General features: G+C 59.3%; 106 protein-coding genes and 5 tRNA genes (2 of these 111 only partly in view). 62 read left to right on the forward strand and 49 right to left on the reverse strand.

Features of this window, described 5'->3' with window-relative positions; translation table 11 throughout:
* On the reverse strand, positions 1-508 hold the beginning of the coding sequence (gene alr, locus TRM7557_RS14530; protein ID WP_058290943.1) for an alanine racemase. The gene continues 530 nt to the left of window position 1, outside the view; only the first 508 of its 1,038 coding nucleotides appear in the window; its start codon is at positions 506-508; the stop codon falls past the left edge of the window.
* 164 nt (positions 509-672) lie between these two features.
* On the opposite strand from alr, the gene TRM7557_RS14535 reads away from it, so the two are divergent.
* A complete protein-coding gene (locus TRM7557_RS14535; RefSeq protein ID WP_058290944.1) occupies positions 673-1,233 on the forward strand; it encodes a hypothetical protein in 561 nt (186 codons plus the stop codon).
* Positions 1,234-1,883: 650 nt separating this feature from the next.
* Here TRM7557_RS14535 and TRM7557_RS14540 read toward each other — a convergent pair.
* The 5 genes from TRM7557_RS14540 to TRM7557_RS14560 form a co-directional block, all read right to left on the reverse strand.
* The gene (locus TRM7557_RS14540) at positions 1,884-3,458 is read right to left on the reverse strand and encodes a replicative DNA helicase (protein ID WP_058290945.1); all 1,575 of its coding nucleotides are present in this window, start codon (positions 3,456-3,458) and stop codon (positions 1,884-1,886) included.
* A gap of 361 nt (positions 3,459-3,819) precedes the next feature.
* Positions 3,820-4,500 (reverse strand): orotate phosphoribosyltransferase, encoded by a 681-nt coding sequence (locus TRM7557_RS14545; RefSeq protein ID WP_058290946.1) that lies wholly within the window; start codon positions 4,498-4,500, stop codon positions 3,820-3,822.
* An 84-nt stretch (positions 4,501-4,584) separates the two neighbouring features.
* Positions 4,585-5,625 carry a dihydroorotase gene (pyrC, locus tag TRM7557_RS14550; RefSeq protein WP_058290947.1) on the reverse strand — a complete coding sequence of 347 codons (1,041 nt, stop codon included), beginning with the start codon at positions 5,623-5,625 and terminating at the stop codon, positions 4,585-4,587.
* A gap of 77 nt (positions 5,626-5,702) precedes the next feature.
* The gene (locus tag TRM7557_RS14555; protein ID WP_058291065.1) at positions 5,703-6,662 is read right to left on the reverse strand and encodes a hypothetical protein; all 960 of its coding nucleotides are present in this window, start codon (positions 6,660-6,662) and stop codon (positions 5,703-5,705) included.
* Positions 6,663-6,811: 149 nt separating this feature from the next.
* Positions 6,812-7,882, reverse strand: a complete 1,071-nt coding sequence (locus TRM7557_RS14560) for a glycosyltransferase family 2 protein (RefSeq protein ID WP_058290948.1) — start codon at positions 7,880-7,882, stop codon at positions 6,812-6,814.
* A gap of 325 nt (positions 7,883-8,207) precedes the next feature.
* On the opposite strand from TRM7557_RS14560, the gene TRM7557_RS14565 reads away from it, so the two are divergent.
* The 7 genes from TRM7557_RS14565 to TRM7557_RS14595 all read left to right on the forward strand — a co-directional run bounded on the left by TRM7557_RS14565 (position 8,208) and on the right by TRM7557_RS14595 (position 16,526).
* Positions 8,208-9,140, forward strand: coding sequence for an AAA family ATPase (locus TRM7557_RS14565; protein WP_058290949.1), 933 nt, complete (start codon positions 8,208-8,210; stop codon positions 9,138-9,140).
* A complete protein-coding gene (locus TRM7557_RS14570) occupies positions 9,133-10,413 on the forward strand; it encodes a vWA domain-containing protein (RefSeq protein ID WP_058290950.1) in 1,281 nt (426 codons plus the stop codon). The genes TRM7557_RS14565 and TRM7557_RS14570 overlap by 8 nt, the downstream gene beginning before the upstream one ends.
* 136 nt (positions 10,414-10,549) lie before the next feature.
* Entirely contained in the window at positions 10,550-11,530 is a 981-nt protein-coding gene (locus TRM7557_RS14575; protein WP_058290951.1) for an XdhC family protein, read from the forward strand.
* The gene (locus tag TRM7557_RS14580; RefSeq protein WP_058290952.1) at positions 11,527-12,528 is read left to right on the forward strand and encodes a molybdopterin-binding protein; all 1,002 of its coding nucleotides are present in this window, start codon (positions 11,527-11,529) and stop codon (positions 12,526-12,528) included. Before TRM7557_RS14575 ends, TRM7557_RS14580 begins: the two co-directional genes overlap by 4 nt.
* Positions 12,529-12,643: 115 nt before the next feature.
* Positions 12,644-13,129, forward strand: a complete 486-nt coding sequence (locus TRM7557_RS14585) for a (2Fe-2S)-binding protein (RefSeq protein ID WP_058290953.1) — start codon at positions 12,644-12,646, stop codon at positions 13,127-13,129.
* 149 nt (positions 13,130-13,278) lie between these two features.
* The gene (locus TRM7557_RS14590; protein WP_058290954.1) at positions 13,279-15,657 is read left to right on the forward strand and encodes a xanthine dehydrogenase family protein molybdopterin-binding subunit; all 2,379 of its coding nucleotides are present in this window, start codon (positions 13,279-13,281) and stop codon (positions 15,655-15,657) included.
* Between the two features lie 77 nt (positions 15,658-15,734).
* Positions 15,735-16,526, forward strand: a complete 792-nt coding sequence (locus TRM7557_RS14595; RefSeq protein ID WP_058290955.1) for an FAD binding domain-containing protein — start codon at positions 15,735-15,737, stop codon at positions 16,524-16,526.
* A 31-nt stretch (positions 16,527-16,557) separates the two neighbouring features.
* On the opposite strand, the gene TRM7557_RS20430 is transcribed toward TRM7557_RS14595, so the two are convergent.
* Together TRM7557_RS20430 and infC are read right to left on the reverse strand one after the other, a co-directional pair.
* Positions 16,558-17,190: a methyl-accepting chemotaxis protein gene (locus TRM7557_RS20430; RefSeq protein ID WP_058290956.1), complete on the reverse strand. Its 633-nt coding sequence runs from the start codon at positions 17,188-17,190 to the stop codon at positions 16,558-16,560.
* 259 nt (positions 17,191-17,449) lie between these two features.
* Positions 17,450-18,148, reverse strand: a complete 699-nt coding sequence (gene infC / locus TRM7557_RS14605; RefSeq protein WP_235811481.1) for a translation initiation factor IF-3 — start codon at positions 18,146-18,148, stop codon at positions 17,450-17,452.
* 147 nt (positions 18,149-18,295) lie between these two features.
* On the opposite strand from infC, the gene TRM7557_RS14610 reads away from it, so the two are divergent.
* Complete coding sequence (locus tag TRM7557_RS14610) at positions 18,296-19,093, forward strand: hypothetical protein (protein WP_058290957.1); 798 nt, start codon at positions 18,296-18,298, stop codon at positions 19,091-19,093.
* A gap of 51 nt (positions 19,094-19,144) precedes the next feature.
* On the opposite strand, the gene TRM7557_RS14615 is transcribed toward TRM7557_RS14610, so the two are convergent.
* Positions 19,145-20,227, reverse strand: coding sequence for a YHYH protein (locus TRM7557_RS14615; protein ID WP_082626621.1), 1,083 nt, complete (start codon positions 20,225-20,227; stop codon positions 19,145-19,147).
* A 160-nt stretch (positions 20,228-20,387) separates the two neighbouring features.
* On the reverse strand, positions 20,388-21,548 hold the full coding sequence (locus TRM7557_RS14620; protein ID WP_058290958.1) for an S-(hydroxymethyl)glutathione dehydrogenase/class III alcohol dehydrogenase: 1,161 nt from the start codon (positions 21,546-21,548) through the stop codon (positions 20,388-20,390).
* Between the two features lie 437 nt (positions 21,549-21,985).
* On the opposite strand from TRM7557_RS14620, the gene TRM7557_RS14625 reads away from it, so the two are divergent.
* The 9 genes from TRM7557_RS14625 (at position 21,986) to TRM7557_RS14665 (ending at position 29,990) form a co-directional block, all read left to right on the forward strand.
* Positions 21,986-22,648, forward strand: coding sequence for a Crp/Fnr family transcriptional regulator (locus TRM7557_RS14625; RefSeq protein WP_058290959.1), 663 nt, complete (start codon positions 21,986-21,988; stop codon positions 22,646-22,648).
* A 105-nt stretch (positions 22,649-22,753) separates the two neighbouring features.
* Positions 22,754-22,966: a YgaP family membrane protein gene (locus TRM7557_RS14630; protein WP_058290960.1), complete on the forward strand. Its 213-nt coding sequence runs from the start codon at positions 22,754-22,756 to the stop codon at positions 22,964-22,966.
* Positions 22,967-22,970: 4 nt separating this feature from the next.
* Complete coding sequence (locus tag TRM7557_RS14635; protein ID WP_058291067.1) at positions 22,971-23,402, forward strand: YeeE/YedE family protein; 432 nt, start codon at positions 22,971-22,973, stop codon at positions 23,400-23,402.
* Positions 23,403-23,406: 4 nt separating this feature from the next.
* Entirely contained in the window at positions 23,407-23,838 is a 432-nt protein-coding gene (locus TRM7557_RS14640; protein WP_058290961.1) for a DUF6691 family protein, read from the forward strand.
* 31 nt (positions 23,839-23,869) lie between these two features.
* The gene (locus tag TRM7557_RS14645; RefSeq protein WP_058290962.1) at positions 23,870-24,733 is read left to right on the forward strand and encodes an MBL fold metallo-hydrolase; all 864 of its coding nucleotides are present in this window, start codon (positions 23,870-23,872) and stop codon (positions 24,731-24,733) included.
* Positions 24,734-24,829: 96 nt separating this feature from the next.
* Positions 24,830-26,563, forward strand: a complete 1,734-nt coding sequence (locus TRM7557_RS14650; protein ID WP_058290963.1) for a SulP family inorganic anion transporter — start codon at positions 24,830-24,832, stop codon at positions 26,561-26,563.
* Between the two features lie 250 nt (positions 26,564-26,813).
* Complete coding sequence (locus TRM7557_RS14655) at positions 26,814-27,773, forward strand: dihydrodipicolinate synthase family protein (protein WP_058290964.1); 960 nt, start codon at positions 26,814-26,816, stop codon at positions 27,771-27,773.
* Positions 27,764-28,702 (forward strand): 4-hydroxyproline epimerase, encoded by a 939-nt coding sequence (locus tag TRM7557_RS14660; RefSeq protein WP_058290965.1) that lies wholly within the window; start codon positions 27,764-27,766, stop codon positions 28,700-28,702. The genes TRM7557_RS14655 and TRM7557_RS14660 overlap by 10 nt, the downstream gene beginning before the upstream one ends.
* A 49-nt stretch (positions 28,703-28,751) precedes the next feature.
* Positions 28,752-29,990, forward strand: coding sequence for an NAD(P)/FAD-dependent oxidoreductase (locus TRM7557_RS14665; RefSeq protein WP_058290966.1), 1,239 nt, complete (start codon positions 28,752-28,754; stop codon positions 29,988-29,990).
* 28 nt (positions 29,991-30,018) lie between these two features.
* Here the strand turns inward: TRM7557_RS14665 and TRM7557_RS14670 are convergent, their stop codons facing one another.
* Complete coding sequence (locus TRM7557_RS14670; protein ID WP_058290967.1) at positions 30,019-31,038, reverse strand: Ldh family oxidoreductase; 1,020 nt, start codon at positions 31,036-31,038, stop codon at positions 30,019-30,021.
* A gap of 144 nt (positions 31,039-31,182) precedes the next feature.
* On the opposite strand from TRM7557_RS14670, the gene TRM7557_RS14675 reads away from it, so the two are divergent.
* Complete coding sequence (locus tag TRM7557_RS14675) at positions 31,183-31,863, forward strand: GntR family transcriptional regulator (protein ID WP_058290968.1); 681 nt, start codon at positions 31,183-31,185, stop codon at positions 31,861-31,863.
* Here the strand turns inward: TRM7557_RS14675 and TRM7557_RS14680 are convergent, their stop codons facing one another.
* From TRM7557_RS14680 to cobA, 8 genes are all read right to left on the reverse strand, one after another.
* Positions 31,864-32,253, reverse strand: a complete 390-nt coding sequence (locus tag TRM7557_RS14680) for a VOC family protein (RefSeq protein ID WP_058290969.1) — start codon at positions 32,251-32,253, stop codon at positions 31,864-31,866. It abuts the gene before it with no gap.
* A gap of 67 nt (positions 32,254-32,320) precedes the next feature.
* Entirely contained in the window at positions 32,321-32,671 is a 351-nt protein-coding gene (locus TRM7557_RS14685; RefSeq protein WP_058290970.1) for a helix-turn-helix transcriptional regulator, read from the reverse strand.
* 147 nt (positions 32,672-32,818) lie between these two features.
* Positions 32,819-33,658, reverse strand: coding sequence for a ferredoxin--NADP reductase (locus TRM7557_RS14690; RefSeq protein ID WP_058290971.1), 840 nt, complete (start codon positions 33,656-33,658; stop codon positions 32,819-32,821).
* Between the two features lie 151 nt (positions 33,659-33,809).
* Positions 33,810-34,211, reverse strand: coding sequence for a DUF934 domain-containing protein (locus TRM7557_RS14695; protein WP_058290972.1), 402 nt, complete (start codon positions 34,209-34,211; stop codon positions 33,810-33,812).
* Between the two features lie 5 nt (positions 34,212-34,216).
* Complete coding sequence (locus TRM7557_RS14700; protein WP_058290973.1) at positions 34,217-34,978, reverse strand: phosphoadenylyl-sulfate reductase; 762 nt, start codon at positions 34,976-34,978, stop codon at positions 34,217-34,219.
* 3 nt (positions 34,979-34,981) lie between these two features.
* The gene (locus TRM7557_RS14705; protein ID WP_058290974.1) at positions 34,982-36,649 is read right to left on the reverse strand and encodes a nitrite/sulfite reductase; all 1,668 of its coding nucleotides are present in this window, start codon (positions 36,647-36,649) and stop codon (positions 34,982-34,984) included.
* A complete protein-coding gene (locus TRM7557_RS14710; protein ID WP_058290975.1) occupies positions 36,642-36,950 on the reverse strand; it encodes a DUF2849 domain-containing protein in 309 nt (102 codons plus the stop codon). Before TRM7557_RS14710 ends, TRM7557_RS14705 begins: the two co-directional genes overlap by 8 nt.
* A complete protein-coding gene (cobA, locus tag TRM7557_RS14715) occupies positions 36,950-37,756 on the reverse strand; it encodes a uroporphyrinogen-III C-methyltransferase (protein ID WP_058290976.1) in 807 nt (268 codons plus the stop codon). The genes TRM7557_RS14710 and cobA overlap by 1 nt, the downstream gene beginning before the upstream one ends.
* Positions 37,757-37,910: 154 nt before the next feature.
* Here cobA and TRM7557_RS14720 point away from each other — a divergent pair, with 154 nt between their 5' ends.
* Positions 37,911-38,390 (forward strand): Lrp/AsnC family transcriptional regulator, encoded by a 480-nt coding sequence (locus tag TRM7557_RS14720; protein ID WP_058290977.1) that lies wholly within the window; start codon positions 37,911-37,913, stop codon positions 38,388-38,390.
* A gap of 119 nt (positions 38,391-38,509) precedes the next feature.
* Here the strand turns inward: TRM7557_RS14720 and TRM7557_RS14725 are convergent, their stop codons facing one another.
* Positions 38,510-39,694 carry a cytochrome P450 gene (locus tag TRM7557_RS14725; protein ID WP_058290978.1) on the reverse strand — a complete coding sequence of 395 codons (1,185 nt, stop codon included), beginning with the start codon at positions 39,692-39,694 and terminating at the stop codon, positions 38,510-38,512.
* A 60-nt stretch (positions 39,695-39,754) separates the two neighbouring features.
* Here TRM7557_RS14725 and TRM7557_RS14730 point away from each other — a divergent pair, with 60 nt between their 5' ends.
* From TRM7557_RS14730 to TRM7557_RS14750, 5 genes are all read left to right on the forward strand, one after another.
* On the forward strand, positions 39,755-41,530 hold the full coding sequence (locus TRM7557_RS14730) for a sensor histidine kinase (protein WP_058290979.1): 1,776 nt from the start codon (positions 39,755-39,757) through the stop codon (positions 41,528-41,530).
* A complete protein-coding gene (locus tag TRM7557_RS14735) occupies positions 41,527-42,756 on the forward strand; it encodes a sigma-54-dependent transcriptional regulator (protein WP_058290980.1) in 1,230 nt (409 codons plus the stop codon). The genes TRM7557_RS14730 and TRM7557_RS14735 overlap by 4 nt, the downstream gene beginning before the upstream one ends.
* Positions 42,757-43,004: 248 nt before the next feature.
* Positions 43,005-44,009, forward strand: coding sequence for a DctP family TRAP transporter solute-binding subunit (locus TRM7557_RS14740; RefSeq protein ID WP_058290981.1), 1,005 nt, complete (start codon positions 43,005-43,007; stop codon positions 44,007-44,009).
* A 111-nt stretch (positions 44,010-44,120) separates the two neighbouring features.
* Positions 44,121-44,795 carry a TRAP transporter small permease gene (locus TRM7557_RS14745; RefSeq protein ID WP_058290982.1) on the forward strand — a complete coding sequence of 225 codons (675 nt, stop codon included), beginning with the start codon at positions 44,121-44,123 and terminating at the stop codon, positions 44,793-44,795.
* On the forward strand, positions 44,795-46,171 hold the full coding sequence (locus tag TRM7557_RS14750) for a TRAP transporter large permease (protein WP_058290983.1): 1,377 nt from the start codon (positions 44,795-44,797) through the stop codon (positions 46,169-46,171). The genes TRM7557_RS14745 and TRM7557_RS14750 overlap by 1 nt, the downstream gene beginning before the upstream one ends.
* 145 nt (positions 46,172-46,316) lie before the next feature.
* On the opposite strand, the gene tpiA is transcribed toward TRM7557_RS14750, so the two are convergent.
* The 6 genes from tpiA to TRM7557_RS14780 all read right to left on the reverse strand — a co-directional run bounded on the left by tpiA (position 46,317) and on the right by TRM7557_RS14780 (position 50,194).
* Positions 46,317-47,057, reverse strand: coding sequence for a triose-phosphate isomerase (gene tpiA / locus TRM7557_RS14755; protein ID WP_058290984.1), 741 nt, complete (start codon positions 47,055-47,057; stop codon positions 46,317-46,319).
* A gap of 114 nt (positions 47,058-47,171) precedes the next feature.
* A complete protein-coding gene (locus TRM7557_RS14760) occupies positions 47,172-47,525 on the reverse strand; it encodes a HesB/IscA family protein (protein WP_058290985.1) in 354 nt (117 codons plus the stop codon).
* Positions 47,526-47,547: 22 nt separating this feature from the next.
* Positions 47,548-47,910 (reverse strand): SUF system Fe-S cluster assembly protein, encoded by a 363-nt coding sequence (locus tag TRM7557_RS14765; RefSeq protein ID WP_058290986.1) that lies wholly within the window; start codon positions 47,908-47,910, stop codon positions 47,548-47,550.
* A 466-nt stretch (positions 47,911-48,376) separates the two neighbouring features.
* Entirely contained in the window at positions 48,377-48,775 is a 399-nt protein-coding gene (locus TRM7557_RS14770; protein WP_058290987.1) for a hypothetical protein, read from the reverse strand.
* A 256-nt stretch (positions 48,776-49,031) separates the two neighbouring features.
* Positions 49,032-49,304 (reverse strand): NfeD family protein, encoded by a 273-nt coding sequence (locus tag TRM7557_RS14775; RefSeq protein WP_207382662.1) that lies wholly within the window; start codon positions 49,302-49,304, stop codon positions 49,032-49,034.
* Positions 49,304-50,194 carry an SPFH domain-containing protein gene (locus TRM7557_RS14780; protein ID WP_058290989.1) on the reverse strand — a complete coding sequence of 297 codons (891 nt, stop codon included), beginning with the start codon at positions 50,192-50,194 and terminating at the stop codon, positions 49,304-49,306. The genes TRM7557_RS14775 and TRM7557_RS14780 overlap by 1 nt, the downstream gene beginning before the upstream one ends.
* Before the next feature lie 247 nt (positions 50,195-50,441).
* Between TRM7557_RS14780 and tgt the strand changes: the two genes are divergently transcribed.
* The 4 genes from tgt (at position 50,442) to lon (ending at position 55,852) form a co-directional block, all read left to right on the forward strand.
* On the forward strand, positions 50,442-51,572 hold the full coding sequence (gene tgt / locus TRM7557_RS14785; RefSeq protein WP_058290990.1) for a tRNA guanosine(34) transglycosylase Tgt: 1,131 nt from the start codon (positions 50,442-50,444) through the stop codon (positions 51,570-51,572).
* 41 nt (positions 51,573-51,613) lie between these two features.
* On the forward strand, positions 51,614-52,264 hold the full coding sequence (locus TRM7557_RS14790) for a hypothetical protein (protein ID WP_058290991.1): 651 nt from the start codon (positions 51,614-51,616) through the stop codon (positions 52,262-52,264).
* Positions 52,261-53,214 (forward strand): hypothetical protein, encoded by a 954-nt coding sequence (locus tag TRM7557_RS14795; RefSeq protein ID WP_058290992.1) that lies wholly within the window; start codon positions 52,261-52,263, stop codon positions 53,212-53,214. Before TRM7557_RS14790 ends, TRM7557_RS14795 begins: the two co-directional genes overlap by 4 nt.
* A gap of 229 nt (positions 53,215-53,443) precedes the next feature.
* Positions 53,444-55,852, forward strand: coding sequence for an endopeptidase La (gene lon, locus TRM7557_RS14800; protein WP_058290993.1), 2,409 nt, complete (start codon positions 53,444-53,446; stop codon positions 55,850-55,852).
* A gap of 169 nt (positions 55,853-56,021) precedes the next feature.
* On the opposite strand, the gene TRM7557_RS14805 is transcribed toward lon, so the two are convergent.
* Positions 56,022-57,077, reverse strand: a complete 1,056-nt coding sequence (locus TRM7557_RS14805) for a Glu/Leu/Phe/Val family dehydrogenase (RefSeq protein WP_058290994.1) — start codon at positions 57,075-57,077, stop codon at positions 56,022-56,024.
* 126 nt (positions 57,078-57,203) lie between these two features.
* Between TRM7557_RS14805 and TRM7557_RS14810 the strand changes: the two genes are divergently transcribed.
* The 8 genes from TRM7557_RS14810 to TRM7557_RS14845 all read left to right on the forward strand — a co-directional run bounded on the left by TRM7557_RS14810 (position 57,204) and on the right by TRM7557_RS14845 (position 60,061).
* The gene (locus TRM7557_RS14810) at positions 57,204-57,662 is read left to right on the forward strand and encodes an Lrp/AsnC family transcriptional regulator (RefSeq protein WP_058291068.1); all 459 of its coding nucleotides are present in this window, start codon (positions 57,204-57,206) and stop codon (positions 57,660-57,662) included.
* 133 nt (positions 57,663-57,795) lie between these two features.
* A tRNA-Val gene (locus TRM7557_RS14815) sits at positions 57,796-57,870 on the forward strand.
* A 259-nt stretch (positions 57,871-58,129) separates the two neighbouring features.
* Complete coding sequence (locus TRM7557_RS14820; RefSeq protein WP_058290995.1) at positions 58,130-58,735, forward strand: histidine phosphatase family protein; 606 nt, start codon at positions 58,130-58,132, stop codon at positions 58,733-58,735.
* 94 nt (positions 58,736-58,829) lie between these two features.
* Positions 58,830-58,905: transfer RNA gene (locus tag TRM7557_RS14825), tRNA-Val, on the forward strand.
* Between the two features lie 245 nt (positions 58,906-59,150).
* Positions 59,151-59,227, forward strand: a tRNA-Asp gene (locus TRM7557_RS14830).
* Positions 59,228-59,305: 78 nt separating this feature from the next.
* Positions 59,306-59,382, forward strand: a tRNA-Asp gene (locus TRM7557_RS14835).
* Between the two features lie 81 nt (positions 59,383-59,463).
* Positions 59,464-59,540, forward strand: a tRNA-Asp gene (locus TRM7557_RS14840).
* Between the two features lie 131 nt (positions 59,541-59,671).
* On the forward strand, positions 59,672-60,061 hold the full coding sequence (locus TRM7557_RS14845; protein ID WP_058290996.1) for an acyl-CoA thioesterase: 390 nt from the start codon (positions 59,672-59,674) through the stop codon (positions 60,059-60,061).
* 8 nt (positions 60,062-60,069) lie between these two features.
* Here the strand turns inward: TRM7557_RS14845 and TRM7557_RS14850 are convergent, their stop codons facing one another.
* Positions 60,070-60,960, reverse strand: coding sequence for an alpha/beta fold hydrolase (locus TRM7557_RS14850; protein ID WP_235811482.1), 891 nt, complete (start codon positions 60,958-60,960; stop codon positions 60,070-60,072).
* A gap of 59 nt (positions 60,961-61,019) precedes the next feature.
* Complete coding sequence (locus TRM7557_RS14855; protein ID WP_058290997.1) at positions 61,020-62,408, reverse strand: M20/M25/M40 family metallo-hydrolase; 1,389 nt, start codon at positions 62,406-62,408, stop codon at positions 61,020-61,022.
* A gap of 406 nt (positions 62,409-62,814) precedes the next feature.
* Between TRM7557_RS14855 and hemA the strand changes: the two genes are divergently transcribed.
* The 3 genes from hemA to ispG all read left to right on the forward strand — a co-directional run bounded on the left by hemA (position 62,815) and on the right by ispG (position 66,625).
* Positions 62,815-64,038, forward strand: a complete 1,224-nt coding sequence (hemA, locus tag TRM7557_RS14860) for a 5-aminolevulinate synthase (RefSeq protein ID WP_058291070.1) — start codon at positions 62,815-62,817, stop codon at positions 64,036-64,038.
* A 129-nt stretch (positions 64,039-64,167) separates the two neighbouring features.
* On the forward strand, positions 64,168-65,391 hold the full coding sequence (locus tag TRM7557_RS14865; RefSeq protein ID WP_058290998.1) for a helix-turn-helix domain-containing protein: 1,224 nt from the start codon (positions 64,168-64,170) through the stop codon (positions 65,389-65,391).
* Between the two features lie 109 nt (positions 65,392-65,500).
* Positions 65,501-66,625: a flavodoxin-dependent (E)-4-hydroxy-3-methylbut-2-enyl-diphosphate synthase gene (ispG, locus tag TRM7557_RS14870; protein ID WP_058290999.1), complete on the forward strand. Its 1,125-nt coding sequence runs from the start codon at positions 65,501-65,503 to the stop codon at positions 66,623-66,625.
* A 69-nt stretch (positions 66,626-66,694) separates the two neighbouring features.
* Here the strand turns inward: ispG and TRM7557_RS14875 are convergent, their stop codons facing one another.
* The gene (locus tag TRM7557_RS14875; protein WP_058291000.1) at positions 66,695-67,459 is read right to left on the reverse strand and encodes a DsbA family protein; all 765 of its coding nucleotides are present in this window, start codon (positions 67,457-67,459) and stop codon (positions 66,695-66,697) included.
* The gene (locus TRM7557_RS14880; RefSeq protein WP_207382663.1) at positions 67,456-68,943 is read right to left on the reverse strand and encodes a M48 family metalloprotease; all 1,488 of its coding nucleotides are present in this window, start codon (positions 68,941-68,943) and stop codon (positions 67,456-67,458) included. Before TRM7557_RS14880 ends, TRM7557_RS14875 begins: the two co-directional genes overlap by 4 nt.
* On the opposite strand from TRM7557_RS14880, the gene TRM7557_RS14885 reads away from it, so the two are divergent.
* From TRM7557_RS14885 to TRM7557_RS14905, 5 genes are all read left to right on the forward strand, one after another.
* Positions 68,906-70,051, forward strand: coding sequence for a pyridoxal phosphate-dependent aminotransferase (locus TRM7557_RS14885; RefSeq protein WP_058291001.1), 1,146 nt, complete (start codon positions 68,906-68,908; stop codon positions 70,049-70,051). The two genes, TRM7557_RS14880 and TRM7557_RS14885, sit on opposite strands and share 38 nt — an antisense overlap.
* Positions 70,048-71,274 carry an N-acetylmuramoyl-L-alanine amidase gene (locus TRM7557_RS14890; RefSeq protein ID WP_058291002.1) on the forward strand — a complete coding sequence of 409 codons (1,227 nt, stop codon included), beginning with the start codon at positions 70,048-70,050 and terminating at the stop codon, positions 71,272-71,274. The genes TRM7557_RS14885 and TRM7557_RS14890 overlap by 4 nt, the downstream gene beginning before the upstream one ends.
* 232 nt (positions 71,275-71,506) lie before the next feature.
* Positions 71,507-73,996, forward strand: coding sequence for a penicillin-binding protein 1A (locus TRM7557_RS14895; protein ID WP_058291003.1), 2,490 nt, complete (start codon positions 71,507-71,509; stop codon positions 73,994-73,996).
* A gap of 131 nt (positions 73,997-74,127) precedes the next feature.
* Positions 74,128-75,252 carry a peptide chain release factor 2 gene (prfB, locus tag TRM7557_RS14900; protein WP_058291004.1) on the forward strand — a complete coding sequence of 375 codons (1,125 nt, stop codon included), beginning with the start codon at positions 74,128-74,130 and terminating at the stop codon, positions 75,250-75,252.
* A 189-nt stretch (positions 75,253-75,441) separates the two neighbouring features.
* The gene (locus TRM7557_RS14905; protein WP_413081163.1) at positions 75,442-76,260 is read left to right on the forward strand and encodes a DUF2189 domain-containing protein; all 819 of its coding nucleotides are present in this window, start codon (positions 75,442-75,444) and stop codon (positions 76,258-76,260) included.
* On the opposite strand, the gene TRM7557_RS14910 is transcribed toward TRM7557_RS14905, so the two are convergent.
* The gene (locus TRM7557_RS14910) at positions 76,253-77,050 is read right to left on the reverse strand and encodes a helix-turn-helix domain-containing protein (protein WP_235811484.1); all 798 of its coding nucleotides are present in this window, start codon (positions 77,048-77,050) and stop codon (positions 76,253-76,255) included. The genes TRM7557_RS14905 and TRM7557_RS14910 overlap by 8 nt on opposite strands.
* 329 nt (positions 77,051-77,379) lie before the next feature.
* Between TRM7557_RS14910 and TRM7557_RS14915 the strand changes: the two genes are divergently transcribed.
* Positions 77,380-77,694, forward strand: a complete 315-nt coding sequence (locus TRM7557_RS14915; RefSeq protein WP_165592468.1) for a hypothetical protein — start codon at positions 77,380-77,382, stop codon at positions 77,692-77,694.
* A gap of 133 nt (positions 77,695-77,827) precedes the next feature.
* Here TRM7557_RS14915 and ilvN read toward each other — a convergent pair whose 3' ends face one another.
* Both ilvN and TRM7557_RS14925 read right to left on the reverse strand, forming a co-directional pair.
* Positions 77,828-78,388, reverse strand: coding sequence for an acetolactate synthase small subunit (gene ilvN / locus TRM7557_RS14920; RefSeq protein ID WP_058291006.1), 561 nt, complete (start codon positions 78,386-78,388; stop codon positions 77,828-77,830).
* A 69-nt stretch (positions 78,389-78,457) separates the two neighbouring features.
* Positions 78,458-80,209 (reverse strand): acetolactate synthase 3 large subunit, encoded by a 1,752-nt coding sequence (locus tag TRM7557_RS14925; RefSeq protein ID WP_058291007.1) that lies wholly within the window; start codon positions 80,207-80,209, stop codon positions 78,458-78,460.
* A 419-nt stretch (positions 80,210-80,628) separates the two neighbouring features.
* Between TRM7557_RS14925 and TRM7557_RS14930 the strand changes: the two genes are divergently transcribed.
* Entirely contained in the window at positions 80,629-81,009 is a 381-nt protein-coding gene (locus TRM7557_RS14930; protein WP_058291008.1) for a bleomycin resistance protein, read from the forward strand.
* Positions 81,010-81,024: 15 nt separating this feature from the next.
* Here TRM7557_RS14930 and TRM7557_RS14935 read toward each other — a convergent pair whose 3' ends face one another.
* Entirely contained in the window at positions 81,025-81,669 is a 645-nt protein-coding gene (locus TRM7557_RS14935) for a response regulator transcription factor (RefSeq protein WP_058291009.1), read from the reverse strand.
* A gap of 77 nt (positions 81,670-81,746) precedes the next feature.
* Complete coding sequence (locus TRM7557_RS14940; RefSeq protein WP_058291010.1) at positions 81,747-83,159, reverse strand: cache domain-containing protein; 1,413 nt, start codon at positions 83,157-83,159, stop codon at positions 81,747-81,749.
* A 306-nt stretch (positions 83,160-83,465) separates the two neighbouring features.
* Here TRM7557_RS14940 and TRM7557_RS14945 point away from each other — a divergent pair, with 306 nt between their 5' ends.
* The 3 genes from TRM7557_RS14945 to TRM7557_RS14955 all read left to right on the forward strand — a co-directional run bounded on the left by TRM7557_RS14945 (position 83,466) and on the right by TRM7557_RS14955 (position 87,996).
* On the forward strand, positions 83,466-84,548 hold the full coding sequence (locus TRM7557_RS14945; RefSeq protein ID WP_058291011.1) for a TRAP transporter substrate-binding protein: 1,083 nt from the start codon (positions 83,466-83,468) through the stop codon (positions 84,546-84,548).
* Between the two features lie 128 nt (positions 84,549-84,676).
* Positions 84,677-85,624, forward strand: a complete 948-nt coding sequence (locus TRM7557_RS14950; RefSeq protein ID WP_058291012.1) for a TRAP transporter small permease subunit — start codon at positions 84,677-84,679, stop codon at positions 85,622-85,624.
* Positions 85,625-85,641: 17 nt separating this feature from the next.
* Positions 85,642-87,996: a TRAP transporter large permease gene (locus TRM7557_RS14955; protein ID WP_058291013.1), complete on the forward strand. Its 2,355-nt coding sequence runs from the start codon at positions 85,642-85,644 to the stop codon at positions 87,994-87,996.
* A gap of 133 nt (positions 87,997-88,129) precedes the next feature.
* On the opposite strand, the gene TRM7557_RS14960 is transcribed toward TRM7557_RS14955, so the two are convergent.
* The 4 genes from TRM7557_RS14960 to TRM7557_RS14975 form a co-directional block, all read right to left on the reverse strand.
* Complete coding sequence (locus TRM7557_RS14960) at positions 88,130-88,534, reverse strand: VOC family protein (protein ID WP_058291014.1); 405 nt, start codon at positions 88,532-88,534, stop codon at positions 88,130-88,132.
* A 4-nt stretch (positions 88,535-88,538) separates the two neighbouring features.
* Positions 88,539-89,360: an arginyltransferase gene (locus tag TRM7557_RS14965; protein WP_058291015.1), complete on the reverse strand. Its 822-nt coding sequence runs from the start codon at positions 89,358-89,360 to the stop codon at positions 88,539-88,541.
* Positions 89,361-89,477: 117 nt separating this feature from the next.
* Entirely contained in the window at positions 89,478-89,909 is a 432-nt protein-coding gene (locus TRM7557_RS14970; RefSeq protein WP_058291016.1) for an RDD family protein, read from the reverse strand.
* A 78-nt stretch (positions 89,910-89,987) separates the two neighbouring features.
* Positions 89,988-90,416 carry a DUF2852 domain-containing protein gene (locus tag TRM7557_RS14975; RefSeq protein ID WP_058291074.1) on the reverse strand — a complete coding sequence of 143 codons (429 nt, stop codon included), beginning with the start codon at positions 90,414-90,416 and terminating at the stop codon, positions 89,988-89,990.
* Between the two features lie 725 nt (positions 90,417-91,141).
* Here TRM7557_RS14975 and TRM7557_RS14980 point away from each other — a divergent pair.
* From TRM7557_RS14980 to TRM7557_RS14995, 4 genes are read left to right on the forward strand one after another with little or no spacing between them, the layout of a single operon-like run.
* Entirely contained in the window at positions 91,142-93,943 is a 2,802-nt protein-coding gene (locus TRM7557_RS14980; protein WP_058291017.1) for a [protein-PII] uridylyltransferase family protein, read from the forward strand.
* Complete coding sequence (locus tag TRM7557_RS14985; RefSeq protein ID WP_235811485.1) at positions 93,940-94,215, forward strand: hypothetical protein; 276 nt, start codon at positions 93,940-93,942, stop codon at positions 94,213-94,215. Before TRM7557_RS14980 ends, TRM7557_RS14985 begins: the two co-directional genes overlap by 4 nt.
* Positions 94,216-94,229: 14 nt before the next feature.
* Positions 94,230-95,441, forward strand: a complete 1,212-nt coding sequence (locus TRM7557_RS14990; RefSeq protein ID WP_058291018.1) for an RSP_2647 family RNA methyltransferase — start codon at positions 94,230-94,232, stop codon at positions 95,439-95,441.
* Between the two features lies 1 nt (position 95,442).
* Positions 95,443-95,982, forward strand: a complete 540-nt coding sequence (locus tag TRM7557_RS14995) for an RSP_2648 family PIN domain-containing protein (protein WP_058291019.1) — start codon at positions 95,443-95,445, stop codon at positions 95,980-95,982.
* Here TRM7557_RS14995 and TRM7557_RS15000 read toward each other — a convergent pair.
* The 7 genes from TRM7557_RS15000 to TRM7557_RS15030 form a co-directional block, all read right to left on the reverse strand.
* Positions 95,979-96,959, reverse strand: a complete 981-nt coding sequence (locus TRM7557_RS15000; RefSeq protein WP_058291020.1) for an LLM class flavin-dependent oxidoreductase — start codon at positions 96,957-96,959, stop codon at positions 95,979-95,981. The genes TRM7557_RS14995 and TRM7557_RS15000 overlap by 4 nt on opposite strands.
* A 64-nt stretch (positions 96,960-97,023) precedes the next feature.
* A complete protein-coding gene (locus TRM7557_RS15005) occupies positions 97,024-97,704 on the reverse strand; it encodes a M48 family metallopeptidase (protein ID WP_058291021.1) in 681 nt (226 codons plus the stop codon).
* Between the two features lie 39 nt (positions 97,705-97,743).
* Complete coding sequence (locus TRM7557_RS15010) at positions 97,744-99,174, reverse strand: alkaline phosphatase D family protein (protein WP_058291076.1); 1,431 nt, start codon at positions 99,172-99,174, stop codon at positions 97,744-97,746.
* Between the two features lie 86 nt (positions 99,175-99,260).
* A complete protein-coding gene (locus TRM7557_RS15015) occupies positions 99,261-100,445 on the reverse strand; it encodes a vWA domain-containing protein (protein ID WP_058291022.1) in 1,185 nt (394 codons plus the stop codon).
* A 22-nt stretch (positions 100,446-100,467) separates the two neighbouring features.
* Positions 100,468-100,635 carry a hypothetical protein gene (locus TRM7557_RS20085; RefSeq protein WP_058291023.1) on the reverse strand — a complete coding sequence of 56 codons (168 nt, stop codon included), beginning with the start codon at positions 100,633-100,635 and terminating at the stop codon, positions 100,468-100,470.
* A gap of 149 nt (positions 100,636-100,784) precedes the next feature.
* Entirely contained in the window at positions 100,785-102,134 is a 1,350-nt protein-coding gene (locus TRM7557_RS15025; RefSeq protein ID WP_058291024.1) for a DUF2927 domain-containing protein, read from the reverse strand.
* Positions 102,135-102,342: 208 nt separating this feature from the next.
* On the reverse strand, positions 102,343-103,182 hold the full coding sequence (locus tag TRM7557_RS15030; protein WP_058291025.1) for an AAA family ATPase: 840 nt from the start codon (positions 103,180-103,182) through the stop codon (positions 102,343-102,345).
* Between the two features lie 181 nt (positions 103,183-103,363).
* Between TRM7557_RS15030 and dksA the strand changes: the two genes are divergently transcribed.
* On the forward strand, positions 103,364-103,786 hold the full coding sequence (dksA, locus tag TRM7557_RS15035) for an RNA polymerase-binding protein DksA (RefSeq protein ID WP_058291077.1): 423 nt from the start codon (positions 103,364-103,366) through the stop codon (positions 103,784-103,786).
* 154 nt (positions 103,787-103,940) lie between these two features.
* Positions 103,941-105,110, forward strand: coding sequence for an FAD-dependent monooxygenase (locus tag TRM7557_RS15040; RefSeq protein ID WP_058291026.1), 1,170 nt, complete (start codon positions 103,941-103,943; stop codon positions 105,108-105,110).
* Positions 105,111-105,167: 57 nt separating this feature from the next.
* Here the strand turns inward: TRM7557_RS15040 and xth are convergent, their stop codons facing one another.
* On the reverse strand, positions 105,168-105,974 hold the full coding sequence (gene xth, locus TRM7557_RS15045) for an exodeoxyribonuclease III (protein ID WP_058291027.1): 807 nt from the start codon (positions 105,972-105,974) through the stop codon (positions 105,168-105,170).
* Between the two features lie 321 nt (positions 105,975-106,295).
* Here xth and TRM7557_RS19885 point away from each other — a divergent pair, with 321 nt between their 5' ends.
* From TRM7557_RS19885 to TRM7557_RS15060, 3 genes are all read left to right on the forward strand, one after another.
* A complete protein-coding gene (locus TRM7557_RS19885) occupies positions 106,296-106,505 on the forward strand; it encodes a hypothetical protein (RefSeq protein ID WP_131727560.1) in 210 nt (69 codons plus the stop codon).
* A gap of 79 nt (positions 106,506-106,584) precedes the next feature.
* Complete coding sequence (locus TRM7557_RS15055) at positions 106,585-107,715, forward strand: DUF6902 family protein (protein WP_131727561.1); 1,131 nt, start codon at positions 106,585-106,587, stop codon at positions 107,713-107,715.
* Positions 107,716-107,717: 2 nt separating this feature from the next.
* Positions 107,718-108,746 carry a DMT family transporter gene (locus TRM7557_RS15060; RefSeq protein WP_235811486.1) on the forward strand — a complete coding sequence of 343 codons (1,029 nt, stop codon included), beginning with the start codon at positions 107,718-107,720 and terminating at the stop codon, positions 108,744-108,746.
* A 63-nt stretch (positions 108,747-108,809) separates the two neighbouring features.
* Here the strand turns inward: TRM7557_RS15060 and TRM7557_RS15065 are convergent, their stop codons facing one another.
* Positions 108,810-109,133: a HesB/IscA family protein gene (locus TRM7557_RS15065; RefSeq protein WP_058291078.1), complete on the reverse strand. Its 324-nt coding sequence runs from the start codon at positions 109,131-109,133 to the stop codon at positions 108,810-108,812.
* A 101-nt stretch (positions 109,134-109,234) separates the two neighbouring features.
* On the opposite strand from TRM7557_RS15065, the gene TRM7557_RS15070 reads away from it, so the two are divergent.
* The 3 genes from TRM7557_RS15070 to argS form a co-directional block, all read left to right on the forward strand.
* Positions 109,235-110,413 (forward strand): deoxyguanosinetriphosphate triphosphohydrolase, encoded by a 1,179-nt coding sequence (locus tag TRM7557_RS15070; RefSeq protein ID WP_058291030.1) that lies wholly within the window; start codon positions 109,235-109,237, stop codon positions 110,411-110,413.
* A gap of 205 nt (positions 110,414-110,618) precedes the next feature.
* Positions 110,619-110,924 (forward strand): YciI family protein, encoded by a 306-nt coding sequence (locus tag TRM7557_RS15075; RefSeq protein WP_207382664.1) that lies wholly within the window; start codon positions 110,619-110,621, stop codon positions 110,922-110,924.
* A gap of 141 nt (positions 110,925-111,065) precedes the next feature.
* Positions 111,066-112,272, forward strand: partial view of an arginine--tRNA ligase gene (gene argS / locus TRM7557_RS15080; protein WP_058291032.1) — the 5' portion only. It continues 539 nt past the right edge of the window; only the first 1,207 of its 1,746 coding nucleotides appear in the window; the start codon lies at positions 111,066-111,068; its stop codon lies off the right edge, out of view.

Below are 112,272 nucleotides of genomic sequence, written 5' to 3' on the forward strand. Positions count from 1 at the left end.
GCTGGAACGCATTCATGCCGTGATCGGGCTCATCCGCGCAGGCCAAATGCGACATCAGCAGTACGGGGCCCTGACCCAGCGCAATCTCGCGCACAGCCGCCCATTCGCCCGCTTCCATGCCCAGCCGGTTCATGCCGCTGTCAAGCTGTACACCAAAGGGATGGCCGGGCAGGGCCTCAAAATGGCGCAGCATCTGGTCGATCGAATTGAGCATCGGCGTCAGTTGGAAATCCTTCAGCAGCTTGGCGTCACCGTCCATATGGCCGGAAAAGACCGAAATGCCCGGGCCGGGGCCCAGCGCACGACGCAGGGCAATGCCTTCCTCGGCTGCCGCAACAAAAAAGTTGCGCGCGCCTGCCTCGGCCAGCGCCTTGCCGACGCGACCAGCATCAAGCCCATAGCCATTTGCCTTGACCACCGCTGCAGTTTCGCAGTTGGTGCGGGAATCCAGATTGCGCCAGTTGATTGCCAGCGCTTCGAGGTTGATTTTCAAACGTGCCGTACTCATGCCCCTGTTCTTGACATGGGACGCGCGAGGGTCAAGTGGGAAACGCCTGACCTGGGCGCCAAAGCTTGGCTTGCTGTGACCAAAGTGGAGCGGCTAGGCTATGATCATTGGTTTTTGAATTACCCCGTACCTTTGGCAGGGCGGCGCAAGAAGGGCGCGACGCGATGACATTTCTGACAGATACTTGGCTGCGGTTCCTGATTGCCGTGCTGACGCCGACCATTGGTTTTCTGGTCTGGTTCTTCAAACGCAACCTCGATGCGCGCGCGGCGCGGCGGTCCATGGTGCGCGCGCTTTATGCGGAAATAGATTTTAACACCCGCGATATGGAGCGGTTCCGCCGCAACTCTCCGCCGCCCGAGGTTCTGTCGCAGGTGTTGCGCGATCATCCGGACCGCATCCCGCATGTGACAGATGCCCGCCATACCGAAGTGTACCGGGCCAATATCGCGCATCTTCACTTTGTCTCGGACAATGTGTTGCAGCATGCGGTGGATTTCTATGGGGTGCTGGAAAAGGTGCGGGTGCAGGTGGACGGGCTGAACTACGGCAGCTTCAAAACCCTGCCGCCGGACAGCCGCGTGCAGGCGGTGGAGCTGATCCGGGCGACAACCCAAAGCGCGGAAGTGAGTGGCAAACGGTTGATGGCAGAGTTCGAGCGCGAATACCCAAAGCTGGGCCTCACACGGTTTAATCCGAACGGAAAAGAGGGCCCTGCGCGCTGAAAGCAGCGGGTGGCGCATTGCACGAGAACAAAAAGCGCGGGCAAAACAGGTACAAAAAAACCGCCACTGCGGCGGTGATGGTTGAGTGGGGTTTTGTCGACGTCGCGTTTTTAAACACTGTCCGCCGTATGGATCACACTTCCGTATTGACCGCCATTAAATGCAGTCGTTCAGCCATACAGGCACCGTCACAGGCACTGTCGTCATCCGGTCGTCATCCGACGGTGGTGTTTAAACGATGATCGGATCAGGTCCAAATCTCATGTCGTCTTCTCCTCTTTTGTGGATCAGGCGCCGTTGTTGTCTGGCCCACAATCCGTTTGAAGCCCAGCTGGGCTATGCCTCTAGATATACGCCAAAACACCCTATTTCACAAGGACACGTTTGCGCGCATGGCGGGTGTCCCGGCGATGCAAGGCCGGGCTTCCACCGTAGAATATGGGGTCGATTTGGCTAATTTCAAGTGAACGCGCCGCGCAGCGGCGCGCGGCCCAAACAGGGGCGCTTGCATCTTTGATGCAGGTGCGACTGGCGGGAGAGCCCCGCCCGCCGCAGGCGCTGTCCGCAAACCGCGGACAGGCAGCCACCCGCGCGCGGTGTGGTTTTCGGGGACCGGTGGGGCCGCGCGCAGGCGGGGGCTGTCTTTGCCGTCAGTAGCCGTCGGGCTGTTGCTGCCAGGGTTTGGCGAGGTTGCCAAAGCGGGTGAACTGGCTTTCAAACGACAGTTCTACAGTCCCAATCGGACCGTGACGCTGCTTGCCGACAATGACTTCCGCCTTGCCGTGCAGACGCTCCATCGCTTCTTTCCATTCTTCCATTTTATCCAGCTCGTGGTCGCCGGGCTTTTCGCGTTCTTTGTAGTATTCCTCGCGGAACACGAACATCACCACGTCGGCATCCTGTTCGATCGAGCCCGATTCCCGCAGGTCAGACAGCTGCGGACGTTTATCGTCACGGCTTTCCACACCCCGGCTCAGCTGGGACAGGGCGACCACGGGAATGTTCAACTCTTTTGCGATGGCCTTCATGCCCATGGAGATTTCGCCAATCTCCTGAACCCGGTTGTCCGACATACCACGGCACAGCTGCAAATAGTCGATGACCAGCAGATCCAGCCCATGGGTCCGTTTCAGGCGGCGGGCGCGGGCGGCCAGCTGCGAGATCGGGATCGCAGGCGTGTCGTCAATGAACAGCGGGCAGGCTTCGAGGTCTTTTGCCGCCTGCACAAAGCGGCGGAATTCCTCTTCGGTCATGTCACCCTGACGGATCTTGTGGCTGGAGACCTCAGATGCTTCGGCCAGAATACGGCCCGCCAGCTGTTCGGCCGACATCTCGAGGCTGAAGAAGCCCACAACACCGCCATCAACCGCGCCTTCGGTGCCGTCGGGTTTCAGGCCCTTCTTATAGGCTTTGGCCACATTGAACGCCACGTTGGTCGCAAGCGAGGTTTTCCCCATCGACGGACGCCCCGCGAGGATCAGAAGGTCCGACGGGTGCAGGCCACCAAGCTGTTTGTCGAGATCATCGAGCCCCGTGGAAATACCTGCCATGCCGCCACCGCGCTGGTAGGCTTCATTGGTGACATTCACCGCCTCGGTGACAGCGCGTAGGAAGGATTTGAAACCCTGCTCGGTCTGGCCCTGTTCGGCCAGCGAATAAAGCGCCTGTTCCGCCTTGACGATTTGTTCTTTGGGTTCGGATGACACATCGACCCGGCGGGCCTCATCCGCGATGGTCTTACCCAGTGCGATTAGCTCGCGGCGGATCGCGAGATCATAAATCATCTGCGCATAGTCGCGCACCGCAAAGGCCGAGATCGAGGCAGAGGCCAGTTTCACCAAATAGGCCGCGCCACCCAGTTCCTTCAGCCCTGCGTCATCTTCCATAAACGCCTTCAGCGTCACCGGAGATGCCAACGCGTTCTTGGAGATTCGCGCCTTTGCAACTTCGTAGATGCGGGTGTGGACCGGGTCATAGAAATGGTTGGCGTCAATGATCGAGGCAACTTTGTCATAGACGTCGTTGTTGGTCAGAATTGCCCCCAGCAGTTGCTGTTCCGCTTCCACGGAGTGGGGCAATTCACTTGCCTGCAGCTCTTGGTTTTGCGCCTCTGGCGCCGCCATGTGTCCGTCTGCCAAACCGGCAGTCGTGGGCATATGACCTTGGGACGGGTCATTCGACAGTGGCGGCTGCGGATCGCCGTTCAAATGGGTGATCTCGTTCATCTCTGCTCTCATCCGTTGAGCCAAACCTATACCCCGAGCCCGCGCGATTTGACCATCTGGAAATGCCTGTGGGGGCAATGTGGATAAATGCGGACCGGGGTGTGAGCAATATTGCAACGCGGCACAGATGACGCAGCGCGGCGTCAGGATCTGGGGGTGCGATTTCTCACGACCCCAATATACGCGATATCGAGCTGCGATTCGAGAAAGAGTTTTCCACAGGTTTCCCACGGCGCAAATTGAAGCAATCGGGTCGCAATCGGGGGTATGTGAAAAAAAGGACTAAAAACGGCAGACTTAGCTGCTGAAAAACTGCACCTGACCGAACGGTCGTTCGGACAGGTGCTGGGCCATTCTGCCCTTAGGCTTTTTTGTTGGCATCCTGCCAGGCGCGGGGATCTTTCAGGAAACGCTCAACTTCGTCCAGTGTCTCGACCGAGAAGCTGCCCTGCGCGCGGGCTTCGGCCAGCACATCCCACCAGGTGCAGAGATAGTGCAGCTCGACCCCGTGATCGCCGAGCGTCTTCGTGGTTTCTGGGAAGATGTCGTAGTAGAAGATCACCGCTGTGTGGCCGCAAGAAGCGCCGGTTTCGCGGATCGCATCGACAAACGACAGTTTGGAGCCGCCATCGGTGGTCAGGTCCTCGACCAGCAGAACACGTTCGCCTTCGCTCATCGCGCCTTCAATGCGGGCATTGCGTCCATAGCCTTTGGGCTTCTTGCGCACATAGGTCATTGGCAGGGCCATACGTTCGGCCACGAGGGCGGCGAACGGGATGCCTGCGGTCTCTCCGCCAGCGATATTGTCGAACGCCTCAAAGCCCGCGTTGCGCATCACGGTGACGGTCATGAAATCCATCAGGGTTGCGCGAATGCGCGGGAAGGAGATCAGCTTGCGGCAATCAATGTAGCTGGGCGAGGGCAGGCCAGAGGCCAGCGTGTAGGGCTCGTCGGTGTTGAAATTCACGGCACCGATTTCCAGCAGCATGCGCGCGGACAGGCGGGCGATTTCTTCGCGGGTGGGGTAGGCGGTGGGGATCATCGGATGTGTCCTCTGAGGTCTTTTTGGGGGGCGGGTGCAACAAAGGCCCCCGCGGGGGCCTTTGAAAAGAAATAGAAAACAGGATCAGGCCACGGACCAGTGAACCGGATAGCCCGGATCAAAAACGGTCACGGGTCCTTCAACCGTGTCGATGGCTTTGGGGAAATCCACAGCGGCGTCGTGTTTCACCAATGTCATCTCACCTGCGTTGACCGGTAGGCCGTAGTAGGCTGGGCCGTGCAAAGAGGCAAAGCCTGCCAGCTTGTCCAGTGCGTCTTCTTCCTCAAACACATGCGCGAGCAGGGGCATCGTGTTCGTGGCGGTGAAGCAACCGGCACAGCCACAGGGTTGCAGTTTGTTGGCGTCGGTATGCGGTGCGGAATCCGTGCCAAGGAAATAGCGCGGATCGCCCGAAGTTGCAGCCGCGCGCAGGGCGAGACGGTGGATTTCGCGCTTGGCCACTGGCAGGCAGTAGTAATGCGGCTTGATACCACCTGCGAGGATGTGGTTGCGGTTGATGATCAGGTGGTGCGTGGTGATTGTTGCACCAAGGTTCCTCGTCGAGGCCTTCACATAGTCCACCGCGTTCTTGGTGGTGATATGTTCCATTACCACTTTGAGGTCTGGGATCTCTTTGCGGATCGGGTCCAGCACGCGATCGATGAACACGGCTTCGCGGTCAAAGATGTCGATGTCGCTGTCTACGACTTCGCCGTGCACGCACATGGGCATGCCGATCTCGGCCATTTTTTCCAGAACCGGATAGATTTTGGTGAAGTCACGCACGCCAGAAGAGGAGTTTGTGGTTGCGCCCGCCGGGTAAAGTTTTGCGGCGGTGACAATGCCTGCAGCATGAGCGGCGGCCACGTCGGCCGGATCGGTTTCCTCGGTGAGGTAAAGCGTCATGAGCGGCGTGAACTCCATGCCTGCGGGCAGCGCATCTGCGATCCGGGTGGCATAGGCCTGCGCGTCCGCGCCGGTCAAAACAGGCGGCACAAGGTTCGGCATCACAATGGCACGACCAAAATCACGGGCTGTTTCCGGCAGCACCGCGCGCAGCATATCACCGTCGCGCAAATGCAGATGCCAGTCGTCGGGGCGGGGGATCGTCAGGCTCTGGGTCATGAGACCGCGCGATAGCACAGGCGCGGTCTTATGGGAAGTCCGGAGGGGGGCAAAAGCATCTTGGGCAGGGGGCTTTCTCAGCCGTTGGTGCCGTTGCCCGCTGCGTCAGAAAGGCCCAGATCTTCTTCGAGTTTCTCAAGACGTTTGCGGAAATGAGGGGCGCTAAAGCGATTGCAGACGTTTCGGCACAGCCAATGGGCCATCTGCGGGCGGTCGGCCTGATCCAGCACATACAACAGACCGCGCAGGTATCCACGGTGGTCACGACGGGCGCGGGCCATTTTGTAGAAGGCTGCGCGAGTCAATTTCCCATTGCCTGCAAGGTCGATCACGTCGTCGAGAATCTCCATCTCCATCAGACGATTCTGGATGCCCTGACCCATGTAGGGCAGTTCCAGAAGTTCGGTGTTCGGAGCCCGGAACAACGTGGCATGCATCGAGTCCAGCTGAACGTTCGGGTCATAGATGACAAAGGCTTTTTCGGCGGCTTCGAGCATTTCGGGCGCGTAGCCATAACGATCGGTGAAAGACACCCGGCGCATTTCCACAAAGCGGTCGTCCCAGCGTGCGACACTGGGGTCCAGCGTAGCCTGCGGCTGGATCGCCAGCACCGTTGCATCCGGCGCGGCGACCGAAAAGGCTGCCGCCGCATAGGCGCAGGGGCCCGCGCCATAGAAAACCACATTGTCGAATTCGTCGAAAAAGCCATCGTCGATCAGCTGATCGAAAAAGCCATAGACTTCTTCGTCGCGGAACCAGGTGTCGCCATCGCACATGACACACAGATGCGACCAGCCCAGGTCTTTGACCGCGCTAAACCCAAGCGGGTGTGCTTTGGGCGATAGGGCGCGAATGCCGCCCATGCTTTCGAAAGATACGAACAGGGTGTTGCTCTGGTCGATGAAAGTGGCAAAGTGACGGGGTCCCAGTGGTTGGAACATACCGTGTTCTTCCGCCATTTCGGCAATCGCCGTTGCCCAGTCTTTGGGGGCCAAATCTGACAGATCGCGATCCAGAATTTCAGTCGCTTCTTCCATGCCCGTTTCCATGTCCACACCCATGCCCGTTTTCAGGTTCAACCGGTTGCCCTGTCCTCATAATGCCTCATGGGTAATTTAGGATTAAGGCCAAATTGGGAAAAACCTATGCCTTATTGCTGGCTTCCAGCCTTATGGGGAAGGGGTGTTTAGGTTTTTCGAAGCCGGTCGGCGGCTTCTACGCGCAACCCCAAAGTTGCAAATCCTGTCAGCGTGCGTCCGGTCACGGCTGAAATCGGCCGCGAGGGAGAGGCCATCATCAGGCGACCAAACAGGGCCCGATAGGGTTCCTGCCGCATCAGTTGTGAAAACCGCTCATGGCGCCAGACACCGGCCCGCGCGTGAAGGCGTGCCAGTCTCTCATCTTCGAGGTATTCTTCGACAAGGGCCGCTCGGGCGTCGCGGTAGCGGGCGATGGACAGGTCTTCGTCCACATTGAAGTTGCGTTCGACCCAGTAATCCATACCCAGCGGCAGGTCTGACCGGTTCACACGGCCACGGGCTGATTTCAGCACAAAGCTCTCCATCGCGCCAAGCGGGTAATGGTTCAGCTGAGCGAACTTGAAATTGTCCTGCCCGTAGTTTGAGAACAGTCGCTTGGTTTTGAAATCCCCGCTCAGTTCGCGGCCCGTGCAATCAAACCAGCGGTAGTTTTCCAGCCGTTCTTCTTCTTTCACGCCGCGCGGGCGATGCACGCCGAGTTTCCGGTAAGTGCCATTGTTGCGATACAGCGTCTTGAACATGGCAGCGCGCCACGGCCAGTGGATCACAGAGGGTGCGCAACGGGTGAAATGTTCGGTCACGGGATCGGTCGAAAACCGCACTTTGTCGCCATTGCCAAATAGCCGCCAGGTCAACGTGATCGCATCGGCCTCGGGGAGGGCCGCAAACAGATCTTCCAACCGCCCTTCGCCTGAGTGAATGTTCACGAACTCATCGATATCGCAGGTCAGGATCCAGTCTGCCTCTTTCACCAGCGGGTGTTTGGAGGCGATTTTCAGTGCGGTGAACTGGATGCCCTGTTTTTCGTAAGGGCCGTTATTGCGCACATGGGTCAACAGCCCCATTTCTTGCATCCGGTCCAGCATCCGGTCGGTGCCGTCTTCGCAATCGTTTGAAAACACCAGAAAGTCAGTGAAGCCCACGGCCCGATGATGGGCCAGCCATTCCAGCAGAAAGGCGGCCTCATTTCGAACGGTCAAAACGGCAAGGGTGCGCAAATCTTCAGCTCTCCATGTCGTGCGGTCGCCCGAAAATAGGCGCGTGCTGGTACAGTGAGCTTTGGGTCCGGCGCAATGTCCAGGAGCTCTGTGTCGGTTTTCCTGTTGCGGCGGAGATCCTGCGCGTTGGCGTGCGTTGTTGCAAGCCCTTTTTCGTGCCATTTTCAAAGGATGTGGCGCAGAATGTGCGTATCGGGCCTGCGTGAAACAAGAGGGTGGGGCGGGCACAGCCTTGACCCATCCGATTTGCCTTGGATCCCAAAGCCCCGCGCGCAGGACGGTAGTGCGGCAAATTTGGTGACGGTGACAGCGGGGAGGGATAGATATGGATCAGACACTCGGGGCGCAGGGCACCGCCGCATTGAAGGATATTGATGCGGTCAAACAGCTTTTGGCCCAGACGGGCTATGTCTGCGGGCGGGATCTGGCGACGGTTGTGTTCCTGTCCCTGCGACTGGGGCGGCCGTTGTTTCTGGAGGGCGAAGCGGGCGTTGGTAAAACCGAGATAGCCAAGGCATTGGCCACAGCATTGGACCGGCCTTTGATCCGGCTTCAGTGCTATGAGGGGCTGGACACAGCCAGTGCAGTTTACGATTGGAATTTTGCGGCGCAGATGGTGGCCATTCGTACCGCAGAGGCCGCAGGACAGACGGATCGCAGCGCCTTGCAGGCAGAGTTGTTCAGCGAAGACTATCTGATCGAGCGGCCTTTATTGCAGGCCATGCGCGGCGAAGCGGGCCGGGCGCCTGTGCTTTTGATTGACGAAATAGACCGCACCGATGCGCCGTTTGAAGCCTTTTTGCTGGAGGCTTTGTCGGATTTTCAGGTCACGATCCCAGAACTTGGTCCCATTCGGGCTGTGGAGCCTCCGATTGTGGTGCTGACATCCAATCGCACCCGCGAAGTGCATGATGCGCTGAAACGGCGATGTCTCTATCACTGGGTGGGCTATCCGTCCTTTGACCGCGAGCTTGAAATCCTGGCCGCCCGCGTGCCAGAGGCAGGCGCGCAGTTGTCGCGCGAAGTCGTGAGCTTTGTGCAGCGCCTGCGTGGAGAGGATCTGTTCAAGAAGCCCGGCATGGCCGAGGCGCTGGACTGGGCACGCTGCCTTCTGGCGCTGGATGTGATGGCGCTCAGCCCCGAAGTGGTATCGGACACTTTGGGGGCGGTGCTGAAGTACCAAGATGACATTGCGAAGATCCAAGGATCGGAAGCGGCGCGGCTGTTGGCCGAGGCGCAGAGTGCGTTGGATGGCTGAGCTGACCACAGAGCAGCCAGTGCCGGATGAGCCAAAGCTGGTGGAAAACCTCACCCATTTTGTTCGTGCATTGCGCCGGGCGGGCGTGCCCGTCGGCACCGGTGCGCTGCGCGATGTGGTGGAGGCCTTGGCTTTGGTGGGCGTGGGGCAGCGCGAGGATTTTTATTGGGTGTTGCGGTCGTATTTTGTGACAAGCCCCGAGCAGGGCGTGGTGTTTGACCAGCTGTTTCGCCTGTTCTGGCGCGACCCGAGGTATCTGGACCAGATGATGGCGGCGATGTTGCCCTCTGTGCGCGGTGTCAGCCCTGAGGAAAAAGCCAAACCGGCCGCGCGCCGGGCGGCAGAGGCCTTGGTGGCGGCCACCCAGGCCCCGGATCCAGACCTGCCAGAGGGCGAAGAGGTCGAGTTTGATTTCAGCGCCACCCAATCGGCGCAGGAACGGTTGGCGCATTTGGACTTTGAGCAGATGACTGCGGAAGAACTGGCGCAGGCCAAACGCAGCATTGCCGCCATGACGCTGCCGGTGCCGCCGCTGCGCGGGCGCCGCCTTCGACCCGCAGCGCAAGGCCTGCGCGCGGACTGGCGGCGCATGATGCGGTCGGCCTGCCGCACCGGGGGGGAGGTGCAGGCGTTGGCGCGCCGCAGCCCGCCTCCGCGCTGGCCGGATCTTGTGGTGATCTGCGACATTTCGGGCTCTATGAGCCGCTACAGCCGGATGATGCTGCATTTCCTGCACGCGGTTGCCAATCTGAACCCGCAGCGGGGTCAGACGCAATCCGGGCGGGGCCGCTGGGCGCGGGTGCAGGGGTTCACCTTTGGCACGCAGCTGACGAATATCACCCGCCATCTGAGGGCGCGGGACGTGGATGTGGCGCTGGCAGCTGCGGGGGCACAGGCACAGGATTGGCGGGGCGGGACACGGATTGGGGCCTGTCTGCAGGATTTCAATCACAGCTGGTCGCGCCGGGTTTTGGGAACCGGGGCTGTGGTGGTCCTTGTGACAGATGGGCTGGAGCGCGGTGATCCGCAACAATTGGCGCAAGAAATGCAACGTCTGCATCTGTCCAGCCGCCGTCTGATCTGGGTCAACCCGTTGCTGCGGTGGGACGGGTTTGCGCCAAAGGCGGGAGGCATTCGGGCCATGCTGCCCCATGTGGACAGCCTTCGGGCGGGACATAGTCTGGAGAGTTTTGCGGCCCTGACACAGGCGCTTTCGTCCCCAAACGATGTCGGAGAACGGGATCGCTTGCTGCGTGCGATGGCGCAGAGTTAAGGGACCGGTGATGCGGTCTTGTCCACAAAGTGACACGGTGACCGGGCGGATTGGCACGATTTGTGGTTGAAGTTTCCTCGCGTGTGACCAAGCTCTGTGGCAAGGAGGCCCCATGACAAGACCCATGACGAGATCCATGACAAAAGACGTAAATCGTTTTGAAAACGCGCCGGAACTGGCTTTGCAATGGCATCAGGCTGGCCGCGGGGCGGCGCTGGCAACTGTGGTTCAAACCTGGGGATCTGCGCCGCGCCGGGTTGGCAGCCAGCTGGTTGTCGATGGCGCGGGGCGCATTGAGGGATCAGTCTCGGGCGGCTGTGTCGAGGGGGCCGTTGTCTTTGAGGCGATGGATGCCATCCGCGATGGCAAGGAACGGATGCTGGAATTCGGGGTGTCGGACGAGGATGCGTTTGCGGTGGGGCTTGCCTGCGGTGGGACAATCAAAGTGCTGGTGGAACCCGTTGGTGGCGCTTTGCCCGTGGCCCTGCTGGAAGATCTGGTTTCGGCGCGCGCCGCGCGCAAGGCGCTTGCCTATGAGGTGAACCTGACGACCGGTCAACGCCAGCTTGTGGCTGAGGGGCACGCAGAGCGGATGCGCATGGACCGGTCCGGGCTGAGCGAGGACGGTGAAACCTTTGTGGCCGTCCACAACCCGCCCTTGCGGCTGGTGGTGGTGGGTGCCGTACACATTGCCCAAGCGCTGGTGCCGATGGCGCGGATTGCAGGCTATGATCCGGTACTGATCGAACCACGCGGGTCATTTGGCGCGCCGGAACGCTTTCCGGGCGAAACGATCTTGGAGGATTGGCCAGATGAAGCCGTGGCGCAGCTGGGGCTGGATGCCCGCACCGCGCTTGTGCTGCTGACCCATGATCCGAAACTGGACGATCCGGCGCTCGAGGCCGGTCTGCGGGCGGAGTGTTTCTATATCGGTGCGCTGGGTTCGACCCGCACCCATACCAAGCGCGTGGACCGGATGACAGAGGCCGGTTTCACCGCCGATCAAATTGGTCGCATTCATGGTCCTGTTGGGCTCGATATCGGGGCGGCAGGCCCGGCAGAAATCGCGGTGTCCATTCTGTCAGAAATGACTGCCGTGCTGCGGGGCAAAGCATGAAGTTCGGCCCCGTTCCAATCGACCAAGCTGAAAATGGTATCCTTGCGCATTCCCTGTCACTACCGAACGGTAAGATCGCAAAAGGGACGCTGCTGACCGCCGCTGATGCGCAACGGCTTGCCGAAGCAGGTTTTGAAACGGTGACTGTCGCGCGATTGGAAGACGGCGATCTGCACGAGGATGACGCAGCTTTGGCTCTGGCAAAGGCGTTGTTACCGGACGCAAAAGCGGCGGGCTTGCGTATATCTGGCGCCGGGGCGGGGCGGGTGAACCTTTATGCAACTGGTGCCGGTGTTATCCGGGTGTCGGCGGAAAAAGTGTCCGGCATCAATGGCATCGACCCGATGATTTCCATTGCGACGGTGCCGGATTTTCACCGCGTGGATGCGGATGGCATGGTGGCGACGATAAAAATCATCGCTTATGGGGTTCCGGGCGTCGCGCTCAAAGCGGCGGCAGCCCACGCCGCAGGGGCGATAAAGCGGATTGCCTCTGTCTTCACGACGGCCACCTTGATTGAAACGCGGGTTACGCCGGAAATCCCGCCGGACAAGGGGCGCGCCGCGATGGCGGGGCGTATGGACCGCTTTGGCATTGCCCTGACCGACCGGGAAGTCGTCCCGCACCAGATCGATGCCCTCGCGCCCGCAATTGCGGATGCTCCGGGCGAAGTGATCTTTGTGCTTACAGGATCTGCCACGTCCGATCCGATGGACGTGGCGCCCAGCGCGCTGCGGGCCGCCGGTGGGGAGGTCACCCGGTTTGGTATGCCGGTTGATCCGGGCAACCTTTTGTTTCTTGGCCGTCTGGGCGAAAAACCGGTGATCGGGCTGCCGGGCTGTGCGCGCTCTCCTGCGTTGAATGGGGCGGATTGGGTGCTGGAGCGGGTGGTCTGCGGGCTGGACGTCTCAAACGCTGATATTGCTGCCATGGGGGTCGGTGGCCTCTTAAAAGAGATCCCGACGCGCCCGCATCCCCGGCGCGAAACATCGACGTAAAGACATCATAATTCCCATGTGAGCCCTAACAGGGGAGGTGTGAAAATCCTCGCCCTGTTGCCTGACGCGTGTTTTACTCACTTTCAGCTAATGAAAATAGCCAAGGGAGGAGCAAATGACGAAGGTGGCAATGACCGTGAACGGCAAACCCGTCACGGGAGAGGTGGAAGGCCGCACGCTACTGTCCAGCTTTCTGCGCGAAGGGCTGGGGCTGACTGGCACCCATGTGGGATGCGACACCAGCCAATGTGGCGCCTGTGTCGTCCACGTGGATGGTGTGGCGGTGAAATCCTGCACCATGCTGGCGCTCGAGGCGGAAGGAGCAGAGGTCGCAACCATCGAAGGGCAAGCCGCACCGGATGGGACGCTCAACACCATTCAACAGGCGTTTCAGGACCATCACGGGCTGCAATGTGGGTTCTGCACGCCGGGCATGGTGATGTCTGCGGCGGCGCTGCTCAAGGACAATCCGAAACCCACCGAGGCAGAAATCCGCCACTACCTCGAGGGCAATCTGTGCCGCTGCACGGGGTATCACAATATCGTCAAGGCGATCATGGCGGCCTCGGGACAGGATGTGAGCGTTCTGGCAGCCGAGTAAAAGGTTGCCGCAACCGGGCCGGGGAAGAGGAGCCGTGGCCCTGTATTGTTATTCAGTTTTCATCATGATCGGTCGATCCGGCCGTCATGCCTGTGCCGCAAGGGAAGAGGAGCCTGCGCAGCAACGGGGTCTCGTGGGAGGAGAGAGACATGCCAAAGGATCAAGACACCAAAGACAGTGGAATTGGCGCGGCCAGCAAGCGGCGCGAAGATATTCGGTTTCTGACGGGGACCGGCAATTACACCGACGACATAAATGTCAATGGACAGGCCTATGTGCATTTCCTGCGCTCGGATGTGGCGCATGGGCGGCTGAAGTCTGTCGACACATCCGTGGCCAAGGAAATGCCCGGCGTTGTGCGCATCTTCACCAGCGCAGATCTGGAGGGCGTGGGCGGTATTCCGACCGGCTGGCAAATCACCGATCGCTTTGGCGAGGTCATGCAGGAACCGGCCCACCCGGTTCTGGCGACGGAAAAGGTTCGCCATGTGGGGGATCCGATTGCAGCCATTGTGGCGGAAACCCCAGAGCAGGCGCGCAATGCGGCCGAGGCAATCACGCTGGACATAGAAGAGCTGCCCGCCGTGATCGACATGAAAGCCGCGCTGAACGACGGCGCCACCAAGGTGCATGACGATCTGACCTCGAACCTGTGCTTTGACTGGGGGTTTGTGGAAGACAACCGCGAGGCTGTGGATCAGGCCATCAAAGATGCAGCCCATGTAACAACGCTGGAGCTGGTCAATAACCGTCTGGTCGCCAACCCGATGGAGCCGCGCGTCGCGATTGGGGATTTCAACCGCGCCACCGGGGACAGCACGCTCTATACCACCTCGCAGAACCCGCATGTGATCCGCCTGTTGATGGGGGCCTTTGTGCTGGGGATCCCGGAACATAAGCTGCGCGTTGTCGCGCCGGACGTCGGTGGCGGTTTTGGGTCAAAAATCTACCACTATGCGGAAGAGGCATTTTGTACCTTTGCGGCCAAAGCGCTGAACCGGGCGGTGAAATGGACCTCGTCCCGGTCCGAGGCCTTTATGTCGGACGCCCAAGGGCGCGACCATGTGACCAAGATCGAACTGGCGTTGGACGGTGACAACAATTTCACCGCGATCCGCACCGAAACCTACTCGAACATGGGGGCTTACCTGTCGACCTTCGCACCCGCGATCCCAACCTGGCTGCATGGCACGCTGATGGCGGGGAACTACAAAACCCCGCTGATCTATGTGAACGTCAAAGCGGTGTTTACGAACACCGTTGCAGTAGACGCCTATCGCGGCGCAGGCCGCCCCGAGGCGACCTATCAGCTCGAACGCGTGATCGACAAGGCCGCGCGGGAGCTGGGTTTGGACCCGATTGCCCTCAGGCGGCAGAACTTTGTCACCGAGTTTCCCTATGCCACGCCTGTGGCGGTGGAATATGACACCGGCGATTATGGCGCGACCATGGATAAGTTGATCGAGATTGCGGATCTGGCAGGCTTTGACGCGCGTCGTGCCGCCAGTGCCGAGGCTGGCAAGCTGCGTGGGCTTGGGGTCAATTGTTACATAGAGGCCTGTGGCATTGCCCCCAGCAACCTTGTGGGGCAGCTGGGCGCACGTGCGGGGCTTTATGACAGCGCAACCGTTCGTGTGAACGCCACCGGCGGGCTAACGGTGATGACGGGCGCTCACAGTCACGGGCAGGGGCACGAGACCTCCTTCCCGCAGGTGATCGCCGAGATGATTGGGATCCCCGAAGACATGGTGGAAATCGTCCATGGGGACACGGCCAATACGCCCATGGGCATGGGCACCTATGGGTCGCGGTCCTTGGCCGTGGCTGGATCTGCCATGGTGCGGGCAACGGAAAAGATCATCAGCAAGGCCAAGAAAATTGCCGCCCATCTGATGGAGGCAGCAGATGCGGATATAGAGTTAAAAGACGGGCAGTTCTCGGTTGCGGGCACAGATACATCCGTGGCCTGGGGCGATGTGACTCTCGCGGCTTATGTGCCACACAACTACCCGCTGGAGGAAATTGAACCGGGGCTGGAGGAAACGGCGTTTTATGACCCGGCAAACTTCACCTACCCGGCTGGGGCCTATGCCTGTGAGGTCGAGGTGGATCCGGAGACCGGGAAAGTCACAATTGAACGGTTTTCGGCTGCGGATGATTTCGGCAATGTGATCAACCCGATGATCGTCGACGGCCAGGTTCATGGCGGGATCGGGCAGGGAATAGGGCAGGCGCTGATGGAGAACTGCGTCTATGATGACACGGGGCAATTGTTGTCGGCGTCCTTCATGGATTATGCCATGCCACGCGCCGATGATCTGCCGTTTTACGCAGTGGACCACTCCTGCCAGACGCCCTGCACGCATAATCCGCTTGGGGTGAAAGGCTGCGGCGAGGCCGGGGCCATTGGCTCTCCGCCTGCGGTGGTGAATGCGGTTGTCGATGCGCTGCAATCAGCGGGCAAGGATGTGACCCATATCGATATGCCACTGTCGCCCGCCCGTGTCTGGGCCGCGATGCAAGGGTAAACGGTGGAGCGAGGGGCCAGCCCCTCGCGCTCCCCGGGATATTTGGAAAAAGATGAAAGAGCCGGAAAGGAAAAGACATGTATGAGTTCGATTTTATACGGCCTGAGACGATTTCGGATGCGGTGACCGTGTTGCAGGACGACGAGGATGCGCAGGCATTGGGCGGGGGGCAGACCCTGATCCCGGTGCTCAAGCAGCGTCTGGCGCAGCCTTCGAAACTGGTGAGTCTGGCGCAGATCAATGGGATGACGGGTATCAAATCCGTGGATGGCGCGCTTGTGATCGGGGGGGCATCAACGCATGCGGCGGTGGCTATGGGCGCGGGCGGATACCCGGCGCTGGCAGCGCTCGCGGGCCATATTGGCGATCCTGCGGTGCGCAATCGGGGGACACTTGGCGGCTCGCTTGCCAATAACGACCCCGCCGCCTGCTATCCGGCAGCGGTTCTTGCCAGTGGTGCCACGGTTGTAACAAACGCGCGCGAGATCGCGGCGGATGCCTATTTTGACGGGCTTTTTGGTACCACGCTCGAGGATGGAGAAATTATAACTGCCGTGCGCTTCCCGGTGCCCGAGGCCGCGAACTATCAAAAATTCGTCCAGCCTGCGTCGCGTTTTGCGCTGGTCGGGGTCTATGTGGCGAAGTTCGCAGATGGGGTGCGTGTGGCTGTGACCGGAGCCGGGGACGATGGTGTGTTCCGCTGGAGCGAAGCCGAAGAGGCGCTGACTAAAGAGTTTCGTCCAGATGCGATTATGGGGCTGTCGATAAACCCCATGAACATGATCGAAGATCTGCATGGTACCCGCGCATACCGTGCCCATCTGGTCGGCGTGCTGACCAAACGGGCGGTTGCTGCGGCACTGGGGTAGAGCGTGGAGAGAAACAGGCCGTGCGCGGCGCTTAGGCGCTGCGCAGCAGGTCAGAGATGTCGTCCAGCAGGGTCTGGGTCTTGCCGGACAGCTGGCGGATTTCTGTTGCGATGACAGCAAAGCCGCGCCCCATTTCGCCAATCCGCGCCGCTTCAACAGAGGCGTTGAACGCAATCAGCTGAATGTTGCGGCCAACAGATTCCGCATTGTTGATGGCTTGGATCATTTCTGCATCGCGCGCTTTCATGCGTTGGGCATGAGTTTCCAGAAGGTTCTTGGTCATGTCGGCAACAAATGTGCTGACCGTGGGTTCAAGCACATAAAGACAATGGTCGTCGAAATTTTCAATCTGAGACAGAGACGGATTGCGCCCGGCCTCGAGGTCACGGGCCATGCTGAACGCGGGCTCCAGTGCAGCCAGACAGGCATCGCGCTGGGCTTCGAGGTCGCCGGGGAAACTGTGTTCCTGTTCTTTCAGGAGGTCCGGCAGATCTTTCCTGAGCATGTCGCGGGCCACGTCCAGGCGTTTTACGGACATTTTGAAGACGTCTTTGCCTTTGCTGGCGTCCTCCGCGCGGGCCAGCGACAGAAGGGACAGCGCGGCAATGCGGCTTGGGCCAATAGCGAGGAAAGCGGTGTTTTGCAGGTCGGCCAGCGTTTTCATTGGTCGTTCTTCCGTGTCAAGAGCCGATAGCCAGGATGGCGCGGCTGGAGGCAGTCTATTGTGCCCATTGTGATTAACGGAAATTCCTTACCGAGTTGGTAAACGCAGGCGGCAATGAGACCGTAAGATGAAAATAAATTTCAAATTTGGATTGTGACCCTTTGCGATCGCCAAAAGAGTGGACCAGCAACGAAAAAACCCTCCCGCGAGGGAGGGTTTTGCAATCCGTCCCCAAAGAAGGGGCAGAGGTCCAGAGGCGTTACTTGGTCGGCGCCGGGCCGATCATCATGACCATCTGGCGGCCTTCCATTTTCGGCATGTTTTCGATCTTGCCGATTTCTTTCACGTCTTCTGCGACGCGTTCCAGAAGCTCGCGGCCGAGGTTCTGGTGTGCCATTTCACGGCCACGGAAGCGCAGGGTGACTTTTACCTTGTCGCCGTTCTCGAGGAACTTGAAGACGTTCTTCATCTTGACGCCATAGTCGTGGGTATCCGTGTTGGGGCGGAACTTAACTTCTTTGACTTCGATGGTCTTCTGTTTTTTACGGGCTTCGCTTTCGCGCTTTTGCTGCTCGTACTTGAACTTGCCATAGTCCATGATCTTGCAGACCGGCGGTGTGGCATTGGGCGAGATCTCGACCAGGTCGAGGCCAGCGTCTTCAGCCATCTGCATGGCTTTGGCGGGGTGAACCACGCCGACGTTTTCACCTTCGGCGCCAATCAGGCGGATTTCCGGTGCGCGGATTTTTTCGTTGATGCGCGGGCCTGTGTCGCGTTGCGGCGGCGCATTGTGCGGTCTGCGGGCTATGACAGCGTTCCTTCTGTGGTTTCGAAAAAGTGCCCGGAAGCTACCCGTTCCGGACCCGTGATTCAAGATAAATGCGGGTATGGCCGCGCAGCGAAAGGTTTTCAAGCCGAACCTTACCTTATTGCGCGCCAGATACGTCAAAAGCTGCATTCCCCTCAGGCAAAACCTTGCCGGATAGGGCTTAGGGGGACTTTGAACCCCGAGTTTCCCCCTTGAGGGAAAGACTTTATTTACCCATTTGCAAGGTCAAGGCGCCCGGAACGGGCACCACCAGAGACATGGATGGGAGAGAAATCAATGAAACCTGCAACAATTGTCGTCGGTCTTGCTGTTTTGGCTGTAGGGGGCACCTTGGCCTATCAGCAGTACGCCGCAAACACCGCATCCGCACCCGATGCCGCTGCAACAGCTCCGGTTGAAACCGTGGTGGAAGAAAGTGTTGAGACTGTAGAGCAAGTTGTCGAAGACGCGGTCGAAGACACCGGCTCTTTGGCAGAGCAACTGGTCGATGGTGCCACAGATGCAGCAACGGATGCAGCAAATGCTGTGACCGAAGCTGCTGAAAACGCCGTGAACGAGGCCGTTGAAGGGGCGACTGAGATGGCGCAGGACGCGGCCACTGCTGTGACCGAAACCGTAACTGAAACTGTGGGCGAGACCGCAGGCGCAGCCGTGGCAGCCGTGACCGAAGGCGCAGGCGAGGTGGCACAGACCGCAGTTGAAACCGCAACCAACGCGGGTGCGGCCGCGCTGACCGAAGGCGGTGATCTTGCCGCTGCTGCAACTGAGGCTGTGACCGAGGGCGCCTCTGCCGCCGTTGAGGCCGCGGGCGATCAGGTCGCTGCGCTGACCGATGGCGCTGCGGATGCCGCATCCGAAGGGGCTGCTTCTGTTGTGGATCTGGCCAAGACGGCGCTGCCGGAAGCCCTGACTGCGGATGGTTTCAACTTCGACAAGGTGGTTGAGTTGATCGACACCTCCGCGCTGGATCCGCTGAAGAAGACCATGCTGACCTCGGCTGTGACCCAGGCCAAAGACAACCCGGAACTGCTGCAGGCGGCGCTGGATCAAGTCAAAGGTGCACTTGGTTTTTAACCATCGACTGTGTTCTTAAGTGGTTGGCGCCCTCGGTGAGGGCGCCTTTTTTTAACCGCGATGTGGCCTGCCTGCATGCGGTGGGTGGCCATGGGCGGGGCGTGCGCGCCCGCCGGGGCGGCCTTTGTCAAAAGAGCCATCCGGATTGCCTGCAAAGCAGTTCATCATCCAGGGATAGCTGTCGGTGACGTAGTACCCGTACTGACCGTCGACCGTCATGCCATTGCATTCATCCAGATCCCCGGTGCCCGTGAACTGATAATCATCCACATATGTGCCATCATAGCGGCCGCCGGGTGAATCTGCGCCGTCAGGGCGGCTGCCGCTGCGCAGGCTGTAGCCGGAGCGCGCTTTGCGCAGGGTGCCGCTGCCGTCGACGAAATAGCTGCCGAAGATCGGGAAGCCATCCGCCGCAAAGCCGATCACAGGAGAGCCTTCGGGGCTGGGCTGGTCGTCAAACAGGGCCATCGGATTGCCGTGGTAGTGATAACGGCCATCAGGTTGGGTATGGGCATTATGGGCATCGGTGCCAAAACTTGTGCCGGGCCCCAAGGGGTCCAGCAGCCACATGTCGCGCGTGGAACAGCCGATGTGGACATTGCCGTTGCGGTCCGCGCGTCGCGCATCTGGGCGATAACACCCGGCCGACAAGAGATCCACAACAACGCCATTGAGCAAAACCGCGTCATAGCTGCGCTGGCTGAGTGCGGTTGTCCGGGCGGCTGGCTGCGGGTTGCGCGGGACAGAGAGCGTGGTCTGCGTTTCCTGGACAGGCGTCACAAAACGCGCGCCCGCGGTGTTGAAATCATGGTTTGGCATGGCATTGGAGGTGATCTGACACTGCGCGCCTTTCACTGTGACCTGAACCGCTGCTGTGTGGTCGCGGCGGCGTTGTACATCGCGGGGGGCGGCGGTGTAGGCGGCGGCATAGTCGGCGCAATCCCCTGATCGGTTGGTCAGGATGCGATCGGTGATATCATGGGTATGCCCCTCCCCAAGCGTGCCATGCGTATGATTGTGCCTCTGCTGCGACCCGGAGGTCGAAGGTCCAGCAGCCGCACAGGCGACCAATGCAGGCGCGAGAATCGCGGGGAGGAAACAGGATCGCGCGCGACGGGCGTGTCTGTTGGACATGGATCTGTCCTTTCATCGACTAAGCGTTGGTAGGTGATCTCATCACGTGGGTCCGATCCCGTTCCGTCGCATCCTTCGTGCGCAATACGCGTCTTTAGCCACCGAAAAACCCCGCCCGCAGGGCTGCGGACGGGGCAAAGGTTCAAGGCTTTTGTCCGGATTACAGGATGATTTCACCCGGCAGATCGTCACCAACCATGGTCTCTTCCGGGCGGAAGTGGATCACAGAGCGGATCGACTTGCCCGCTTTCAGCAGATCAAAGGCAGTGTTGATATTGTCGTGGTTCATGTGGTGGGTGATGTACGGATCAACCGAGAAGTCACCGCGCATCCATTCATCGACCATGCCCGGCAGTTCGCTCCGGCCTTTGACGCCGCCAAAGGCGGTACCGCGCCAGACACGACCGGTGACCAGCTGGAACGGACGGGTTGCGATTTCCTGACCAGCGCCAGCCACACCAATCACGGTGGATTCGCCCCAACCCTTGTGGCAGGACTCGAGCGCAGCCCGCATCAGATCCACATTGCCAACCGCCTCAAAGGTGTAGTCGAGACCGCCGCCGGTCATCTCTACCAGAACTTCTTGGATCGGCTGCTCAAAGTCTTTGGGGTTCACACATTCGGTGGCCCCCAGTGCTTTGGCGAGCAAGAATTTCTCGGGGTTGATGTCGACACCAATAATGCGCGACGCGCCGTTCATGACGGCACCCTGAATAACGGCCATGCCAACCGCACCCAGACCAAAAACAGCCACGGTGGAACCCGGCTCGATCTTAGCGGTGTTGCGCACAGCACCCATGCCGGTGGGAACCGCGCAGCCCATGACAGAGGCTTTGGACAGCGGCGCGTCCTTGGAGATTTTTGCGACGGAGATTTCCGGCAGAACGGTGTACTCCGAGAAGGTCGATGTGCCCATGTAGTGCAGGATCGGCTTGCCCTTGTAAGAGAAGCGCGAGGTGCCATCGGGCATCACGCCGCGACCTTGGGTTTCGCGGATGGTCTGACACAGGTTGGTCTTGCCGGACTGGATGTAGCGGCAGTTCGGATCCTCAGGAATATAAAGCGGGATCACGTGGTCACCCGGCTGAACCGAGGTCACGCCACGGCCGACTTCCTCGACAATACCGCAGCCCTCGTGGCCCAAAACGCAAGGGAACAGGCCCTCGGGGTCCTGACCGGACAGGGTGAAAACATCGGTATGGCAAAGGCTTGTGGTGACAATGCGAACAAGGACTTCACCGTCCTTGGGGCCTTCGAGGTCCAGTTCCTCGATCTCGAGCGGACGGCCTGCTTCCCAGGCAATGGCGGCACGGGTTTTCATCTCTGAATGCTCCTGAGCGAATTCTGATCAGAAAACCCGTAATGCAATGATATAACGTTTCGCAACTTGCTTTTGCGTCGTATTGGAGGCCCTTTGCGTCAAGAGCAGGGAAAAGGCAAAATGGGCACGGCAAAACCTGCAATTGCGCCTCGGCGATAAGGGCAGCAACAGCGATCCATCACGGCTTTGGAGAGGCCTTGATTTGTATCGAGACCTGGGCAGGCAGTGCTGGCAGAAATGTGAAGGTGAGGACGCTAGAATTGAGAACCGGACCAAGGCCTTACGCCTTTGGATACCGGTGCAACCGTAAACGAGATCACAGGCCCAATCGAAGGCGTGTTCTCTGGCAATGGGCTTTGATCTTTGCGCATGCGTCGCGTAATCGGGATGTGTGACCCAGACTGCCACGGTGCAGCATGCGATGAAAACGCGGTAAAATGATCGACGATTGGACCGAACGTTTCCAAGGCACGGCCGCCCTGCCACGCGCTGTGCGCGACCGTTTGATCAAGGTTGCGCGGGTGGTCCATCTGCAAGAAGGGGCGCAGGTCTTTGGTCCCGCCAATGTGCCGGACAGCCTGTTTTTTCTGTACGACGGCCGTATCCGGGTGTCGCAGCATTCTGACGGTGGGCGAGAGATTGTTCTGTATCGTGTGGATGCCGGAGAAAGCTGTGTTTTGACCACGGCCTGTATGCTCGCGGAGGAGGCCTATAACGCCGAGGGTTTTGCAGAAACCGACATAACTGCGATTGTCCTGCCAAAGCCCGCGTTTGATCAGTTGGTGGCAGAGGAAGGGGCCTTTCGAAACTTTGTTTTTGCGGCCTATTCCCGGCGGTTGATTGACCTGTTGCGGGTCGTCGATGATGTGGCCTTTGGCCATATGGATGTGCGTCTCGCAGATCGTTTGTTGACGCTGGCCAACGACCGGAAAGAGATTTCGGTGACCCACCAGCAACTGGCCCACGAACTGGGAACGGCGCGCGAAGTGGTGAGCCGCGTGCTCTCTGACTTTCAAAAACGCCAGATGATCGCGCAATCCCGTGGCCGCGTTGTGCTGACGGATAAGGCCGCTTTGCGACGGTTGGCAACCAGCACATAATTGGCGGGCGGACTTTATCAGAATTTTTGAGTTGGGTGACAATGTCACCGACCCCGCGCGCGAGGCGGGCTATCTTTTTTTCAAACCGCATGAAGGAGAAGCCCAATGTCCACCAATGTTGGAACCCTTGACCGCCTGTTCCGCGCCGCTTTGGGCGTTGGTCTGTTTTACCTTGCCTTGTTCAGTGGCTTGCCAGCCTTTGACGGCGGCGTGTTGAAGTATGGCGCGCTTGTTGTAGGCCTTGTGATGATTGTTGTATCGGCAACACGCGTCTGTCCGATCTATACGATCTTTGGGTTCAAAACCTGCCGGAGTTAAGATGATGGAAACTGTATTTTCCCCTGTTGCGTCTTTTGGGGGTGGGCTTGCGATCGGCCTGGGGGCCGTTTTGTTAATGCTGGGCCTTGGCCGCATTCTAGGTGCGACGGGCATTCTGTCTGGAATGATTTTCCCAGAGCGCACTGATGAGTTCACCTGGCGCGCGGCGATGGTCCTGGGCATGGTCCTGGCGCCCGGCCTGATCTTTGTCGTGACCGGCGCGCGGCCCGAGATAACCGTGCCGGTGAGCCCGCTGATGATTGTGGTTGGCGGAGTGATTGTTGGTCTGGGCGCAAGCCTTGGGTCGGGCTGTACCTCTGGACATGGCGTCTGTGGCCTGTCGCGGCTGTCGCTGAGGTCGGCGGTGGCTGTGCCGGTGTTTATGGCAACGGCGGCAGTGACCGTGTTCCTCATTCGTCATGTGATCGGAGGCTAAGCCTATGAAACTCTTGTTCGCTTTGTTTGCGGGTCTTGTCTTTGGCGTAGGGATCGCGGTTTCTGGCATGATGGATCCGGCGAAGGTTCTCAATTTCTTTGATCTTGCCGGAACCTGGGATCCAAGCCTTGCCTTTGTGATGGGCGGGGCTCTGATGGTCACCTACACGGGCTATCGACTGGTGTGGCGGCGTCCAGCCCCGCTGTTTGCGGATCGGTTTCAGGTGCCGACCACCACAACCATCGACCGGCGTCTGATCGGGGGGGCGGCTTTGTTCGGCATTGGCTGGGGCATTGCCGGGTTCTGTCCGGGGGCAGCCATTCCTGCGCTTGGCACCGGCCGTTGGGAGGTTGTGCTGTTTCTGGCAGCGGTTGCGGTGGGATTTGGCCTGCGCCGCATTCTGGACGCCCGGCTTAATCCGCAGACCACTGGGTAAGGAGACAGCGACCGTGACATATCCTGTGCAAATGAATGTGACCCCCGAGGTGCAGGCCTTCTTTGATGCCGCCACTCATACAATCAGCTATATTGTCAAAGATCCAAGCAGCCCGGCCTGCGCCGTTGTCGACAGTGTCATGGACATTGACTATGCGGCGGGTCGGATCACATTTGATCACGCCGACATGCTTATCCAGCAGATCACCAAGCAGGGCCTGCGTCTGGAGTGGATCATCGAGACCCATGTCCACGCAGACCACCTGAGTGCTGCCCCCTATATTCAGGCCCGTTTGGGCGGAAAGATCGGGGTCGGTGCCAAGATCACCGTGGTTCAGGACACCTTTGGCAAAGTGTTCAATGAAGGCACTGCTTTCCAGCGTGACGGCTCGCAGTTTGATGCGTTGTTTGAAGATGGCGACATCTATCACATCGGCAATATGCAGGCTTTTGCCATGTATACGCCCGGCCACACGCCGGCCTGCATGGTTCATGTCATGGGCGATGCGGCCTTTGTGGGGGATACGTTGTTTATGCCTGACGGGGGATCTGCCCGAGCGGATTTTCCGGGCGGTGATGCGGGTGTTCTTTACGACAGCATCCAAAAGGTACTGGCCCTGCCGGAGGCAATGCGCCTGTTCATGTGCCACGACTACGGCCCCGGAGGGCGGGACATTCAGTGGGAAACCACAGTGGCGGAGGAGAAGGCGCATAATATCCACGTGGGCCACGGTATTTCGCGCGAAGACTTCATCAGGTTCCGCACCGAACGGGACGCGCAGCTTGATATGCCAAAGTTGATCATCCCGTCGCTGCAGGTGAACATGCGGGCCGGAGAGGTGCCGACCGATCCCGACGGGCGGCCCATGCTCAAGGTGCCGATCAATGGTCTCTAGCCCGGCTGCCCGGCCTGCGCAGCGCAATGCGCGTGGTAAACCTTTTTGAGGCGTCGCCATTGGCGGGCCCATACTCTTGCTGATATCACAGAAATCATGAGCCAATTCAGATCCTTCCTGCCCATTTTGCACTGGGGCAGAACCTATAGTCGTGCAGCATTGACGAATGATCTGGTTGCAGCCGTGGTCGTGACCATCATGTTGATCCCGCAGTCGCTGGCCTATGCGCTGCTTGCGGGGTTGCCGCCCGAGACGGGGATCTATGCCTCCATTGCGCCGATTGTGCTTTATGCGATGTTTGGCACCAGTCGCGCTTTGGCCGTGGGGCCGGTGGCGGTTGTGTCGCTGCTGACCGCATCCGCCATAGGCCAAGTGGCAGAGCAGGGCACCGCTGGCTATGCAGTGGCTGCCTTGACGCTGGCCTTTTTATCCGGCGGTTTCCTGGTCCTCTTGGGGGTGTTCCGACTGGGGATGCTGGCCAATTTTCTAAGCCACCCGGTCATTGCAGGGTTTATCACCGCGTCCGGCATTTTGATCGCCACCAGTCAGATGAAACACATCTTGGGCGTCAACGCGCAGGGGCACACCTTGCCGGAAATGCTCTGGTCGTTGTTTGCACACCTGCCAGAGCTGAACTGGATCACCCTTGTCATCGGCGTGGCGACCACCGCCTTTCTGTTCTGGGTGCGCGGCAATCTGAAGCCGCTTCTAAGCCGTCTGGGCAGCGGACCCTTGCTGATGGATCTTCTGTCAAAAGGTGGTCCTGTTTTAGCAGTTCTGGCAACGACGTTCGCGGTTTGGGGGCTGGGGCTGGCAGAACAGGGCGTGCGTATTGTTGGCGAGGTGCCGCAAAGCCTCCCCCCCTTTACGCTGCCCGGACTGTCATGGGATCTGGTCGAGGCCCTGCTTGTGCCTGCCATTTTGATCTCCATTATTGGCTTTGTCGAAAGCGTTTCTGTTGCCCAGACTTTGGCGGCAAAAAAGCGACAGCGGATCGATCCGGATCAGGAACTGATTGGTCTGGGCGCAGCCAATCTGGGCGCGGCGTTTACAGGGGGCTTTCCTGTCACCGGCGGGTTTTCTCGGTCGATGGTGAATTTCGACGCGGGCGCACAAACCCCGGCGGCCGGGATTTTCACAGCCTTTGGTCTGGCGGTTGCCGCTGTTGCCCTGACCCCGCTGGTGTTCTTTCTGCCCAAAGCCACGCTTGCCGCGACGATTATTGTGGCGGTGCTGTCTTTGGTTGATCTTTCGATCCTGAAAAAGACATGGAGCTATTCCCTTGCCGATTTCGTGGCGGTTGCAGCTACAATTCTGCTGACCTTAAGTCTTGGCGTCGAGGTCGGTGTGGCAAGCGGCGTGGCGATCTCGGTGCTGCTGCACCTGTACAAAACATCCCGCCCGCATGTGGCCGAGGTCGGCTTGGTTCCGGGCACGCAGCATTTCCGCAATATCAACCGGCATAATGTGGAAACCGCACCGACCCTCGTGACCCTGCGCGTTGATGAAAGCCTTTACTTTGTAAACGCACGTTTCCTCGAGGATCTGATCCAGGCGCGCGTGACCGAAGGGTGCGAGGTGCGGGATGTGGTCTTGATGTTCTCTGCCGTCAATGCGGTGGATTATTCAGCCTTAGAGAGCCTTGAAGCCATCAATGCGCGCCTTTTGGACATGGGGGTTGGGCTGCACCTGTCCGAAGTCAAAGGTCCCGTGATGGATCGTCTGGGGCGGTCGCATTTCCTCGAACACTTGAATGGGCAGGTGTTCCTGTCCCAGTTTGATGCCTGGACCCATCTCCAGCCCAAACCCGCCCCTCGCGCGGCTGAATGAAAGCCAACCGCCGCTGCGCAAGGCCACAATGGCCGGATGGCACAGGAATTCAGCATTGGGCGCAAAGCAGGGGCAAATGCGTCTGGATTTCATTAACGGCTGATGGGGGCAGTGTCTGGGTGATTGACGTAAGTGGATGTTGGATCCAATATCCGAAGTGAAGAGTGCAAATGCGGTGGGCCCAAGATCCCGCTGCCTTCCTGCTTTGCATTTTGCGTCATCCGTCCCGCGTGTTCAGACAGGAGCTTTCATGTCCCAAACTCTTTTTACAGGCACCATGCCCGCGTTGATGACCCCATGTCGTCCGGATCGAAGCCCGGACTTTGATGCGCTGGTCAAAAAGGGCCAAGAGATGATCGCAGCAGGTATGTCGGCGGTTGTGTATTGCGGATCCATGGGGGATTGGCCGCTGCTCACGGATGCGGAGCGCAGGACCGGTGTCGAACGTCTGGTCGCCGCGGGGCTGCCGGTTGTTGTTGGCACGGGCGCGATCAACACCAAGTCCGCGGTCGCCCATGCGGCCCATGCCCAGGAAGTCGGTGCGGCGGGGTTGATGGTGATCCCCCGGGTTTTGTCGCGTGGATCCTCCAGAGCCGCGCAGCGCAGCCATTTCAAAGCCATCCTTGATGCCGCGCCTGACGTGCCTGCGATCATTTACAACAGTCCGGTGTACGGCTTTGCCACAGATTCAGAGCTGTTCTTTACCCTGCGCGCCGAACATCGGAATTTGGTGGGCTTCAAAGAATTTGGCGGTCGCGAGGCGCTGCGTTATGCGGCGGAACATATCACCAGTCAGGACAATAATGTGACCTTGATGGTCGGGGTCGACACCGCAGTCTATCATGGCTTTGTCAATTGTGGTGCAACCGGCTGCATCACAGGAATTGGCACCGCGCTGCCAAAAGAGGCACTGCTGCTGGCCGCCCTCTCCAAAAAGGCGGCCGAGGGACATGCCGAAGCCCGCCAGAGGGCCTGTGAACTCGACGCGGCTTTCGGGGTCCTGGCAAGTTTTGATGAAGGCCCTGATCTTGTGCTGTACTACAAGCATCTTCTGGTTCTGAATGGCGAAGACGAATACCGCCTGCATTTCAACGAAACTGACGCGCTGAGTGACGCCCAACGGACCTACTGCGAAACACAGTATCAGCTGTTCCGAAAGTGGTTTCAGAGCTGGTCCAAACAAGGAGGGATCATCGCCGAATGCATGTAGTCGACAGCCATACAGGCGGGATGCCAACGCGTGTCATCCTGAGCGGAGGTCCGGATTTGGGCCACGGGTCGCTGGCAGAGCAGGCAAAGCTGCTGGCCAGAGATCATCAGGACTTCTGCAATGCGGTGCTTCTGGAGCCACGCGGCCAACCGGGCATGGTTGCCGCCCTTCTGGTAGAGCCCAAAGACCAAAATTCCGCCACGGGGGTCATTTATTTTGATGCTTCTGCGGTTCTTGGGATGTGTGGCCATGGCACAATTGGTCTGGTGGTCACATTGGCCCATTTGGGTAAAATTTCACATGGGACCCATCAGATTGAAACCCCGGCCGGGGTTGTACGCGCGGAGTTGCACAGCACCCATTCGGTTTCGGTCACCAATGTGGAAAGCCACTGTCTGCAACGGGATGTGGCCTTGGAGGTTCCCGGTCATGGCAGGGTCCGCGGCGATCTTGCCTATGGCGGGAACTGGTTTTTTATCACCGATGTGTTGGATCAGGACATAGGGCCACAGAACCTTGAGGCACTGACAGCACTGTCCATTGCGATCCGTGCAGCTTGCCATGCGCAGCGCGTTGAGGGGCCGGAGGCACAGCCGGTGGACCATGTGATCCTAAGCGGCATGTCTGCAAACAAGGGGGCCCTGCGCCGCAACTTCGTGCTGAGTCCGGACGACGAATATGACCGCTCGCCCTGTGGGACGGGCAGCTCTGCTTTTGTGGCCTGTCTCGCGGCCGCCGGTCAGTTGCGCCCCGAAGAAGAGATTGTCTTGGAAAGCGTGATCGGCAGCGCGTACCGTGTGTCCTACGTGCCAGGATCGGGGGGCGGTGTGGTTCCGACGCTCACCGGAGCGGCGCATGTGATGGCGGAGAGCACTTTGATTTTTTCACCGGAGGATCCGTTCCAAAAGGGGATTACTTTCCGTCCCTGACGGTATCGGCGCCCCGGGAAATTAGGTTTCAACAGAACGGGCAGAGCGCATGCAGACTCATATCGTCGTGATTGGTGCCGGGGTGATCGGCATCAGCGTTGCGCTCAGGCTGCGGCGTTTGGGGCATGAGGTGACGGTTCTGGATCGCAAGGGCGTTGCAGCAGAAACATCGCAGGGCAATGCCGGGGCTTTTGCCTTTACAGATGTGATGCCGTTGGCCTCTCCGGGGATCCTGCGCAAAGCGCCGGGATGGCTGCTGGATCCGCTTGGCCCGTTGTCGGTGCCGCCGCGCTATGCGCTGCAGATTGCCCCGTGGCTGCTGCGGTTGTGGCGGGCCAGTTGGAAAGATCGCTACATGGCCTCTGTCGCGGCGCAAAGCAGTCTGATGCAGTTGGCCCGTGCGGCGCTGGAACGCCAGATCGCTGATACAAAAGGCGAGGCGCTGATCCAGCGGGATGGGCAGTTACAGCTTTATGAAGGGGAGGGGCAGTTCAACACCAGCCTGGCTGGCTGGGACATGCGCCGTGCGCAGGGGATCCGGTTTGACCTGTTGCAACGTCCGGAACAGATTGCTGAGATCCAGCCCGGTCTTGACCGTCGGTTTACCCATGCGGGCTTCACCCCGGACTGGATGAACACCACGGACCCGAAACGCTGGGTCGACCATCTTGCGCATGTCTTTGAGGCGGCGGGGGGACGGATCCTTCGAGAGGACGTGATACATCTGCAACCAACGGGAGAGGCCGTTAAGGTGACCCACAGGGGCGGAGACATCCGGGTATCCAAAGTTGTGCTGGCGGCTGGGGCATGGTCGCATCATTTGGCCAAGGCGCTGGGCGACAAAATCCCGTTAGAGACAGAACGCGGATACAACACCACATTGCCGATCGGCGCGTTTGACGTCCGGACGCATTTGACCTTTGCCAACCACGGCTTTGTGGTGACACGGATCAATGGTGGCGTGCGGGTTGGCGGCGCAGTGGAACTGGGCGGGCTTCACCTGCCGCCAAATTACCGGCGCGCCGAGGCGTTGTTGCAAAAAGCAGCGCTGTTCCTGCCGGGGCTGGACACCGGTGGAGGGCGCCAGTGGATGGGGTTTCGCCCTTCGCTGCCGGATACGCTACCGGTCATTGGTCCGGCCACGCAGACCCCACATGTGATCTACGCCTTTGGTCACGGGCATCTTGGCCTGACCCAATCTGCGGCCACAGCAGAGCTTGTCGGGGATCTTGTTGAAGACAAGCCGACAGAAATTTCTCTCGCGCCTTTCAGAGCAGATCGGTTTTAGAGCGGGTCTGCTGTTGAAGACAGGGCGGTCAGGACTGCAGCAGCGCGCGCAGGTCCTGATACAGCCCTTCGGAAATCTCGACATAGCCGCGTGCCAGATTGCGCCGCCGCGCGGCAAATCGGCGTTGCGAGGGCAGCCGTGCGCCTTGATCCAGAATATCGGCGAACAACCGTTCGGCGCGCGCATCATTGTCTGCCACGCGCCCGCCACTGAAGTGGTCGGGATCAAAGGCGAGTATCATCTCCCCATGATACGGGGCTGCGCCAGCACCTTTTGCGATCTCCATGCTCTCAAGACTGGTCAGGTCATCGATCAGCGGACCTGCCAACAACTCGATCATGATCGACAATGCGGACCCTTTGTAGCCACCGAAGGTCAGCATAGCGCCATCCAACGCGGCTTGCGGGTCCGTCGTTGGCTGGCCGTCCTTGTCGATCGCGACACCTTCGGGCAGCGGCTTCCCGGCCCGTTTGTAAAGCTCGATCTCTCCGCGCGCAAAGCCGCTGGTGGCAAAGTCAAAGGTGAAAGGATCCTTGCCCGCCCGGGGCCAGGAAAACGCCAGCGGGTTGGTCCCCAGGCTGCCGCGGGTGCCCCCGGCGGGCGCGCCCCAAGCGTGACTGGGCACCATAGCAAGCCCTGCAAGACCGGCAGCGGACAGCCGTTCAACCTCTGGCCAGAGCGCAGAAAAATGGTAGCAGTTGTTGATCGCCAATGCGGCGATACCATAGTGGCGCGTCTTTTCAATCAACAGCGGAGCAGCCTGATCAAAGGCCAGCAGGGACATGCCGCCGCGGGCATCCGCTCGCACAACCGCACCGTCTGATGGCTGCACCACGGGCTGAACGTCGCCGTCTATGGCCTCGCTGCGCATGGTCTGGCAACACATGAACAGGCGGAACAGACCGTGGGATTGGCAGTCGTCCAGCTGGCACGCATAAAGCGTGTCCGTGATGGCCTCCGCATGTGCGGCCCCGTAGCCTGCGTGGGCCAGGACAGACAGGCTCAGGTCCTTGATTTCAGACAAAGGCATACGTCGGATCTGCGTCATAAAATCTCCTTTGGCCAAAGCCGTTCAGGGGCGTGGAGCCACTGCGCTGGGCTACGCAGAAACGGCGCGGTTTTGCGCATCCTAAATGGTATCTGACCGCAGTTTGCGCTAGTTTGCATCCAATATCCAACGAAAGGGATTGCCATGGCAGGCAGGCGACTGGTGCAAAAGCAAAGCTTACCCGAAATTATCGCAAATGACCTTCGGGAACGTATCCTGAGCGGCGAGATCCCCGAGGGGGCCGCGATCCAACAGGAGGTGCTGGCCGAAGAATACGGCGTCTCTCGCATGCCCGTCCGCGAGGCCCTGAAACGTCTGAATGCAGAAGGGCTTTTGTCCTGGGAAACCAATCGCGGCGGGTCTGTTGTGAAACATTCGCTGAACGAGATTGGCGAGATTTTTGACCTGCGGGCTCTGATCGAAGTGGATCTGTTCCGCCGTGCCATTCCGAATATGACCGCGACAGATTTTATGCGCTGCGAAGAGCTGCTGGCAGAGATGGAGGTCTCTTACGCGGCCAATGATGTGGCGCGCTGGGGGCAGCTCAACCATGATTATCACACCGCGCTTTACCGCGCTGCCAACCGCCGGCTGACCGACGATGTGCTGATCCGCATTGCGTTGCAGTCCGACCGTTATGTGCGGATCCACCTGAGTGTCATGAAACAACGTGACCCAGCGCGCGAGGAACACCGCAAGTTGCTGGATCTAGCGCAGCAGGGCGATGTGGCGGGCGCAGGCGCTCTGCTCGAACGCCATATCCTGCGCACCAGAGACGCGCTTCTGGAACTGGTCGCCAAACAGCGCAGCCAGATGGGCGACTGATCAGCCCTCAGCGTAGCAGACAGCCTGCAGCTTGTTGCCATCGGGGTCGCGCACGTAAGCCGCGTAGTAGTTTTCGCCGTAATGGGGGCGCGGGCCGGGCGGGCCTTCGCAGCTGCCGCCCTGCGCCAGGGCTGTGTCATGGAACTGATGCACGATCTCGCGGCTGTCAGCGATAAAGGCAATATGGCTGCCGTTGCCGACAGTTGCGGGGTTTTCATCCAAGGGCAGATAGACAAAAATCGTCGGCCCGCCGTCCTTGGCATAGGCCAGCGGGAAATCCGCCGGTTTGTCAAGCCGCGTGAACCCCAAAAGCCCCAGCACCGCATCATAAAACCGCGCCGCACGGGGGACGTCATTGGTGCCAAGGGTGAGGTGACTGATGGTGGTCATGGCGCGACCTCCTGAGTTATTCTCTTTGACTATGGCAAATGCGTGGAATCGCTGACAAGTTTTCTTGTCATGAGTTCAATGCTTCCAAGGCGGCCAAAAGCTGTTTCTGCGCAGGTGTAGATTTCTTGGATAGGTAGTCGACAAGATTGGGATCCAACTTTGCAGTTAGGTTCATGGCAGGCCCATTTGCTGGCTCTGCGCCATAGTACAAGTAGTCTAAGGACACGTTATATCTCTCACGCAGCCTTTTCGCCGCGATCAATGAAAGGTCTCTCGTTGTGTTTTCAAATGCGCCGTAAGCTTGTGGCGAAATCCCAAGGCTTTCTGCGAAATCGGCTTTGGACTTGTCATGCGAAACGCGAACGGAACGCAGACGGTCCGCTACGGCTTTCCTGGTCACTGGATCAAAGTTAGTCATGAAATGCCTCAATTGATGAACGCGAACAGCACAACCCACGGATTTTTGGCAGTCAAGTCTTTGAACGCGGCACGTAGTTTGGGCCCAGTAAACAAAAAAGCCGGGTCGCTGATGCGCCCGGCTTTTTGTGCTTGCTGTGTGTGGACCTTAGTCCAGGAACGCCTTTTCCACGACGAAATGCGCGGGCTTGGAGTTTGCGCCTTCTTCCAGGCCATAGGTGTTCTCGAACATGTCTTTCAGTTCGAGGTTGAACGCCAGGTTGCCGCAGATCATGGCGCGGTCTTCTTCGGGGTTCATCGGCGCGACGCCCAGATCCTTGAAGGCTTCGCCGGACTTCATCAGGTCAGTGATGCGGCCCATCTTGGCGCTCTCTTCGCGGGTGGTGGTCGGGTAGTATTTGATCTTCTTCCAGAAGCCTTCGCCGATCACCTCGTTCAGAAGCTCGTCGTCCTTCAGGCTCTCGATCAGCTCGCGGCCATAGGTCAGCTCGCCTGCTTCGCGGCAGGTGTGGGTGATGATGACCTCGTCGAATTTCTCGTAGGTTTCCGGTTCGCGCAGCAGGGAGGCAAACGGCGCAAAGCCGGTGCCGGTGGCGAAGAACCAGATGCGCTTGCCGGGCACCAGCGCGTCATGCACCAGCGTGCCAACGGGTTTGGGGCGCAGGATGATTTCATCACCGGGCTCAATATGCTGCAGGCGCGAGGTCAGCGGGCCGTCTTCGACCTTGATCGAATAAAATTCCATTTCCTCGGCCCAGGACGGGGAGGCAATGGAATAGGCGCGCATGATCGGCTTGGCTTTGCCGGTCTTTTCGTTCACGTCGCCCATCAGGCCGATCATCACAAACTCGCCCGAGCGGAAACGCAGGGACGCAGGGCGCGACACTTTGAAGGAAAACAGACGGTCCGTCCAATGTTTGACCTCGGTTACGGTCTGGGCATCGGGCAGGGTAGGGGTGGCCTTGGGGGCAACAGCGGCTTCAGTCACGGGGCACTCTCGTTTGCTAGGTGGCCTTTGGGAGGAGCCTCAAGGCCTTTGATTTAGGTTCGAATGAAGATCAACAGCGCGCCCTGATTTGTGTCAAGTCGCGCCGTCATTTTTTTAACCAATTGGTCAAAATATTTCGTTCAAAGCTTGCTTATGCAGCGTTTGATGTCGCGCGAACGCGCGCTTGGTAGTTGTGGCTCTGCCAGTTGGCGCGGAATTTCCACTCGCCTTCGGGCTGGCGGGCGGCCAGTTCGTCCGAGATTTCCACCTCGTCAAAGCCGACGCGGCGCGCCATGGCGTATTGGTCGGAAATCACATGGCCCTTGGCGCGCAGACGGCCAGTGAAGCCCATCAGGCGCAGGGTGCGGGCGATGGTGAAACCACGGCCATTGGCAAAAGACGGGAAGTCCACGCGGATCATCTCCACGCCGTCCAGCTGGTCGCCCAGCGTGGTGGGATCGACGTCAGAGGCCAGATCCAGCACATTGGCGCCTTCAAAGCCGCCTTCCCAGGTGTCGGGGCCAAAGCCCGCGTCTGTCACGATAACAGTCATCTCGATTACGCTCCTGTGCGTACGAATTTGCCATCCACCACGTGGATGCCGCATTCTTCTTTGTTCTGATCGCGCCAACGGCCGGCGCGGGGATCTTCGCCTTCCTTGACCGGGCTGGTGCAGGGGGCACAGCCGATCGAAGGATAGCCCTTGGCCACCAGCGGGTGACGCGGCAGGCGGTTTTCAGTCATATAGGCGCGCACATCTTCGGGCGCCCAATGGGCCAGCGGGTTGACCTTGATGCGTCCGGTGCCCTCTTCGACCTCGAAAAACTCGAGCGCCGCACGAGAGCCGGCCTGAAAGCGTTTGCGGCCGGTGATCCAACCGTCAAACCCATTCAGCGCCTTTTGCAGCGGCTGCGTTTTGCGCAGGTCACAGCAGGCATCCGTGCTGGAGAACCGCAGCGCGCCATAGGGGTCTTTTTCGGCAATGTCGGCGGCGCGAACCACCTGCACATTGCGCAGACCCAGACGCTCGCTCACCTCCTGCTGGTAGACCAGCGTTTCGGTGAACAGCAGCTCGGTGTCGACAAACAGCACCGGTGTCATCTTATCCGCAAGCGCTGCCATATGCAGCAGCACCACAGATTCGGCACCAAAGCTTGAGACCAGGGCAATCCGACCAGATCCCAAAAGATCGTCTTTCAAGGCGGCCTCCATCACAGAGGTCGCCGAGTGGTGTTTATAGCGCGCGTTCAGCGCCGCCACCTTGTCGGCGAGAACAGGATCGACGTCCTGTCCTTTTGTGTCCTGATCCAAGCTTACCATGGGTCAGGCCACTTTCGCTTCGGCAGGCGGGTAGAGTGCTGCTTTGAACGGCTCCATGCCAACGCGGCGGTAGGTTTCGAGGAAGGTTTCCTCGGAATGCGCGCGGATCTCCAGATAGGCGTGCACGATACGCTCGATTGCCGGGACAATCTCGTCATAGGCAAAGCCGGGTCCGGTGCGGGTGCCGATCTCGGCGGTTTCGGTTGCGTCGCCGCCCAGCGTGATCTGGTAGTTCTCAACGCCCGCACGATCCAGACCAAGGATGCCGATGTGGCCCACGTGGTGGTGACCACATGCGTTGATGCAGCCCGAGATCTTGATCTGCAGGTGACCAATGTCATGCTCCAACTTCAGTTCGTCAAAGCGGGTGGCAATGGTTTCAGCGACCTGGATCGATCGCGCGGTGGCCAGCGCACAGTAGTCCATGCCAGGGCAGGCAATAATGTCCGAGATCAGACCAATGTTGGCGGTTGCCAGATCAGCCGCTTTCAGACGCGCGTGGATCGCGGGCAGGTCGTTTTTATGGACATGCGGCAGGATCACGTTCTGCTCGTGGCTGATGCGCAGCTCACCATAGGCGAGGTCCTCGGCAATAGAGGCCATTTCGCGCATCTGCTCGGCGGTTGCGTCACCCGGGGTTGCACCGTGTTTCTTGATCGAGATGGTCGCGATCGCGTGACCCTCGGCGCGGTGCTCGGCCAGGTTGGTGTCGGCCCAGGCGCGGAAGACCGGGTCGGCCTCATAAGCCGCGTCAAACGCCTCGGTGGTGCCGGTGCGGAAGTCGGGCGATGCAAAATGCGCTTTGATGTCCTCAAACAGGGCCTTGTCAGCACCGCCAAAGGTCGGACGCACCAGCGCGAAACGCTCGTCGGTCAGGCGGCGGATCTCGTCGATGCCATGCTCGTGCACGGTGATCTTGATGCGCGCCTTATATTTGTTGTCGCGACGGCCGATCTGGTTCCAGACAGACACAACAGATTCGATGTAGGGCAGGAGATCATCCTGCGCGACAAAGTCGTTCAACACTTTGCCGATCATCGGGGTCCGGCCAAGGCCGCCGCCCACCAGAACCTGATAGCCGATCACATCGTCATCGTTCTTCACAATGCGAACCGCCAGATCGTGGGCTTTCAGAACCGCACGGTCCGCGGCGCTTGCAGACACTGCGATTTTGAACTTGCGGCCCATGAATTGGAATTCCGGGTGGTCCGTGGTCCACTGGCGGATCAGTTCCGCAATCGGGCGCGGATCTTCGATCTCATCAGCGGCAGCACCGGCGAAATGGTCCGCGGTCACGTTGCGGATGGTGTTCCCGGAAGTCTGGATGGCGTGCATGTTGACCTTCGCCAGCGCGTCCAGCATGTCCGGCACGTCCTGTAGCTTTGGCCAGTTGTACTGGATGTTCTGGCGGGTGGTGAAGTGGCCATAGCCCTTGTCCCATTTCTCGGCCAGCAGAGCGAGTGTGCGCATCTGGTCCGCGTTCAGGGTGCCATAGGGGATCGCAACCCGCAGCATATAGGCGTGCAGCTGCAGATACAGGCCATTCATCAGGCGCAGCGGTTTGAATTCATCCTCGGTCAGTTGACCGTCGATGCGGCGCTCTACTTGCGCGCGGAACTGGCGGTTGCGCTCGGCCAGAAAGGCGTGGTCGAAGTCGTTATACTTATACATTGGCTTCGGCCTCCTGTTTGCCGTGGCGATAGTTCGAGGGTCCGGTGCGACGGAATTCTTCGCGGAAATGCGTAGGCTCTGGGCCGTTCTCTCCGGCTTTGGCATCGGCGAGATAGGCACCGACGGTGACGTCTTTCTGGCTTTCCGCTTCCAGCAGACGCAGCTGGGCGTCGGCTTCATCGGTGATCAGCTCGGCCTCAGCCAGCTCGCGGGTCCAGCTGTTGTCGGCCTTCAGGTAAATCACATCGCCTTCCAGCAGGTGGTTGGCAGTGACCACTTTGGGGGTAAATGCGCGGGGCATCAGGCAAGCTCCATTTTCAAAGTCTCAAGGGCGGCGGCGCTTGCGCGCGGTGCGAGCCCAATAAAGGTGAGTGCCGGGCCGGTCAACTGGGCCGCGGCAAGATCGTCAGCGAGGGTGGCAAGGGTGGTGGCGATTACGCGCTGATTGGCGCGCGAGGCGTTCTCCACCAGGGTCACCGGTGTGTCGGTGGCCGCGCCATGCATGAGCAGGCGGCCTTGGATGAAACGGGCGGATTTCTTGCCCATATAGATGGCGGCAACTTCACCGGCGCGGGCCAGCTGGGCCCAGTCGTGATCGGCAAAACCTTTGGTGTCATGCCCGGTCAGAAACCGAACGGAGGAATTGCGACCGCGCTGCGTCAGGCTCTGACCGATCGAGGCAACCGCGGCCGAGGCCGAAGTGATCCCCGGAAAGACCTGATAAGCAAGACCGGCTTCTTCCACTGCAACCAGTTCTTCGTCCAGACGGCCAAAAACGGTTGGGTCGCCGGACTTCAGACGCAGAACCTTGCGGCCCTTCAATGCGTGGGCCACAAGGCGCGAGCAGATCTCTTCCTGCGACATTTGCGGGCCGAAGCCTTCTTTGCCGACGTCCTCAAGAAGCGCCTGTTCACCCGCCAGCGCCATAATCTCATCCGAGACCAAGCGGTCATAAAGGATCACATCGGCTTCCTGCAGGGCTTTCAGAACCTTGATCGTCAGCAGATCTGCATCGCCCGGACCAGAGCCTGCAAAACAGACCTCGCCTGCACGCAGCACGGCACCTTTGGTGCGGGGCAGGGCAGTGTGGTCATTTGCGTAGGTCATTTGGTTTCCTCTGGCGATAGCTTGGGTGTTTGACTTGTGGTGGAATATAGGAAATATTTCCTCTCAGACACCATATGCGCGGGGAAATAAGGATGATTGTTCCTCCCGGCGTGCCCCATAAGTCAGAAAATCCTAATGCGCGGAGTTTTTTGGAATGACAGTGCGGATAGACGCGACCGACAAGAAAATTCTGGCAGAGCTGCAGCGGGATGCAGGCCAATCCTTGGATGAAATTGCACGCCAAGTGGGCAGTTCCAAGACCCCTGTATGGAACCGGATCCGCAAATTACGCGATGCCGGAGTCGTGGGGCGCCAGACCATGATCCTTGACGCCGAAGAACTGGGGTTTGAGGCGTGTTTCTTTGTTCTGATCCGCACCTCAGAACATGAGGCCAGCTGGCAGGCGAAGTTCCTCAAAGCGCTGCAGGAGCGACCCGAGGTGCAGGAAGCGCATCGCTTGGCGGGCGACATTGACTACATTCTAAAGGTGCGGGTGAAGAACGCGCGGGCCTATGATAAATTCTATCAGGCGCTGATTTCCGAGGTGCGCGTGCACAATGTGACCGCGCTGCTGTCGATGGAAGAGATCAAGTCGACAACTTTGTTGCCGCTGGACCAGATCGAGGTCGAGTAGACGGGGGCGCTGCCCCCGAACCCCCGGAGTATTTCGAGCCAAAAGAAACTCAGGCGCGCGGCCTGGCTTCTTTTGGCCAAAATACTCCGGAGCGCGAGGCAGAGCCTCGTAAAAAATGTCTACATAGACACCAGCAAACGGGTCAGGCCGTGGAAGTGATAGGTGTTTGAATATACCGGTGTTTCGGCCAGTTTTAGGTGCGGGCACCGTTCGAACAAGATCGGAAGCGCAATCGCCATTTCCAACCGCGCCAAGGGGGCACCAACGCAGAAATGCATCCCGCCGCCAAAGGCTTTGTTGACCTTGGCCGGGCGCGTCGGGTCGAACACAGCCGGGTTTGCCACCGATGCAGGGTCACGGTTGGCCGCTGCCAGCAAAAGTGCAACCAGATCGCCTCTTTGGAAGGTATGGCCAAAGACCTCGACCTCTTCATAAGCATAGCGCGTGAACAGATGTAGCGGCGGGTCATACCGCAGGATTTCTTCGACCAGTTGATCGATACCATCAGGCTGCAGCCAATCTTTGGACCAGCCCTGTTGGAGCATTGTTTTCACCCCGTTGCCAAGCGAATGCACGGTGGCCTCGTGGCCAGCGTTCAGGAGAAGAATACAGGTGCCTATCAATTCGTCGGTGGAGAGGCTTTCACCATCTTCTTCGGCCTGAATAAGCCGTGTGATCAGATCCTCGCCGGGGGTTTTGCGCCGTTCTTCCACATAAGCGGTGAGAAATTCGATGAATTCGGCGCTGGCTTTGGCGGCGGCGTGTTCGGTCTCGGTGGTTTTTGAAGCCTGATACATGGCCACCATTTTGTGCGACCACTCTAACAGCTGCGGCGCCATGTCCTCGGGCACGCCCAGCAGGCGGCAGATGGCGATCACCGGGACCTGGGTACAATAGGTGTCCAGCAGATCAAAGGGTTCATCTTTGGGGAAGCCTTCAATGAGCCTGTGGCACAGAGTTTCGAGCCCCGGTGCCAGCGCTTTGATTTCGCGGCTGGTGAAAGCGCGCAGGACAAGCTTGCGCAGGCGGGTATGGCGCGGGGGTTCCGCATCCAGCAGCGAATGGGCTTCGACCTGCAGGAACGGTGCGAGGTGCTCTGGCCCCGGTTTTTGCATCTCTTGTGGCACTTCCCGGCCAAACCGGCGGTCGCGCAGCAGCATGTGCACAGCCTGATCGCTGAAAGCGGCGACCATTTTGAAATCCTCCCAATAGGCCAAGGGGGCCTCGGATCGGATGCGGTCGTAGAACGGATAGGGATCCTGCACAAAGGCCGGGTCGAGCGGGGATTGCGTAATGGTCTTCATGTGCCAAGCTTTTGCCGACTGCTCTGGTGTTGGCAAGGGGGCTCGGTCTAAGTTGCCGCTATGAAGCGAACTCTTGTGAAAAGAAGTGCCCTCCTCGCAGCGGTCCTGGTTCTGATCGGCGTGATCTCGGCTTTGGTGTGGACCTCGGCCTACCGTCAGGCTCTGGGATCTCTGGCAGAGCGGGGGGCGGCTGACCTTGCGCTGGCGTCGGACCGGGTGTCAGCGCAGCTGCAGATCTATCGAGAGTTGGCGGTCCTGATCGCGGACCACCCGGTTTTACGCGGTCTGAAGACGCCCGCCGGTCGCGAGATCGCGGCGGATCGGTTGCGGGGATATGCGGATAAGACTGGTGCGATGGATGTGTTCTATGCCAACGCCGACGGTCGGGTGCTCGCGGCAGCCGAAGGCGTGACAGGCCCTTCGGTGGCAGAGGAGAGATATTTTAAGCGCGCCGTTCAAGGCGGTTTAGGGGCGGCGCCGGCTGTTCTGGACAGTGGCGCGCGGGTGTATTTTTTTGCGGCTCCTGATTTCGGCCTCGATGGCGAAGTCCGCGGTGCGCTGGTTGTTGTTGCTGACGTGCAGTATCTGGAGCAAACTTGGCCGGGGTCTTTGCCTGCGGTCTATTTCACAACGCGCGCTGGTCAGGTGTTTATTTCCAACCGCTATGAGCTGTTGTTTTGGTATCGCAGCGAATTTGGCCCCGGAATTGCGCCCGAAGCCAGTGCGGCCCCGCGTCTGGAAGTCGGTGAAGCTTTGGGGCACGAAATCTGGCGTCCGGGGTGGAGCCCCTATCTGCCAAAGCGCGCGTTGCACCTTGGACGTGATATTGCGGCGATTGATATGCACGCTGACATTTTGGTGGATGTGGCGCCCGCCCGGCGCATTGCCACCTTGCAGGCGCTGAGCATGGGCGCGGTGCTGTTGGCCTCGGCGATGATGTTGTTTCTCGCGGCAGAACGGCGGCGCACGCTGGCAGAGGCCAATGCGGTGCTGGAAGTGCGGGTCGCGCGGCGCACGCGCGATTTGTCGGCGGCCAACCACCAGCTGAAGCGGGAGATCCATGAACGCGCCGAGGCTGAGGCTGCGCTGCGCCGCGCTGAAGCGGATCTGGTACGTGCAGATAAGCTTTCTGCGCTGGGGCGCATGTCGGCGGGCATCAGTCACGAACTGAACCAGCCCTTGATGGCCATTCAGCAGTTTGCTGAAAACGGCCGCGCCTTTCTGGACAGAGAGCGCCCCGAACGCGCAGGTGAGAATCTGGGTCGGATTGCCGACATGGCCACGCGTATGGGGCGGATAATTAAAAACCTGCGGGCCTTTGCCCGCAATGAGGCGGAGCCGTCGTCGCGGGTTGATCTGGTGAAGGTGGTCGAGGATGCCGTGGAGCTGACGCAGGCGCGGCTGCGCGAATGTTCGGTGCGCCTGGACTGGGTTCCGCAGCCGCGGGGAACGGTTTATGTACGCGGCGGTGAGGTCCGCCTGACGCAGGTCCTGGTGAACCTGATCAACAATGCGGTGGATGCCATGTTGGATCAAGAGAACCGGGAGATTCGCATTCATATCGGCCCGGCAGAAGGCGAAGCCACAGGGCGGCGTGCGGTCACCGTGTCGGACATCGGGCCGGGCTTGAAGGAGCCTGAAAAAGTGTTTGATCCGTTCTATTCGACCAAAGCGGTCGGAGCTGTCGATGGCGAGGACGGGATGGGCCTGGGACTGTCGATATCCTATGGGCTTGTGCAGAGTTTCGGCGGCAATATCCGGGGTCGAAACGGGGCCCAGGGGGCTGAATTTGCCGTGGAACTGGAAGACTGGAAAGAAGAGGAATACCCGCAATGACGCGCAAAGTTTTGCTGGTGGATGATGACGCAGCGGTGCGCGAAGCCCTGGGACAAACGCTCGATCTGAATGATTTTGACGCCATTACGGCAGGGTCTTTTGTTGCAGCCAAAGATCATATTACTGCGGATTTCTCTGGGGTGATCCTGTCGGATTTGCGGATGCCGGGGCGCGATGGCTTCCATCTTCTGGATTATGCGCATGGCGTTGATGCAGAGCTGCCGGTGATCTTGCTGACGGGCGAAGGGGATATTCCCATGGCCGTCAAAGCGATGGGGCAGGGGGCTTTTGACTTTCTTGAAAAACCCTGCGCGCCGACGCATCTGACCTCGGTTTTGGACCGGGCGCTGCATACGCGGACCTTGGTGCTGGAAAACCGTCGCCTCAAAACCCAGTTGGAAAGCGGCGATGCGGCTGCGCGGATCCTCTTTGGAACCTCTCCGCAGGCGGATGCTTTGCGTGACCGCACACGGTCTGTTGCGCCAACAGAGGCCGAGGTGCTGATCGCTGGCCCGCCGGGCTGTGGGTTTACCAAGGTGGCCGAAGTTATCCATCTTATGTCGCACCGCGCGCAGGGACCTTTTGTGAAACGACCCTGTGCCGGGCTGACCCCGGCGGCCTTGACCGAGATTGCGCAGGGGGCTGAGGGCGGGACCCTGTATCTGGATGAGCCCTCAGCGCTGCCAGAGGCCTCGCAATATGCCCTGCTTGAGCTGCTGGAACACGACAGCCCCTGCCGCATTGTCTGTGGCGGCACGGCAGATTTGTCCGAGCTTGCGGGGAAGGGCGCGTTCTTGCCGGATCTGTTTTACCGGCTGGATGTGATGCGCGTGCGGATCCCGTCGCTTGCGGAGCGGCCAGAGGACATTCCAGTGCTGTTTCGTCATTATGTCAGCCAAGCGGCTGAACAGGCCGGGATTGAGGCACCAGAGCCAAGCCCGGACACACTCGCCGGTCTTATGGCGCAGGACTGGCCGGGCAATGCGCGGTCGCTGATGTCGGCGGCCATGCGATTTGTGCTGGGCATGCCTGAAGATGTGACTGAGGCCGGCAACCTTGGTCTCGCGGAACAGATGGCACAGGTTGAACGTTCGCTTCTTATTGCGGCGCTTGGGCGGCACAATGGCAAGGCCTCGGCCGCGGCCGAAGGGCTGAAGCTGCCGCGCAAGACCTTCTATGACAAGCTTGCGCGCTATGGGATTCGTCCCGATGACTATCGGCGTTGATCTGGGCGCATAGCTGCCGGTGTTGCGGCGCTAACGATTGTGCGGATTTCCGCACAATGCCGCGTAACAGCTGTGCGGGATTTCGCACAAGCCGGACACCAAGGGCTTAAGCCTTCCGAAGGTCACGGTTTTAGGCGTCTGAAAAGTAATGTTTTTTTGGATTTTCCGAGCGATTCTCGAATCGCCTCTTGAGTAGGCACAGAGCAGACATGATCCTGTCCCCCATCTGATTATCTTGGGAGGAAATCATGAAACTGTTTACCGCAGCCGCCACAGCGCTGGCTCTGACTGTGACCGCTGGCGCTGCTTCTGCCGAGGCATGCCAAGACGGCGAGATCGTGGTGAAGTTCAGCCATGTGACCAACACCGACAAGCACCCGAAGGGCATTGCGGCCTCGCTGCTGGAAAAGCGCGTCAACGAAGAGATGGATGGCACCATGTGCATGGTCGTCTATCCGAACTCCACGCTGTATGATGATAACAAAGTGCTCGAAGCGATGCTGCAAGGCGACGTGCAGCTGGCGGCCCCTTCGCTGTCCAAGTTCGAGAAGTTCACCAAGCAGTTCCGCCTGTTTGACCTGCCGTTCATGTTCAAAAACATCGACGCGGTGGATGCGTTCCAGGGGTCCGAGCACGGTCAAGCCATGCTGGACAGCATGCAGCGCCGCGGCCTGCAGGGTCTGGCCTACTGGCACAATGGCATGAAGCAGATGTCTGCAAACAAGCCGCTGCTTGCGCCCTCTGACGCAAATGGCCTGAAGTTCCGCGTTCAGTCCTCGGACGTGCTGGTTGCTCAAATGGAAGCCATCGGTGGTTCGCCGCAGAAAATGGCCTTCTCCGAGGTTTACGGCGCGCTGCAGCAGGGCGTTGTCGACGGTCAGGAAAACACCTGGTCCAATATCTACGGCAAGAAGTTCTTTGAGGTGCAGGATGGGATCACTGAAACCGACCACGGCATCATCGACTATCTGGTTGTGACCAATATCGACTGGCTGGAAAGCCTGGACCCTGCTGTGCGTGACCAGTTCACCACCATTCTGGGTGAAGTCACCGCAACCCGGAACGCGGAATCCACCAAAGTGAACAATGATGCCAAAGCGGCGATTGTTGAAGCAGGCGGTACCGTGCGCACTCTGGATGGCGAACAGCGTCAGGCTTGGGTCGACGTGATGAAGCCGGTTTGGGCGCAGTTTGCAGGCGACGTTGGTCAGGACATGATCGACGCGGCGCAGTCCATCAACGCAGGCTTCTAATCCCAAAGGTCCCCGAATGGACCCTTAACCTTGCGCGGGGCGGATCCGTCCGCCCCGGCACCTTCACGGCAGGGGAGCTGCCGCATTTTCCGGAAAAATGGGGAGTACACCATGTCGGGGGCAACCACCGGCCCATCCGGGCTGATCACAAAGCTCGAGGAGACGCTGATCGCAGCCATCCTCGGCGCTATGACCGCAATCACTTTTGCCAATGTGATTGCACGCTTTATGAATTCCAACATCCTTTGGGCGCTTGAACTGACCGTGTTCCTGTTTGCCTGGCTGGTGCTGCTGGGCGCGTCTTACGCGGTAAAGGTACATGCGCATCTGGGCGTGGATGTTATCTTGAACATCCTGCCTGAAGGCGTGCGCCGCATTGTCAGCCTGTTTGCCGCAGCCTGCTGCATCGTGTTCTCGCTGCTGCTTTTGAAAGGCGCTTATGACTATTGGGCGGTCTTTGCGGATCTGCCGCCGACCTCGGGACGCTGGTTCCCCACTGGGTTGGACCTCAAAGCGCGCAGCCAAAGCTTCTATGAGGTGCAGGACGTTCCCATGCTGGGTATCTTCCGCTTCCTTGAAGACCTGATCAACTATGGCGATTCTTACGAGAAATTGCCGAAAGTGGTGCCCTATGTGGTGCTGCCGGTGTCCATGCTGCTGCTGGTCTACCGCTTTGTTCAGGCTGCCATCCAGATTGCCCGTGGCGATGCTGACCGTCTGGTCGCCAGCCACGAAGTTGAAGACGAGCTCGCCGAAGTGCGCGCCCAGCAAGGAGAGCATGACTAATGGAAGTCGTCCTTCTATTCGCCCTGGTCATTGGCCTTTTGCTGATCGGCGTTCCGATCGCGGTGGCTCTTGGCCTGTCCTCCACCCTGTTCCTGCTGTTGTTCTCTGACAGCTCTTTGGCGTCCGTTGCCGGGACCTTGTTCCAGGCTTTTGAGGGTCACTTTACCCTGCTGGCGATCCCCTTCTTTATCCTGGCGTCATCCTTCATGACGACAGGGGGCGTGGCGCGGCGGATCATCCGCTTCTCCATCGCCTGTGTAGGCCACCTGCCGGGTGGTCTGGCGATTGCAGGTGTGTTTGCCTGTATGCTGTTTGCGGCGCTGTCCGGCTCCTCCCCTGCCACAGTTGTTGCCATCGGTACCATTGTGATCGCCGGCATGCGGCAGGTGGGCTACACGAAGGATTTTGCGGCGGGCGTGATCTGTAACGCAGGTACGCTGGGCATCCTGATCCCGCCGTCCATTGTGATGGTCGTTTATGCCGCCGCGGTTGAGGTGTCGGTGGGCCGGATGTTCCTTGCGGGCGTCATTCCGGGCCTGATGGCAGGTATCATGCTGATGATCACCATCTATGTGATGGCCAAGGTCAAGAACCTGCCCAAAGGCGAATGGCAGGGGTGGGGCGAGATCTTTGCCTCTGCCAAAGAAGCTGGCTGGGGTCTGTTCCTGATCGTGATTATCCTTGGCGGTATCTATGGTGGTATCTTCACCCCGACCGAGGCCGCAGCGGTGGCGGCTGTCTATGCTTTTGTGATCGCGACCTTTATCTACAAAGACATGGGTCCGCTTTCCAATGGTGAAGACGCGCCGAAGACTTCGCTGTTGCGCAAGCCGCATGCGATTATCACGGCGCTGATCCACCCGGATACCAAACACACCTTGTTTGAAGCTGGCAAGCTGACCGTGACCCTGCTGTTTGTGATCGCCAACGCGCTGATCCTGAAGCATGTGCTGACCGACGAACAAATCCCGCAGCATATTGCAAATGCGATGCTGTCGGCTGGCTTTGGTCCGGTGATGTTCCTTGTGGTGGTGAACGTGATCCTGCTGATCGGCGGGCAGTTCATGGAGCCTTCGGGGCTTCTGGTGATCGTGGCGCCGCTGGTGTTCCCGATTGCGATCGAGCTGGGTATTGATCCGATCCATCTGGGCATCATCATGGTTGTCAACATGGAGATCGGCATGATCACCCCGCCGGTTGGCCTGAACCTTTTCGTGACCTCGGGTGTCGCGGGCATGCCAATGATGTCCGTGGTGCGCGCAGCGCTTCCTTTCCTGGCGGTTCTGTTCGTGTTCCTGATCCTGATCACCTATGTGCCGTTCCTGTCGACCGCATTGCCCAATGCGATTATGGGACCGGAGATCATCACCAAGTAAGTGCTCACTCACTTGCAAAAGAAAACGCCCCGCAGAAAACAGCGGGGCGTTTTTTCGTTTCAGGGCAGGGGCTTTGCCCCTCTGCGCGTGCCGCGCATTCACCCCAGAGTATTTTGAGCCAAAAGAAGCAGCGAACCTGTTTGGGTTAGCTGACCGCAAGGGCCGCAATGATCGGTGAGAAGTCAGCCGCCTTCAGGCTGGCACCGCCGACCAATGCGCCATCCACATTTGCAACGCCAAAGATTTCGCCTGCATTTGCGGGTTTCACCGACCCACCATAGAGCAGGGAGACGTTTTCGCCTTCCGCGCCGAAACGATCGGTCAGTTGCGCACGCAGAAAGTCATGGACCTCACCGATTTGTTCCAGGTTCGCGACCTTGCCTGTGCCAATGGCCCAGACCGGTTCATAGGCGACCACAACGGTTGCGCCGGTTGCAGTGTCTGGAAGGGACGCCGCAAGCTGGTCGCCGACGATTTTCAATGTGAGGCCCGCTTCGCGTTCGTCGAGGGTTTCACCAATGCAGACCACGGCAATCAGACCGGCGGCCAGTGCGGCTTCGGTTTTGGCACGGACGGTGGCATCGGTTTCACCGTGATCACTGCGGCGCTCGGAATGGCCGAGGATGACATATGTGGCGCCTGCATCCTTGAGCATGTCGGCGGAGGTATCACCGGTATGGGCACCAGAGGCATGAGCGTGGCAATCCTGCCCGCCAATTGCAACCGGGCCCGCAATGTCCGTTGCGCGGGCGACCAGCGTGGCCGGTGGGCAGATCAGCACGTCCACCCCGTCGGGCAGGGCGCTGGACGCGAGGGATTGTAGTTCGCTCAGGCTTGCGCCCGTGCCGTTCATTTTCCAATTGCCTGCAGCCAGTTTGCGCGCCATTTTTCGGCCCTCCTGAATATCTGTTTGCCCTGTCCTAGCACCCGTTCAGGCAAAGAAAAAGGGTGGTGCGGCCTGCGCCGAACCACCCTGGTCTTCTGTGTCAAGCGGGCAGGCTTATTCGCCCACTTTGAAGCTGATGCTTTCGCCGCAGCCGCAGGCCTCGGCCACATTGGGGTTGTTGAACTTGAAGCTCGCCTCCAGCAGCGAAACTTCATAGTCGATCTCGGTGCCAAACAGGAACATTTGCGCCATCGGTGCGATCAGGACACGGGCCCCGCTGTGTTCCACAACTTCGTCATTGGGATCGGCTTCGTCCACATATTCCATGGTGTATTCCATGCCCGCGCAGCCGCCTTTTTTGACGCCAATGCGCAGGCCTGCGTGACCCGCGCTGTCCATCAGCTTGCGGATCTGGGTCGCGGCGCGGTCGGTTATTGTGACCGCCTGTTTGCCGGGAATTGCGAACATAACTGCTCTCCTAAGCGGGGGCTTACATAAAGCCCAATTCGAGTCGGGCCTCGTCCGACATCATTTCCATGCCCCACGGCGGCTCCCAGACAAGGGACACATCCACCGATTTCACACCCGGCACCGGCGAGATCGCATCGACGATCCAACCCGGCATGTCGCCCGCCACAGGGCAGCCTGGCGCGGTCAGGGTCATAATGACGTTCACGTCGTTTTCTTCGCTGATATCAATGGTATAGATCAGGCCGAGGTCGTAGATATTGACCGGGATCTCCGGGTCAAAAACGGTACGGCAAGCGTCGACGCAGGCGTCAAAGAGCGCATGCGAAACGGACGAGGGGGCGATCAGCGGCGTGCCTTCAAGAGGTTCTGAGGTATCGGTCATCTGGGTTCCGGTCATCTTTTCTGACTTTTTATATAGGAAACCCCAAAGGGTACGTCCAGTGGTGCGGGGCCTGCAAAACGCGGGGTGATGTATGTGCACAGGGCGTACACCGGGCGTGCCCCCCCTGTGCACCGGCTCTGCGCCGTTCGATCATTGCTCAATTTGCCGCGACACCGCGTGATCGGGGCCAGGGTGTGACTTGATCAGTTGGAGAGTGTGATAAGCCAAATTGACCGGAGAACAGACGCGAAGGGTGCCTGGGTGAAACGATGTGTGGGGGAGAGGGCGGTTTTTGATCAAGGTGCGACGAAGCTCGCCTTAGTGCCCACTTCGGCGTTCGTCGTTGCCTAAGCAAAACCTGCTTCCATAGCACTGTCCTATTGTAGTGCGAGTGTAATCGCAAATTCAGGCTTAGTACCTTTGGGACGTTGAAGACCGTGCTGCATGTTCCCAAAGTGCTGCGTCTTTAAGAAAAGTTTTGAAGCGTCAAAAACGTCAATGCCATCCCAGCAAACAACCCCACAGGGAACCCTCTCGGGGTCACCTTCCACCCCGACGACGCTCCTTTCAGAACTGTGCGAATAAACCAAATCGGCGTAACGATGACCCAGACAACAGAAATCACAGCAACCGGCAGGCCGAAAGCACCGGGGGCAAGCCCGTCCTTGATCGATTGCGGTGCCATATCGCTAATCGCTTGGATGTTTGCAAAGGCAAAGCCAATCACAAGCGAAACTACAAAGCCTTTAATCGCACCGCCCCAACTGAATCCGCTCGAATCTTTGGATTGTATCCTAGAACTTGGTAGGTCTTGCGTCTTGGATTGTAGTCGTTTGATCCGTGCCTGGAACTCTTCATTCGACATTCGGTTTTTTTTCTCCAGCCGACTTTTTCATGTTGGGATTTTAGATGATTAGAAGTAAAAAATATACTCGCAAAAGTTGAGTAACCCGATGAACATTTTTTATTGGAGCGGCGCTAAAATATTTCCAATTGAGCGCTTTAAGCAGACATCAGCTTTGTCCGCTTAGTCACTTTTGCGCGGGGACTTAAATGGCTACATCAATGTACGGAGTGGGCACACAGGATAAACGCCTCCCACTCCGATAATCTATGCGATGTTAGTCATTAATATCGTGATCAAAGGTCTTTACCTGACCTTTGGGCAGCGCAAAGCTGCGGCGCAGGATCAGCCAGGCGGCCAGGGACAGGGCGGCAAAGACCAGCAGTAGGGCAGGCAGGCCCAGCGCGCCGGGGGCCAGCAGTTGCAGCAGGCCAACGCCTGCAGCGCCAATGGCGAAGCCAAGGAAAATAAAGCCCGGTGCCAGCATCTCAATAATGCCGAGCACCAGAGCAGCCGCCATCCAGACCCACCACAGCGACCAGAGCGCCATTATTTTACCCCTTTCAGCATTTTGAATGCGTCGCCAAAGGCATCCAGTGCATTGGCGGGTAGAACCACGGTCTGGCTGCCATTGCTGCCGCCAAGCGCATTGAGCGCTTCGACCTGTTTCAGGGCCACTTGGTACTGCGCGGCCTCAATGCCGTTCTTTGCAATCGCTTCGGCGACGACTTCGGTGGCAAAGGCTTCGGCTTCGGCCTCAATGCGGCGGGCTTTGGCGGTTTGTTCGGCGGCGTAAAGTTCGGCGTCGGCGGCCAGCTCAACCGCGCGTTTCTTGCCCTCGGCCTCGGTCACTTGGGCGCGGCGGGCGCGTTCGGCGTTCAGCTGTTGCAGCATGGCGTCGCGGGTGGCTTGGTCAAGGTTCACGTCCAGGATCTCGGCGCGGGTCACTTCAATGCCCCAGTCGTCAACGGCGCTTTCGACGCTGTGCTGGATCTGGCTGATCAGCTGCGCGCGGTTGGATTGGACCTCGTCCAGATCCATCTTGCCGATCTCGGCGCGGACAATACCGGCCACGGTGGTGGCAATGGCACCATCCACATCGCGGATGCGGTAGACAGTCTTTTCCGGTTCCAGAATGCGGTAGAACACGGAGGTGTCGATCTGCACCAGGACGTTGTCCTTGGTGATTGCGTCTTGGGTGGCGTTTGGCAGCTGGCGTTCGAGGATCGAAATTTTATGCGCCACACGGTCCAAAAGCGGGATGATGAAATTGATCCCCGGCCCAAGCACCGCATGCAGGCGGCCAAAGCGTTCCACGACATATTTTTCCGATTGCGGCACAATCCGGACGCCTTGGAAAATGATAAAGACGAGGAAGGCCGCGCCCAGAAGGTACAGCAGGTTGGAGGACAGCATGTTGATAATGTCTTGTTCGGTCATGAAAATTGATCCGTGCTGAGGAAGGGTGTCATGGTCCAGTAGGTCGGTGTCTGGGGGCTTGGGGTCAAGGGGAAAACAGACGTATCCCGCCCGCGCGTGCCCTTTGTGTCGCCACCCTGCGGAGGTCTCTTGGCATTTCGGGGAATATACGGCATGAGGTGCCTTTGGAAAAATCCACAGGTTTTCGTTAGCCTGTGGTGGTGGGCCCCGAGACAGGACCGAAACAGGACCGAGACAGGACAGTGTGATGGCAGAGCGTTTCAATTTCGAACTGAAAGCAACCGACGGCAAGGCACGCACCGGCGTGATCAACACGCCGCGCGGGGAAATCCGCACGCCTGCCTTTATGCCTGTGGGCACGGCCGCGACGGTAAAGGCGATGATGCCGGAAAGCGTGCGGGCGACCGGCGCTGATATTCTGCTGGGCAACACCTATCACCTGATGCTGCGCCCCACGGCCGAGCGGATCAATAACCTGGGCGGTCTGCACAAATTCATGAACTGGGAGCGCCCGATCCTGACGGATTCGGGTGGGTTTCAGGTGATGAGCCTCGCAGGTCTGCGCAAGCTGACCGAGAAGGGGGTGACGTTCAAATCCCATATTGATGGTTCCAAACACGAGCTGACCCCGGAACGGTCGATGGAAATCCAACGCCTGCTGGGATCGGACATTGTGATGTGTTTCGACGAATGCCCGGCGCTGCCTGCGGATCGCGACCGCATTGCAGAGTCGATGCGCCTGTCGATGCGCTGGGCCGAGCGGTCCAAGGACGCCTTTGGCGACCGTCCCGGCCACGCGCTGTTTGGCATTCAGCAGGGTGGTCTGGAGCAGGACTTCCGCGAGGAAAGTGCCGAAGCACTGCAAAAGATCGGCTTTGATGGCTATGCCGTGGGCGGTCTTGCGGTGGGCGAAGGGCAGGAGGCGATGTTTGGCTGTCTGGACTATGCGCCCGATATGCTGCCGGTGGACAAGCCGCGTTACCTGATGGGCGTGGGCAAGCCCGATGATATTGTCGGCGCCGTGAAGCGCGGCATCGACATGATGGACTGCGTGCTGCCGTCGCGGTCGGGGCGCACCGGCCAGGCCTTCACGCGCTATGGCGTCGTGAATATCAAAAACGCCCGCCACGCCGATGATCCCCGCCCCCTGGACGAGACCTGCACCTGCCCGGCATGTACGAACTACTCCCGCGCCTATCTGCACCATGTGTTCCGCTCGAACGAAATGATCTCGGGCATGCTGCTGACCTGGCACAACCTGCATTATTTCCAGACGATCATGCAGGAAATGCGCGATGCAATTGCAGCGGGTACGTTTGACGCGTGGGAAAAGAAATTCCACGAGGACCGCGCGCGCGGGGATATTGAGCCGCTCTGAAACTTGCGCCATAGTTGTGGAAGTTGAAGAAAGTGATTTCCATGACGAACGAGATCGAACGTGCTCTGGCCCTCGATTGGTGGGCCGAGCAACGCGCGCAGGTCGAAGAGGATCTGCGCAAACGCCTGCCGGATCTTTTGTTGCAAGCGCGCGAAGCCGTGGCAGCTATGCCCATGAGCGCGTTTGTGCGCCGAAGTAAGTTCCACACCGAAGTCATCCTGCCGATGGCCACTGAATGGGTGGAGGCAGAGCACGCGCGCCTGAGCGCTGCAATCGGCGACACGTTGCTCGATATTTTTGGGGCCAATGCCGGAAGTCATAACTGGTCTACGACAGATTACGCCGAAGTTGGCTTGGCCGCAGCCTTTTCCGCAGCCCCCTTGGCGGCCCTGCCGTTTGTTGGTGGACTTGTGGTCACGGCGAGCACGGGGTTCTTTGCGACCTCCGCTTCTATCGCTGTGGTCCCCGCACTTGCCGTCGGCGGCGGTCTGGTCGCGCTGGGCTATGGCGGGCAGGTGCGCGGCTGGACCATTGAACGGCTCCGGGAAAGATATCGGGTCAAAGTCGAAGCAGACCTCACCCTTTTGGTGCTGGGCGACGCGGCGCGCCCACAAGAGCCATCCCTCAAAGGCACAATATTCGCAGAACTCGACGGTATTTTGTCCACCAAGCTTGAGGAGCCCCCCCAATGATCGGCCCCATTCCTTTTCAAATCCCGACAGAGTTCCTTGCCCAATATGGGGCCGGTGAACTTGTCCGGTATGGCGCCATTTTGAAAAGCGCTGAGACCGGTCGAATCGTCGCGCATTTGCAGCAGACAGGTGTTCTGGATCAGGTTCTTGGCGTCGTGTCGAATTTTGATCCAACTGGCATCACAGGCCTGATCGGGGTCGTGCAGAACGCGCAAATGAGCAGCAAGCTCAGCGCTTTGCAGTCCGCTGTTGGCGGGCTTGAGACGCTTCAGCTTGCGTCGCTGGCCTCTTCGGTTGCGGGGATTGGCGTCACTGCGGCCTCTACCGCGCTGATTTTGCTGCGCTTGCGGGGGATCGAAGGGCAAGTCAGTGGGCTGTCAGATCAGATCGAAGCACTCTCGGGCGAAATTAAACTGCAGAGCATCCATAAAGTGTTTTCCGACATTGCCGGTGCGATTGAGCGGATCGAACTGGCTGAGCGTCGGAGTGACGCAGACCAGACCGTCCAAAGCGCAGAAGATCGCCTGCATTATAGTTTCCGTGAACTTTCTGACATCACGGGGCGGGTCCTGCTGCAAGACAAGGTCGACGCCGCACTCGCGCGAAGCCTTTTGGCAGGGCTTTCGGTCTGCAGCGCTGCGCAGGTTAAATCGCTCTATTGGTTGAATGAATTGGAGGCTGCTGAAATTCAGGCGCGCAGGCATTACCGCCGGATCGAAGAGCTGTCGTATAAGGTCACTCTGGATCAGATGCAGCCGCGTTTGGCCCATCTGGACAATAGTGACGCGGTTGCCCTTGGGTTGCTGCGGGATGTGAGCGAGGTGCGCGCACGTCTCGCGGCCGTGCCGTCCTTGTCGGGGCATCTGCGCGGTATGGAGTGCCATGGCCGGGCCTATCTGTCCCAGTTGGAAGAACAGCGCGAAGCGCCTTTGCTGGTTCTTGCTGCATAGTTCCGTCAGCGGCATCCTGCCGCGAAAACTGGCTGGATTAGGATCTTGGTTACGCAACCTACAAAACGGCCCTTGTGGTCCGGCGGATGCGCGGGCATGCTGCACGGTGACTTTGAGGCACGGTGGTTGAAACCACACCACCGCCGCACCAGATAAACAAATCCAAGAGGAGATCGCCAAGGGCTGCCAAATGTGGGGCCGGGGGATCTCGCCAAGAAAAGGACCGAGTATGCAAGAGCCTCTCAACGCTTCTTACCCCGTACTGCCGCTGCGTGATATTGTGGTCTTCCCCCACATGATTGTGCCGCTGTTTGTGGGTCGCGAAAAATCGGTACATGCCCTCGAAGAGGTGATGGCCGATGACAAGCAGATCCTGCTGTCCAGCCAAATCGATCCGTCCGAGGATGATCCGGCTGTTGATGGCATCTATCGCACCGGTGTGCTGGCCAATGTGCTGCAACTGCTGAAGCTGCCCGATGGCACCGTCAAGGTGCTGGTCGAAGGCCAGGCGCGGGTGAAAATCACCGAATTCCTCGACAATGACGCCTTCTTTGAGGCGCGTGCCGAATATCTGACCGAGATCCCCGGCGACGTCACCGCCACCGAGGCGCTGCTGCGCACGGTTGGGGATGAGTTTGAACGCTACGCCAAGGTTCGCAAGAACATCCCCGAAGAGGCGCTGTCTGCGGTGGGCGAAACCACAGAACCTGCGAAACTGGCGGATCTGGTTGCCGGTCATCTGGGTATTGAAGTCGACCGCAAGCAAGAGCTGCTGGAGACGCTGTCGGTCTCTGAACGTCTGGAGAAGGTCTTTGGCCTGATGCAGGGCGAACTGTCGGTTCTGCAGGTCGAGAAAAAGATCAAGACCCGCGTCAAAACCCAGATGGAGAAGACCCAGCGCGAGTACTACCTGAATGAGCAGATGAAGGCCATTCAGAAGGAACTGGGCGACGGCGAAGAGGGCGCAGGCGAAATCGCTGAGCTTGAAGAGAAAATCGCCGCGACCAAGCTTTCGAAAGAAGCCCGCGAAAAGGCCGATGCAGAGCTGAAAAAGCTCAAGAACATGTCGCCCATGTCGGCTGAGGCCACCGTGGTGCGCAACTATCTGGATTGGATGCTGTCCATTCCGTGGGGCACCAAATCCCGCGTAAAGAAAGACCTGGCCAAAGCCGAAGAGATCCTGGATGCGGATCACTATGGTCTGGAAAAGGTCAAGGAACGCATTGTCGAATACCTCGCGGTGCAGCAGCGTTCGGCCAAGCTGAAGGGCCCGATCCTGTGCCTTGTTGGCCCTCCGGGTGTGGGTAAAACCTCGCTTGGTAAATCGGTTGCGAAAGCCACAGGTCGCGAGTTTATCCGCATTGCGCTGGGCGGCGTGCGGGACGAATCTGAGATTCGGGGTCACCGCCGGACTTACATCGGCTCCATGCCGGGCAAGATCATTCAGGCGCTGAAGAAGGCAAAAACCACCAATCCGCTGATCCTGCTCGATGAGATCGACAAGATGGGTCAGGATTTCCGTGGCGATCCCGCGTCAGCGATGCTCGAGGTGCTGGACCCGGAACAGAACGCAACCTTCATGGACCACTACCTTGAGGTCGAATATGACCTCTCGAACGTGATGTTCCTGACCACCTCGAACAGCTACAACATGCCGGGCCCGCTGATGGACCGCATGGAGATCATCCCGCTGTCGGGCTACACCGAAGACGAAAAAAGCGAGATCGCCAAGCGTCACCTGATCAACAAGCAGGTAAAAAACCACGGCCTGAAAGCCAAAGAGTTTGAACTGACCGATGAAGCGCTGACCGGCATTATCCGCACCTACACCCGCGAGGCAGGCGTGCGGAACCTGGAACGCGAAGTGGCCAAGGTCGCCCGCAAGGCGCTGACCTCGATCGTCAAGAAACAGACCGACAGTGTCACCGTGACCGGCGACAACCTCGAGGATTTCCTTGGCGTGCCCAAATTCCGCTACGGTCTGGCCGAAAAGGAAGATCAGGTGGGTGTGGTCACCGGTCTGGCCTATACCTCGGTTGGCGGCGAACTCTTGTCCATTGAGGCCCTGCGCCTGCCGGGCAAGGGGCGGATGAAGACCACCGGTAAGCTGGGCGATGTGATGAAGGAATCCATCGAGGCTGCCTCGTCCTATGTGCGCTCTGTCTCGCCCGACCTCGGTATCAAACCGCCGAAGTTCGACAAATGGGACATCCACGTGCACGTGCCCGAAGGCGCAACGCCCAAGGATGGCCCATCTGCGGGTCTGGCCATGGTGACCTCGATCGTCTCTGTGCTGACGCAGATTCCCGTGCGCAAAGACATTGCCATGACAGGCGAGGTCACGCTGCGCGGCAATGCGCTGGCCATTGGCGGGTTGAAAGAAAAACTGCTTGCGGCGCTGCGCGGTGGGATCAAGACGGTCTTCATTCCGAAAGAGAATGAAAAAGACCTGCCGGAGATCCCCGATAATGTGAAAGAGGGGCTGGAAATCATCCCTGTCGATCACGTGAGCGAAGTTCTGGCCAAGGCGCTGGTCTCGCAGCCCGAAGCGATCGAATGGGACGAAGAAGCAGAAGAAGCTGCAGCTGCGGCCGCTGCGCTCAAGTCCGGCGATGGCTCTGGCGCAACCGCGCACTAAAGCGCTTTCCAACACACGAACAAGGGCGTCCCAATTGGGGCGCCCTTGTTCGTTACAGGTTCATTTGTGTGAGCAACCTCGCGACGAAGCGCAGCCCGTGTCTTCTTTTGGCTCAGAAACTCTGGGGTGAATGCGCGTCTCGCGCAGAGGGGCAAAGCCCCTTTACGCGTTACTCAGCGGCTTGCGCCAACTGCATTTTTTCATCCACTGCTGCTTCTGCGACACGCGCCGGGCTGACAGCTTGGTCTTTGGCGGTGTTCAAAATGGTCCAGAGCGTGGCATCCAAGGCCCAGAGTTTGTCGCCCACAAATCTTTCGGCCGCGTCGATCTTCAGGATCTCGGTTGCGACATTCACAATCCCGCCGCCATTGACCACAAAATCCGGGGCATAAAGAATGCCACGCGCGTGCAGGGCGTCTGCGTCTGCCTGTGTCGCCAGTTGGTTGTTGGCGGCGCCGGCCACAACGGAAACGCGCAGCTGCGGGATGGTCTCTGCGTTCAGAATGCCACCAATCGCGCAGGGGGCAAAGATATCGGCTTCAACCCCATATATGTCTGTCAGTGCAACAGGGCGCGCACCAAAACAGGTGACAGCCTGTTTGACCCGCTCAGCGGAAATATCTGTCACAACGATCTCAGCGCCCGCGGCCCGCAACCGTTTGCATAGGTCCCAGCCCACATGACCCAGCCCCTGAACCGCCACGACGCGCCCGGTGAGGTCACGGGAGCCAAGGCGAAACTCAGCGGCTGTCCGGATCCCGTTAAACACCCCCTGCGCGGTAATGGGCGAGGGGTCTCCGCTGCCAAAATTGCCACCCTGAAGACCGGCGGCGAATTGGGTCTGGGTCGCAATCTCTGCCATGTCTGCCGGGGTCATGCCCATGTCTTCGGCGGTGATATACCGCCCTTGCAAGGCGGCAACAGCCTGTCCAAAGGCCCGCAGCAGGGCAGGGGTCTTGTCGGTATTGGGATCGCCTAGGATCACAGCTTTACCACCGCCCAATGGCAGCTCTGCCGCCGCATTCTTGTAGGTCATCCCACGCGACAGGCGCAGTGCATCCTCCAAAGCCTCATCAAAGCTGTCATAGGGCTTCATCCGCAGCCCGCCCGCAGCCGGGCCATTCTGCGTTGAATGAATGGCAATGACGGCTGTCAGCCCTGTGTCTGCGTCTGTGACCTTATAGACCGCTTCGTGGCTGTCCGAAGGGATTTGGGAAATGTCCATGTGATGCGCCTCCTGCTTTCCTGTCAGATTAAGGGCAGGCGGGGGCTGTTTTTCACCAAAATAACCTGTATTTATGAGGTGTCTTGGTGAAAATCGGCGCAGAAGAGGTAAGTTTTGGAAAAAATCTTGGACCACATTGATCGAAAGATCATTTCTGCGCTGCAGCGCAATGGGCGTCTGCGCATGGCGGATCTGTCAGAGCAGGTGGGCCTGTCGCCAACACCCTGCGCGCGGCGGGTCGCACAGCTGGAAGATGCTGGCCTGATACAAGGCTATAGCGCCCGTGTGGACCAGGCTGCGTTGGGGTTCTCGGTCACGATCTTTGTCATGGTGGAGCTGGAGCGGCAGTCTCGTGACACACTCAAGGAGTTCGAGGCTGCGGTTCGCGCCCTGGACCAGGTGATGGAATGCCACCTCATGACCGGCAGCCGCGACATTCTTTTGAGGGTGGTTGCGGCCTCGCTGGCGGATTTTGACCGCTTTCTTGAGGAAGAGCTGATGCGGGTGCCGGGTATTCGCAATATGCGTTCAAGCTTTACGCTTCGGACCATGGTGCAGCGGCAGGAGCTGCCGCTGAGACCCTAGTTGGCAGCGGCAGAGGATCCGTTGCGCCCCGTGTTTGAAGAACCCGTGTTTGAAGAAAATGTAACGTGCGGCCTGTTTTTTCGTGAAATGCCTCTTGCAGCCCCCTGCGGCTGACGGTAATACCCGGCCTCACGGGTGATTAGCTCAGTGGTAGAGCGCTTCGTTCACATCGAAGATGTCAGGAGTTCAAATCTCTTATCACCCACCATCTCCTCCTATTTGTTACGAAAAATCGCAGTAGCCTCTGGCTTGCGGTGTCTTGCGTTGGGCATTTGCCCGCCGTGTTGATCACCAGACACGCTGAGGTAGCGCGCCGCCATCTTTGATAAGGGCTGCGGTATTTTCGCGACCGCATATTTGTCTCTGTTGTGATGCAGGTCGCGGCGGCCTAGGGTCGGCCAGAATTAAGATTGAAATTTGGGGCGGCGAAGAGTCCCGACACGCTCCTTTGAACGAATGGAGGCGAAATGCCTGCGATTATCCGCGCCAATCCACCGAAAATTTGGTTCCTGCGCCATGGCCAAACGGTCTGGAATGCAGAGCACCGCGTGCAAGGACAGATGGAAAGCGATCTGACAGAGTTGGGGCAATCTCAGGCGGCCGCACAGGCAGCGATTATTGCACCGATTCTGGAAACTCACCGCCCGCCTGTTCTGGTGTCGCCGTTGCGCCGTGCCCAGCAGACGGCCGAGATTGCGTTGGGGGGGATGCCCATCACCACCGATCCGCGCCTGGCCGAAGCGCAGGCGGGCGTGTTTCAGGGCCAAACCCTGAGCGAAATCGCCGCGCGTTACCCGCAGATCCGGGCAGAGAACCCGCATGCGCTGGATCTGTTCTGCGCGGCGCCAGAGGGGGAGGGGTTTGAGGCGTTTTATGCGCGCATTGCCAATTTGCTGTCCGCGCTCGAAACGCCGACAGTTCTGGTGGGCCATGGGCTGTGGGGGCAGGTGCTGCGTGGGATCATCTGTGGCCTCACGCGGGCCGAGATGGCGGCGCTGCCAAACGAGCAGGGCTGCGTTTATGAGTTGGAAAACGGAACCGAGCGCGTGCTGCGTGACGCTCAAACCCGGTAAATCGCGAGATTTTGAGGAGAGGCAAAGTTTTTTGCAAAAAGATGCAAAAAGCCTCTTGCGCTCCCCGCGGGTATTCCTTAAATCCGCCCTCACCGGGTCGTTAGCTCAGTTGGTAGAGCGCTTCGTTTACACCGAAGATGTCGGGAGTTCGAGCCTCTCACGACCCACCATCCCCCTCTTCAAATCGTTGAAAACACATGGCTCTACCAGACACCGCCGGTGGCTGATGGACTGTTTTCATTTCCGGCTTTTTCGTTTGTTTTCAAGGGTCTGCCCTTTGAGTGCAGGGGTGAATTCGGCTCTGTAAAAAATTTTCAATTTTCGTGCAGAAAATTCGAAATCCCCGCTTGACGCCCCCGAGGGGTGCGCATATTACAGCCCAACGTTCAGCGGAGACGCTGACACACAGCAGAGAGCGGTTGTAGCTCAGTTGGTTAGAGTACCGGCCTGTCACGCCGGGGGTCGCGGGTTCGAGCCCCGTCAACCGCGCCACTGCTGCCCATCCTGTCGGGCCCGCAAGGGAGATCAGGACCGCCCCGGAGGGGATCTGGCGCAAGCCAAAATGAAAGTGCGGTTGTAGCTCAGTTGGTTAGAGTACCGGCCTGTCACGCCGGGGGTCGCGGGTTCGAGCCCCGTCAACCGCGCCACTTTCACCCCACCTGTCGGGGGCCGCAAGGCAAGCAGGACCGGCCCGGAGGGCACGCCGATGCGTCGGCAGAGATAAATGCGCGGTTGTAGCTCAGTTGGTTAGAGTACCGGCCTGTCACGCCGGGGGTCGCGGGTTCGAGCCCCGTCAACCGCGCCATTTTCTCCTCTCTTTTCAGCACAGTTGAAAATGGCAACGCAGACCCATCCGGGTGCTGCGGTTTTTGCTGTTTGTCCGCCTGTGAGCCTGTAAGACTAGGGGAACCGATAGCCCACCGTCAAAGGCCAGCCATGCAAGATCTGATTCCGCCCGCAACCGAACCCACAATTCGCGTTGTCGCCATGCCCACGGATACGAATCCCGCAGGCGATATTTTTGGCGGCTGGCTGATGAGCCAGATGGACCTTGCCGCAGGCACCATTGCCGCGCGGGTCAGCAAAGGGCGGGCGTCGACCGTGTCTGTCGATAAAATCCAGTTCCATCAGCCGGTGACCGTGGGGGATGAGGTGTCGTTCTATGCCGAGCTGGTGAAAATCGGCCGCACCTCGATGCGCATCCATGTGCGTGTCTGGAGCCGCGCGCGCCATCAGGAAGACAGCAAGCCCGTGACCGAAGGCGTCTTTACCTTTGTGGCGCTGGATGAAAACGCGCGACCGCGTCCGGTTCAGCCAGACGCCTGACCCTTTGGTCAGGCCGCAAGCGAATCGAGGAAGGTCAGCAGCGCCGCAGCCGTTGCCTCGGGCGACTGATCGACAAAGAAGTGGCCGCCGGGCACGGTTGTGGTCTGCATATTGGCCAAACGCGGCGACCAGGCCGCTGCCATGTCATAATGCCGCGCCATGGCCCCATCGGCCCCATAGGCCACAAGCGCGGGGCAGGTGACCTTCTGGCTCAGATCGGCGTTGTCGAGGGCGAAATCCACGTCGATCGCCGCGCGGTAGTCGTTGAACATGGTGTGTATACAGGCGGGGTCCCGCCAGGCCCTGCGGTAGGCGTCAAGCTGTTCGGGCGCGAAATCCGCAAGCCCCGCACCGCCCCAACCCGTCAGGCAACTGTGGAAGAACGCATCCACATCAGCCGAGATCAGCGTTTCTGGCACGGGCGCTGGCTGGGACAGGAAGAACCAGTGGTAATAAGCGCGCGCCACCTCTTTGCTGAGGTCTGACAGCAGCAGATGCGTGGGCACAATGTCCATGACCGTGAGGCTGGCGACGGCTTCGGGCGCGTCCAGTGCAAGGCGGTGCGCCGTCCGCCCGCCGCGATCATGGCCGATCAGGTGGAAGGTCTCGTGTCCGAGCGCCTGCATCAGGGCCAGTTGATCCGCACCCATATTGCGAAAGCTCATCGCCTCTACGCCGTCGGGTTTGGAGCTGTCGCCATAGCCGCGCAGATCTGCCGCGACGACCGAATAGCGCTGCGCCAGTAGGGGCGCCACCTGCGCCCAGAGCGCGCGGGTCTGAGGAAACCCATGCAGCAGCAGGACGGGCGGGCCTTCACCAGCCAGGCTGAAGGCAATGTCCTGACCGTTCACATGCAGGCTGTGGTCCTCGAACCCTGTGATCATCGCGGTCCCGTTCATGTCCGTCCCCCTTTATCAAAAAAGGCCCCGCTGTGGCGGGGCCTTCTGAGTATTGTGGGTTACTTGCTGAGCGCGTCAAGGATGCGTGCCCAGGATCGCGTGCCTTTGTGAAAGCTTTCCAAGTCGTATTTTTCGTTCGGGGAGTGGATCGCATCGTCGTCATTGGCAAAGCCGACTAGCATTGCATCCATGCCAAGGATCGATTTGAAATACCCCGCCACAGGGATGGAGCCGCCCATGCCGGAGAACACGGCCTCGCGGTCCCATTCTTCGGTCAGTGCGCCGCGCGCGGCCTCGAATTCGGTCCTTGTGGTGTCGATGACATAGGCAGGGGAGCCATCAAGGTCGAGGTCCCAGACAACTTTGGTGTCGGTGGGCAGGCGGTCCTCGACGTGTTTGCGCAGTTTTGCCCGCAGGGCGGCGGGATCCATATCGCCAACCAGTCGGCAGGTGATCTTGCAGTGTGCCTCGGAGGGAATCACTGTCTTGGTGCCCGCGCCCTGATAACCACCCCAGAGACCATTGATTTCCAGCGTGGGCCGCGCCCATTGCTGTTCCAACGTGGAGTAGGCCTTTTCGCCATGCGCCACGGTGTAGCCCGCATTGTCGAGGTAGTCTTTTTCGTCAAAGCCGCAGTTCTGCCACTGGCGCAGGATGTCAGCGGGCACCTCATGGACGCCTTCATAAAAACCCTCAACCGCGACGGCGCCTGTCTCATCGTCATGGAAGGACGCAATCAGTTTGGAGATTTCGCGCAGCGGGTTCAGACCGGGGCCGCCGTAGTGACCGGAGTGCAGGTCAATCTTGGGGCCGACCAGGGTGAATTCTTCCTTCAGCATACCGCGCAGCTGTGACGCGATCGACGGCACGCCGCGCGAGACCATAGAGGTGTCACAGATCAACGCCACATCGGCCTTCAGGGCCTCGGCGTGTTCTTTCAGGAAGGGGATCAGCGAGGGCGACCCCGATTCCTCTTCGCCCTCAAAGAAGAAGGTGATGCGGCACGGGAAGGAGCCATGCACCTGAGCCCAGGCGCGGCAGGCCTCCACAAAGGTCATCAACTGGCCCTTGTCGTCCGACGATCCGCGTCCGCGAATGACGGTGCCATTGGGGGTCTCTTCGAGCGCCGGGTCAAACGGCGGGCTGTTCCACAGGTCCAGCGGATCAACAGGCTGCACATCGTAGTGACCGTAAAAAAGCAGATGCGGCTTGTCAGTATTTTCCGCGCCCACTTCACCCATCACCATTGGGTGGCCGGGGGTCGGACATTTTTTGGCGTCGACCCCGATCGATTTCAAATCTGCCACCAACCAATCGGCGGCTTTGTCACAATCAGCTTTATAGGTCGGGTCCGTGGAAATCGACGGGATGCGTAGAAATTCCATCAGCCTGTCCGTTGCGGCGTCAAGATTGTTGTCAATGGTGGTCAATACGTCGTTGATTGACATGGGTTTCTCCTAGTTCAAAGCGCGGCGACGCTGCGTCACGCAGGCTGTTGCGCGGAGCCTATCAGCGGTCTGAAACGGACGCCAGAGCACAAGGCAAAGGGGTACAATTGGGAAAAAGAAGTTTCCCATTGGCGGCACAAACCCTGCGGCAAAACGACCGGATATCCGAAATTCCGCCACTTCTTTGGGGGCGCCATGCTTGTTGAAGACCTAGAAAGCTTCTAAATTGAGCGATACGCGAATTTGACCTGCGTCAAAGTTGCATCCCTTTTAGCCCTTTAGAAAGCGGTTCGTGGGATGTATCTATAATTCACTTCGCGCCGCAGACTGTCTGGGCGCGGAGGTGAGAGCAGGGACAGCCACGCGAGCCTCCGATCTTCTGGGGGACGTAGCTATGGAGAGACCGGTGGACTATAACGCGAAACTTGATGCAGCGATTGATGCCCTTCACGAAGAAGGCCGCTATCGCACCTTTATCGACATCGAACGCAAACGCGGCCAGTTTCCCCATGCAACCTGGAACAAAGACGACGGTACCCAGGAAGAGATCACGGTCTGGTGCGGCAATGACTATCTGGGCATGGGCCAGCATCCGGTTGTCCTGAAAGCGATGCGCGACGCCGTGGACCGGGCCGGGGCCGGGTCGGGCGGCACCCGCAATATTTCTGGCACCACCGTCTATCACAAGCGTCTGGAAGCCGAACTTGCCGATCTCCACGGCAAGGATGCGGCGCTGGTGTTTACCTCGGCCTATGTGGCGAATGACGCGACGCTGTCGACCCTGCCGAAACTGTTTCCCGGTCTGATCATCTATTCTGATGCGCTGAACCACGCCTCCATGATCGAAGGTGTGCGCCGCAATGGCGGGGCCAAGCGGATCTTCCGGCACAATGACGTCGAACACCTGCGCGAACTGCTGGCGGCGGATGATCCGGCCGCACCGAAACTGATCGCCTTTGAAAGCGTCTATTCGATGGACGGTGATTTCGGCCCGATCGAGGCGATCTGTGATCTGGCGGATGAATTCAATGCGCTGACCTATATTGATGAGGTTCACGCTGTGGGAATGTATGGCCCGCGCGGCGGTGGGGTCAGCGAACGCGACGGGCTGGCCCATCGCATTGACATTATCAATGGCACGCTGGGCAAGGCCTATGGCGTCATGGGCGGCTATATTGCAGCCTCGGCCAAGATGGTAGATGCGGTGCGCTCTTATGCGCCGGGCTTCATTTTCACCACCTCCATTGCGCCTGCCGTGGCAGCTGGGGCGGCGGCTTCGATTGCTTACCTGAAAGAACACGGCGAGCTGCGCGAAAAACATCAGGAGCAGGCCCGCATTCTGAAGATGCGCCTGAAGGCCGCAGGTCTGCCGATCATCGATCATGGCAGCCACATTGTGCCGGTGATCGTTGGCAACCCGGTTCATACCAAAAAGCTCAGCGATATGCTGCTGTCGGACTATGGGATTTACGTCCAGCCGATCAATTATCCCACGGTTCCACGCGGCACTGAACGGCTGCGGTTCACCCCGTCCCCTGTTCATGGGCCGAAGGAATTGGATCATTTGGTTAGGGCAATGGACACGCTCTGGTCTCATTGTGCGCTAAATCGCGCTGAGTTGGCCGGATAACACACTGAGAAGTTTTCTGTTAGCGGTTTTGTGTTATCGTTTCTGTAATGAACCTCCCATACCGAATCGGGATTCGGTACAGAGGGGGAACAATGTCTTACCAAGGCAGGAAACGATGGGACTGCAGGCATGATCGGGCGCTTTTCATTGCGCAGAAACGGCGGGAGTAATTCGTCGTCAGAGCCCAAGAGCTTTGACGATTTCGAATTGCGTCTTGGCGACGTCATGCGCGGTGAGCGGGCCACAATGGGCAAATCGCTGCTGGATGTGCAGCGCGAACTGCGGATCAAGGCCTCTTATATCGCTGCCATCGAAAACTGCGATCCCACTGTTTTTGACACGCCGGGCTTTATTGCTGGCTATGTACGCTCTTATGCGCGCTACCTTGGCATGGACGCCGAAGAATGCTTCCGCAACTTCTGCATCGAAAGCGGCTTTGAAGTCGCCCATGGCATGTCCGTCGAAGCTTCGGGCAAAAAGCCGCGCGCAGCAGCCTTGCCGGCGCAGGGCGGGCTGGGCAGCGAAGCCTTTGCAGGCACACCGTTCCTGCCAGCGGATGAAGGCATTGTCACACGGATTGAACCGCGCGCTGTTGGCTCTTTGCTGGTGCTGCTCGCGGTGATCGGTGGTATTGGCTATGGCGGCTGGCAAGTGCTGCGTCAGGTGCAGCAGGTGACCTTTGCGCCGGTCGAACAAACGCCGGATGTGCTGGCGGATCTCGACCCGCTGGAAGGCGTGGTCGTGGCAGATGCTGCATCCGAAGATCCCGCGACCGAAGCTTTGAACCGTCTGTATCGCCCACAAGCCCTGGATGTGCCTGTGTTGGTGGCGCGGGATGCGCCGATCGCCACGCTTGATCCGCGTGATTTTGGCAATTTCACCGGCTTTGAGCAGCTGAACCGTGAAACAGCGCCCAGTGTTTTGCTGGCCGAGGCGACGGTGACAGACCGCCCGGTCGTGCCAACGGCCGCAGCCACCGCAACACCGCAGGTGGTCGAAGCGCCAGCGCCGGGCGTTCAGATCCTGGCCGTGCGGCCATCATGGGTACAGGTCAAAACCGCTGGCGGCACTGTTCTGTTTGAAACGATTATGGAGCCGGGCCAGACCTATGATGTGCCCGCCAGTGATGAACCGCATATCTTTGGCACCGGTGAAAGCAGCGGTATCTATTTCGCGGTCAATGGCGCCCATTACGGCCCCGTTGGCCCGCGCGGTCAGGTGACCAAACGTATTGATCTCGCGCCCGAGGCCCTGTCCGAACGTTTCCAGATCGCGGATCTTGAGGCGGAGGCAAATGAACCGCTGGCGACAATGGTTGCCCAGTTGCGCGCGCAGACCCCCGACAGCGAATAACCGCCCCCTCTCAGCCTATCCCTTCGCGGGATCCCTGTTGCAGCAAGGGGCATCCAGCCCTATGTATCGGCAAGACCGTTACCGATGGGCTGCAAGAGCAGGAATACGCATGTCGATGAATCACATCCGCCCCTGGCGCAATATTGAACGCCGCAAAAGCCGTCAGATCCATGTCGGTAATGTGCCCGTCGGCGGCGACGCACCGATTGCGGTGCAGACCATGACCAACACGCTGACCACGGATGCCAAGGCAACGATCGAACAGGTTCTTGCCGCAGCCGAAGCGGGCGCAGATATTGTGCGCGTGTCGGTCCCGGATGAGGCCAGTGCAAAGGCGCTGAAAGAGATTGTTCGCGAAAGCCCGGTGCCAATCGTGGCGGACATTCATTTCCACTACAAACGCGGGATTGAAGCCGCCGAGGCAGGGGCCGCCTGCCTGCGCATCAACCCGGGTAACATTGGCGATGAAAAACGCGTGGCCGAAGTGATCCGTGCCGCGCGCGATCACAATTGCTCGATCCGCATTGGCGTGAACGCAGGGTCGCTCGAAAAGCACCTTTTGGACAAATACGGCGAACCCTGTCCCGATGCGATGCTTGAATCGGGGCTGGATCACATCAAAATCCTGCAAGATCACGACTTCCACGAGTTCAAAATCTCGGTCAAAGCCTCCGACGTGTTTATGTCTGCCGCAGCCTATCAGATGCTGGCAGAGGCCACGGACGCGCCGATCCACCTTGGCATTACCGAAGCAGGCGGGCTGATGTCGGGCACCATTAAATCGGCAATTGGCCTGGGCCAGCTGTTGTGGATGGGCATTGGCGACACCCTGCGGGTGAGCCTCTCGGCTGACCCGGTGGAAGAGGTCAAGGTCGGCTACGAGATCCTGAAATCGCTTGGCCTGCGTCACCGCGGCGTGAACATCATCTCGTGCCCGTCCTGTGCGCGCCAGGGGTTTGATGTGATCAAAACCGTGGAAACGCTCGAAGACCGCCTGGCCCATATCAAAACGCCCATGAGCCTCAGCATTATTGGCTGCGTGGTGAATGGCCCGGGCGAGGCGCTGATGACGGACGTGGGCTTTACGGGCGGCGGCGCGGGCAGCGGCATGGTCTATCTGGCGGGCAAAGCCAGCCACAAAATGTCCAACGATCAGATGGTCGACCACATCGTCGAAGAGGTCGAGAAAAAGGCCGCCGAACTTGACGCTGCCGCGGCGGAAGCCGCCGAATAACCGGCTGCGTCACTTCTTTTGGCCCAAAATACTCCGGGGGTGTGGGGGCAGCGCCCCCACGGTGGCCAATCAACCGCGTGCGTCGCGGATCTCCTTGACCATGTCCAGCATCGCATCCGCAGGCAGATAGCCGCGCAGAAGTTCGGTATCGACCACAAAGCTCGGCGTGCCCGAGATAGACAGCTGCTGTGCGAGCGCGCGGGTGCGGGTGATGGCCTCTGTGACTTCCGGCGCATTCATGCCCGCAAGAATGGCGTCCCCATCCAGATCCAACCCTTTGGCAAGACGGCGCAGGGCCACATCTGTGGGTTCACCTGAAAAGGCCAGCAGCGCATCGTGCACCGCTTTATAGGCCGCGTCGCCAGCAATGTTTTTCGTCGCAATGGCAAACCGCGACGCGGTCATGGAGGCTTCGCCCAAAATCGGGAATTCTTTCACCACAAGGCGGATATTGCCGTCTTTTTCCAATAGTTTAGCGATCTCTGGCACGGCGCGCCGACAATAGCCGCAGCGGTAGTCCATGAACTCGACCACAGTGATGTCGCCCTCGGGGTTGCCACCAACCCAAGAATAGCCGTCGTTTTGCAGCTCGGCCAAATAGGTTTCGACCAGCGCGTCATCACGGGCGGCCTCGGCTGCGGCCTGACGCTGTTCCAGAACGGCGACGGCTTCCATGATCACTTCGGGGTTTTCCAGCAGATAGCTGCGCACGGCCTGACCAAAGGCATCGCGCTCGGCGCTGTTCATGCTGTCGATATCAAACGCGGCCAGTGGGGTGGCCAGCAGGCTCAGTCCGACGGTGGCCGAGGCGGTAAAGCGGGTCAGGGCGTTCATTTCTTTTTCCTTTTCTCAGAGCGCTCATAGGCCAGGAACACGTCCTGCGCCCGTCGCCAAGGGGGGGAGCCCTCGGGCAACAGTCCGAGAGCACGTTTTGCATGGGTGCCTGCGTCGTTCAAACGACCGCGGAGGGCATAGCGTTCTGCAGTGACCACAGAAGCCATTCCGTTTTGTCCGGTTTGGGCATAGGCTAGCGACATATCTCGCAGCAAGCGATGATTGCGGAAATCGCGAAGACGGGCGCGTTCCAAAGTTGCCAATGCGGTCTTTGGGTTTCCGGCTGACAATTGTGTGCGACCCAAACCCGCAAGGATAAGTGCGTCCTTGGGCGCTAGCTTTGCGGCGCGGGCATAGGCGGCATTGGCCTCTTCCCAGCGACGGTTTTCATACAGGATCTGCCCTTCAAGTTCGGCGTAGAAGGGGTCATTGGGGCGCAGCCTGCGCAGGTCACGCATTTGTTTCAGGGCCGCATTCAGCTTGTTGTTGCGAAAATCAGCAATGGCGCCGCGCATCAGTTTGACGTCCGCATAGGTTTCGCTGCGCAGGCGGCGTTTGGTCCATTTTGGCGCGCGTTTGAAAGCCGAGAGCTTGCCCTGGACCCGTGCCAGCCAATAGGCCGCATCCGGGTCTTTGCCGGGATCCTCGGGCAGGGTGGCGACAACGGCTTCGGCGGCGCGAATACGGTCGCGGGTCAGCGGGTGGGACCGCATATAAGGGTCCTGATTGCGGCGCGACAGCACCTCTTGGCCGGCAAACAGCCCATGCAGTTCGATCATGCCGCGCGGATTAATGCCTGCGCGTCGCAGATACGTAATGGCGGAGCGGTCGGCAGAGGCTTCCTCGGCACGCGTATGGCTCAGGAAACTCCGAAGGGCGCTGGATTGCGTGCCAGCGGCCACGCCGATCGCGGCCTCGCCTCCGCCCAGTGCGCCCGCCAGAACCGCCAGTGCCGTCCCAAGCCCGGCAGCGGTGCCCGCATTGCGGATGTTTTGCCCGCGTCTGCCGATATGGCCGTTGGCAATATGGGCGGCCTCATGTGCGATGACGGCCTGCAGCATTTCAGGCTTTGTGGTGCGCAGGATCAGCCCGTAGTTCAGAAAGATCGCCGTATGGTCGATGACAAAGGCGTTGAGGCTGGCGCTGTCGACCACCAAAAGACGGGTGCTGCTGGGGTTCAGGCCCGCCGCCCGCAGCACAGGCGACGCCAATTCGCGCAGCCCGTGTTCAATATCTGCGTCACGCAGCAGCGAAACCCCCTGCGCCCGCGCAGGCGCGACCAGCATGTTCAGACCCAGCACAAACGCCAATAGGGCGCTTATCATACGGATCACGAACAATCGGTCCGACAGCGAACGGGCCGAAAGCCGCAGAAACGCACGGCGCGGGATTGACGGGACGGGGATTAACCGGTCAAAGATCATGGCCGCACCATGGGAGATCAGAATGCGAAACTCAACCCGTTCCAACGTCGATCCCTTCATTGTGATGGATGTGATGGAGGCCGCCCGCAAAGCCGAGGAAAAAGGCCGCCATATCATCCACATGGAGGTGGGGCAGCCCGCGACAGGGGCGCCGGAACGTGCCCGCCGCGCCTTGGCCGACGCGCTGGACAAAGGCGCGATGGGCTACACGGTTGCACTTGGTCTGCCAGAGCTGCGGGCGCGGATCGCGCAGATGTATGGGGAATGGTACAATGTGGACCTGAACCCTGACCGCGTGGTGATCACGCCGGGGTCTTCGGGCGCGTTTATTCTCAGCTTTACCGCGCTGTTTGACAGCGGTGATCGCGTCGGGATTGGCGCACCGGGCTATCCCAGCTATCGCCAGATCCTGAGCGCATTGGGCATGCAGCCTGTGGACATCCAGACAGCGCCGGAAAACCGGCTCCAGCCGGTGGCGGCGGATCTGGTGGGGCAGGACCTGCGCGGGCTTTTGGTCGCAAGCCCCGCAAACCCCACCGGCACGATGTTGTCCAAACCCGCATTGACCGAGCTGATGGGTGCAGCTGCCGAGGCCGGGGCGTCGTTTATTTCGGACGAGATCTATCATGGCATTGAGTACGAGGCGAAGGCGGTCACCGCGCTTGAAGTCTCAGATGACGCCTATGTGATCAATTCCTTCTCCAAATATTTCTCCATGACCGGCTGGCGCGTGGGCTGGATGGTGGTGCCCGAAGATCATGTGCGTGTGGTCGAACGCATTGCGCAGAACATGTTCATTTGCGCCCCCCACGCGAGCCAGGTTGCGGCGTTGGCGGCAATGGATTGCGAAGACGAGCTGCAGGACAATCTGGCCGTCTATGCCAAGAACCGTCAGCTGATGCTCGACGGGTTGCCCCAGGCGGGGTTTGACAAAATCGCACCGCCAGATGGGGCGTTTTATGTCTATGCGGATGTCTCGGACATCACGCAGGACAGTCGCGCGCTGGCGGCGGAGATTCTGGAAAAGGTTGGTGTTGCCGTCACGCCGGGCCTGGATTTTGACCCCGTGCGCGGGGCGACGACGCTGCGGTTTTCTTATGCGCGCTCAACGGCGGATATTGAGGAAGGGCTGCTACGGCTCAAGACCTTCATGGAGGGGCGGCTATGATCCGGGCGGTCCTTCTGGCGCTGATGCTTTTGTTTCCAGCTGCGGTGGTGGCCCAAGGGTTTTCCGCGCTGGCGCGGGTTATGCCGGAAAACAGCAGCTTGCGGGACAAAGGGCGCGATGTTCACCTGCAGCTGGGGCTGAGCCAGGGCGTGCCGTTTCGCGTTTTTACCCTAGATGCGCCCGCGCGTCTGGTGCTGGACTTCCAGGAAGTGGACTGGAGCGCGCTTGCGGTGGGGACTTTTGGCGACAGTGCACAGGTCGCGGCCCTGCGGTATGGCGGGTATGTTCCGGGCTGGTCGCGGATGGTGCTGGAACTGGCGGGGCCAATGGAGGTTTCGCAGGTGGCCATGACGGTCGATGACGAAACAGTCGAGGCCGAGCTGAAGGTGAAGCTATCGCCCACCGACGCACAGACGTTTGCCAAAGCCGCGGGCGCACCACAGGATCCCCGTTGGGACCTGCCAGAGCCAGAGCCGATTGCGCTGGCCCCGGAGCAGCGGCGCAACGGTCCGCTGGTTGTGATGCTGGACCCGGGCCATGGTGGTTTGGATCCGGGCGCAGAGACCGAATACAACGGCCAGTATCAGAACGAAAAATCTCTGATGCTGCGCTTCGCCTATGAACTGGGCGAGATCCTGATGCGCTCGGGCGAGTTTGAGGTGATCCTGACGCGAGAGGGCGATTACTTTGTCTCACTCGAACGGCGCATTGCCATGGCCCATCAGGTGGAGGCCGATTTGTTTGTGTCGCTGCATGCGGACGCGCTGGCCGAAGGGTTGGCACATGGGGCAAGCATCTATGTGCTGTCCGAAGAGGCCTCGGATGTGGCCTCTGCCAAACTGGCCGAACGCCATGACCGCGCCCAGCTTCTCAGCGGCACAGATCTGAGCGGCACCGACGATGCGGTGACCGATATTATGCTGGATCTGGCCCGTCAGGAAACCCAGCCGCGCAGCGAAGCCCTTGCGGCTTCGGTGGTGCGGGGACTGCAAAGCGAAGCGGTCAAAATGTACCGCCGCCCGCTGCAGTCGGCTGGGTTTTCGGTGCTGAAATCGGCCGATATCCCGTCAATTCTGGTGGAGGTTGGCTATCTGTCCAGTCCCAAGGACGCGGCCAATATCACCAATCCCGACTGGCGCAAGAAGGCGGCGCGCGGGATCATGAACGGCATCCGTGCCTGGCGCAATCAGGACGAGGCGCAGCGCGCATTGGTGCGCCAGTAAGTCCGGCAACTCAGCCCGGCAACAAAATGCTGCGGGCGGGGGCTTTGGCCCGTCGCCCGTTTCGCATCCGTCTAATTGATGGTAGAATGGGCGTGAAATTCCCCCCATTGCGCATCCGGCGCGGATCTGGTTCTTGACCTCTTGGGCCCATATCTGTTGGCGGAGGCCCATATCTTTGACCCCAGCCCCGGAGCAGCCTATACAGGCCGCATTCCGCGAAAGAGGCCCAAACGTGCTCAGGTTCATCTTCTCCTTTTTTGGCTCCATCTTCAGCACCTTGACGCTTGGCATTGCCATGGCGGCACTGTCGGTGGGCGCGATTTTCTGGGTCTATGGGCGCGATCTGCCCAGCCATGAAAGCCTGGCGCAGTATCAGCCGCCGACCATCAGCCGGATTTATTCCGGCGAAGGGCAGCTGATCGATGAATTTGCCAAAGAACGCCGTCTGTTCACCCCATCCGAGGAAATTCCGGCGCTGGTGAAGCAGGCGTTTATCTCGGCCGAGGACAAGAATTTCTATGTCCACAAGGGGTATGACGCGCGTGGTATTCTGGCGGCGGCGGTGCAGGCGGTGCAAAGCCGGGGGCGCAATGTGCGCGGGGCCTCGACCATCACCCAGCAGGTGATGAAGAATTTCCTGCTGTCCGGCGACCGTCAGGCGGAACGCAAGATCAAGGAAATCATCCTCGCCACCCGGCTTGAGGAGACACTGAGCAAGGAACAGATCCTTGAGCTGTATCTGAACGAGATTTTCCTTGGCCAGAATTCCTATGGTGTCACCGCTGCGGCGCAGACCTATTTCAACAAAACCCTCGACGAGCTGACCCCGCATGAGGCCGCGACTTTGGCGTCCATGCCCAAGGCCCCGTCGGATTTCCATCCGGTGCGCCGCAAGGAGCGTCTGCTGAAACGGCGCGACTATGTTCTCGAAGAGATGAAAGAGAACGGATATATCACCGACGCGGTCTATGACTACGAGGTGGCACAGCCCTTGCGGTCTGTTCAGAACGGCGATTTTGAGGCCTTCCGCACCGCATTGCCGCCGCGTGATTACTTCACCGATGAAATCCGCCGCCAGCTGTCCAGTGACTTTGGCGAAGGCGAATTTTTCACCGGCGGTTTCACCATTCGCGCCACCATCGATGAAGAGATGCAGTCCGAAGCGGCCCTTGCCATGCGCAAAGGGCTGGAGAACTTCGACCGCTCGCGCCAGATCTGGCGGGGCACTGGCCTGACGCTTGAGGGCGTGGATCTGAACGATGAGGCCGCATGGCGCGACGCCCTGGCGGATTCTCGTGCCCCGCGCGACATTGTGACCGAAGGCGGCAAATGGCACCCTGCTGTGGTGCTGACTGTGGCCGAGCAAAGCCTGACCCTTGGCATTCAGAACGTTGATGGCACCGGCACTGTGCCGCGTGCGGACATCAAATGGATGAAGGGCAACTTCTTTGACAATTTTACAGCCGGTGATGTGATCCTGACCATGAAGGTCGATGACCACTGGTCTGTGCGGCAGGTTCCCGAAGTGCAGGGCGGCTTTGTCGCGATGGACGTCAACACCGGCCGTGTGATCGCCATGCAGGGTGGTTTCTCATATCAGGCGAGTGTGTTTAACCGCGCCACCCAAGCGCGCCGTCAGCCGGGGTCAAGCTTTAAGCCCTTCGTCTATGCCGCCGCGCTCGACAGCGGGTATAGCCCCGCAACCATCGTGGTCGACGCCCCGATCGAGATCAACACGCCGCAGGGCCTGTGGCGACCCAAGAACTCTTCGAACAAGTTCTACGGCCCCACGCCGCTGCGGACGGGTATTGAACAGAGCCGGAACCTGATGACCATTCGTCTGGCGCAAGAGGTCGGCATGCCGGTGATTGCGGGCTATGCGGAACGCTTTGGCGTCTATGACAATATGGGCACTTTCCTTGCGAACTCGCTCGGCTCCGAGGAGACGACGCTGTATAAAATGGTGGCGGCCTATGCGATGTTTGCCAACGGCGGTGAACGGGTGGAGCCGACGCTGGTGGACCGGATACAGGACCGCTTTGGGCGCACCATTTACCGCCATGACGAACGCGAGTGCACCGACTGTCTGCGCCCTGATCTGGCCGAAGGACAGGCGCCAAAGATTGTCACCCATCGTGAACGCGTTATGGACCCGATCACGGCCTATCAGCTGACATCGATGATGAAGGGCGTGGTGGATCGCGGCACCGCAGCCAGCGCCATTGACCTGCCGGTGCCTGCCGCGGGCAAGACCGGCACCACCAATGACAGTCGCGATGCGTGGTTTGTTGGCTTTACCTCCAATATCGTGGCGGGCTGCTATTTTGGTTATGACCAGCCGCGTCCGATGGGCCGTGGGGCCTATGGCGGCACCCTTTGTGGTCCGGTGTTCCAGCAGTTCATGACCAAAGCGACCGAGAAATTCGGCGGTGGTCCCTTTGCCGTGCCGCCGGGGGGGCAGTTTATCAAGATCGACCGTTTTACCGGTGGTCGGCTGCCAGACAGTGCCAGTGGCGATTATGTGGTGGCGGAATATTTCCGCGAGGGGGAGGAGCCAATCTTTGGTCTGACCTATGACGGCGGTTTTGCCATGGGATCAAACCTGCCGCTGATCGAAGAAGCCGCGCAGGCCGGGCGGCGGGTCAAAACCTCGTCCGGGGGCACTGCCGTTCTGGGGCCAAAAGCGAATTTTGGCACCATCAGTTCCGGCGGTCTGTACTAAGCGCCAGACAAGACAGGGGAGGCTTCGGCCTCCCTTTGTGTTTTTGCTTTGATTTGAACGCCTGCTGCGCTTGCCCGCCGCGCTGAGGTGGTTTATTCACACGGCCTGAACATAGTGACAGGACTTGCCCCATGCGCGCCGAAATCCAGAATATCGTTGCCGAAATCGAGAACTCCCTGACCCTGCTGGCGCAGCGCCTGGACTGGGAAACGGCCGAATTCCGTCTGGAAGAGTTTAACGCGCGCGTTGAAGACCCGAACCTGTGGGATGACCCTGTAGCGGCACAGAAACTGATGCGCGAGCGTCAGTCGCTGGTCGATGCCATCGACACCTATAAGTCCATCAAACAGGAGCTGACCGACAGCATCGACCTGATCGAACTGGGCGAGATGGAAGAGGACGAAGAGGTCGTCACCGAGGCCGAAGAGACCCTGAAGGCGCTGAAGGAGACAGCCGCCAAGAAAGAGCTCGAGGCGCTTTTGGATGGGGAAACCGACCCCAATGACGCCTTTCTTGAAATCAAGGCAGGCGCGGGCGGCACCGAGGCCTGCGACTGGGCATCAATGTTGGCACGTATGTATGTCCGCTGGGCGGAAAGCCGGGGCTTTGAGGTCGAACTGCAGGAAGAACAGGCGGGCGCTGAGGCGGGCATTAAATCTGCGACCTATCAGATCAAAGGCCATAATGCCTATGGCTGGCTGAAATCTGAGAGCGGCACGCACCGTCTGGTGCGGATTTCGCCCTTTGGCAAGGGCACCCGCGAGACCTCTTTTGCGGCCGTCGGCGCCTATCCGGTGATCGACGACAATATTGAAATCGAAGTGAACCCTGCCGACATCCGCATCGACACCTACCGGTCGTCCGGTGCCGGTGGTCAGCACGTGAACACCACGGACTCGGCGGTGCGCATCACCCACGCGCCTACGGGGATCGTTGTGACCTCGTCTGAGAAGTCGCAGCACCAGAACCGCGATATTGCCATGAAAGCGCTGAAATCGCGCCTGTATCAGCTGGAGCTGGACCGCCGCAACGCCGAGGTGAACGCGCTGCACGAAGCCAAAGGCGACGCGGGCTGGGGCAATCAGATCCGATCCTATGTGATGCAGCCCTACCAGATGGTCAAAGATCTGCGCACCAACCACGAAACCGCTGACACCAAAGGCGTTCTGGATGGGGATCTGGATGAGTTCATGGCCGCCACGCTGGCGCTGAAGGTTGCCGGCAAAAGCCGCGCCGACGCGCAGGGCGAGGACTAAGGACGAGCTGCAACCAAACAGGGGCTTTGCCCCTCTGCCCGATGGGCATTCACCCCAGAGTATTTGGGGCCAAAAGAAGGGGCGGCGTTGGCTGCCCTTTTGCTGTTTCAGAGATACATCTTTGGGATAGAAATGATCCTTCTTATCCTCGGTTCGTAAGAGAGGTGCTGAGGAGGGGTATTGTTGCCAATAGATCAGGTGCTGTCCGCAGAGAGCCGCGCAGAACCCGGTGTCCCGCCGTTGGGGACACTGCGCCTTCGTCACCTGTCTGCCGCCTTGCGTGCCGGCTGGCGAGACTTTCTGACACACCCGTTCTATGGCATTGCTTTCGCCGGATTCTACGTGATCGCTGGCTGGGTGATGCTTTGGGTGTCGACGGCTTCGGGTACCACGTTCTGGTTGGTGCTGGCAGCGATCGGATTTCCGCTGATCGGGCCTTTTGCGGCCACTGGGCTATACGAGATCTCGCATCTGGAAGAACGGGGCAGGCGGATTGAGCCGTGGCATGTGGTGTCCGTGATTCTGGAACAGGGGCGCCGCCAGTTGCCGTCGCTCTGTGCCGTGATCATTGTTGTGTTTCTGTTTTGGTTCTTTTTGGGACACATGATTTTTGCCCTGTTTATGGGGCATATGCCGATGGTGAATGTTTCGACATCTCTTGAGACCTATGTGACTGGTCCGGGGCTTGCCATGTTTGCTTTTGGCACGCTGGTTGGCGCTGGGTTTGCGCTCTTGCTGTATATGATTACGGTTATGGCCATGCCGCTGCTGTTGGATCGCGAGGTGGATTTTGTCACTGCGATGATCACCAGCTTTACCTTTGTTCAAAGAAACCCTGTCGTCATGCTGATTTGGGGCGTAGGCTTGGCGGGGGGCACCTTTCTGGCGATGCTGCCGGGGTTTTTGGGGTTGTTAGTTGTTTTGCCTTGGTTGGGGCATGCGAGCTGGCATCTCTATCGCCTTGCCCGCGCGGTCGCGGAAGAGGGCGATGCTGCACCGCTTAGCTGAACCGGTCACCAAGGCGAAGAAGCCGACGGTGATAGGGGATAATGTCAGGGGCCTCCAAGAAGCCGGATTTGCGTGCCGCAGGCAGCGCATGGCGGACATTGGGGCCGAGGTACTCGTAGAGCATGCGCATGGCCCGGTCGCCGCTTTCGCTTTCGCGCACTGATCGCGCCACATATCCGATCCAGAGCCCGTTTTCGGCCGACGACACGCGCGCAAGATAGTTGAAGGAGTAGGTATAGCTTTGGCGCCGACCCAGCACAAACGCCACGCCGTCTTCATGGCTGGTCAGATAGCCGCGAAATTCGCGCGAGCGTCCATCCATGGGCAGGCCCTGATAGATCATGCCTGCGCGTGGTTCGAACCCTTTGATATAGGTGACGCTGCCATCGCGGAAGACGTAAACGATGCCGACAATAAAACGGGCGTCATCCACAAAAGACCGGCGCGTGAACCGGTAAAATCCCGATGGGAAGATCTCTTCGGACACCTTGTGGACACCGACACCGAGAAAGTCGTTCAGAAACGGCGAATTCAGGATGCTATTGTGGGTCTGAAGATTTTCCGCAGGCTCCAACAGAATGCGGGCGTCGACTTCAAAAAAAGAGCAAATGCGGTCCAGCACATCGGGTCTTGGGAAGCTTTCGCCCGACAAATACCGATTGAACTGGGTGCGATTGATTCCCAGCCGACGCGAGAGTTCGGAAATCGAAGGGTAGCCACGCGCAAGCATATGCAGATTGTCGCCAAACATATTGCGCAATTCGGCAGGTGAGCGTGTCGGTTTCGGCATGGATACAGGTTCACTTGTTATCGGGCGGCGGTTTGCCGCCACTTGTGGCGACATGAGCCGGATTTGATGCTATTTGGCGACAGTTTGTAGCCATTTAGTATCTAGATCGTACTTCAGGTGACACAAAATGCAATAACTAAGGCCGTAGTTTTCCGTGTTTGAAACGGAGGAATTGCAGCAGAATGGAGTCGTAAAATGTGAGGTTTGAGATGATAGGCGTTGTCGTTTGGACAGATCAGACTTTTGAGAAAGCCGTAATTTGGTGTGAAGATCAGAGTGATTTGGCCTATTTTGTGCGGCCGGATCAGGAATTTTTTGAAAACAATAAGATGACAGCGGGCGAAATTTCTGCGCCCCTTGACGACATAAGAAAAGGCGATTTGGTGGTGTTTGACGCCTACTATGAAGGCGACTGCCGGATGGCTAAGAACTTGCGCCTATTGGAAGAGGACTCGCATCCTCTGCTGGCGGATTATCTGCAACCTGACGCGAATTCGGACCAAGGTGGCCAAACGGCTGCTGTGGCGTCTGACCATCTCGCACAGGATCAGGTGAAAACAACCGGAGAGATTTTGCCGTTTCTCGGAGGCAACAACGGACGGGTGGGGCATCAGGTTCAACCCAATCGACGCAAATCCGGATGAACGTTTTGCAGAAATCAGCGGAGCTCTGCTCTGTCTGAGGTCGCAATGCGGAACGAGTGTCAGATGAGTATGAACAAGAAAAGCGCGCCATAAGGCGCGCTTTTTTACTGTTTTATCGTGGAAAGGCGCGGGATTATTCGCCGCGCAGCAGCGCGGCCACGCCTGTGCGCGCGATCTTGCTCAGTCCCAGCGGGCGCATCAGATCGGCAAAAGCGTCGATTTTGTCCGGCGCGCCGGTGATCTCGAAGATGAAAGAGTTCAGCGTGCTGTCGACAACCTTAGCGCGGAAAATATCCGCCAGACGCAGCGCTTCGACCCGCTTGTCTCCTTCGCCAACCACTTTGACAATCGCCAGTTCCCGTTCCACCGACGGGCCTGCAACGGTCAGATCGGTCACGTCATGCACGGGCACAATCCGACCCAGCTGCGCTTTGATCTGTTCGATCACCTGTGGGGTGCCGGTGGTGACAATGGTGATACGGCTCAGGTGGCCGGTATGGTCGACTTCGGCCACGGTGAGGCTGTCGATATTGTAGCCACGGCCCGAGAACAGGCCAATCACACGCGCCAGAACACCGGGTTCGTTTTCCACCAGAATGGTGATTGTGTGACGCTCTTGCACATCCGAGAAATTCGGCCGCAGGTTATAGGCGGAATGCTTGGTGGAGCCTTTTTTGATATGTAGGGCAGACATCTGCGTCCCTTTCTGAAAAATCGGGGGCAGGGCGCGTTTCGCCCTGCAATCTGTTCCTAAAAAGGTGCGTTACACCAGCACCGCGCCGCCGGATTGGATGACGCCTTGGGTTTCGGCCTCGCCCAGCAGCATTTCGTTGTGTGCCTTGCCCGACGGGATCATCGGGAAGCAGTTCTCGTGCTTCTCTACCAGACAGTCAAAGATCACCGGGCCGTCATATTCGATCATTTCCATGATCGCGTCGTCCAGATCCTTGGGGTCCTTGCAGATGATGCCTTTCGCGCCGAAGGCCTCGGCGAGTTTTACAAAATCAGGCAGCGCTTCGGACCAGGAATGGCTGTAGCGTTCGCCGTGCAGCAGTTCCTGCCACTGGCGCACCATGCCCAGACGTTCGTTGTTCAGGATGAACTGTTTGACCGGCAGGCGGTACTGCACTGCGGTGCCCATTTCCTGCATGTTCATCAGCCAGGAGGCTTCACCCGCAACGTTCACAACCAGCGCATCGGGGTGGGCAACCTGCACGCCGATGGACGCAGGCGTGCCATAGCCCATGGTGCCGAGGCCCCCTGAGGTCATCCAGCGGTTCGGATCTTCAAAGCCAAGGTATTGCGCCGCCCACATCTGGTGCTGGCCCACCTCGGTGGTGATATAGCGATCCATACCCTTGGTCAGCTCTTCCAGACGCTGCAGCGCGTATTGCGGCTTGATCGTGGTCTCGGAATTTTTGAAGTCCAGACACCGGATCGCACGCCAGTCGCTGATCTGCTTCTGCCATGTGGCAATCGCATCGGCGTTGGTCTTGCGGCCGCGGGATTTCCAGACCTTCAGAATATCTTCCAGCACATGGCCCACGTCACCCACGATCGGAATATCCACGCGGACAACCTTGTTGATCGACGACGGATCAATGTCGATATGCGCCTTTTTGGAGTTCGGGCTGAACGCATCCAGACGGCCGGTGATCCGGTCATCAAAACGCGCACCGACGTTGATCAGCAGGTCACAGCCATGCATGGCCATGTTCGCCTCGTAAAGCCCGTGCATGCCCAGCATACCCAGCCAGTTTTTACCGGACGCAGGATAGGACCCCAGCCCCATCAGGGTCGAGGTGATCGGAATGCCCGTTGCATCCACCAGCTCGCGCAGCAGTTGGCTTGCGCCGGGGCCAGAGTTGATGACGCCACCACCGGTGTAGAACACCGGGCGTTCTGCGGTCTCAAGCGCGGCCACCAGTTCGGTGATCTCTTCCATATCGCCCTTCAGCTGCGGCTGATAGGCCGAGGCCGCGGGCTTCGGCGGCTGGTATTCACCGTTGGCGAACTGAACATCCTTGGGGATGTCGATCAGAACGGGGCCCGGACGGCCCGAGGTCGCCACGTGGAAAGCCTCGTGCAGGGTTTCGGCCAGCTTGTCTGTCTCTTTGACCAGCCAGTTGTGCTTGGTGCAGGGGCGGGTGATGCCCACAGTGTCGGCCTCTTGGAACGCGTCCGAGCCGATCATAAAGGTCGGCACCTGACCGGTCAGGACCACCAGCGGGATCGAATCCAGCAGCGCATCCGTCAGGCCGGTCACCGCATTGGTGGCACCGGGACCCGAGGTCACCAGAACAACACCGGGCTTGCCGGTCGACCGGGCATAGCCTTCGGCGGCATGCACCGCGCCTTGCTCGTGACGGACCAGAATGTGGCGAATGTCGTTTTGCAGGAAGATTTCATCATAGATGGGTAGCACGGCGCCACCGGGGTACCCGAATACCGTGTCCACACCCTGATCTTTCAGGGCTTGAACAACCATCTTTGCGCCGGTCATCTCACGTGTCATCTGCTTTGCTCCAGTATGCGACATCGTCTGTGTTTCAAGTGTGCGAGAAGGGAAGCCCCCATAAAAAAACCCCCGAGTAATCTCAGGGGCGCATGGGGTCGATTATGGACAACCGTTACCGGCCCATGCGCATGGTTCCTACGATGACGACTAGCGTGTTCACGAGGGCTCTCCTTCAAGCGTTGACGGGGACATTATGGCGGGCTGAGGGGAGGGTCAAGGGCCAAAGATACCGCTGAAGGCACGTTTTGGGACATTTTATTACTCTGAGGTGGGTAAATCTGACATTTTCGCCATTCTCGGGTGGGGTTTTTGTTGTTTTGGCGCAAATCACCCCTTTCAAGCTGACTCGGGGCGGTAATTTTCCTACCCTTCAATGGACCCTCCGGGGCGGCTGAGACGTGGGATGGAGGCTTTCAATGACAGACAAATCTCTGGTGCAGGCGGTGACGCCATTTGTCCTGTGTTCCGATCTGAATGCGCAGGTGGCGTTTTATCAGCGCTGTCTGGGGTTCGAGATGACCTTCCAAGCCGACAATTATGCCTTTCTGCGTCACGGCGGCGCAGGGTTGCGCCTGCTGGAGTGTCCTGAGAACGAGGATGGCACGCCCTTGGGCCACAATCAGTCTTTCTATATAGATGTCACAGATGTTGACGGGCTTTATGCACAGTTGAAACCGGCGTTGGACGGGTTGCCTGAGGGGCGCGTGCGTGCGCCGTTTGACCAAGATTATGGCCAGCGCGAGTTTCATGTCTTGGACGAAGATGGGGCGTTGGTGTTCTTCGGAATGGCGCTCTGACAGGGGCGCTGCGGTTCAGATGCCGCGTCCGGTGCCCTGCAAAACGCCATGTTCGAGCGCATAGCGGGTCAGCCCCGCAGTGGAGGAAATCCCCAGCTTGCGCTTGATGTTCTTGCGGTGGGTTTCCACCGTGCGCACCGAAATATCGAGCTCTTCCGCCACGGCCTTATTGGATTTGCCCTGCGCCAGTTCCAACAAAACGGTCTGCTCGCGCCCGGTCAGCGCTTCGCGCTCCTGGCCTTCTTTGGGTTTCAGCGACCCTTCGGCCCCGGTGCAGAGATAGGTTTTGCCGTCCATGACCGCATCAATGGCCGTTTTGATTTCTTCGGGCTGAACGTCCTTGAGGACATAGCCCTTTGCCCCATGGCTCAGCGCGGTGGAAATATATTCGGGGCTGTCATGCATCGACAGGACAAGCACTTTGGTATCGGGCTGGTTTTCCAGGATCAGCTCGGTTGCGCTCAATCCCCCAAGCTCTGGCATATTCAGGTCCATGAGGATCACGTCAGGTCGCAGACTGCTGGCGGCATCCACGGCGGCGCGGCCATTGGTCGGTGTTCCGAGAACTTCGATATCGTCATAGCCCTCCAGAATTGACTGGATGCCTTCTGCCACCATGGGGTGGTCATCGACGATCAGCACTCGGGTTGCCGGACGCATGCTTCTTTCTCCCTTTGGGGCGCAATTCAGTGTTGCGCGTCGTTCTTCACCGCCGCTCCGTCCTTGGCGCGTTCTCCTCAAGACGGCGTGTCGCCCGGGGGAAGCAGGTGGCTCAGCGGCAGGCTGGCCTCCACCACCACCCCGCTCTTTGGGGCGCGAGAAGACAGGATACGCAGGGTGCCGTCAAGCCGTTCAATGCGTTCCTGCATATTCCGCAGACCAATCCCCGGATTATGTGCGTTCGGATGGGCGGGCAGACCCCGCCCGTTATCTGCCACGCGCAAGGTTGCGCCACGGGCGTGGCCGCGCAGGTCGACCTCCACACGGGTGGCACCCGAATGGCGTTCGACGTTCATCAAGGCTTCTTGCGCGATGCGGTACAGCGCGATTTTGGAGTCCTGATCCAGTCGATTGCGGAAAACCACGGTGCTGAATTCGACGTCTATCCCGGTGCGGGCGGCAAATTCGCCTGTCAAAGCCTTGAGAGCTGGCCCCAGACCAAGATCGTCCAGCACGCCGGGCCGCAGGTCGCGGCTGATGCGGCGGACCTCTGTAATTGCTGTGCCCAGCCCATCGATCCCTTTTTCCAATGGTTCGGGGACCTTGTCGCTGTCGCCGCGTCCAAGCCTGCGTTTTGCGGTCTCCAGCGCGTAGCGCACGCCGACCAAAAGCTGGCTGATGCTGTCATGCAATTCCCGCGCCACCCGGCCGCGTTCTTCTTCTTGGGCGTCAAACACCCGTTGGGTCAGCTCTTTCAGCTTGGCATCCGCCAGCCGTCGTTCACGTATGTTCAGAACCATGCCGGTGGTGAACACCAAAATCAGCGCGGTTAGGGCAATGACACCAATATAGATAAAGGTGCGCTGAATGCGCGCTTCGACCTCGGCGCGGGCAGTGGCGACCGAGGCCAAGACATCGTCAATAAAGACCCCTGTGCCCACGGCCCACTGCCAATCCTGCAGCCCGACCACATAGGTGACCATCAAAGCCTCTTCGCCGGTCGAGGGCTTTTCCCACAGAAAGGAATGCCAGCCGGACCCTTGCCGGGCGATGTCGATCAACCGGTCCACCACCGGCACCCCACGTGGGTCGCTCAGGCCCTGCCAATTGCGGTTGATATATTCGGTCTGGCGCGGGCTCACCAGATTGGTGCCGTCATAGTCGTAGACAAAGAAGAACCCATCCTTGCCATAGATCATCGCCGCCAGCATCTGGGTGACTTGCCGCTTGGCTTCGTCATCGTCAGGGGCTGCAGGCCCATAGATATGGGCAAAAGAATTGCGCGCTTGAGTGACATAGTTGCGCAGCTCTGCTTTCTTGGCTTCGAGCAGTTGGCGCTCGAGGATCTGGATTTCCTGTTCGGCCATGGCGCGCGACTGATAGGCCACCAAAGCCGCAATCGCGCAGCAGGCGATAATCATTGGCAAAGTGGCCAGAAGAGACAGTTTCTGAGCGTAGTTCGGCCGGAAAATCTGGCGGATCAAAGACATGGGTAGACCTGACGTAAGGAAGCTGGGGGCCGCAAATGCCCGTCAAGAGCGTGTCCCGAATCGTTACGAAATCTCGCGCCATAAGCAAAGACCTGCCGGTCGCGCGTTTCCCTCTTCTGAGGGGAATGGCACAAGGCTGAAGGAAAATTAATGGCACCAATCGCGATTTTACGGCGTCAACTGCGGGTCTCTACGCAGTACTAGGTATTCACAATACGCAATCTGTCTCTAGGGTTGGCCCTGCTTGAAACGAACCGTCCACAATTAAAGAGACGGACGGTTCGAGATTTTGGGAGGAGACTACCTATGGATCGCAGATCCTTTCTACGCACGTCCGCACTGGGCGGTTCCGCCGCTGCAGCCACCAGCTTGGCAGCCCCGGCAATTGCTCAGGGCAACCGCACCCTGACCATGGTCACCACCTGGGGCCGTGGCCTTGCAGGTGTTCATGACGCAGCCCAGCACGTGGCTGATTCCATTACCGCAATGTCCGATGGGTCTTTGACCGTTGATCTGAAAGCCGCTGGCGAACTGGTTGGCGCGTTTGAAGTTTTTGACGCTGTGACCGCAGGTCAGGCCGACATGTACCACGGTGCGGACTACTATTTCACCGGTCAGCACCCGGGCTATCAGTTCTTCACCGCAGCGCCGTTTGGCATGACGCCGCAGGAACTGGTGAACTGGTACTACCACGGTGACGGCCACGCGCTGCACGACGAGCTGGGCCAGATCTTTGGTCTGAAGTCCTTCCTCGCAGGCAACACCGGCCCGCAGGCCGGTGGTTGGTTCAGCAAAGAAATCAACAGCCCCGATGACTTCAACGGCCTGAAATTCCGCATGCCGGGTCTGGGCGGCAAGGCGCTGGGCAAACTGGGCGCATCGGTTCAGAACATTCCGGGTTCCGAAGTGTATCAAGCGCTGGCCTCCGGCGCGATTGACGGCACCGAGTGGATCGGCCCCTGGGCGGACGAAAAGGCGGGTTTCCAGGAAATCACCAAGACCTACTATACCTCCGGCTTCCACGAGCCGGGCGCGGGTCTGTCGGTTGCTGTAAACCGTGACGTCTTTGAAAGCCTGAGCCCCGCGCATCAGAAAATCATCGAAGTTGCCTCTGCCGAAGCGCACCAGTGGAACCTGGCGCAGTTCATGAACAACAACGGTGCGGCGCTGCAGCGTCTGCAAGCCGGCGGTGTGAAGACCCTCGAATTCCCTGACTCCGTTTGGGATGCGTTCGGTCAGGCGGCCTCCGACACCCTGGATGAGTTCATGAGCGACGATCTGTTCGCAAACATTCGCGGCAGCGTTGTGTCCTCCATGAAAGCGTCCTCCGGCTGGATCACCAAGTCGGAAGGTGCATACCGCACCCAACGCGACCGCGTTCTGGGCTAATCGGACACCCGAGTAGCAATGGGTCCTCCGCACTGCGGGGGGCCTTTTCGTAACCTAGCGGCTGACAGGGCATCTCCGGGGCAACCCGTAGCAGAGCCTTCCGGCCCACTTCCAAATCGGGGGGAGCCATGCAGGACGACATGGGCGTTTCCTTCTTCGGGGCCATCGGGGCATTCCTGATCTGGCTCGGGAGCAATATCCTCGGCGCATTTGTGAATCTTTTCACTGCGCTGACACAAACTTCGCTCTGGCTGGATTGGCTGAGTTGGGACAATACCACCGAAGACAAGCAATCCGTGATGCGCTTGGTCTACTACGGTGGGTCGGTCGAATTTTTCTTTGTGGTCTTCACTGCGTTTCTCGTGTTGACGGCGGTGGGACTTTATTTCCGCAATGTCATGTGGGGCATGGTGCGCGGGCTTGAAGGGGTGGCCAATACGCTGGGCCGTTTCTTTGCCTGGGCGGGCCTTCTGATGGTGCTGCAACAGATCATCATCGTGTTCATGCAGCGCGTTTTTGCGCGGCCTGACATGAGCTTTGGTTTGGGGATTGCGCTGGAAAAAGACATCAGCTGGTACGCCGAAGAACTGAAGTTTTACAATGCATTGGTGGTCTGCCTTTGTGTGACCTACACCTTTGTGCAGGGCGGCCACGTGCGCGTTGACCTGATCTATGCCGGCATTTCGCACCGCGCCAAACGCGTGGTCGACATGTGCGGGTCGCTTTTGTTCATGATGCCGATGGCCGTGCTGACCTGGATGTACGGCTGGTACTTCCTGTGGCGCCACCTGATCGTGCCGAAACCTTCGGCGTCGGATGCGCTGGAGCGTCTGGTCATGAAGGCCCGCGCGCTGCGTTGGAACGTGGAGACCATCGGTTTCTCGCCCAACGGCTTTAACGGGTACTTCCTGTTCAAGATCCTGCTTGTGACATTTGCCGGTCTCGTCTTCCTCCATGCGATTGCGTTCTTCTATCGCTCGCTGCTGGAGTTCATTGAAGGCGAAGATGCCACCAACAAATACCTCGACAAGGACAGCCTTGGCGAAGGTGAAGAAGCCTATGAAGGCGCTCATTAATACAGGGACTAACAGCCATGCTATTCGGTCTTGATGGCGTCGAAATCGGCCTCATTATCGTCTTTCTCTGCCTCTTTGGGGGCATTCTATCCGGCTTTCCGGTGGCCTTTGCCATCGGCGGGGCTGGGGTTATCTCCTTCGGGATCATTGCCGCCCTCGACAGTGCGGGGCTGCTTATTCACCAAGCCATCGACACATCGAGCGAAGCCTACCGCGCGGTCGTGAATTCGGGCGTGAAGCCGGATGTGATATCTGTCTTCAGGTATCCGGATCTGCCACGGATTGCGGAACCGGTGTTTGTGCAGGGCTGGGAAACCGCGCTGGATCGCAATGTGTCTTTCATTGTGAACCGGATCAACGAACGCGTCCTTGCTGGGGCTTCGATCGAAACCCTACTGGCGGTGTTGATGTTCGTCCTGATGGGCATCACGCTGGAACGCTCCAAGATCGCAAATGATCTGCTGACCACAATGGCGCGTGTCTTTGGCCCGCTGCCGGGTGGTCTCGCGGTGTCGATTGTTGTGGTGGGTGCGTTCCTTGCGGCCTCCACCGGGATTGTGGGGGCAACTGTGGTGACCATGGGTCTGCTGGCCCTGCCGACCATGCTGCGCAATAACTACTCGCCGGAACTCGCAACCGGTGTGATTGCGGCCTCTGGCACTCTGGGTCAGATCATCCCGCCGTCGATTGTGATCGTCCTCTTGGGCACGCTGGCGGGGGATCTCTATTCCACCGCACAGGAAGCCCGCGCCCGTGAGGCTGGCTGTTCCGATGCGCTGACCTATTTGGGGGAGCCTGCGGTTGTCTCGGTTGGTACGCTGTTCCAAGCGGCGCTGCTGCCTGGGATCATGCTGGCGCTCCTCTACGCGCTTTATGCCTTTGGCTACGCTTTGCTGAACCCGGAAAAGGCCCCTGCGGTCGAGATGGGATCGGCGAATGACGAACCGCTCACCCGTGGTGAAAGCCTGACCTGGTTCCTCGGCGTGCCGACGGCGCTGATTGTTGGTACCATTCTGCTGGGCCAAGTTGGTCTGGTGGGCTCGCAAGACACCACCGTGTCGTCCTTCTCGGATGCGGGGCAAACTGCAAGCCTGCGCACCAATGTGGGGGATGAGTGTAAGGCGTCGATGATCGACTTGCATGGTCAGTCCGCTTGGGATGCCGCCGTGGCAGAACAAGACGCGATCAATGCGGCCGGCGGCGTGGCTGAGGCACAGAAACTGACCGACGACGAACTGGCCGCCGCCCGTGCGGACAAGATCGCAAGTGCAGCGCCGATTGGCACCGGCATTGCGACCATCATCGTGCTGCTGGGTCTGGTTCTGGCTGTGGGGCGTGGTGTTGCGCCCTCGCGCGAAGCCCTGCCGTTGATCGGTGGTGTGGTGGGTCTGATCCTGCTGGCGCTGGTGGATGTTGTGGCGATTTCGCCGACGACCTCTGCCATGGGCACGGTTCTGTGGATCGCGCTCCCGACCATTCTGGCCCTATGGGGGGCAAAAGAAGCTGCCGCCCGCTGTGCCAAGAACGATCTGATCCGTGTGGTTTTCCCGCCGCTGGTTCTGATTGTTGCGGTTCTGGGCTCGATCCTTGGCGGCATTACCAACCCGACGCCGGCTGCGGCGCTGGGCGCAGGTGGTGCGATTATGCTGGCGGCCTATCGTCGTCTGCAGGACGAGGGCCAATCCACCAAAGTGATCCTTTACGCGACCTTTGCAGTGGTTGGCGCGATCCTGATCGGCATGAACTTTGACCTGCGGATCAATCAGGAAAACGTCAGCGCGGAGAGCATGATTGCCTTTGCGGCGGCCTACGGCTGTTATCTCTATGCGCTATTTGGTCTGCTGTATGGCTGCTGGGTGTTGTTCAAAGGCGGCGTGCTGACACCGGTGGTGCGGGAAACCGCCAAGGTGACGTCTATGGTCTTCACCATCCTGATCGGTTCGCAGCTCTTGAACCTTGTGGTGATCTCCTTTGGGGGCGAGCATTACATCCAGCAGTTCCTGAAGAGCTTTGACAATGAACTGACGGTGTTCCTGATTGTGATGATCGTGCTGTTCATTCTGGGCTTTGTTTTGGACTTCCTGGAGATCATCTACATCGTGATCCCGATTGTGGGGCCGGTGATCTATGGCGGCTCGTTTGACCCCAAGTGGGTCACGATCATGGTGGCGGTGAACCTGCAGACCTCCTTCCTGACCCCGCCCTTTGGCTTTGCCCTGTTCTACTTGCGCGGGGTTGCGCCGAAGGAGGTGACCACAGGCCATATCTACCGTGGGGTGCTGCCCTTTGTGCTGATCCAGGTGTTGGGATTGGGGATCCTGTGGTTGTTCCCAACCATTGTGACCATCGTCCCGGCCTTGATTGGCGGGTAAGCCTGAACGTCCTTGATGTGAGAAAGCCCCGGCAAGTGCCGGGGCTTTTTTGTTGGAACCGGGAAGGGGCGCTGCCCCTCTGGCCCTTTGGGCCATTCACCCCGGAGTATTTTGAGCCAAAAGAAAGCGGAGGTCAGCGCAGTTCGAGGAGATCCCAGCGGTTGCCAAACGGGTCCTGCCAGACCGCGACAGTGCCATAGGGTTCGTGACGTGGGTCTTCTTCGAAGTGGACGCCTTTGGCGCACATGGCTTTGTGGTCTCGTGCAAAATCATCGGTTTGCAGAAATAGGCCAACACGACCGCCGAATTGATCGCCAATGGCGGCGGTTTGCCGGGGGCCGCGCGCCTGCGCCAGGATCAGGCTGGCGCGCAGAGGGGCGGATCCGGGCGGCAAGATGCGAACCCAGCGCTTTGGGCCGCTTTGGCTGTCTTGGGGGATGTCTTCGGCCAGCTCCCAGCCCAAGGTGCCGCAATAAAAATCTATGGCTGCGTCGTAGTCAGGGACAACGAGTGAAAAAGCATGGAGCGCCTGCTGCATGAGATTAGCGCCGTTTGTTTCCGGATTGCGGCAATTGGATATTCGCCACCTGTTCGGCAATGGGGGCGTTGTCCAGCGGGTGATCCTCGGCTGAAAAATCTTCGGGACGGGTCAGCGCTTGCCATTGGCCGCCGAGGTAGATTTCCAGACCCGAGAATTTCGCCTTATAGCCCATTTTCTGGCTGCCAGGCACCCAATAGCCCAAGTAGACATAAGGCAGCCCTGCCTCGCGCGCGATTTCAATATGGTCCAGCACCATAAACGTGCCCAGGCTGTCCTTGGGGTGGTCGGGCGCGTAGAAGGAATAGACCATCGACAGCCCGTCTTCGAGCACATCGGTCAGCGACACGGCGGTCAGGTCGCCCGTGTCCGGGTGCAGATATTCCACCACGCGGCTGCGGATCGGGGTTTCCTCGATCATGGCGGCGTATTCGAACACATCCATATCGGCCATGCCGCCATCGGCATGGCGGCTGTCCAGATATCTGCGGAACAGCGCATATTGATCTTCGGTCGCCCAGGGCGATGTGGCCCGGCGTTCCAGATGACGGCTGCGGTTGAGCGTTTTGCGTTGACTGCGGGTGGGTTCAAACGCGGCCACGTCAATGCGCGCGGACAGGCAGGCGGAACACTCTGAACAAGAGGGGCGGTAAAGCACATTCTGGGACCGGCGGAAGCCCTGTTGCGACAGGCTGTCGTTGAGCTGCTCTACCCCTTCGCCTTGCAGGGCCGTGAACAGCTTCCGCTCCATACGCCCTTCGAGATAGGGGCACGGTTGCGGCGCGGTCACGTAGAATTGCGGAGCGATCGGAAGGGTATGACGCATATCGGATGGAGTGGACTTCTGCTGAAAAGACGCGGGTTATCAAAGATGATAGCAACGGCGCCCCAACACGCCAAGACCGCTTGTGGAAAATGGATTAACAGGGCGCAAAAGCGTATCTTACGCGCGCCGTCTCAGCATGACGGTTCCCAAAAGGTGATCAGGAAGGCTCTGGCCGCGGGCGGTGCTCAGCATCAGGACAATCGACAGAAGCTGTAGTGGGAAAAAAGCAAGGGATACGGAGTAGGCCAAAGTATGTAGAGCGGCCTGTCCAAGGTCGAGCCGCGCCCCTTCTGCGCTGCGCAATTCAATACCGGCCATTGTCATGCCCGGTGTCGCGGATCCATTTGCGATCGTGACCACGCGGTAAGCAAGCCCGACCGCCAGATAGAATGCGGGCCAGACAAACAGCCCCACAAAGCCGGTGAAGGGCACAAGCAGGATTGCAGCAATGGTGATCAGCAGGCTGTCAACCACCCAAGCAAAGAGCCGTTTGGCGGGGACGCCGGTGTAAAATTCTGCTTGGTAGTCCGGATCGGGCAGGGCAGTCATGAGGGGTCCTTTGATGGTGGGCGACAGAGATTTCAAGCTGCTTGGCAGGGCCCTTTCAAGCCCCGCCATCTTTGATGTTTAGGAGGCTGGCTTGGCCTCTTCAGCGTCGTGGTCGTCCGACTGGGCGCGCTCATCCATGAACTGGTCAAATTCGGCCTTGTCCTTTGCATCACGCAGACGGCCAAGGAAGGCTTCGAAATCCGACTGTTCCTGTTCCAGCCGACGCAGAGTATCCGCCTTGTAAGCATCAAAAGCACTGTTGCCGCTGCTTTGGCGCATCGAACGATGCGAGGAATAGGAACCGCCGCGGGTTTTGCGGGCACAGGAAGAGAACATGCGTTTGCTCCAGATCATATAGGCCAACAGGAGGAGGCCAAGAGGCCAGAAGAAGATAAAACCGATCACCATGGCGGTAATCCAGGCTCCTTTGCCACGGGCGTCCAGCCAGGCTTCGGCGCTGGCCAGCCAGCCGGGGAAGGGAGGAGCGTTTGTAGTGTAACTCGTCATTTGCAGTCTCCGCTGATCGCTGATGTAAAAACTGTTCACATTGACGATATGTGCAGAGGTGCCTCGCAGTTCAAGTCTGATGTGAATCTTTTTTACATGCGCTTTTGCCATGTGCTTTGCGCATGTGCTGTCGCAGTTCGGTTAGATGTAGTGGTAGTCTGAAACAGCCATGCCAATGACATGCGCTGGTTTCATTGGGCCAGCGGTGAGACGTAAATGCCATACGATCGCGCTCGTCCAAAGAAGAGCGCGTTAAGGTGCAGTTTTATTATTCGTAAAGTAAGCCTAGAGTGGTAGGCTGTGCGCGGGTATTTATTAAGTCAGTCGGTTTGTCTGAGAAAGGTGTGGCCATATCCCCAAACCACGTGTCGAACTCTTTACACTTCCCGCGAAACATACGGGGCTTTTGCCAAAAACACCTTTGGCTGAATTCACTTGTTACCTATGTCACCCGGTCCCCGAACGAGGATACGGCCACGAGATTGATAATAACCGCTTTTCGGCGATCCGCAAAGCCTGTTGTTGCAGACTCAACCGCTGAGTTGAGCCTTGCCATTCGGTAACGCAAGGATTGAACTATGTAAAATTGGCGCTTTTTCTGAACGGATTTGATATTTTTTTTCCTGAATTTTATGCGGCTTTGGTTAACTTGCAACCTAGGATTGTGCGTTGTGGTGTGGTGTGTCCTGGTTGACCCTTCGTAGTTGGATTGGCAATGTGCGCCAATGACTGACGCATTTGTGATTTCCAAAGCGCCCAGAGCATTCGACCCGGACCTGGCGCAGGACTTTCTTGCGCAGGCAAATGGGCTCGATCGTTCGCGGGCAGAGTTTCTGGCCGCGATTGTAGGAACCAGCCCCTATCTTTCTGGATTAATCCAAAAGGAGTATATGTGGTTAACGGGCGCTCTTGATGCGCCGCAACAGGCTTTTCACGAGATTTTGGAAGCCGTCAAAGCTTGCGCGCCTGACGATCTGCGAAGTGGCCTGCGGGAAGGAAAGCGGCGGGTTGCCCTGCTGACCGCGCTTTGTGATCTGGCGGGGTGCTGGTCCTTGGAACAGGTGACCGCAGCCCTGACCGAGTTCGCGCAATCTGCCGTTGATAAGGCCCTCAAAGCAGAGGTGGCAAAGCTGATCCGGCGTGGAAAACTGCCGGGCATGACGGAGGCGGATGTGGCGACCGCCGCCGGGCTCAGCGTGTTTGCGATGGGAAAAATGGGCGCGTTTGAGCTGAACTACTCCTCAGATATTGATCTGATCTGCCTGTTCGACGAAACCCGCTATGAGCGCGCCGATTTTGGGGAAGCGCGGCAGGGATTGGTGCGGGCGACGCGAAACATGTGCGCCACCCTCAGTGATTTGACCGGCGAAGGCTATGTGTTTCGCACCGATCTGCGCCTGCGGCCTGACCCTTCGGTCACGCCGGTCGCTTTGGCGATGGAGGCGGCAGAGCGGTATTACGAGAGCCTGGGCCGGACGTGGGAGCGCGCGGCCTATATTAAGGCCCGCGCGTGTGCGGGCGACATCGCAGCGGGGGAGAGGTTCCTGAAAACCCTCACGCCCTTTGTGTGGCGGCGGCATTTGGATTTTGCCGCGATTGAGGATGCCCATGCAATGCGGTTGCGTATTCGCGAAAACAAAGGCACAGGGGGCTCTGTGGCCGTGCCCGGTCATGATATGAAACTTGGCCGTGGGGGCATCCGCGAGATCGAATTCTTTACCCAGACCCGGCAGTTGATTGCAGGCGGGCGGGATCCTGGCCTGCGGATGCGTGGCACGGTTGAAGGGCTAGCTGCCCTTGCAGAGCGTAACTGGATTGAACCAGAGACCGCCACAGCCCTGACCGACCACTATCGCCACCACCGCGAGGTCGAGCACCGCATTCAAATGGTCCATGATGCGCAGACCCACAGGATGCCCAAATCCGAGGAGGGCCTGACGCGCGTGGCCTGTCTGATGGGGATGACCCCCGAGGATCTGTGCCGTGATATTGCGACCCGGCTGGACGCCGTGCACGCCTTGACCGAAGGGTTCTTTGCGCCGCCGGGCCTGACCCCACAGGCGCCGCGCCCGGATCTGCCCGAGACGCTGGATCGTGACGTGATTGCCCGGTGGCGCAGTTATCCTGCGTTGCGGTCGGACCGAGGTGCGCGGATTTTTGACCGGCTCAAGCCTGAACTCTTTGCCCGACTTGCCAAAACGGCAAACCCCAGCGAGACGCTTTTGTCGCTGGACGGGTTTCTCAAGGGGTTGCCTGCTGGGGTACAGCTGTTTTCCCTGTTCGAGGCCAATCCCCATCTGATCGATCTTCTGGTCGATGTCTTGGGGACCTCGCCTGCGCTGGCTGAACATCTGTCACGCAATGCGCAGGTATTTGATGCGGTTCTGACCGGCGGCTTCTTCGCCGACTGGCCGGGGCGCGATGCGTTGCAGGCAGAGCTTGCCGCGATCCTTGCACGCGAAAGCGACTATGAACGCCAGCTGGATGCGGCCCGGGCCTGGAAAAAGGAATGGCATTTCCGCACAGGGGTGCACCATCTGCGGGGGTTGATCGACGCCGATGAAGCCGCCCGTCAGTATGCGGACCTTGCGGATGCGGTGGTCGCGTGCCTCTTGCCGGTTGTCGAAGCGCAATTTGCGGCAAAACATGGCCCCGCGCCGGGGCGCGGTGGCGTTGTTCTGGCAATGGGGTCCTTGGGGTCGGGGCGGCTCAATGCGCAATCGGATCTTGATTTGATCGTGATCTATGACCCCGAAGGCGCTGAGATGTCCGAAGGTCGCCGCCCGTTGGGTGTGCGCCCTTATTTCGCGCGGCTGACGCAGGCTTTGGTCACGGCACTGACCGCCCCCATGGCGCAGGGGCGGCTTTACGAGGTGGACATGCGGCTGCGTCCCTCGGGCAATCAGGGCCCGGTGGCGACCAGTTGGGCAAGCTTTACGCATTACCAAAAAGAAGAGGCTTGGGTGTGGGAGCATCTTGCCCTGACCCGTGCCCGGGTGGTGGCAGGCAGTCCGAGCCTTGCGCAGGACATTGAACAGTTCCGCGATGATCTGTTGGCCCGGCCGCAGGAGCGTTCAAAGATTGCCCATGATGTGTCCGAAATGCGGGGCCGTCTGGCAGCGGCCAAAACGCCGGCAGGTGTTTGGGATGGCAAAACCGGTGCCGGTCGGATGATGGATATCGAATTGATGGCACAAACCGGCAGCCTGTTGTCAGGTCGCGCAACTGGTGATGTTTATGCAGGGCTTTCCGATGCGGCCTCCGTCGGTATCCTGAGCTCGGATCAGGCAGACAGGTTGCGGGCGGCTTATCGGCTGTTGTGGTCGGTGCAAACCGCTGGCCGATTGATCGCAGGGCAGGGACTGTCGACGGTGACCGAAGGCGAAGGAGGGGCGCAGTTTTTGCTGCGCTCTGCTGGCTATGACGATCTTGCCTCCTTGCAGTCGCATCTGGAACAGACCTATGACACCTGCGCAGAGATCATTTCCGCAGCTTTGCAGCGTAATGAAGAGGGGAACCCGACGTGACCGAGGACGTGACCGAGCTTGCCAGTTATGACCCAAAGGGGCTGATCCGTGAGGCCTATCGGATCGAAGGGATCGATGACAGTCAGTGCCGCAGCATCTTTCTGGACTGGGCGCTGTCCTTGCCGGTGGATGCGGACAACAAGACGGCGATCACCGCGCTGTTGCAGGTCTACGGGGCCGAAGGGCATCCGATGAGCCAAGTGCTGCAAGAGGGGTTGAGCGCAGCAGACAAACCCAAACGCCGTGGTGGCTGGCGCAGTCGGGAGCGTTGATATAAGAGGGCGCCATGACAGCGCCCGAACCCCAAACCCGCCCCACCGTTAAGATGAAACCCAAGTCGAACGCCCGCGCCATCCGGCACGGGTTTCCTTGGGTCTATGCAAATGAGCTGGTCACCGACCGCCGGACCAAGAAACTGGCGCCCGGCACGCTGGCGGTTCTGGTGGATGAAAACCAGGCACCGTTGGGGCTGGTCTCGGTCAACCCCGAAAGCAAAATTATCGCCCGCATGCTCGACCGCGATGTGGAGGCGCAGATCGACACCGACTGGTTCCGCGCCCGCTTGTCGCGCGCGCTGGAGCTGCGTGAATTGATGTATGACGCGCCCTTTTACCGTCTGGTCCACGCCGAATCTGACGGTCTGCCCGGTGTGATCATCGACCGCTTTGGCGCGGCCTGCGTGGTGCAGCCCAATGCCGCCTGGGCCGACGCCCATCTGGATGCGCTGACCGAAGCACTGGGCGATGTCACCGGCTGCGACGTGATCTTGAAAAACGCCTCTGGTCGGACCCGTGGACTTGAAGGCTTGGATGACGTGAACCTGACCCTGCGCGGGGATGCGCCGACAGCGCCGGTCCCCGTGGTGATGAACGGCGCGACCTATATGGCGGACCTGACCGGCGGTCAGAAAACCGGGCTGTTCTATGACCAGCGCGACAACCACGCTTTTGCCGCCAAACTGGTGTCCGACGGCGACAAGGTGCTGGATGTGTTCTCGCATGTTGGCGGCTTTGGTCTGGCCATGCTGGCCGGTGGCGCGGGTCATGCGACCTGCGTGGATGGCTCTGCCGCAGCGCTGGACCTGGCGGGGCAAGGGGCGGAGGCTTCTCGCTTTGGCGACCGCTTTACCGCGCGGCAAGGCGACGCGTTTGATGTGCTGACCGCCCTTGGCAGCGAGGGCGCGCAGTTTGACGTGGTGATCTGTGATCCTCCTGCCTTTGCGCCGTCAAAACAAGCGGTTGAAGCGGGTTTGCGTGCCTATGAACGTGTGGCGAAACTGGCCGCGCCCCTAGTGAAACCCGGTGGTTATTTGGGGCTGTGTTCTTGCTCGCATGCGGCAGATCTGTCCAAGTTCCGCAATGCCTCGGCGCGCGGGATCGGTAAGGGCGGGCGTCGAAGCACCATCCTGCACACAGGCTATGCCGGGGCCGACCACCCGCAGCTGCCGCAGCTGGCCGAGAGCGGTTACCTCAAGGCCGTATTCTTCCGGCTCGACTAAGATGAAACTGCTGCTGGATACCTGCGTTCTGTACCCCACGGTCATGCGCGAGATGCTTTTGGGCGCGGCGAAACAGGGGCTTTACACGCCCCTGTGGTCCGCGCGCATCTTGGGCGAATGGGAACGGGCAGCAGTGAAACTCGGCCCCTTGGGCGAGGCGCAGGCCAAGTCCGAGATTACCCTGTTGCGCGCCAATTGGCCCAAGGCTGAGGTCGCGGTGCACGAGGGGGTGCAAGCCCGGCTCTGGCTTCCGGATGAGGCTGACATCCATGTGCTGGCTGCGGCCATCACGGGTCACGCCGAGGCGATCGTGACGGTCAATAACAAGGACTTCCCTCGCCATACCTTGGCCGAAGAAGGCCTGGAGCGGATTGGCCCGGATCAACTGCTGTATGACCTGTGGCTCTCGTACCCCGATCAGGTTGAGGCTGTGGGCGCGGATGTGCTGTCCACCGCGCAATCCATGGGGGGCGACTGGACCATGCGGAGCCTGCTGAAAAAGGCTCGCCTGCCGCGTATTGCCAAGGCGCTGTCGGCTTAGAAATCCCGTAGGATTTCCGCTGCAATCTCAAAGGACCGCAGCCGCGCGCTGTGGTCGTGGATCTGGCCTGTCAGGATCAGCTCATCGGGTTCAAACCGTGCCACCATCTGCTCCAGCTCTGACCGAACGGTCGAGGGACTGCCGGTGGCAGACACCGCAAGTGCTGCGTTTACACCGGGCAGCAGCTCGGGGTGGACTGCGGATGTGATTTCCTCCACGGGGGCAGGCAGTTTTCCCGGCATCCCTAGATGCAGCCGGGCAAAGGCCTGCTGCATGGTGGTGCGCAGATATGTCCCTTCGGCGTCCGTTTCCCCGGCAAAGACATTCGCCGCCATGATCGCATAGGGTGCATCCAGATAGGGCGAGGGGCGGAAGCTGCGGCGATAGACATCCAACGCCTGACCCAGCGCGGCGGGGGCAAAATGCGATGCAAAGGCATAGGGCAGACCAAGGCTGGCGGCCAGCTGCGCGCCATAGAGGCTGGAGCCCAGGAGCCACACCGGCACTTTTGTCCCTATGCCCGGCACGGCTTTCAGCTTGGCGTCCGGGTTGTCTTCATGCAGGTAGCCCAGAAGTTCCTGCACATCTTCGGGGAAGTTATCTGCCTCCTTGCCGCGGCGCAGGGCACGTGCGGTCAGCATATCGGTCCCCGGCGCGCGCCCCAGCCCCAGATCAATGCGCGGGCCATAAAGTTCGGCCAATGTCCCGAACGCCTCGGCGACCATATAAGGCGCGTGATTGGGGAGCATGATCCCACCGGCGCCAACCCGCATGGTTGAGGTCACAGAGGCAATATGGCCGATCATCACCGCCGTCGCAGCGGATGCAATGCCGGGCATATTGTGATGTTCGGCCAGCCAAAACCGGTGATAGCCCCAGCCTTCGGCCTTTTGGGCCAGATCGGCGGAGTTCTTGAGCGCGGTGGCGACATCGGTGCCTTCGGGCACCGGCGCAAGGTCAAGCAGGGAAAACTTCATAGGGTCTCGCTTTGAACGGGGAGAGCCTGAGGTAGGGGGCAGGTCCATTGCTTACAAGGGGCGCTTAGCCCCATTTCGCTTCGAGCCTGCGCAGGGCGGCGACGCGGTCGTCGGTCTTTGGATGGCTCATCAACCAAGCAGGGGCCATGCCGCCGCGGCCCTGTGTCATCTCGTCGAGTTTCTCAAACAGGCTGATTTGCGGTCCAATGCCGACCCCCGCCTTTGTCAGCAAGGCGGCGGCATACTCATCCGCCTCGTATTCATCACCGCGCGACAGCCGTGCGGCCAGAAGATTGGTCAGCAGCCCCGCAATCCACGGGCCAACAACAGGGACAAACCGCCCGATGACCATCATCATTGCGGTGCGCAGTGCGTTCTGGCCCGAGAAATCGACCATCCGCCGTTTGGCATGTCCCAGCGCCACATGACCCAGTTCATGGGCAATGACGCTGGACATTTCCTCGGCGGTGACTTCGCCTGCCTGGAATTTCCGGTAGAAACCACGGGTGATGAAGATCCGCCCGTCCGGCGCGGCGAGGCCGTTCACCGGATCAATCTCGTAGAGATAGACCCGAATCCGCGGCAGGTCGAGCGCCGCCGCAAGCCTGTCTGTCAGGCGTTTCAGCACCGGATCCGCGAGCTCTGTTGAGCGTGCGTCGAGCTCTCGCGCCGTGCGCCAGGCCGAGATGCGGTAGGTCACAAGCCCGTAGAGCAGGGCCAGAAGGATCGGTGTCAGCTTCAACATAGGATTGATATGGGGCCGTTTGGCTGGTCGAGCAAGGGGTCAGAGCGGCAAGGCCGGGCTGGTGCCAGAAGTTTCAAACTCCCATTCCGCCTGCCAGCTGTTGTCGCGGCGGCTGACCGTGAGGTAGTTGCGCTCTGCCACATAGCGGCGCGGCTGGCCGGGGATACGGTTGATCGAAATCGGGTGGCCACGCAGCGGGCTGTCGCCCAGATGCGCCAGCACATGCAATATGCGGGCCCACACCCGAGGCGGTGCCCGATGCGCAATGCCCGACGCCACCAGTTGGTGCAGGGTTTTGCCATTGCCCAGGGGCATTTCGCCGCGCGTTGCCAAATGGATTTCCCCGCTCAGGACGGTCACATCCTGATCCGCAGGGCGGGCGATGCGCTGCATCAGTTCCAGCATATGCTGCCAACTGTCACGGTGCGCCCTGCTTTGCCATTGATCGCGGAGGTCGTCTTCGTATTTCTGCATGGTCGGGATCAACACCATGATCATCTCGAGGAGCGACAGGCGCGGTCCCAACAGGGGCACGGATGACATCACAAAGGTGCGCCCCGGCGCGGCGCGGTCTGCGGCCTGTTCCAGCATTTGCCAGCCGCGGATCCCCATGACCTCGCGCCGTGTACGTTCGGACCGCAAGTCCGGGCCCAGCAGGCGCAGGCCGGGCAGGGACACTTCCCAGCCAAGATGCAGCCCCGAGGCATCGAAAAATCGCGGCGGCAAATCGCCGTCGACGCAGGCGTGCTGGAACAGAAGCGCCGCATCGCGCGCCACGTCGAACAGGGCCTGGCCTACCGGAGAATAGGTGCGCGAGCGCTGCAAGCTGCCCCATCCATCACAGATGTCGTGATCGTCCCATTGCATCAGCGAGGGCACGCGGGCCATCACATGGGCGACCTCGGGGGCGCTGTAAATCGCGATATAGCGTTCGAGGAACTTTTCGCGCAGGTGGTCGCGAAGATCTGCAAGATCCGCGCGGGACGGGTCGCGCGGCAGTGTGTCGGGCCAATCGTCGCTGAGCGGGTGGCCGTGCGTGGCCTCATCCGCATAGACCTGATCGCCGCCGTGCAGCAGCAGGGACAAAGGCCTCGCCTTGTGTTGCGCGCGGAGGCGGGCCCACATGGCGTTGCGTTCTGCGCCATCGCGGTCCAGATCGCCGTGTTCTTCGCCGTTGCAGGACACATAAGCGATGTTGAGGTCGCCCGCTGGCAGCCCCGCGATGTCAAAGCGCTGATCGGCCCAGTGATAAGTTGATGGCGCGTCAGCCGGGCAGCTGAAACGGCTGCGCCAGACGGAAACATTCTGGAAACGGGCGATTTCAACAGGTGGGAATTCTGCGCCCTCCGCCGAAATCGGGGGCGGTGCTTCGCCTATTGGAACAATAAACAGCGCCGCCAGATCCATTCTCTGGTCGGCGAGTGTGTCAAGGAACAGAAGCGGGCCAATCGGGGCGGGTAGGGTGCTCATGGCAAAAGAGCTAGGCGGCAGCGTAGCTTGGATCAAGATCGCCATGTGCATCTGCGGTGTTTTTTAGCGCGCCGTGGTAATTTACATCAGCGGGTCAGATCTTTCATCCCGCGTTCCAATCCCTCGAGCGTCATGGGCACCATTGCGCCCTCAAAGATCTCGCGGATCATGGTGATGGATTGGGTGTAGTCCCAGTATTTCTCGGGCACCGGATTGATCCAGAGGTGCGATCCCCACTGGTCCCGGGCACGCTGCAGCCAGACCTGACCCGCTTCATCGTTCCAATGTTCGTTGGCCCCGCCGCGATAGGCGATCTCGTAAGGCGACATGGAGGCATCGCCGACAAAGATGCATTTGTAATCGGGCCCATAGGTCCGCAGCACCTCATGGGTGGGGATCTGGGCATCCCAGCGGCGGCGGTTGTCGCGCCACACCCCTTCGTACAGGCAATTGTGGAAGTAGAAATACTCCAGATGTTTGAATTCAGCGCGGGCGGCTGAAAACAGCTCTTCCACCACCTGAATATGCGGATCCATGGAACCGCCCACGTCGAGAAACAACAACACTTTGACGGCGTTGCGCCGTTCGGGGCGCGTCTGCACGTCCAGATAGCCATGTTCGGCGGTGGAGCGGATCGTGTTGTCGAGATCCAGCTCTTCTGCTGCCCCGTCGCGCACCCAGCGGCGCAGGCGTTTTAGCGCCACTTTGATATTACGCGTGCCCAGTTCAACATCGCCATCCAGGTTCCTGAACTCGCGTTTGTCCCAGACTTTGACAGCGCGTTGGTGGCGGCTTTCTTTCTGGCCGATCCGCACGCCTTCGGGGTTGTAGCCATAGGCGCCAAAGGGCGAGGTGCCCGCCGTGCCGATCCATTTGTTGCCACCCTGATGGCGCCCCTGCTGGTCTTTCAGACGCTCTTGCAGGGTTTCCATCAGCTTCTCAAAGCCCCCCATGGCTTCGATTTCAGCTTTTTCTTCAGGTGTCAGATGTTTTTCGGCCATCTTGCGCAGCCATTCTTCGGGGATGTCTACGGCATTGATGACCGCCTCGGCCGGAATGGCCTCCAGCCCTTCAAAGGTCGCGGCAAAGGCGCGATCAAACTTGTCGATATTGCGCTCGTCCTTGACCATGATCGCGCGGGCCAGAAAGTAGAACCCTTCGATGTCATAGGTCGCCAGCCCTGCTTTCATGCCTTCGAGAAAGGACAGGTATTCCCGCAAGGAAACGGGCACCCCACCGTTGCGCAGATTCTCGAAAAAGGGCTGGAACATGTGGGCTCTCCTGCGGGGCGGGTCAGGCCAGAAGGCGGTGAATAAGAATGGTCAGCGCAAGCCCCAAAAGCCCGCCGATCATCGCATAGACCGCGCCGTATTGCAGCATGTCGGCCACATTGCCATTGCGTTTGCGGGCCTGAAAGGCGCCAAGGCCGCCGCCGGATAGAATGCCGAGGATCACGAACATTAGGATCTGCCTCTGTTTTGGGGCGCACAGCCCAGAGTGTGTTTGATCAATGATATAGCGGGGGTAGGGGCGCGGGGAAAGCGCGCAGCCACGTCATGTCCTGCGTCACAGCCGCGCTTGGTCGTGGTTCGCGTTACGCAAGCCGGTGCCTAAGGCGACAGCGCGGCAATGTCGCGCTCTCTTGCGCGGATGGCCCAGTCTGGCCCCAACCCGTATCGCGCCCAGCCGAGGCTTTCGCGCCGCAGGGCATTGGCCTCTGTCGGGCGGCTCATCTGGTCCAGAGCTTCGGCGCGCAACAGCATCAATGTCGCCAGAAGTGCCGCGTTTTCTGTGGCACGGGCCGTTTCCATTGCGGGGCCGGTTTTTGCAAGGGCCTGCGCAGGTTCGCCAAGGCTGAGGTGCAGGGCCGCGATGCGGGTCGCTACAAGCGCGCGCAAAGGGGCATGGAGTGTCGGCGACGGCAGGTAGTTTTCTGCCGTCTGAAAATGAGCCAGCGCCAAACGGCGATCGGCTGGTTGCTTTGCACGTCCAACCAAGAAATGCGAAAAAGCACGGCGATGATCGACCCAGCCCAGATCCCGCGCGATTGCCGCGGCCCGTGCGGCGGCGACTTGGGGGGCAAGGCCGCTGTTGCTGCTGCCCAAAGCGGCTTCGACCGCTGCCGACCAGCGGCGCGGCGTTGAGGGGAGCGGATCTGACGCGCGCCGCTCGCCACGGGGGTTGAGGCGGTTCAAGATGGCGGGAATGCGCGCGGCAACCTGTTCGCGGGTCATGCCGGTGCGCAGGTCCGGTGCATAAGTGGCGCGCAGCATCAGCATGTCAAAGCCGGTCAGCACGGTATGGACATTGTCATCGTTGAACACAGAATCCGGCAGGCGATACAGATCGTTCAATGGGCCCAGGGCCTGCGCCAGTTCTTCGTGCAGACAGTCGCGCAGTTCTTGCGGACTCACATCGTTTGGCACAAAGATCGCCAGTCGTTCGCGACGACGCAGATCCGCCCAGCTGGTCGACAGCTGGTTCCGTTTGCGGCGGTATTCGTCCAGAGACGAGACATTGGGCACGACGAAACAGGCAGCCTGCGGCAAGGTGCGCTGGATCTGCGCGCGGGTCACCGCCTCGATTGTGATCTGTGCAGGTGTTCCCGCGGACACCTGACGCAAGGGGATCCCGGCTTCGCGCCGCAGACGGGTGAGCAGCGCCTGCAAATCCCGGTTTAGGGTCGCGGTCGGCTGGCCGGTTACCGTGACATTGATCGGGCCTTCAAACCGGGTCAGCACCGGCAGGCGACTGCCGCCTTCCAGCGCGAAATGCAGATCCAGAAAATCCCGTGCCATATCCGCGTTGGACCGGTCCGGCAAAGGGGCGGGTTTGCTGTCGAAATGGTTCATGCGCGGCAGGGGCGTCACCGATCCGCTGGCATCGCCGCGGCTTGGGGTGTCAATGGTGCGCGGTGCTGGGTCACAGGCCGCAAGCGCCAGACACAGGCTGCCCAACATGAGCCCGCGCCACAGCCAGACAGGCGCTGTCTGTGTGCCGAGTGGCCGGAGGGCCTTTGTCTGGCCCTCTCTGTTTTTGTGGAATGACACGCAATGCTCTCCCTGAGGCCTTCGGCGCAAGCCGCCAATCTGTGGCGGCTTCCCTTCAGTCAACCGGCATCTCTTGCCAATGGCAAGAGGCCAGACGCAGCTTCGCGTTATGCGTGTCCTAGCGTTGTCTGCGCGCCATAAAAGCAAGCCGTTCAAACAGATGCACGTCTTGTTCGTTTTTCAACAGCGCCCCGTGCAGACGCGGCAGCGCATTGACGCCATCACGGGCCAGATCCTCGGCGCTCAGGTCTTCGGCCAGCAAAAGCTTCAGCCAGTCGATCACTTCAGAGGTCGAGGGTTTCTTTTTCAGCCCTTGGGTGTCCCGGATCTCGTAGAACTGGGTCAGGGCCGTCGCCAGAAGATCCTGTTTGATCCCCGGATGGTGGACTTCGACGATTTGTTTCATCGTTTCGGCATCGGGGAAGCGGATATAGTGAAAGAAACAGCGGCGCAGGAAAGCGTCCGGCAGCTCTTTTTCATTGTTCGAGGTGATAATGATGATCGGGCGGTGTTTGGCCTGGATGGTCTCGCCGGTCTCGTAGACGTGAAAGGCCATCTTATCGAGCTCTTGCAGGAGGTCGTTGGGAAACTCGATATCGGCTTTGTCGATCTCATCGATCAGCAGAACAACTTTTTCGTCGGCCTCAAACGCTTCCCAGAGTTTGCCTTTCTTGATGTAGTTCTTCACATCGTGGACGCGCTCTTCGCCCAGTTGGCTGTCGCGCAGGCGGGAGACCGCATCATATTCGTAAAGACCCTGCTGCGCGCGGGTGGTGGATTTCACGTTCCACTCGATCATTCGCAGACCCAGCGCATCGGCAACCTGCAGGGCCAGTTCGGTTTTTCCGGTGCCGGGTTCGCCTTTCACCAGCAGCGGGCGCTCCAGCGTGACAGCTGCGTTAACCGCGACCTTAAGATCCTGTGACGCAACGTAATCTTTCGTACCTTCGAACCGCATATGTCTGACCTTTGCCCCAAAAATGACGAATTGCCTTGTTTAAAAGGGGTTTAAACACAGCTGCGACTTATTGTGTAGTGACATTTGCGCGCCGTAGGGGTAAACGCTGCGGCATGGGGGAGCCTCGATGCTTGGAAAAAATTTAGAAACCAAGATTAAGGGCCAGACCGAAGGAGCCGAAATGAAGCAGGAAGTGTTTCTGCCGGATGACTACCGTCCAGCCGAAGATGAACCTTTCATGAATGAGCGGCAGCTTGAATATTTCCGCCGCAAATTGTTGAACTGGAAGACCGAATTGCTTGCCGAGAGTCGTGATACGATCGAAGGCCTGCAAGACAACACCCGTAATATTCCCGACGTGGCTGACCGAGCCAGCGAAGAGACAGACCGGGCGCTCGAACTGCGCACCCGCGACCGTCAGCGCAAACTGGTCAGCAAGATCGACTCGGCCATCCGGCGGATCGACGAAGGCGAATATGGCTATTGCGAAGTGACGGGCGACCCGATTTCGCTGAAACGGTTGGACGCACGTCCGATCGCCACGATGAGCCTCGAGGCGCAAGAGCGTCACGAGCGCCGCGAACGGGTTCACCGGGACGACTAAACCGTCGTTTAACCGGCCTCAAACACTCCACCCGGGACATTTCTTGGGGTGGAACGTCTATTGGCGTGTAAAATTTCTAAGATTTGCTGCGCCGGGGCCTTTTGCTTCGGCGCAGTTTTGTTATGTCGAGGCCTGAAAACTCAACGGCAGGCCTATGGAACTCGAAAACAAGAAGATCACTGTGGTTGGCGGCGGCATTGGCGGGCTCGCCATTGCGATTCTGTTGCGCCGCACCGGAGCGTCCGTTCGCGTGCTCGAGCAGGCCGAGGCGATTTCCGAAGTGGGCGCCGGTTTGCAGATTTCGCCTAATGGTGTGGCCGTTCTGCGCGCCCTCGGGCTGGCGGACGATTTGGCCTGGAAGGCGCCGCGGGCGCGGGCTGTGGTTCTGCGCAGTCATCGTCGGGGGCGTGAGGTGGTCCGGCTCGACCTGGATCAATATGCTGCCGACCTGCGCTATTATTTTGTGCACCGGGCTGACCTGGTGGAACTTTTGGCGACGAAAGCCCGAGAAGAAGGGGTGCAGATCCGTCTTTTGCAGCGGCTGGATCGTGTCGATCTAAGCGGTGCGCCCAAGCTGCACCTTGCCAATGGGTCCTGTTGCAATGGCGATCTGGTGATTGGCGCGGATGGGATCCACTCGCGACTGCGCGAGGCCATCAATGGCGTGCGCGAGCCGTTTTTTACGGGGCAGGTTGCCTGGCGTGCTCTGGTGCCCAACCGTTTGGGGCTTCAGAACGAGGCGCAGGTATTCATGGGGCCTGGCCGGCATCTGGTGGCCTACCCGCTGCGCGATGGATCCTTGGTCAATCTGGTCGCCGTGCAAGAACAGCGCGCGTGGGTCGACGAAAGCTGGAGCCACAAGGGCGATCCAGACGCTCTGCGCCGCGCCTTTGCAGGGTTCGGAGGCACCGCGCGCGAGCTGTTGTCAGATGTCGGGGATGTTGGCTTCTGGGGGCTGTTCCGCCACCCGGTGGCTGAGAAGTGGCACACGGGCCAAGCTGTGCTTTTGGGCGATGCGGCCCATCCGACACTGCCGTTTATGGCGCAGGGGGGCAATATGGCGCTGGAAGATGCCTATGTTCTGGCGGACTGCCTTCAGCGGGCGGAAACATTGGACGGCGCTTTGGCCAAATACCAATCCCGCCGTCGAGACCGCGTCTGCAAGGTTGTAGAGACTGCAAATGGAAACGCATGGCGCTATCATCTGCGCCCGCCGATCTCCTGGCCTGCTCATATCGTCATGCGCGCCATGAGCCAATGGGCGCCGCAGAAAATGGTCAGCCAGTTCGATTGGATCTACCGTCACGACGTGACCGAGGGCTAGCGCACCACCCGTAAGCTCATGGGCGGCGCAGCGCGTTTGTGACGCGCTGCGGGTGCTTTACAGATCGAGTTCGACCCAAACCGGCACATGGTCCGAGGGTTTTTCACGGCCGCGCACATCCTTGTCGATCTGGCAGTCGAGCAGCAGGTCTGCGGCTTGCGGGGTCAACAGGAAGTGGTCAATGCGAATGCCGTCGTCGCGGTTCCATGCACCCGCCTGATAGTCCCAGAAACTATAGTGTCCCGGCCCCTGTACGCGGGCGCGGAAGGCTTCGGTAAAGCCAAGGTTTACAACCCGCTGAAACGCTGCCCGGCTTTCCGGACGATGCAGGGCGTCTTCCTTCCAGGCGTCGGGCCGTTTGGCGTCTTCGGCTTGCGGGATGATGTTATAGTCCCCGGCCATGAGGGCAGGCATCTCTTCTGCCATCAGATCTTTGGCGCGGGCGTGCAGGCGCTCCATCCATGCCAGTTTATAGGCATATTTGCCGCCTGCCACGGGGGATCCATCGGCTTCTAGCTCCACCGGGTTCCCATTGGGTAGGTACAGGCCGCAAATGCGAATGGCTTGTTTGCCCACGACCGTAGCTTCGATCCAACGGGCTTGCTCGTCACTGTCATCGCCCGGCAGGCCACGGCGCACATCCTCTAGCGGCAGCTTGGAGAGGATTGCCACGCCGTTAAAGCTCTTTTGGCCGTGGGTTTCCACGTTGTAGCCACGTTCTTCAAAGAGTTCGCGCGGGAAAGCGTCGTCTACAGATTTGATCTCTTGCAGCACAACCACATCAGGTTGCGCCTCATCCAGCCATTCGGGCAGAGCGGCGGCGCGTGCTTTGATACCGTTGATATTGAATGTGGCGATTTTCATAGGCCCCTCCGGACAGGCGTTTCGCGTGATCTATCGCTGAATTGCCGCGGCGGAGCAAGAGGAGAAGCGAATCGATTTTCGGTGATGGTCCGGCGAATTCGCAAAGGTTTCAATATTGCCCTAGGGTGGTATTTGCAATTTTGTAGTTGTGAATAACTTATGTATAAATTGTGCATTAAAAAATAAATGTTGAAAGGTCGGTGGTTTCGAGGGGAAGTTCTGTGGATAAGCTTGTTTGGAAATTGGGTTCGTAAATTATTTTCTTTTTTATTCGAGATTCTTTGGCAGCATTTGGGTGTGTTTTTGGTTTTGGAGGTAAATATGACCGCACTGAAGAAAATCGAACTGATCGAAGTTTCCGAAGTTTCTGTTTTTGATGGCGCGCACACTGGAATGATAAGTTCCACGTGCATTCAGCGGGAAAACGTCGCGTTGGGGAGTTTCGGCAAGTCTCAAATCGCCGGTAAGATTGCTAAAAGTAACGATATTTTTGATGGATGCGCGACTGGGCTTGTGTCCTCCACCTGTTGAGGGATTCGGTGTCAATTAAGCGATTTTTCGCGGCCTTTGCGGGCCGCGATTAACGACGCATTTTTCGGCGGAGAATTAAATGGGTGATGTTTTAAGTCTTGATCGCTATTCGGAAGACCGCGTCTTTCGGCATGGGGTTCCAACCGAAAATCGCGGGGTGTTTTCACGCAAGGAACTGGCGTCTTGCTTCCTGGGTGCCAGGCGTGACAGAATGGACGTCCTCTGGTTGAAAGAGAACGCTGAGTTTTTGAATGTTTTACGGTCGGCTGGTAAAATCAGACCGGTCGAAAGAGATGGTTTTTTTGGTTATTTACCCTTCTATGAAGGGTGTTTGCGTCACTTTGATTTTTTCAAGCCTTACTATCGGTTTATTTTGTCGATTTGCATGGATTTGGAAGACCTTGGGATTTGTGACGGTGAGCTTTCGGATGCCCTTGTTGGGCGCGTTCACAGAAGCGGAATTTTGCAGCACGAATTGTCGGATCTGCAAAGGGCAGAAACCAGACGGCTATTGGCGCGCCGAGGTTGCGTGCTTCGTGGCCTGGACGGATTGGACGATCGGCTGCGGGCCTTCATGCAATCTCCGGTGGCATTTGCCGTCCCCAATCGGCGGACAGCGTATGAACTGACCCACATTGTGTTCTACCTTTCTGACTATGGGCAGCAGGATCCAATGTTGGAGTCTGAGGCAATACAAAGTGTTGAATATGTTGGGATAATGGCTTTCCTGGACCAGGATGCAGACCTGCTCAGTGAAGTTTGTCTGGCATTGCTTTATGCGGGCCAGGATGTGCCCCAGGTCTGGCTGGCGTGGCTACAAAAGCAGCGGGCAGCCTGCCAGATTTCGGCCCAACCTCTGGAAATCAACGAGGTGGATGACTACCACACGTTTCTCGTGATGGAGTGGGCTATATCAGAGGTTGTAAAACATCCCGTTTTCGAGTCATCCTGTATGAACACGCGCCGATTTATTTGTACCGGGCGCAACAGTGTTTTGAGAGGTATGACAATGGCGCTTTATGCAATGGATGCCGAAGGGCTGCGGATGCGCCGCGGTGCGGATCTTGAGCTGAAGTCTCGGCTGAACGCGCAGGAGCAGGGGCTTTGGGATCGTGCGTCCGGTGCTGTCGGGTGTTTTGACCAGTTTCTGTGCGATTTTCTGGCACGGGGATACACTGACACAAGCCTCCAGCAGGGCGGGGTGCGCTGAGGGTGGCGGAGCTGTCTGCAAAAGACACGCCCCTCAAGGTGGGCCGCTGGAGTGGTACCCTTTGGGTGTGGGTCGGCCTGTGCCTCGTCATGGCCTACACGGGTCTGATTGCGGGCGCAGACGGGATCACCAAGCTGATCGCAAATAACTTCGCGCCTGCCCAGCTCTATGCGTTTTCGGGTCTTTTGGTGGCGGGGCTGAGTGTGGCCGCCGGGCGGCTGCCGGGGCAGGTCGCGTCGCTGAGAACGCATCATCCATGGGCAATGGCGGGGCGTTCGCTGGCAACAGTTCTGGCGGCAACCGCGTTTTTCTATGCGTTTCGGCATCTGCCTTTGGCAGATGTGTTTCTCTTTGTGGCTCTGATGCCGGTGTTCGCAGCCCTTTTGGCTGGGCCTATTCTGGGCGAACGGCTGGGGGTGCTGTCTTGGGTGTCGGTGGTCGTCGGTGTAATTGGTGTGCTGTTCTTGTTGCCTGAGTGGAGCGGGACCTATGGCTGGGGGGCTGTGTCCGCTCTGGTTGCGGCCCTTCTGGGCACCGTGTCGGTTACGCTGGCGCGACTGATTTCAATACGTGATGCGAATGTTCTGGCGCAGGTGTTTTACCCGAACCTTGCCTTGGGGCTGACCATGCTAGTGTGTTTGCCATTTGTATGGCAGCCGATGAGTGTGGCAGATCTGGGGCTGGTCTTGGCCTGTGGGGTGCTGCTGTTTTTGGCGCGTTGGTTGCTGGTGCTCGCGCTTGCCATCCTGCCGACCTATGCGGTGACACCGCTATTGAATCTGCAGTTCGTCTGGATGGTGATTATTGGCGCTGTGGTGTTTGGCGATCTGCCCAGCCTGTCGATCTATTTTGGGATGGTGCTTGCCGCTGGCGCCAGTGCGGTGATCCTGCGTGAACAGTTGCGGCTGCAACAGGGGGTTCGCCCGGTCATGTGGTCGGATCTGTGGCCCCAACTTACAGGGGCGCTGAACATTGCGCGTCGTCAGGTCAAAACGGCATCCAAAAAAGACGGCGGGAAGCCCGGCGCGTAACTTCCTGTCCCGGCTGGTTTACATGGGGTCGGAGAACACAGGGCCAGATTACATAGAGCCAGATCACATAGAGAATGAGGTGCCGCAGCCACAGCTGGAGGTGGCATTCGGGTTCTCAATGGTGAAGCGTGCGCCGATCAGCTCTTCGGTGAAATCGATCACTGCGTTTTCCAAAAATGGCAGCGAGACCTCGTCCACGACGACTTTTTCTCCTTTGCCTTCCAGCACCAGATCCTCATCCGCCGGCGCGTCGAGTTTGATCTCGTATTGAAAGCCAGAACAGCCGCCACCTTCGACCGCGACCCGCAGGGCCTGACCCTGTGCGGCGGCGCCAATCTCGGCCAGCCGTTCAAAGGCGCGTTCGGTAACTTTCGGGGGCAGTTGCATCATTCTCTCCAAAGCTCGCTGTTGCAGCGTAGACCTTTATATAGAAAGGTGCGGGGCAAGCGACAAGATTTCCGCAAGACTTCTGGGGGAAAAAGAGACCCATGACCGCGCAAGATGATTTGAACCCCGATCTGACCCCAAGGCCACATGCCCCCTATGCGACGTTTCCCGGCCGTTCCCGTGGGCGTCGTGTGCCAGAAGAAGAAAGCAGCTTCCGCTCTCCGTTTCAGCGCGACCGCGACCGGATTATTCACGCCGATGCCTTTCGGCGCCTGAAGCACAAGACCCAAGTCTTTGTGGAATATGAGGGTGACAATTACCGCACCCGACTGACCCATTCGATTGAGGTCGCACAGGTGGGGCGCACCATTGCCGGTGCCTTGGGGTTGAACCAGGAACTGACAGAGGCCGTCGCATTGGCGCATGATCTGGGGCACACACCATTTGGTCACACAGGTGAGGATGCCTTGCACGATCTGATGGCGCCTTATGGCGGCTTTGATCACAATGCGCAGGCCATTCGGATTGTTACCTGTCTGGAGCGGCACTATGCGGAATTTGACGGGCTGAACCTGACTTGGGAGACGCTCGAGGCCATTGCCAAACACAACGGCCCTGTTGTCGGGGAGCTGCCCTGGGCGCTTGCAGCCTGTAATGCGCAACTGGACCTCGAGCTCCACACCCATGCCAGTGCGGAGGCGCAGGTTGCAGCCTTGGCCGATGACATCGCCTACACCCACCATGACCTGCAGGATGGGCTGCGCGCGGAACTGTTCAGCGACGCCGAGGCCGCGACCTTGCCAATTGTGGGTCCGGCCTTTGCCGAGGTCGATGCAAAATACCCGGGTCTAGAGCCGCGCCGCCGTCGATCCGAGGCGCTGCGCCGGGTCTTTGGGGTGATGGTGTCGGATGTGATTGATACGTCCCGTGCAAAGATCGAGGCATCCGGGGCGCAATCCGTCGAAGATATTCGCGCGCTGGACCATGCTGTGGTGACGTTTTCCGATCCGCTGTGGACGCAGCTGAAAGACGTTCGCGCCTTCCTATTCACGCGGATGTACCGTGCACCTTCGGTGGTGGTGGTGCGCAAGCGGGTGGCCAAAGTGGTTGAGGCGCTTTTTGCCTATTACATCGAAAATACGCTGGAGATGCCGCAGCGGTGGCATGCGGAAATCCACGCTGGCCAAACGGATGTGGATCGCGCCCGGATCGTCTCGGACTATATCGCGGGCATGACCGACCGATTTGCGCTGCAACTCCACGAGCGCCTCGGTCTCTGATCTGAGCGCAATTGACGGCCCAAAGCCCTGCCATCTGGCGGGGCTTTTTTTGCCAACTGGCCATAGCGTTTGGCGGACCAGTTCGAGAAAACCTCGGCCCTGATGACGCAAATGTCCGTGACCGCGACGCGCGCTTTCTGTTTGCGCAGGTCGGCGGGATATATTATGCGTCTGGCCTGCATCTTTCAGGGTGCATCAATGGGGTATGACTTTGAAGCGCTGGACCGTCACATTTACCGATGCGCCCGATATGCGGGTGATCCGCGCCGATCGCGCACGGCGCGAGGCGCATATTACCTTTGTGCGCGCCCATGAGGCGCTGGATATTGGTGGCCCCTTGGCGATGCGCCCCATGCAGGATTTTCCCGGCGCGATCTGGACCGTGACAGCTGAGACGCGCGAAGACGTGCAGCGGATCATCCATTCCGACCCCTATTATGTGCCGCGCCTGCGCCATTACCAGATCACTGAAATGCGCGGCACAGCCAGTGTCATGGACTTGTTTTCCTGATTTAGAAAGCCCGCAGGGCCCCTCAGAACCCCATCGCGGTTGACCCTGTGCCTTGGCGGGGCTATCCGCTTGCCTTAAAGCTAGAGAGCGCCCGTGGTCTATCCGCCCGGAGCGCCACGCAAAACCCATAGGACGCCAGATATGAACCTCTTTGCCGACATCCGTGCGCTTGTCATCGACAGCCTGAACGCCCTTGTGGCCGATGGTTTCCTGCCCGAAGGGCTCGACTTTGCCAATGTAGCAGTGGAGCCTCCGCGCGATGCGGCCCATGGCGATATGGCGACCAATGCGGCGATGGTACTGGCCAAGCCCGCGAAAATGAAGCCGCGCGACATTGCCGAAAAACTGGCCGAGACACTGGCAGGCGATGACCGCGTGAGCTCTGCCGATGTGGCAGGGCCGGGGTTTCTGAACCTGCGTCTCGCGCCGGTCATCTGGCAGTCGGTTCTGGGGGCTGTGCTGGAAGGCGGTCTGGACTATGGCCGTTCTGACATGGGCGCGAACAAGCGCGTGAACGTGGAATATGTCTCCGCGAACCCCACTGGCCCGCTGCATGTGGGTCACACCCGTGGTGCGGTGTTCGGCGATGCACTGGCGTCGCTTCTGGCCTATGCTGGTTATGACGTGACCCGCGAATATTACATCAACGACGGTGGCGCGCAGGTGGACGTTCTGGCGCGTTCTGCCTATCTGCGTTACCTCGAAGCGCATGGCCGCACCGTGGAATTCCCGGATGGCACATACCCCGCGGACTACCTTGTGCCCGTGGGCGAGGCGCTGAAAGAAAAATTTGGCGACCAATATGTCGATCAGCCGGAAGAGGCTTGGCTGGAGACGTTCCGCACGTTCTCTACCGACAAGATGATGACGCTGATCCGTGAAGACCTTGCGCTTCTGGGGATCGAGATGGATGTCTTCTATTCCGAGAAATCTCTGTACGGCACCGGCCGCATTGAAGCTGCGCTGAAAGAGCTGGAAGACAAAGGCCTGATCTACCGCGGCGTGCTGGAGCCGCCCAAAGGCAAAAAGCCCGACGATTGGGAGCCGCGCGAGCAGACCCTGTTCAAATCCACCGACCACGGCGATGACGTGGACCGCGCGGTGATGAAATCTGACGGCGCCTGGACGTATTTCGCGCCGGACATTGCCTATCACTACGACAAGGTCTCGCGCGGGTTTGACGAGCTGATCGACATCTTTGGGGCTGACCACGGCGGCTATGTAAAGCGTATGAAAGCGGCAGTTTCCGCATTGTCCGGTGGCAAAGTTCCGCTTGATATCAAGCTGTGTCAACTGGTGAAGCTGTTCAAGGATGGCGCGGAATTCAAAATGTCAAAACGGGCAGGGA

Source organism: Tritonibacter multivorans (genome assembly GCF_001458415.1).
GTDB lineage: Bacteria > Pseudomonadota > Alphaproteobacteria > Rhodobacterales > Rhodobacteraceae > Epibacterium > Epibacterium multivorans.

What these genes read in the sequence shown, in the direction of transcription:
- TRM7557_RS14890 (WP_058291002.1), top strand. Translation starts at nt 70,048, where the DNA reads ATGATCCGGGCGGTCCTTCTGGCGCTGATGCTTTTGTTTCCAGCTGCG.
- TRM7557_RS14940 (WP_058291010.1), bottom strand. Translation starts at nt 83,159, where the DNA reads ATGTCTTTGATCCGCCAGATTTTCCGGCCGAACTACGCTCAGAAACTG.
- TRM7557_RS14650 (WP_058290963.1), top strand. Translation starts at nt 24,830, where the DNA reads ATGAGCCAATTCAGATCCTTCCTGCCCATTTTGCACTGGGGCAGAACC.
- TRM7557_RS14575 (WP_058290951.1), top strand. Translation starts at nt 10,550, where the DNA reads ATGACAAAAGACGTAAATCGTTTTGAAAACGCGCCGGAACTGGCTTTG.
- TRM7557_RS14565 (WP_058290949.1), top strand. Translation starts at nt 8,208, where the DNA reads ATGGATCAGACACTCGGGGCGCAGGGCACCGCCGCATTGAAGGATATT.
- TRM7557_RS14540 (WP_058290945.1), bottom strand. Translation starts at nt 3,458, where the DNA reads ATGAACGAGATCACCCATTTGAACGGCGATCCGCAGCCGCCACTGTCG.
- TRM7557_RS14910 (WP_235811484.1), bottom strand. Translation starts at nt 77,050, where the DNA reads ATGCCGAAACCGACACGCTCACCTGCCGAATTGCGCAATATGTTTGGC.
- TRM7557_RS14975 (WP_058291074.1), bottom strand. Translation starts at nt 90,416, where the DNA reads ATGACGAGTTACACTACAAACGCTCCTCCCTTCCCCGGCTGGCTGGCC.
- TRM7557_RS14880 (WP_207382663.1), bottom strand. Translation starts at nt 68,943, where the DNA reads ATGAAGGGATCGACGTTGGAACGGGTTGAGTTTCGCATTCTGATCTCC.
- TRM7557_RS14845 (WP_058290996.1), top strand. Translation starts at nt 59,672, where the DNA reads ATGCAAGATCTGATTCCGCCCGCAACCGAACCCACAATTCGCGTTGTC.
- TRM7557_RS14700 (WP_058290973.1), bottom strand. Translation starts at nt 34,978, where the DNA reads ATGGTAAGCTTGGATCAGGACACAAAAGGACAGGACGTCGATCCTGTT.
- TRM7557_RS14750 (WP_058290983.1), top strand. Translation starts at nt 44,795, where the DNA reads ATGGAAGTCGTCCTTCTATTCGCCCTGGTCATTGGCCTTTTGCTGATC.
- ilvN (WP_058291006.1), bottom strand. Translation starts at nt 78,388, where the DNA reads ATGTCTGCCCTACATATCAAAAAAGGCTCCACCAAGCATTCCGCCTAT.
- TRM7557_RS15065 (WP_058291078.1), bottom strand. Translation starts at nt 109,133, where the DNA reads ATGCAACTGCCCCCGAAAGTTACCGAACGCGCCTTTGAACGGCTGGCC.
- cobA (WP_058290976.1), bottom strand. Translation starts at nt 37,756, where the DNA reads ATGACCTACGCAAATGACCACACTGCCCTGCCCCGCACCAAAGGTGCC.
- tpiA (WP_058290984.1), bottom strand. Translation starts at nt 47,057, where the DNA reads ATGGCGCGCAAACTGGCTGCAGGCAATTGGAAAATGAACGGCACGGGC.
- TRM7557_RS14875 (WP_058291000.1), bottom strand. Translation starts at nt 67,459, where the DNA reads ATGAACGCCCTGACCCGCTTTACCGCCTCGGCCACCGTCGGACTGAGC.
- TRM7557_RS15040 (WP_058291026.1), top strand. Translation starts at nt 103,941, where the DNA reads ATGGAACTCGAAAACAAGAAGATCACTGTGGTTGGCGGCGGCATTGGC.
- tgt (WP_058290990.1), top strand. Translation starts at nt 50,442, where the DNA reads ATGGCAGAGCGTTTCAATTTCGAACTGAAAGCAACCGACGGCAAGGCA.
- TRM7557_RS15025 (WP_058291024.1), bottom strand. Translation starts at nt 102,134, where the DNA reads ATGTTGGGCAGCCTGTGTCTGGCGCTTGCGGCCTGTGACCCAGCACCG.
- TRM7557_RS14990 (WP_058291018.1), top strand. Translation starts at nt 94,230, where the DNA reads ATGACAGCGCCCGAACCCCAAACCCGCCCCACCGTTAAGATGAAACCC.
- TRM7557_RS20085 (WP_058291023.1), bottom strand. Translation starts at nt 100,635, where the DNA reads ATGTTCGTGATCCTCGGCATTCTATCCGGCGGCGGCCTTGGCGCCTTT.
- TRM7557_RS14535 (WP_058290944.1), top strand. Translation starts at nt 673, where the DNA reads ATGACATTTCTGACAGATACTTGGCTGCGGTTCCTGATTGCCGTGCTG.
- TRM7557_RS14955 (WP_058291013.1), top strand. Translation starts at nt 85,642, where the DNA reads ATGCTATTCGGTCTTGATGGCGTCGAAATCGGCCTCATTATCGTCTTT.
- TRM7557_RS14640 (WP_058290961.1), top strand. Translation starts at nt 23,407, where the DNA reads ATGAAACTCTTGTTCGCTTTGTTTGCGGGTCTTGTCTTTGGCGTAGGG.
- prfB (WP_058291004.1), top strand. Translation starts at nt 74,128, where the DNA reads ATGCGCGCCGAAATCCAGAATATCGTTGCCGAAATCGAGAACTCCCTG.
- TRM7557_RS14620 (WP_058290958.1), bottom strand. Translation starts at nt 21,548, where the DNA reads ATGAAAACCCGTGCCGCCATTGCCTGGGAAGCAGGCCGTCCGCTCGAG.
- TRM7557_RS14545 (WP_058290946.1), bottom strand. Translation starts at nt 4,500, where the DNA reads ATGATCCCCACCGCCTACCCCACCCGCGAAGAAATCGCCCGCCTGTCC.
- TRM7557_RS14855 (WP_058290997.1), bottom strand. Translation starts at nt 62,408, where the DNA reads ATGTCAATCAACGACGTATTGACCACCATTGACAACAATCTTGACGCC.
- TRM7557_RS14635 (WP_058291067.1), top strand. Translation starts at nt 22,971, where the DNA reads ATGGAAACTGTATTTTCCCCTGTTGCGTCTTTTGGGGGTGGGCTTGCG.
- TRM7557_RS14555 (WP_058291065.1), bottom strand. Translation starts at nt 6,662, where the DNA reads ATGGAAGAAGCGACTGAAATTCTGGATCGCGATCTGTCAGATTTGGCC.
- TRM7557_RS14760 (WP_058290985.1), bottom strand. Translation starts at nt 47,525, where the DNA reads ATGTTCGCAATTCCCGGCAAACAGGCGGTCACAATAACCGACCGCGCC.
- TRM7557_RS15005 (WP_058291021.1), bottom strand. Translation starts at nt 97,704, where the DNA reads ATGTTGAAGCTGACACCGATCCTTCTGGCCCTGCTCTACGGGCTTGTG.
- TRM7557_RS15030 (WP_058291025.1), bottom strand. Translation starts at nt 103,182, where the DNA reads ATGCGGTTCGAAGGTACGAAAGATTACGTTGCGTCACAGGATCTTAAG.
- ispG (WP_058290999.1), top strand. Translation starts at nt 65,501, where the DNA reads ATGTCGATGAATCACATCCGCCCCTGGCGCAATATTGAACGCCGCAAA.
- pyrC (WP_058290947.1), bottom strand. Translation starts at nt 5,625, where the DNA reads ATGACCCAGAGCCTGACGATCCCCCGCCCCGACGACTGGCATCTGCAT.
- TRM7557_RS14850 (WP_235811482.1), bottom strand. Translation starts at nt 60,960, where the DNA reads ATGAACGGGACCGCGATGATCACAGGGTTCGAGGACCACAGCCTGCAT.
- TRM7557_RS14615 (WP_082626621.1), bottom strand. Translation starts at nt 20,227, where the DNA reads ATGTCCAACAGACACGCCCGTCGCGCGCGATCCTGTTTCCTCCCCGCG.
- TRM7557_RS14730 (WP_058290979.1), top strand. Translation starts at nt 39,755, where the DNA reads ATGAAGCGAACTCTTGTGAAAAGAAGTGCCCTCCTCGCAGCGGTCCTG.
- TRM7557_RS14645 (WP_058290962.1), top strand. Translation starts at nt 23,870, where the DNA reads ATGAATGTGACCCCCGAGGTGCAGGCCTTCTTTGATGCCGCCACTCAT.
- TRM7557_RS14660 (WP_058290965.1), top strand. Translation starts at nt 27,764, where the DNA reads ATGCATGTAGTCGACAGCCATACAGGCGGGATGCCAACGCGTGTCATC.
- TRM7557_RS20430 (WP_058290956.1), bottom strand. Translation starts at nt 17,190, where the DNA reads ATGAAAACGCTGGCCGACCTGCAAAACACCGCTTTCCTCGCTATTGGC.
- TRM7557_RS14655 (WP_058290964.1), top strand. Translation starts at nt 26,814, where the DNA reads ATGTCCCAAACTCTTTTTACAGGCACCATGCCCGCGTTGATGACCCCA.
- TRM7557_RS14585 (WP_058290953.1), top strand. Translation starts at nt 12,644, where the DNA reads ATGACGAAGGTGGCAATGACCGTGAACGGCAAACCCGTCACGGGAGAG.
- TRM7557_RS14930 (WP_058291008.1), top strand. Translation starts at nt 80,629, where the DNA reads ATGACAGACAAATCTCTGGTGCAGGCGGTGACGCCATTTGTCCTGTGT.
- TRM7557_RS14720 (WP_058290977.1), top strand. Translation starts at nt 37,911, where the DNA reads ATGACAGTGCGGATAGACGCGACCGACAAGAAAATTCTGGCAGAGCTG.
- xth (WP_058291027.1), bottom strand. Translation starts at nt 105,974, where the DNA reads ATGAAAATCGCCACATTCAATATCAACGGTATCAAAGCACGCGCCGCC.
- TRM7557_RS14795 (WP_058290992.1), top strand. Translation starts at nt 52,261, where the DNA reads ATGATCGGCCCCATTCCTTTTCAAATCCCGACAGAGTTCCTTGCCCAA.
- TRM7557_RS14680 (WP_058290969.1), bottom strand. Translation starts at nt 32,253, where the DNA reads ATGACCACCATCAGTCACCTCACCCTTGGCACCAATGACGTCCCCCGT.
- TRM7557_RS14780 (WP_058290989.1), bottom strand. Translation starts at nt 50,194, where the DNA reads ATGACCGAACAAGACATTATCAACATGCTGTCCTCCAACCTGCTGTAC.
- TRM7557_RS14965 (WP_058291015.1), bottom strand. Translation starts at nt 89,360, where the DNA reads ATGCGTCATACCCTTCCGATCGCTCCGCAATTCTACGTGACCGCGCCG.
- TRM7557_RS15070 (WP_058291030.1), top strand. Translation starts at nt 109,235, where the DNA reads ATGACCGCGCAAGATGATTTGAACCCCGATCTGACCCCAAGGCCACAT.
- TRM7557_RS14625 (WP_058290959.1), top strand. Translation starts at nt 21,986, where the DNA reads ATGATCGACGATTGGACCGAACGTTTCCAAGGCACGGCCGCCCTGCCA.
- TRM7557_RS14580 (WP_058290952.1), top strand. Translation starts at nt 11,527, where the DNA reads ATGAAGTTCGGCCCCGTTCCAATCGACCAAGCTGAAAATGGTATCCTT.
- dksA (WP_058291077.1), top strand. Translation starts at nt 103,364, where the DNA reads ATGAAGCAGGAAGTGTTTCTGCCGGATGACTACCGTCCAGCCGAAGAT.
- TRM7557_RS14685 (WP_058290970.1), bottom strand. Translation starts at nt 32,671, where the DNA reads ATGACTAACTTTGATCCAGTGACCAGGAAAGCCGTAGCGGACCGTCTG.
- TRM7557_RS19885 (WP_131727560.1), top strand. Translation starts at nt 106,296, where the DNA reads ATGACCGCACTGAAGAAAATCGAACTGATCGAAGTTTCCGAAGTTTCT.
- TRM7557_RS14630 (WP_058290960.1), top strand. Translation starts at nt 22,754, where the DNA reads ATGTCCACCAATGTTGGAACCCTTGACCGCCTGTTCCGCGCCGCTTTG.
- TRM7557_RS14770 (WP_058290987.1), bottom strand. Translation starts at nt 48,775, where the DNA reads ATGTCGAATGAAGAGTTCCAGGCACGGATCAAACGACTACAATCCAAG.
- TRM7557_RS14995 (WP_058291019.1), top strand. Translation starts at nt 95,443, where the DNA reads ATGAAACTGCTGCTGGATACCTGCGTTCTGTACCCCACGGTCATGCGC.
- TRM7557_RS14710 (WP_058290975.1), bottom strand. Translation starts at nt 36,950, where the DNA reads ATGCCCCGCGCATTTACCCCCAAAGTGGTCACTGCCAACCACCTGCTG.
- TRM7557_RS14925 (WP_058291007.1), bottom strand. Translation starts at nt 80,209, where the DNA reads ATGACACGTGAGATGACCGGCGCAAAGATGGTTGTTCAAGCCCTGAAA.
- TRM7557_RS14805 (WP_058290994.1), bottom strand. Translation starts at nt 57,077, where the DNA reads ATGGACATTTCCCAAATCCCTTCGGACAGCCACGAAGCGGTCTATAAG.
- TRM7557_RS14740 (WP_058290981.1), top strand. Translation starts at nt 43,005, where the DNA reads ATGAAACTGTTTACCGCAGCCGCCACAGCGCTGGCTCTGACTGTGACC.
- TRM7557_RS14775 (WP_207382662.1), bottom strand. Translation starts at nt 49,304, where the DNA reads ATGGCGCTCTGGTCGCTGTGGTGGGTCTGGATGGCGGCTGCTCTGGTG.
- TRM7557_RS15000 (WP_058291020.1), bottom strand. Translation starts at nt 96,959, where the DNA reads ATGAAGTTTTCCCTGCTTGACCTTGCGCCGGTGCCCGAAGGCACCGAT.
- TRM7557_RS14980 (WP_058291017.1), top strand. Translation starts at nt 91,142, where the DNA reads ATGACTGACGCATTTGTGATTTCCAAAGCGCCCAGAGCATTCGACCCG.
- TRM7557_RS14670 (WP_058290967.1), bottom strand. Translation starts at nt 31,038, where the DNA reads ATGACGCAGATCCGACGTATGCCTTTGTCTGAAATCAAGGACCTGAGC.
- TRM7557_RS15010 (WP_058291076.1), bottom strand. Translation starts at nt 99,174, where the DNA reads ATGAGCACCCTACCCGCCCCGATTGGCCCGCTTCTGTTCCTTGACACA.
- TRM7557_RS14960 (WP_058291014.1), bottom strand. Translation starts at nt 88,534, where the DNA reads ATGCAGCAGGCGCTCCATGCTTTTTCACTCGTTGTCCCTGACTACGAC.
- TRM7557_RS14570 (WP_058290950.1), top strand. Translation starts at nt 9,133, where the DNA reads ATGGCTGAGCTGACCACAGAGCAGCCAGTGCCGGATGAGCCAAAGCTG.
- TRM7557_RS14665 (WP_058290966.1), top strand. Translation starts at nt 28,752, where the DNA reads ATGCAGACTCATATCGTCGTGATTGGTGCCGGGGTGATCGGCATCAGC.
- TRM7557_RS14790 (WP_058290991.1), top strand. Translation starts at nt 51,614, where the DNA reads ATGACGAACGAGATCGAACGTGCTCTGGCCCTCGATTGGTGGGCCGAG.
- TRM7557_RS14970 (WP_058291016.1), bottom strand. Translation starts at nt 89,909, where the DNA reads ATGACTGCCCTGCCCGATCCGGACTACCAAGCAGAATTTTACACCGGC.
- TRM7557_RS14765 (WP_058290986.1), bottom strand. Translation starts at nt 47,910, where the DNA reads ATGACCGATACCTCAGAACCTCTTGAAGGCACGCCGCTGATCGCCCCC.
- TRM7557_RS14675 (WP_058290968.1), top strand. Translation starts at nt 31,183, where the DNA reads ATGGCAGGCAGGCGACTGGTGCAAAAGCAAAGCTTACCCGAAATTATC.
- TRM7557_RS14945 (WP_058291011.1), top strand. Translation starts at nt 83,466, where the DNA reads ATGGATCGCAGATCCTTTCTACGCACGTCCGCACTGGGCGGTTCCGCC.
- TRM7557_RS14915 (WP_165592468.1), top strand. Translation starts at nt 77,380, where the DNA reads ATGACAGCGGGCGAAATTTCTGCGCCCCTTGACGACATAAGAAAAGGC.
- TRM7557_RS14610 (WP_058290957.1), top strand. Translation starts at nt 18,296, where the DNA reads ATGAAACCTGCAACAATTGTCGTCGGTCTTGCTGTTTTGGCTGTAGGG.
- TRM7557_RS14735 (WP_058290980.1), top strand. Translation starts at nt 41,527, where the DNA reads ATGACGCGCAAAGTTTTGCTGGTGGATGATGACGCAGCGGTGCGCGAA.
- lon (WP_058290993.1), top strand. Translation starts at nt 53,444, where the DNA reads ATGCAAGAGCCTCTCAACGCTTCTTACCCCGTACTGCCGCTGCGTGAT.
- TRM7557_RS14595 (WP_058290955.1), top strand. Translation starts at nt 15,735, where the DNA reads ATGTATGAGTTCGATTTTATACGGCCTGAGACGATTTCGGATGCGGTG.
- TRM7557_RS14590 (WP_058290954.1), top strand. Translation starts at nt 13,279, where the DNA reads ATGCCAAAGGATCAAGACACCAAAGACAGTGGAATTGGCGCGGCCAGC.
- infC (WP_235811481.1), bottom strand. Translation starts at nt 18,148, where the DNA reads ATGCAGCTTTTGACGTATCTGGCGCGCAATAAGGTAAGGTTCGGCTTG.
- TRM7557_RS14725 (WP_058290978.1), bottom strand. Translation starts at nt 39,694, where the DNA reads ATGAAGACCATTACGCAATCCCCGCTCGACCCGGCCTTTGTGCAGGAT.
- TRM7557_RS14935 (WP_058291009.1), bottom strand. Translation starts at nt 81,669, where the DNA reads ATGCGTCCGGCAACCCGAGTGCTGATCGTCGATGACCACCCCATGGTG.
- TRM7557_RS15015 (WP_058291022.1), bottom strand. Translation starts at nt 100,445, where the DNA reads ATGTTCCAGCCCTTTTTCGAGAATCTGCGCAACGGTGGGGTGCCCGTT.
- TRM7557_RS14885 (WP_058291001.1), top strand. Translation starts at nt 68,906, where the DNA reads ATGCGAAACTCAACCCGTTCCAACGTCGATCCCTTCATTGTGATGGAT.
- TRM7557_RS14745 (WP_058290982.1), top strand. Translation starts at nt 44,121, where the DNA reads ATGTCGGGGGCAACCACCGGCCCATCCGGGCTGATCACAAAGCTCGAG.
- TRM7557_RS14865 (WP_058290998.1), top strand. Translation starts at nt 64,168, where the DNA reads ATGATCGGGCGCTTTTCATTGCGCAGAAACGGCGGGAGTAATTCGTCG.
- TRM7557_RS14820 (WP_058290995.1), top strand. Translation starts at nt 58,130, where the DNA reads ATGCCTGCGATTATCCGCGCCAATCCACCGAAAATTTGGTTCCTGCGC.
- TRM7557_RS15075 (WP_207382664.1), top strand. Translation starts at nt 110,619, where the DNA reads ATGACTTTGAAGCGCTGGACCGTCACATTTACCGATGCGCCCGATATG.
- TRM7557_RS14695 (WP_058290972.1), bottom strand. Translation starts at nt 34,211, where the DNA reads ATGACTGTTATCGTGACAGACGCGGGCTTTGGCCCCGACACCTGGGAA.
- TRM7557_RS15055 (WP_131727561.1), top strand. Translation starts at nt 106,585, where the DNA reads ATGGGTGATGTTTTAAGTCTTGATCGCTATTCGGAAGACCGCGTCTTT.
- TRM7557_RS14705 (WP_058290974.1), bottom strand. Translation starts at nt 36,649, where the DNA reads ATGTATAAGTATAACGACTTCGACCACGCCTTTCTGGCCGAGCGCAAC.
- TRM7557_RS14950 (WP_058291012.1), top strand. Translation starts at nt 84,677, where the DNA reads ATGCAGGACGACATGGGCGTTTCCTTCTTCGGGGCCATCGGGGCATTC.